The organism is Methylocella sp. (assembly GCF_041905455.1).
Taxonomy (GTDB): Bacteria; Pseudomonadota; Alphaproteobacteria; order Rhizobiales; family Beijerinckiaceae; genus Methylocapsa.
In genome coordinates, this window is sequence record NZ_JAYRLA010000004.1 from 109669 (window position 1) to 200463 (window position 90795).

Genomic DNA, 90795 nt, shown 5'->3' on the forward strand with positions numbered 1-90795 from the left:
GCGCAAGGCGGGCGGGAGCGCCGCGGCGGCGGACCGGACCGCAGCCGGATGCAGCCAGCCCGGCTCACGCCCCTGCGCATGGTCCGGCAGTTCGAGGCCCTCGCGCGCGGCGAGCACGAAAAGGCGCGGACGCGACTGCGGCAGAAACAGCGCCGCGTCGACGACCATCGCGCCGAAAATATAGCCGGCGCGGCGCAGCGCCGCGCAGAGCGCGGCGAAATCGGCGCCGTCGTGGGAGGTTAGCGCGCCCTGCACGTTTTCGAGCATGACGAGGTCAGGCGCCCGCTCCTGTCCGGCCAGCGCCTCGACAAGCCGCCAGAAGGCGAAAAAGACGCCGCTGCGCCCGCCCGCGAGGCCCGCTCTTTGCCCGGCGAGGGAAAGATCCTGGCATGGGAAGGACGCCCAGGCGAGGGCGGCGCGACCTTCGGGGAGGTCCGACGCCGCGAGCGTCGTGACGTCCGCCTCCCGCAGCGCCTCGCCGCCCCAGTTGAGCCGATAGGACGCGCATTTGCGGGCGTCGAAATCATTGGCGAAACGGCACGTCCAGCCGGGGCCGAGGCCCTCGCGGGCCATGCCCGCGCCGCAGAAGAATTCAAGAAAATCGCGGCGCATCCTCGCTCCTGCGGGCGGCCGCCCGGCGTGGCTGGCGACCCCGGCAGGGTTCGAACCTGCGACCTGCCGCTTAGAAGGCGGCTGCTCTATCCAGCTGAGCTACGGAGTCGGAATCGGCGCGCGGTCGGCGAACGCAGGCTGGATTTGCGCAAATCAGCTCCTGCTTTTCAAGGCCGCGTCGAGGCTGCGCTCAATGCGTCCAGGGACCAAGCCGCGTCGAGCGGAAATTATCCGAGTAGGAGACGATCCTGCGCTGGTGGGGATTGGGCTCCTCGACCCGAAACGCGAGACCGTTCTTTCTGGCGTAGGCGACCGCTTCATCCTTTTGCGCAAAGCGCAGCCGGACTTGGGCTTTCATGTCGCCCGAACCGGTCCAGCCCATGAGCGGATCGATCTCGCGCGGCTGCGACGGCTCGAACTCAAGAACCCAGCCTTTCGCGCGGGCGCTTCCGGACTGCGTCGCCGTTCTGGACGGCTGGTAGATGCGGGCGGTCATGGCTGCGTCTTGAACCCCTTGCGCCGAAATCCCTTGCGTCGACGGTTGGGATCGGCGCCGCTGGTCGGGGCAGCAGGATTCGAACCTGCGACCTGAAGTTCCCAAAACTTCCGCGCTACCAGACTGCGCTATACCCCGCCCGCGTCACGCTGCGCGACGGCGCTTTTGGCTAGCATGAGGCGTTCGCGCGAACAAGCCTGCGTCCTCGCGCAAAAGATGCGAAGACCGCGTGGACGGCTTGAGCGATATATAAGATGATATAGATTGTCGACGCCGGAGCTCCTCGACGCTCCGCGCTTTGGGGGGATTCGCATCATGCTCAATTTTGTTCGGGCGGCGCTCGTCGTCGCGCTGATGGCTGCGCCGTTCGCAGCTCGGGCGCAGACGCCGACGACCGTCTTCGCCGTACGGGGCTCCGCAGCGCAAAGCGAGGTGAGGTTCACGCTGGCCACGCTCAGGCAGTTGCCCGTCGCCACCGTCAACGTCTCCTATATGTCCGGGAGCAGCCTGCAGAGCGCGACCTTCACCGGCGCGCTGCTGTGGGACGTCGTGCAGAAGGCCGGGATCGTCATTGATCCCAACGTCAAGAACGACCTCATACGAAAGCTGATCACGGTCACCGCGGCGGACGGCTATCAGGTCACCTTCTCCGCCGGCGAGATCGCGCCAAACTTCGGCGGCAAGCAGATCATGGTCGCCTATGAGGTGAACGGCGCGCCGCTTGGAGCGAACGGTTTCGCGCGGATCGTCGTCCCGGGCGACAAGGCGGGCGGCCGGTTCATCTCGAACATCAACCGCATCATCATTTTCGACGGCGGCCGTTGAGCTCGCGCGCGGCTTCTCACGATTTTCGGGACGTCAAACAATGAAGAAGATCATCGCCCTCACGCTGCTCGTCGGCGCGTTGTCCGCATCGCCCGTCCTCGCGCCGCAGCTCTCGCAGGCGCAGGCGCAGACCAGCGGCCCGACGACGCGTTTCTCGGTCGGCGGCCTCGTCTCCAACACGCTGGTGCTCACCGCCGATCGCCTGAAGGCCTACCCGCCGTCGACGATCAACGTGCAATACTTCGCCGGCGGCGCGCCGACCTCGCACACCTTCAAGGGCGCCCTGCTCTGGGACATCCTGCAGGCGGCTGGGATCGTCACCGATCCTTCCGTATCGAACGGCGTTCTGCGCCGCGTAGTGGTCGTGATCGGCAGCGACAACTACCAGGCGGTGTTCGGCGCCGGAGAACTCAGCCCGCGCTTCGGCGGCAACCAGGTCATCATCGCCTATGAGCAGGACGGCCAGCCGCTCGGCGACGACGGCTTCGCCAAGCTCGTCTCGCCCGTCGACATCGCCGGCGGCCGCTTCGTCTCGAACATCTCGAGCATCATCGTCCGCGACAGCTCGCGTTAGGGCCGGCGCGTCGCTTCCTAGCGCGTGATCGGCGGCGCCGTCACGGCGTCGCCGATCTTCAGGCCGATGCGCGCGGCCGTTCCGGCGTTCACCTCGAGAACGCGCAGCGCGGGGACGCGCGAGGAGAGGATACGCTCGGACATGGGCTCCGTGTTCTCGAGAACCGCGACGACCTTCCCCGCGCGGCCGATGAAGATCATATCGAGCGGGATGAAGGTGTTCTTCATCCACATGTCGATCACGCGCTCGCCGTCGAAGTCGAACAGCATGCCGTGATCTGCAGGCATCGACCGGCGGAACATCAGGCCCCGCTCGCGGCCTTCCTCCGTGCGCATCACCTCGACTTCGAAAGCATGCCGTCCGCTCGCTGTCGAGATCGACAGCGGCTCAAGGGCCGCCGCGGCCGGCTCGGCCGCCGCCGGAGCGAAGGCGGTCGTCATGGCGGGGGCCGCCAAGGCCACCGCGAGGGCGACCACGGCCGGCTTCCAGAAATCAACGCTCTTCATAAGAAACCCCGGAGCTCGTCGATTCGACGCCCTCAGGACGCGAACGGCTGCAATATGTCGCCGATGTCGCCGCGCAGCACCAGCTCCGCTTCGTAGTCAAGCGGCGTCTCCTCGCCGTTGACGATGATCAGGCGGGCGTCGTGCTCGCGGGCGAGCGTCGGCAGCGCCGCCGCCGGATAAACGACGAGCGAGGAGCCGATCGCAAGAAACAGGTCGCAGGCGACGGCGGCCTCGCAGGCCCGCGCCAGCGCCTCCTGCGGCATCGGCTGCCCGAAGGAGATCGTCGCCGACTTGACGTAGCCGCCGCAGCCGCAGAGGGGCACGCGCCCGCTCGCCTCGAACTCGAGCCGGATCGGCGCGAGCTCGTAGCGGAGTCCGCAGGCGAGGCATCGCGCATAGGTTCCATTGCCGTGCAGCTCGATGACCCGGTCCGGCGGCGCGCCGGAAGTCTGATGCAAATTGTCGATGTTCTGTGTGACGATGCTGTTCTCCTCGTTCAGCGCAGCCAGATTGGCCAGCGCATAATGGCCCCGGCCGGGAGAAGCGCGCGCGTAGATGTCGTCGAGCGCGAATTTGCGCCGCCAGGCCTCCTCGCGCATCAACTCGTCCGCCACGAACAGGTCGTAGGGGATCGGCGGCAGCCGTCTCCAGGGCGAATCCTTCGAGCGGAAGTCCGGCACGCCGCATTCCGTCGAGACGCCGGCGCCGGTGAAGGCGACGATGCGCGAGGCCGCGCCGATCGCCTCGGCGAGCGCCGCCTGAGCGTCGCTGAGGCCGCTCAGCACCATTCTGGCCGTCCCTTCGTGTTGCAGCCGCCGAACAAAATTTGACGGCCCGGCGATTCCCGCCCGTCTGGACAGGGCCCGCCCCACCGTCTATCGACGCCGCCTAGCATCGCATACTTCCGGACTTGCTGAACGATCATGACGCGCAGGCTCAATGTTACGTTTCAATGTCTGGCGACGCTGGCGCTGGTCGCGTTCATCGTCTGGCTCGAGATCAAGCGACCCTTTCCCTCGTTCCGGACGGCGACCTTGCTCAGCGCGGCGGCGCTTTTCTGCCTGCTCGCCTTCGCCTGCGCCGGCCGCCTCCGCGACGTTTGCGTCACGCTCTGCGCCCTGACGCTCGGCCTCGGCGTCGCGGAAGGCGCCGCGCGCGCGCTCGAGCCTGCGGGCGGCCTCAACATAACGCGCGGCTGGTCGGTGCGCCAACCGATCCTCGGCTGGGGGCCGGAGCGGCCCGGCAGCTATCATGCGGAAATGCGCGGACCGGCCGGCGAGGAAATCTATACCGCCGACTACACCATCGACGAAAACCTGCTGCGCCGGACCGTTTCGCAGCCGACCGGCCCCGCCATCGTGTTCTTTGGCGATTCCTACACCTTCGGCGACGGGATCGGCGACGACCAGACCTTGCCGCAACGCTTCGCCGACCTTTTGGGGCGCAAGCAGCGCGTCGTGAACCTCGCCTTCACCGGCTACGGCCCGCAGCAATTCCTGCGCGCCATGGAGACGTCGCGCGACGACGCCCTGATCGGCCCCGATCCGCGCCTGTTCATCTTTCTGACGGCGCCATGGCACGCCGAGCGCACTGGCTGCAAGGCGTACTGGACCGCGCGCTCGCCGCATTACGCGATCGGCGCCGACGGCTCCCTCGCCTTCGCCGGAGAGTGCTTCGAGGGCGCGAAGCTCCACATTTACGAATGGCTGCAGGACTCCGCCCTGTTCCGTCGACTCGTCGATCCCTACCGGCGGCGCGTGTCCCACGACGACGTCGAGCTCTACGTTCGCGTGCTCGAGGCGGCGATCGCCGAGGCCAGGTCCAAGTACGGAGTCCCCACGCTCATCCCCTATCTGCGCGTGCCCAGGGAGTATCTCGCGGAGACGGGCTTCACGGACGAGGCGATCATGGACCGGCTGCGCGCCGCCGGAGCGATCGTCGTCGACGCGTCTTTGCGCGAGGATGAGGCGGCGGGCAAGCTGATCAGCATCAAGGGCGACGGCCACCCGACGCCCTACGCCAACGTGCGTCGCGCCGAGATGATCAAGGCGGCGATCGAGCAGAACCTTTCCGGCGGCTTCGTCTCGGAATTGAACTAAAGGACCGGCAGGCGCGCCGGAATCGAACGCGCGTCCCGCTTTCGCCACATGCAGGAGGCGTTGTGCGTTCTCTGGAGCCGCGCGCAGCGGCTGACGCCGATCAAGGGAGCTTCGTTCTGTCCGTCCATTCCGGTTCGCGCTCCCCCAGTCGCCTCCGCGCATGGGCGCTCGTCGCCGCGCGGCTCGCCGCGATCGCCGGCCTCGTCGCCACGGTCGTCATGGTCGAAAGCCGCCATGCGCCCGAGCATTTCAGGCTCGTCAGCATCGCCTGCGTCTTTCTTATCCTCGTCGTGTCCGCCTCGCTCCTGCGTGGGCGCTGGCGCGACGGCGTCCTCGTACTCGCCTCGCTGGCTCTAGGGCTTTGCGCTCTGGAGGCCGCGGCGAGCTGGATCGAGCCGCGCCAGAACGTGGTCACGACAGACGGTTGGAACGTGAGGCGGGCGGAGCTCGGATGGGGACCGGGACGCGCGGGAGTCTTCCATTCCGAGAGCCTCGACCCGAAGACCGGAACGCTCATCTACAGCGCCGACTACACGATCGACGACAATCTGCTGCGCAGAACGAAGTCGGCGGCTTCCGGCCCGACGATCGCCTTTTTCGGCGATTCCCTGACGTTCGGGCACGGGCTCGACGACGCCGACACCCTGCCCCAACAATTCGCCGACCTACTGCCGCCTGACATGCGCGTCCTCAATCTCGGCTTTCCCGGATACGGTCCGCAGCACTTCCTGCGCGCGCTCGAAACCGGGATGTTCGACAAGACGATCGGTCCCGATCCGAAGCTTTTCGTCTTCCTGACGTCCCCTTGGCATGTCGAACGCACGGCGTGCAAGGCGCTCTGGGTGATCGACGCGCCGCGCTACGAGCTTAAGGACGGAGAGCTGACGTACAAGGGAGCCTGCTTCGAGGGCTGGGAGCTCAAGGCGCGGCAATTCCTCGCCCAGAGCGCGCTTTACCGTCTTGTGGTCGATCCGGCGCGACGCCGGACCGATCGCGCGGAAATCGACGTCTATGTCGCGATCCTCGCGCGGGCGGCGCGGCTCGCGCGTGAAAAGTACGGCGTCGAGACGCTGATTCCCTATCTTTACGCCGACGACGCTTATATGCGCGGCGCGGGGATCACCAATGAAGAGGTGATGGAGCGGCTGCGCCAGAGCGGCGCAAGGGTCGTCGACGTCTCGCTCGAAGCGGAGCGGCGCGCCGGCGCGCCGCTCGCCATTCCCGGAGACGGCCACCCGAGCGCGCTGGCCAACCGGCTACGGGCCCGGCTCCTCAAGAGCTACGTCTCGCAGGACATGTCGGGCGTATTGGTCTCGAAGCTCGACTGACGGCGCGCAGTTCGTCAGTCGAGTTCGAAGGCGTTCTTGTAGTCAAGCTTCAGCGCCGGATTCTGCCGGTCCTTGTGCAGCACGCAGCGTCCGACGGCGAGAAACTCGATCTCGCTGCCCATGAAGCAGCGGAAAGCGTCCTCGGGCGTGTTGACGATCGGCTCGCCGCGCACGTTGAAGCTCGTGTTGACGAGCACGGGACAGCCGGTCAGCTCCTTGAAGCGCGAGATCAGCGCGTAATAGAGCGGATTGGTTTCCTTGTGCACCGTCTGCACGCGCGCCGAATAGTCGACATGGGTGACGGCCGGGATATCCGAACGCGGAACGTTCAGCTTGTCGATGCCGAACAACGTCTCCTCCTGCGCCGTCATCTTGCGGCGGCGCTCGGCCTTCACCGGCGCGACGATCAGCATGTAAGGCGAATCCGCGTCGAGTTCGAACCAGTCCGAGACGTCCTCGCGCAGCACCGAAGGCGCGAAGGGGCGGAAGCTTTCGCGATACTTGACCTTGAGGTTGAGCGCCTTCTGCATCGTCGGGGAGCGGGGGTCGCCGAGAATCGAGCGCGCGCCGAGCGCTCTAGGCCCGAACTCCATGCGCCCCTGATGCCAGCCCACCGCCTGCCCCGCCGCGAGCGCGGCGGCGGTCTTCTCGACGAGATGCGCGTCTTCGTCGACGACCGAGAACACCGCTCCGGCGGCTGCGAGCCGCGCCTCGATGTCCTCCTGCGCATAGGCCGGGCCGAGATAGGAGCCTTTCATCGCGTCCGGCTTGACGACGGACTTGGCGGCGGCTGCGGGCTTTTCGTCGTAATAGGCCGCGAGGGCGGCGCCCAGAGCGCCGCCGGCGTCTCCGGCCGCCGGCTGGACGAAGATCCCGTCGAACGGGCCGTCGCGCAGGATCTTGCCGTTGGCGACGCAGTTCAGCGCCACGCCGCCGGCGAGGCAGAGGTTGCGCGACGCGCCGGCCTCGGCGGCGAGCGCGCGCGTCATGCGGAGCACGACCTCCTCGGTCACCGCCTGGACGGAGGCGGCGAGGTCCATGTGGCGCTGTTCGAGCGGGTCGGAGGGCTTGCGCGCCGGGCCGCCGAAAAGCTCGTCGAAACGCGGTCCGGTCATGGTCAGACCGGTCGCATAATTGAAATAGCTCTGGTCGAGCCGGAAGGAGCCGTCGGCCTTCACGTCGATCAGGCGATCGAGAATCATCTGCGCATATTTCGGCTCGCCATAGGGCGCGAGCCCCATGACTTTATATTCGCCCGAATTGACCTTGAAGCCCGTGTAATAAGTGAAGGCCGAGTAAAGCAGACCGAGCGAATGCGGGAAATGGATCTCCTTCGTCAGCGTGAGCTTCTCGCCCTCGCCCACGGCGGCCGACGTCGTCGCCCATTCGCCGACGCCGTCCATCGTCAGCACGACCGCGTTCTGGAACGGCGACGGATAGTAGGCCGACGCCGCATGGGACAGATGATGCTCGCTGAAGCGCAGCTTCGACTTGTCGGCGAGGGCCGGGTCGATCTCCTTCAGCGACTTCAGAAGAAGGTCGCGCTGGAACAGCTTCTCGCCGATCCATAGCGGCATCGCCTTGCGGAAGGAGGAGAAGCCCTTCGGCGCGAAGGCGAGATAGGTTTCGATCAGCCGCTCGAACTTGAGAAAGGGCTTCTCGTAGAACACCACGCGATCGACCTCCGCGGGCGCCGCGTTGGCTTGCGCCAGACAGAAGGCGATCGCGTTCCGTGGAAAGTCAGGATCGTGCTTCTTGCGAGTGAAGCGCTCCTCCTGCGCGGCGGCGAGGATTTCGCCGTCGCGGATCAGAGCGGCGGCGCTGTCATGGTAATAGGCGGAAATCCCGAGGATCAGCATGCGCTCAGAACAGGGTGTAGATGAAGGGAGCCACCGCCGAGCCCTGGCTCAGCACGAAAAGGCCGCCGAAGAGCAGGAAAAGGGCGAGCAGCGGAAGCAGCCAGAACTTCTTTCTGGCGCCGAGGAATTCGAGAAGCTCGGAGAAGATGGACATGGTTCCTCTCAAAACTGCTTGGTCATGCCGCCATGGCGTTGCGCGTCGCGCATGATCCAGTAGGTAGGTTCGGACGGCTCGCGCTTCAGACGCAGGAGGTCGGCGCCTCTCATGCGAACGATCCAGCCGACGGGAACGACCGCGCCAAAAAACATCGCGCCCATGACGATCGGGCTCACGATCTTGTTAAGGGCGAGCCCCAGCTTGAACCATGCGCGGTTCAGCGGCGCGAGCCGCAACGGCGCCGCCATGGCGAACGCCGCGAACAGGACCGCCGCGACCAGCAGCGGCCAGCGCGGCGGATGGCGGTGAACGAGCGGCCACAGGGCGATCGCCGTAAACGCCGCCGCGAAGGTCAGGCCGAACTTCCGGTCCGATCCCAGGACGACCTTGCGGAAACTCGAATCATTTTCATGCGTCTGCATAGCTGACCGCTTCACCCCGGAGATTGCAGGAAAGCCGCCCGGCGAAGCGCGCGCCCGGGGAGCATTTCGTCCGGCGTTGCGGAAATTGCGCCGAACAGGCCCTCGAAGAGCCGAAAATTTCCGCCCGTTCTGTCATTCCCAAAGCGCGGAGGCAAGGCGAAAGCGTTCCGCCAAAACCAACGTCCGCGTTCGCCGCCTTTATTCTATGTTCGTAGTGGACAAGGCCTCAAGCGGCGCATATCTCCCTTTGATCGGCCGCGCCTTCGCCTTTTTCCGCCAGGGCGGCCGACGGGAACCCGATGCTCACGAAAAAAGGTAAATACGGGCTGAAAGCGATGGTCCATCTCGCCGGCCATCTGCCCGGCGAAGCGACGCTCGTCAGCGAGATCGCCGAAGCCAACCAGATTCCGAAGAAGTTTCTCGACACGATCCTCGGCGAATTGCGCAACGCCGGATTCGTGAACTCGAAGAAAGGAAAAGGCGGCGGCTACACGCTGGCTAGGTCCGCGCATGAAATCCGCGTCGGCCACATCGTCCGCGTTCTCGACGGGCCGCTCGCGCCGATCCAGTGCGCCAGCACGACCTCCTACAGACGTTGCGACGATTGCGTCGACGAGAAACGCTGCGCGGTGCGGCTGATCATGCTCGAGGCGCGCAACGCCATTTCCAGCGTCCTCGACAACCGCACCCTCGCCGAGATGCGCGCCCTCCACGAGTCGGACGACGCGCGCCTCATGTATCATATCTGACGCCAGCGCCTGTGCTCAGGACTCCAGCAGCCGGTTGATCTGCGCCGTGACGTCGTCGATCGCGGCCATTCCGTCGACCGCCTTCAACGCGCCTTTGGACGTATAGAAGGCGGATACGGGAGCTGTCTGCTCGCGGTACGCCTCGAGCCGCTTGCGGAACGCGTCCGGATTGTCGTCTGCCCGGATCGCCTCGCCCTTCGCAGCCGATTCCGCGGCGCGCCGCTCGATGCGCTCGATCAGGACGTTATGATCGACCTTTAGCTCGATCACCGCGTCAAGATTGATCTTCTTCTTGAGAAGAATGTCGGCGAGCGCCTCCGCCTGCTTCACGGTGCGCGGAAAGCCGTCAAGGATGAAGCCGTTCTTGGCGTCGGGCTCGTCGATGCGGTCGGAAATGATTCCCACCACGACCTCGTCCGGGACGAGGCCGCCGGCCTCCATGATCGCCTTCGCCTTGAGGCCGGTGGGCGTTCCCGCCTTCACAGCGGCGCGAAGCATGTCGCCGGTGGAAAGTTGAGGAATGTCGTACTTCTCTTGGATCCGGGCCGACTGCGTCCCCTTTCCGGCCCCGGGCGGGCCAAGAAAAACAAGCCTCATCTGCGTTTCCCCTTCAGTTTCGCCTTTTTGATCAATCCTTCGTACTGGTGCGCCTGGAGGTGCCCGAGAATCTGGGCCACCGTGTCCATGGTCACGCTGACGACGATGAGCAGCGACGTGCCGCCAAAATAGAATGGAAGGGCGGCGTAGGAAATAAGCATTTCCGGCAATAGACAGATTAAGGCGAGATAGGCGGCGCCGATCACCGTGATCCGTGTCAGGATCTGGTCGATGTATTGCGCCGTCCGTTCGCCCGGGCGCACGCCGGGGATGAAGCCGCCATGCTTCTTGAGATTGTCCGCGGTCTCGGCCGGATTGAACACGATCGCCGTGTAGAAGAAGGCGAAGAAGACGATCAGGCCGACGTAGGCGACCATATAGAGCGGCCGGCCATGGCCGAGCAGGCTCGAGATCGTCCCGAGGACGCCGCTCTGATGTTGCGAGAAATTGGCGATCGTCGTCGGCAGAAGCAGCAGCGAGGACGCGAAGATCGGCGGGATGACGCCGGCCGTGTTGAGCTTCAGCGGCAGAAACGACGTCTGCCCCTCGTACACCTTGTTGCCCTGCTGGCGCTTGGGATAGGTGATGAGAAGACGACGCTGCGCGCGCTCCATGAAGACGATGAACGCGATCACGGCGACCGACATGACCATCACGCCGATGATCACGCCCGTCGAAATGGCGCCTTGCCGGCCGAGTTCGAGCGTCGAGACGATCGCCGCCGGGAAGGCGGCGACGATGCCCGCGAAAATGATCAGCGAGGAGCCGTTGCCGATGCCGCGCGAGGTGATCTGCTCGCCGAGCCACATCAGGAACATCGTGCCGCCGAGCAGGGTCAGCACGGTCGAGAGGCGGAAGAACCATCCCGGGTCGAGCACGACGCCCTGCTGGCTCTCGAGCCCGACGGCGATGCCGTAGGCCTGGAAGGCGGCGAGCGCCACCGTAAGATAGCGCGTGTACTGGTTGATGACCTTGCGGCCGGACTCGCCCTCTTTCTTCAGCGCCTCGAGCGTCGGCACCACCGAGGTCAGGAGCTGGATGATGATCGAGGCCGAAATATACGGCATGATGTTCAGGGCGAAGATCGCCATGCGCTGGACGGCGCCGCCGGCGAACATGTTGAACAGTTCGAGAACGCCCTGCCGGCTATGCGTGAAATTCGCCTCGAACGCCGCCGGGTCGATTCCCGGCAGCGGAATATACGTGCCGAGTCGGTAGACGATCAGCGCGCCCAGGGTGAACCAGATGCGCTTCTTGAGCTCTTCGGCCTTGCCGAAAGCGCTCCAGTTGACGTTCGCCGCTAGCTGTTCCGCCGCCGATACCATGAAACGCTCCTCGGGCGCGGAGGCGCCGGATTGCCGTGCGAAACCCCGCCGCCGCTCGAGCCCGTTCAGGGCGACGATCCGGGCGCGAGCCGCGCCGAATGCTGGAAGCGCGAAGACGGGCGGCGACGCTCGAACGCGCTCGCCGGCCCTTCCAGGTCCGCACGGAGATTCTTATAGGTCAGACCGGAAGGGACCGAAAGCCCCTTCCCCGCGCGCTGGACGCGCGCGAAGGCTCGTCTATTCGGCGTCCGCGGCCGGCGCCGCGGCGGAGAGGATCTCCACGGAGCCGCCGGCGGCCTCGATCGCGGCGACGGCGCTCTTCGAGGCGGCGGCGACCTTGAAGTTCAGCTTGGCCTTGAGCTCTCCGACGCCGAGGATCTTCACGCCGTCGCGGGGCTTCGACACCACGCCGCCGGCGAGCAGGGCCTCGTTCGTCACGTCCTGCGCGGGATCGATCCTGCCGGCGTCGACGGCGTCCTGAACGCGGCCGATGTTGACCTCATTGTAGTCCGTCGCGAACGGATTGTGGAAGCCGCGCTTGGGCAGGCGGCGATGCAGCGGCATCTGGCCGCCTTCGAACCCCTTGATGGAGACGCCGGTGCGGGCCTTCTGGCCCTTGACGCCGCGGCCGCAGGTCTTGCCCTTGCCGGAGCCGATGCCGCGGCCGACGCGCATGCGCGCCTTCGACGCGCCGAGGTTGTCGCTGATTTCGTTGAGTTTCATGACAATGTCCTTGGCGGCCGCGCTCAGGCGCCCTCGACGACGCGCACGAGATGCGCGACCTTGGCGATCATGCCGCGGATGGCTGGCGTGTCCTCGAGCGAGGCGCGGCGGCCGATCTTGTTGAGCTTCAGCCCGATAAGGGTCGCGCGCTGGTCGCCCGGACGCCCGATGGGGCTCTTGATCTGCTCGACGGTGACGGTGGCTTTATCAGTCATCGAAGGCTCCTCAGGCGTCGCCGGCCGCGTCGGCCTCGCCGCCGAGGCGCCGTCCCTGCAGGACCGACACCTTCAGGCTGCGGCGCGCCGCGACGGAACGCGGGGAATCCTGGCGTCCCAGCGCGTCGAAGGTCGCGCGAACCATGTTGTAGGGATTGGACGAGCCCTGCGACTTCGCGACCACGTCGTGCATGCCGAGCGTCTCGAAGATCGCGCGCATCGGGCCGCCGGCGATGATGCCGGTGCCGGCGGGGGCGGCGCGCAGCACGACGCGGCCGGCGCCATGGCGGCCGTCGATGTCGTGATGCAGCGTGCGGCCTTCGCGCAGCGGCACGCGGATCAGCGAGCGCTTGGCGGATTCCGTCGCCTTGCGGATCGCCTCCGGCACCTCGCGGGCCTTGCCGTGGCCATAGCCGACGCGGCCTTTCTGGTCGCCGACCACGACGAGCGCGGCGAAGCCGAAGCGGCGGCCGCCCTTCACCACCTTGGCGACGCGGTTGATGTGGACCAGCCGGTCCACGAACTCGCTGTCGCGCTCCTCGCGGTCGCGGCCCCGGCCGCCTTCACCTTCACGCGCCATGTCTTCGTTCCATTTTCACTTGAGCTCGCCGCCGCGTCGCAGCGCAGGACGAGCGCCCGTCGCGGGCTTCAGAAGTTGAGGCCGCCTTCGCGGGCGCCCTCGGCGAGGGCCTTGACGCGGCCGTGATAAATATATGCGCCGCGGTCGAACACGACCTCCGTGACGCCGGCTGCGGCGGCGCGCTCGGCGATCAGCTTGCCGATCGCGCGGGCGGCGGCGATGTCCGCGCCCGTCTTGAGGCTTTCCCGGTTCGTCTTCTCGAGCGACGAAGCGGAAGCCAGGGTGCGGCCGGCTTCGTCGTCGATGATCTGGCAATAGATCTGCTTCGAAGACCGGAACACCGAAAGCCTTGGCTTGCCGTAGGCGCGAGCGCGCAAAGTGCGCCTGACGCGCGCCTGACGCCGTTGCGTCGCCTGATTGTCCTTAGCCATGACAGGCTCCTGATCCTTCGATTACTTCTTCTTGCCTTCCTTGCGGAAGATGAATTCGCCGGCGTATCTGACGCCCTTGCCCTTGTACGGCTCCGGCGGACGCAGCGCGCGGATCTCGGAGGCGATCTGCCCGACCTGCCGCTTGTCGATGCCGGCGATGGCGACCTCCGTCGGCTTCGGCGTCGTGATCGAGACGCCCTCCGGGATCGGGAACGTCACGTCGTGGCTGTAGCCGAGCGACAGCTGCAGGTTCTTGCCCGAGACGGCGGCCTTGTAGCCGACGCCGGTGATCTCGAGCCGACGCTCGAAGCCTTTTGAGACGCCGATCACCAGATTGTTCACCATGGAGCGCGTCATGCCCCACATGGCGCGGGCGCGCTTGGTTTCGCCGCGCGGCGTGACGGTGACGCCGCCCTCGCCGAGCGCGACGGAGACGTCGTCAGGCGCCGTGAACGAGAGCTGCCCCTTGCCGCCCTTGACCGAAACGGACTGGCCGTCGACGTTGGCGGTGACGCCGGCGGGAATGACGACCGGCTTCTTTCCGATGCGAGACATGGTTTTTCCTCGGCTCCTTCGGTCAGAAGACCCTGCACAGCACTTCGCCGCCGACGTTCGCCTCGCGCGCGGCATGGTCCGCCATCACGCCCTTGGGGGTCGAGATGATGGTGATGCCGAGGCCGTTGGCGACGCGGGGCATCGCGTCGACCGCCGCATAGACGCGGCGGCCGGGCTTCGAAACGCGCTGGATCTCGCGGATCACCGGAGCGCCGTCGTAATATTTGAGCTCGACCTCGAACTCCGTCCGGCCGTTGCCGTACTCGGTCGTCGAGTAGCCGCGGATGTAGCCCTCGGCCTGGAGCACGTCGAGCACATGGGCGCGCAGCCTGGAGCCAGGAGTCTGGACCTTGCCCTTGCGGCGCATCTGCGCGTTGCGGATGCGGGTGAGCATATCGCCCAGCGGATCGTTCACAGCCATGATCCTGCTCCTACCAGCTCGACTTCACGAGGCCCGGGACGAGGCCGCGCGACCCCAGCTCCCGCAGCGCGACGCGCGACATCTTCAGCTTGCGGTTGAAGGCGCGTGGACGCCCCGTCACCTCGCAGCGGTTGCGGATGCGCACCGCGGCCGAGTTGCGCGGCATCTCGGCGAGCTTGAGGCGCGCCTCGAAGCGCTCCTCGACGGTGAGCGCCTTGTCCTCGGCGACGGCCTTGAGGCGCGCGCGCTTGGCGGCGTAGCGCTTCACCAGCTTGCGCCGGCGTTCGTTCTTCTCGACAGAGCTTTTCTTAGCCATGAATTCTCTAAACCCCTGGGTCGCCGCGTCTGAAACGAAGCCGTTTCACTGCCGGAACGGGAAGTTGAACGCCCGCAGCAGCGCGCGGGCTTCGTCGTCGGTCTTGGCCGTGGTGCACACGATGATGTCCATGCCGACGACGCTCTCCACCTGATCGTAGTTGATCTCGGGGAAGATGATATGCTCCTTGACGCCGAGGGCGTAGTTGCCGCGGCCGTCGAAGCTTTTCGGGTTGAGGCCGCGGAAGTCGCGAATGCGCGGCAGCGCGATCGTGACCAGACGGTCTAGGAACTCGTACATGCGCGTCTTGCGCAGCGTGACCTTGGCCCCGATCGGCATCTGCTCGCGCACCTTGAAGGTGGCGATCGCCTTGCGGGCGCGCGTGATCACCGGCTTCTGGCCGGCGATGAGCCCGAGGTCCGCCGCCGCCAGCGTCACCTTCTTGGTGTCGTTGACCGCCTCGCCGACGCCCATGTTGAGCACGATCTTCTCGATCGTCGGCACCTCGAGCGGGTTCTTGTAGCCGAACTGCTCGATGAGCTGGGCGCGGACGACGTCCTGATAGTGCTTCTTGAGGCGCGGCGTGTAGCCCTTCGGCGCGGCGAGCTCGGCGGCCGACGCGGTCGGACCGGCCGGACGGTCGCGCAGCGGCGCGCCCTCGGCCTTGGCCTGCGCCTTCGGCGCGCCCTTGGCGGACTTCGCGTCCTTGCCGCCCTTCTGCGGGGCGCCCTTGCCGCCCTTCCCTGCCTTCGACTCAGCCATCGATCACGTCTCCGGAACGCTTCGCGAAGCGGACCTTGCGGCCGTCTTCAAGCACCTTGAACCCGACCCGCGTCGGCTTGCCGTCCTTGGGGTCGGCGATCGCGAGGTTCGACAAATGAACGGCCGCCTCCTTCGAGACGATGCCGGCTTCCTGCTTGGCGGTCTGCCGCTGGTGCCGCTTGACGAGGTTGACGCCGCGCACGAGCGCGCGCTCCTCCTTCGGATTGACCTCGAGCACCTCGCCCGAGCGGCCCTTGTCGCGGCCGACCAGGACGACGACCTTGTCGCCCTTCTTGATCTTGGCGGCCATCACAGCACCTCCGGCGCGAGCGAGACGATCTTCATCTGGTTGCGGGCGCGCAGCTCGCGCGGCACCGGCCCGAAGATGCGGGTGCCGATCGGCTCGGCCTGGTTGTTGATGAGCACGGCGGCGTTGGAATCGAAGCGGATCACCGATCCGTCGGCGCGCTTGATGTCCTTGGCCGTGCGCACGACGACCGCCTTCATGACGTCGCCCTTCTTGACGCGCCCGCGCGGAATCGCCTCCTTGACGGACACGACGATGATGTCCCCGACGCTCGCGTATTTGCGCTTCGAGCCGCCGAGCACCTTGATGCACATGACGCGGCGCGCGCCGGAATTGTCGGCGACGTCGAGATTCGTCTGCATCTGGATCATGGCTACGTAACCTTTCTGGCCAGAGCGGTTTCCGGAACGGCGTTCCGGACTACGTCTGCAGGAGGCGGACCTCCCTGTTTATTTCTAGGCGTCGGCCTTGGCTTGCGCCGCCGGCAGGACGATCCAGCGCTTGAGCTTCGACATCGGCCGCGTCTCCTCGATCGACACGGTGTCGCCGACCTTGAAAGCCTTCGACTCGTCATGCGCGTGATAGTTCTTCGAGCGCCGCACCGTCTTCTTCAGAAGCGGGTGCGTGAACCGGCGCTCGACCTTCACGACGAGGGTCTTTTCCTGCTTGTCGCTCACGACGACGCCCTGGAGAATTCGCTTCGGCATAATCTTGAACCTGTTCTGTCGGACCGGCCGGGCCGGATGAAACCTATTTCTTGGCGACCTGCTGCGCCGCGACCGTCCTCAGTCGGGCGATGTCGCGACGCACCTCCCGCACGCGGGCGGTGTTCTCGAGCTGGCCGGTCGCGCGCTGGAAGCGGAGATTGAACTGCTCCTTCTTGAGGTTCAGGATCTCCTGTTCGATCTGGTCGCCGGTCATGACCTTGATGTCGGCCAAACGCTGCTTCGCCTTCATGGCCTTCACTCCTGGATGCGCTGGATGAAGCGCGTCTTGATCGGCAGCTTCGCCGAGGCGAGGCGGAGCGCTTCGCGGGCGAGCTCGGCCGGCACGCCGTCGAGCTCGAACATGATGCGGCCCGGCGCGACGCGCACGGCCCATAGCTCCGGCGCGCCCTTGCCCTTGCCCATGCGCACTTCGGTCGGCTTCTTCGACACCGGCACGTCGGGGAAGATGCGGATCCACACGCGGCCGGCGCGCTTCATGTGGCGCGTCATGGCGCGGCGAGCCGCCTCGATCTGGCGCGCGGTGATCCGCTCGGGCTCGAGCGCCTTCAGGCCGAACTGACCGAAGTTGAGCTCGAAGCCGCCTTTCGACGCGCCATGGATGCGGCCTTTGAAGGCCTTGCGGAATTTGGTGCGCTTGGGTTGCAGCATGATGCGAAACTCTCAGAATTCTCTGGGCTCAGGCCGCGTCGCGGTCGCGCCGCCGGCGCTCGCCGCCGCCGCCATGGTCCTGCTCGGCCAGCTTCTTGTCCTGGGCCATCGGATCATGCTCGAGGATTTCGCCCTTGAAGATCCAGACCTTGATGCCGCAGGCGCCGTAGGCGGTGTGGGCGGTGGCCACGCCATAGTCGACGTCGGCGCGCAGCGTATGCAGCGGCACGCGGCCCTCGCGGTACCATTCGAGGCGGGCGATCTCGGCGCCGCCGAGACGGCCGGAGCAGTTGATGCGGATGCCTTCCGCGCCGAGGCGCATCGCCGACTGGACGGCGCGCTTCATGGCGCGGCGGAAGGCGACGCGACGCTCGAGCTGCTGCGCGATCGAGTCGGCGACGAGGGTCGCGTCGATCTCCGGCTTGCGCACCTCGACGATGTTGATGACCACCTCGCTGTCGGTCATCTTGGCGACGAGCTTGCGGATCTTGTCGATGTCCGCGCCCTTCTTGCCGATGACGACGCCGGGGCGAGCGGAGTAGATCGTCACCCGGCACTTCTTGTGCGGCCGCTCGATGACGATCTTCGAGACGGCGGCCTGCTTCAGCGCCTTCATCAGCGCGGCGCGAATCGCCATGTCCTCGTGCAGCAGCTTGCCGTACTCGCCCTTGGCCGCGAACCAGCGCGAATCCCAGGTGCGGTTGACGCCGAGGCGAAGGCCGATCGGATTGACTTTCTGTCCCATCTTATCCTCTTACGCCGCCGGCGCCGCGACTTCGCGCAGCACGATGGTCAGATGCGAGAACGGCTTCTCGATGCGCCCCGAGCGGCCGCGCGCCCGCGCGCTGAAGCGCTTCATGACGAGCGCCTTGCCGACGTAGGCCTCCGCGACGACGAGGTCGTCAACCTCGAGGCTGTGGTTGTTCTCGGCGTTGGCGATCGCGCTCTCGAGCGTCTTGCGGACGTCGAAGGCGGCGCGCTTGCGCGAGAATTCGAGGTCGGCGAGCGCGCGCTCGACCTTCTTGCCGCGGATCAGCTGGGCCAGAAGATTGAGCTTCTGCGGGCTGATGCGCAGCATGCGCGCGACGGCCTTCGCCTCATTGTCCTTGAGCGCGCGCGGCGTCTTTTCCTTCGACATGTCAGCCCCTCCGCGCCTTCTTGTCCGCCGCGTGGCCGTGGAAGGTCCGCGTCGGCGAGAACTCGCCGAATTTGTGGCCGATCATCTCCTCGGTCACGAGGACCGGGACATGCTTGTGGCCGTTGTGCACGCCGAACGTCAGGCCGACGAACTGCGGCAGAATAGTGGAGCGCCGGCTCCAGATCTTGATGATTTCCGAGCGGCCCGAAGCGCGCGCGGCGTCCGCCTTCTTCAAGAGATAGCCGTCGACGAACGGCCCTTTCCAGATCGAGCGAGCCATCGTCAGCCCTTCTTCTTGCTCTTGTGACGCGAGGTCACGATGAATTTCGTGGTCGACTTGTTCGAGCGGGTCTTCTTGCCCTTGGTCGGCTTGCCCCAGGGCGTGACCGGATGGCGGCCGCCCGAGGTGCGGCCTTCGCCGCCGCCGTGCGGATGGTCGACCGGGTTCATGGTCACGCCGCGGTTGTGCGGGCGCCGGCCGAGCCAGCGGCTGCGTCCCGCCTTGCCGATCGAGGCGTTCATGTGGTCGGGGTTCGACACCGCGCCGACGGTCGCGAAGCACTGGCCGTGAATGAGCCGTTGCTCGCCCGAGTTGAGGCGGATGATGACGTAACCCTGATCGCGGCCGACGATCTGAGCGAAGGTTCCGGCCGAGCGCACCATGGCGGCGCCCTTGCCGATCTTCATCTCGATGTTGTGCACGATCGTGCCGACCGGCATCGAGGCCAGCGGCATCGCGTTGCCGGGCTTCACGTCGGCCTGCTGCGAGGAGATCACCTCGTCGCCCACGGCGAGCCGCTGCGGCGCGATGATGTAGGACATCTCGCCGTCGGCGTAGCGGATCAGGGCGATGAAGGAGGTGCGGTTCGGATCATATTCGATCCGCTCCACCTTCGCGGCGACGTCGAGCTTGCGACGCTTGAAGTCGATGAGGCGGTAGCTCTGCTTGTGGCCGCCGCCGCGGAAGCGCACCGTCACGCGGCCATTGTTGTTGCGGCCGCCCGAAGACGTCTTGCCCTCGGTCAGCTGCTTCAGCGGCTTGCCCTTGTAGAGGTCGCTGCGGTCGACGATCACGAGCTGGCGAAGGCCCGGAGTGACCGGTTTGAACGTCTTCAGCGCCATTGGCGTAGTTCCTTAAATCCCTGGCTCAAAGACCGGTCGTGACGTCGATCTTGTCGCCCTCGGCGAGGGTGACGACCGCCTTCTTCACGTCTGACTGGACGCCGCGCGTCCCCTTGAAGATCTTCTTCTTGCCCTTGCGGATGAGCGTGTTGACGCTCGTCACCTTGACTTCGAAGAGGCGCTCGACGGCAGCCTTGATCTCCGGCTTCGTCGCGTTGCGGCGAACCTTGAAGATCACCTGGTTGGCCTCGGAGGCGAGCGTCGCCTTCTCGGTGATCACCGGAGCGACGATGACGTCGTAATGATGCGCGTCGAGCGCCAGTTTCGAGCTCATTTGAACCGCGCCTCCAGGGCGTCGACCGCGGCCCTGGTCAGAACCAGCTTCTCGCGGCGAAGAATGTCGTAGACGTTGATGCCCTGCACCGGCAGGACGTCGATCTGCGGAATGTTGCGCGCGGCGAGCGCGAAATTCTGATTGAGCTCGGCGCCGTCGACGATCAGCGCGTTGGCGAGGCCCGCCTTAGCGAAATCGGCCTTGAGGCTCTTGGTCTTGGCTTCCGACGCGTTCGCCTCGGCCCACACGATGACGCCGCCGTCCTGCGCCTTCGCCGAGAGGGCGTGCTTCAGCGCGAGGGCGCGGACCTTCTTCGGCAGGTCATGCGCATGCGAGCGCACCACCGGACCGAAGGCGCGCCCGCCGCCGCGGAACTGCGGCACGCGAGCCGAGCCGTGCCGCGCCTGGCCGGTGCCCTTCTGCTTGTAGAGCTTCTTGCCGGTGCGGGCGATCTCCGCGCGGCCCTTGGTCTTGTGCGTGCCGGCGCGGCGCTTGGCGAGCTGGTAGCGCACCATGCGGGCGATGAGGTCCTCGCGCGGCTCGAGGCCGAAGATCGAGTCGTCAAGCTCGATCGACCCGGCGGCTTCGCCGGCGATGGTCGTAATGTCGATCTTCACGCTTGCGCTCCCGTCTCCGATTCCTCGCCCGCCGCGGCGGCCGGAGCATCGGCGCCATTGGCGAGGCGGTATTTGCCCGGCTGCGGAACGTCCTTCGGCAGCGCCTTCTTCACCGCGTCGCGGACGTAGATCCAGCCGCCGGCGACGCCCGGAACGGCGCCCTCGACGAGAATCAGCCCGCGCGGGATATCGAGCTGCACCACGCGCAGATTGAGCGTGGTGACGCGCTCGCAGCCCATATGGCCGGCCATCTTCTTGTTCTTGAAGGTCTTTCCCGGGTCCTGACGGCCGCCGGTCGAACCATGCGAACGATGCGAGATCGACACGCCGTGCGTCGCGCGCAGGCCGCCGAAGTTCCAGCGCTTCATCGGGCCGGCGAAGCCCTTGCCCGTGCTCGAGCCCGTCACGTCGACGAACTGACCGACGACGAAGTGGTCGGCCGTGATCTCGGCGCCCACCGGCAGCATCGCGTCTTCGGCGACGCGGAACTCGGCGAGCTTGAGCTTCGGCTCGACCTGCGCCACCGCGAAGCGGCCGCGCTCGGCCTTCGACACGTTCTTGACCTTGGCGCGACCGATCCCGAGCTGGAGCGCCGTGTAGCCGTTGCGCTCCTTCGTGCGGTGCGCGACGACCTGGCATCCGTCCAGCTTCAAGACCGTGACCGGCACATGCTCGCCGCCGTCGTTGAAGACGCGGGTCATGCCGACCTTTTGTGCGATGACACCTGACCGCATGGCTTAATCCTTAAAATCCCTTCCGCCCGGCCGCGGGCCCAAGGCCCGCGCGGCCCCGCGTCAAAGCTTGATCTCGACGTCGACGCCGGCGGCGAGGTCGAGCTTCATGAGCGCGTCGACGGTCTGCGGCGTCGGATCGACGATGTCGAGAACCCGCTTGTGGGTCCTGATCTCGAACTGTTCGCGCGACTTCTTGTCGACGTGGGGCGAGCGGTTCACGGTGAATTTCTCGATCTTGGTCGGCAGCGGAATGGGGCCGCGAACATGCGCGCCCGTCCGCTTCGCCGTCGACACGATCTCCTTCGTGGAGGTGTCGAGGATCCGATGATCGAACGCCTTGAGGCGAATGCGGATGTTCTGGCCGTTCATCAATGAAATCCCTGTCGGCCCGCGCCGGATGATCCCGTCCCGCCGGCTCGCATTAAGTCCTGCGCCCGTGAGCGCCGGCCGGACCTAAAACCCCGGCCGGCAGGCTGCACAGCCCGTCTTACTCTTTGATCGAGGCGACGACGCCCGCGCCGACGGTGCGGCCGCCCTCCCGGATGGCGAAGCGCAGCTTCTCCTCCATCGCGATCGGCGCGATCAGCTCGACGTCCATCGTCACGTTGTCGCCCGGCATGACCATCTCGGTGCCTTCCGGCAGGGTCACGACGCCAGTGACGTCGGTGGTGCGGAAGTAGAACTGCGGACGGTAGTTGGTGAAGAACGGCGTGTGGCGGCCGCCCTCGTCCTTGGTGAGGATGTAGGCCTCGGCCTTGAACTTGGTGTGCGGCTTGACGGAGCCGGGCTTGCACAGCACCTGGCCGCGCTCGACCTCCTCGCGCTTGGTGCCGCGCAGCAGCGCGCCGATGTTGTCGCCGGCCTGGCCCTGGTCGAGCAGCTTGCGGAACATCTCGACGCCGGTGACCGTGGTCTTGACGGTCGGACGCAGGCCGACGATCTCGATTTCCTCGCCGACCTTGATGATCCCGCGCTCGACGCGGCCGGTCACGACAGTGCCGCGGCCGGAGATCGAGAACACGTCCTCGACCGGCATCAGGAAGGGCAGATCGACCGGGCGCTCGGGCTGCGGAATGTAGTCGTCGACCGTCTGCATCAGCTTCAGGATCGCGTCATGGCCGATCTCGGGCTGCTTGCCCTCGAGCGCGCACAGCGCCGAACCCTTGGTGATCGGGATGTCGTCGCCGGGGAATTCGTACTTCGAGAGCAGCTCGCGCACCTCGAGCTCGACGAGCTCGAGCAGCTCCGGATCGTCGACCATGTCGACCTTGTTCATGAACACGACGAGCGCCGGTACGCCGACCTGACGGGCGAGCAGGATGTGCTCGCGCGTCTGCGGCATCGGACCGTCGGCGGCCGACACGACAAGGATCGCGCCGTCCATCTGCGCCGCGCCGGTGATCATGTTCTTCACATAGTCGGCGTGGCCGGGGCAGTCGACGTGGGCGTAGTGGCGGTTCTTGGTCTCGTACTCGACGTGGGCGGTCGAGATGGTGATGCCGCGGGCCTTCTCTTCCGGGGCCTTGTCGATCTGGTCGTAGGCCGTGAAGGTGGCGCCGCCGGTCTCAGCGAGAACCTTGGTGATCGCAGCCGTCAGCGAGGTCTTGCCGTGGTCGACGTGACCGATCGTGCCGATGTTGCAATGCGGCTTGTTCCGCTGAAACTTTTCCTTGCCCATGGTGTGGCTCCTCTAGAACGCTTCGCTTCCCGCCGCCGCGCCCTGCGCAGACCGTGGCGGGGCGTGTGTGACTAGGCGTATTTCGCTTGGACCTTCGCGGCTTCGCCCGCGGGGACCTGTTCATAGTGATCGAACTGCATGCTGTAGTTCGCGCGGCCCTGGCTGAACGAACGCAGCTGGTTGACGTAGCCGAACATGTTGGCGAGCGGAACCATCGCGTTGATGACGACGGCGTTGCCGCGCATGTCCTGGCCCTGGACCTGGCCGCGCCGGCCGAGCAGGTCGCCCATGACCGATCCGGTGTAGTCCTCGGGCGTCGTGACCTCGACTTTCATGATCGGCTCGAGCAGCACCGAGCCGCCCTTCTGCAGCGCCTCGCGGAACGCCGCGCGCGACGCGATCTCGAAGGCGAGCACCGAGGAGTCGACGTCGTGGAAGCCGCCGTCGACCAGCGTCGCCTTGACGTCGACGACCGGGAAGCCGGCGAGCACGCCGGCGCCCATCACGCTGTTGATGCCCTTCTCGACGCCGGGGATGAACTCCTTCGGCACCGCGCCGCCGACGATCTTCGATTCGAAGCTGTTGCCGGCACCCGGCTCGTTCGGCTCGAAGTCGATGATGACGCGGGCGAACTGGCCCGTGCCGCCGGTCTGCTTCTTGTGCGTGTAGTCGATCTGCACCTTCTTGGTCAGACGCTCGCGATAGGCGACCTGCGGCGCGCCGATGTTGGCGTCGACCTTGTAGGTGCGCTTCAGGATGTCGACCTTGATGTCGAGATGCAGTTCGCCCATCCCCTTGAGGATGGTCTGGCCGGATTCCTGGTCGGTCGACACGCGGAAGGACGGATCCTCGGCCGCCAGCTTCGCGAGCGCGAGGCCGAGCTTCTCCTGGTCGGCCTTCGACTTCGGCTCGATGGCGATCTCGATGACCGGCTCCGGGAACTCCATCCGCTCGAGGATCACCGGCTTGTTGAGGTCGCACAGCGTGTCGCCGGTGCGCGTCTCCTTGAGGCCGGCGAGCGCGACGATATCGCCCGCATAAGCTTCCTTGATGTCCTCGCGGTTGTTGGCGTGCATCAGCAACATGCGGCCGACGCGCTCGCGTTTGTCCTTGGTCGAGTTCAGCACCGTGGTGCCGGACTCGACGGAGCCGGAATAAACGCGCGCGAAGGTGAGCGAGCCGACGAACGGATCGTCCATGATCTTGAACGCGAGCATCGAGAACGGGTCCTCGTCGCGCGGCAGGCGGACGATCTCTTCGCCGGTGGCGGGATCGACGCCCTTGATCGCCTCGCGGTCGGCGGGCGAGGGAAGGTAATCGACGACGGCGTCGAGCAGCGGCTGCACGCCCTTGTTCTTGAACGACGAGCCGCACAGCACCGGAATGAAGACGATGCCGCGCACCGCCTTGCGGATGAGCCGCTTCAGCGTCTCCTCGTCCGGCTCCTGCCCGTCGAGATAGGCGGCCATGACGTCGTCGTCGAGCTCGACGGCGGCCTCGATCATGGCGTTGCGGTATTCGTCGGCCTTGTCCTTGAGGTCGGCCGGAATTTCCTCGTCGTGATACTTCGCGCCGAGGCCCTCGTCCTCCCAGACCACCGCCTTCATGCGGACGAGGTCGATCACGCCCTTGAAGTCGGATTCCGCGCCGATCGGCAGCTGGATGCACACGGGACGGCCGCCGACCTTCGTCTTGATGTCGTCGACGCAGCGGTAGAAGTCGGCGCCGATCTTGTCCATCTTGTTGACGAACACGACGCGCGGCACCGCGTATTTGTCGGCCTGGCGCCACACCGTCTCAGTCTGCGGCTCGACGCCCTGGTTGCCGTCGAGCACGCATACCGCGCCGTCGAGCACGCGCAGCGAACGCTCGACCTCGATGGTGAAGTCGACGTGGCCGGGCGTGTCGATGATGTTGAGGCGCTTGCCGTTCCAGAAGGTCGTGGTCGCGGCCGACGTGATCGTGATGCCGCGCTCCTGCTCCTGCTCCATCCAGTCCATCGTCGCGGCGCCTTCGTGCACCTCGCCGATCTTATGCGACTTGCCGGAATAGTAGAGGATGCGCTCCGTCGTCGTCGTCTTGCCCGCATCGATGTGGGCCATGATGCCGAAGTTGCGGTAGTCTTCGATTTTATGGCTGCGCGGCATAGTCAAAATTCCTTCGAGCGCGAGGCGCGTGGCTTCTCAGATCACCAGCGGTAGTGCGAGAAGGCGCGGTTGGCTTCGGCCATCCGGTGCGTGTCTTCGCGCTTCTTGACGGCGGCGCCGCGGTTGTTGGCGGCGTCCATCAGCTCGGACGAGAGGCGGTCGACCATCGTCTTGTCGTTACGGCTGCGGGCGGCGGAGATGATCCAGCGGATCGCCAGCGCCTGACGACGCTCCATGCGCACCTCGACGGGCACCTGATAGGTCGCGCCGCCGACGCGACGCGAGCGGACCTCGATCGCCGGAGCGACATTCTCGAGCGCCTGCTTGAACACGCCGAGCGGCTCGGCGCGCGTCTTCTGCTCGATGATGTCGAAAGCGTCGTAGACGATCGCCTCGGCGACCGACTTCTTGCCGTCGTACATGATCGAATTCATGAACTTGGCGAGGATCACGTCCCCGAATTTCGCGTCGGGGATGACCTCCCGCTTTTCGGCGCTGTGGCGGCGAGACATGCGTTACGCTCCGTCCAACTTAAATCTTCAGATGCGGCCGAAGCCGACGCCGTTAAGGCGATGGCCCTTACTTCGGCCGCTTCGCGCCGTACTTCGAACGGCGCTGCTTGCGGTTCTTGACGCCCTGGGTGTCGAGCACGCCGCGCAGGATGTGATAGCGCACGCCGGGCAGATCCTTGACGCGGCCGCCGCGGATCATGACCACCGAGTGCTCCTGCAGGTTGTGGCCCTCGCCCGGGATGTAGCCGATGACCTCGAAGCCGTTGGTGAGGCGCACCTTGGCCACCTTGCGAAGCGCCGAGTTCGGCTTCTTCGGCGTCGTCGTGTAGACGCGCGTGCAGACGCCGCGCTTCTGCGGCGAAGCGTCAAGGTGACGAGCCTTCTCACGGTAGGTCTTTTCCTGCCGCGGCTTGCGGATCAACTGGCTGATCGTCGGCATGCTTCAACTGTTCCCAAACGAATGAGCGGCGAACCGCGCTTCCCTGGCGGGCCGCGCCGCGCGCCTTCTGTTCCGCCCCGCCCTCCGGCGTGCAAAAACGCGACAAAATCAGCGCCAACAGCCTTTTCAAGGCTCTTAGCGCTGGATTCACGCAGAGGACCGCGGCGACCCGCGTTCTTGCATCCGGAGTCCGAAGCCAAGCTTCGAACCGTTTTCAAGACGTGTCAGTCACGAAGTCCGACAGCGTTTAGGCTTTGAAAGGTCCAGAACGAGCCGTTCCGGAAGCAAAAGCCTACTGCCTGCCTGAGGTGGGCGGAACTTAGAGACCACGAATGGCTCCGTCAACCCCGGCCTCAGGGAATCTCCTCTAGAAACCGGCGGATTTCTCGATTTTTTCCACGCCGCCCATATAGGGGCGCAGCGCCTGCGGCACCCTGATCGAGCCGTCCTTCTCCTGATAGTTCTCCATGACGGCGACGAGCGCGCGCCCCACGGCGACGCCCGAGCCGTTCAGCGTATGGACGAACCGCGTCGCCTTGGCGCCTTCGGGACGATAGCGGGCGTTCATGCGCCGCGCCTGGAAGTCGCCGCACACGGAGACGGAGGAAATCTCGCGATAGCGGTCCTGTCCCGGCAGCCAGACCTCGATGTCATAGGTCTTCTGCGAGGCGAAGCCCATGTCGCCGGTGCACAGCGTGACGACGCGATAGGGCAGACCGAGGCGCTTCAGCACCTCCTCGGCGCAGGACAGCATGCGCTCGTGCTCGGCGAGCGAGGCTTCCGGCGTCGTGATCGAGACGAGCTCGACCTTGGTGAACTGGTGCTGGCGAATCATGCCGCGCGTGTCGCGCCCGGCCGAGCCCGCCTCGGCGCGGAAGCAGGGCGTGGCCGCGGTGACGCGAATCGGCAGCTGCTTTTCTTCAAGAATCTTTTCGCGCACGAGATTGGTGAGCGGCACCTCGGCGGTGGGCACGAGGCCGAGCCTTCCCTCCTTCAGCGTGACGATGGAGTCGCCGGCGAGCGCCTCGCCCGACACGGCCCAGAACTGGTCGTCTTCGAATTTCGGCAGTTGCGCCGTGCCGAACATCGCGTCGTCGCGCACCAGAATCGGCGGATTGACCTCCATATAGCCGTGCTCGCCGGTGTGCAGGTCGAGCATGAACTGGGCGAGCGCGCGCTCGAGCCGCGCGAGCGCGCCCTTCAACACCACGAATCGCGCGCCGGAAAGCTTCGTCGCCGTCTCGAAATCCATGAGGCCCAGCGCCTCGCCGAGCTCGTAATGCTCGGCGGGATCGAAATCGAAGCTCGGCTTGACGCCGACCGCGCGCAACTCGGGGTTGTCGTTCTCGTCGCGGCCGAAGGGAACTTCGTCGAGCGGCAGGTTGGGAATTTCGGAGAGCGCCGCGTTCAGCCTCGCCTCGGCCTCGCGCTCCCCCGCCTCGAGTTCAGGCAGCTCGCGCTTCAGCGCCGCGACCTCGGCGATCAGCGCTTCGGCCTTGTCCTTCTGCTTCGCCGCCAGCGCCTGGCCGATCTCCTTCGAGGCGGCGTTGCGCCGCTCCTGCGAGACCTGCAGCTTCGCGATCGCCGCGCGGCGGGCGTCGTCGAGCTCGAGCAGGCGCGTCGACAGAGGTTCAAGGCCGCGCCGGCGCCGGCCCTCGTCGAACGCTTCCGGGTGCTCCCGAATCCACTTGACGTCGTACATGAATCCGCTTCCGCTCCGGCGGGCGCGCCGTCAGCCGGCGGGCGTCCCGCTCGCGCTCGGGGCCGTCTCCTTCTTGTCGAAAAGGCCGACCGCGAGGATGGAAAGCTCGTAGAGAAGCAGAGCCGGGGCCGCAAGCGCCAGCATCGAAAAAATGTCGGGCGGGGTCAGGACGGCGGAGATCACGAAGACCAGCACGATGGCGTAGCGGCGCTTGTCGCGCAGGAAGGCCTGGTCGATGATTCCAACCTGGCCGAGCAGCGTGATGACCACCGGCAACTGGAAGGTGATTCCGAAGGCGAAGATCAGCGTCATGATGAGCGAGAGATACTCGCTGACGCGCGGCAGAAGCTCGATCTGCGCCCTGCCCGGCTCCTTGGCCTGCTGCATCCCGATGAAGAAATGCAGCAGATTAGGCATGACGATAAAATAGACGAGCAGCGCGCCGAGCGCGAAGAAGACCGGCGTCGCGACGAGATAGGGCGCGAAGGCGCGCCGCTCATGACGGTAGAGGCCGGGCGCGACGAAGGCGTAAAGCTGTGAGAAGACGATCGGGCAGGACAGAAACGCCGCGGCGAAGATGGCGACGCGGATCTGGGTGAAGAAATATTCCTGCGGCGCGGTGTAGATAAGCGTCGCGTCGGGCCCGGCGACATGCTGGTAGGGCGCGAGCAGAATATTGTAGATGTCCTTGGCGAAGAAGAAGCAGACGACGAACATCACAAGGAAGGCGAGCAGCGCCTTGATGAGGCGCGCGCGCAGCTCGATCAGATGGTCGATGAGCGGCGCCTTGGTCGCCTCGATGTCGGCGTCGGTCATGGCGCGGCCCGCCCCGGCACGAGCCCGACGGGGGTGAGCACCATCGCCGGCTGCTCACGCGCAGGCGAAGTCGCGTCGTCCGCGCCGTCGATCTCCTTGCGCAGCGCGTCGGCGAGCTCGCGCATCTGCGCCGCCACTTCCTCGCTCTTTGGCTCGGGCGCGTTCGCGGCCTGCGAAAGCGGAGCGTCAGCCGGCGTCTCGGCGGATTGCGGCGGCGAGGCGAGCTGAGGCGTCGCGGGAAGAGCCGGCGCGTCGGCCTTCGCCACCGCCTCGTTGAGGTGGCTGCGAATGTCGCCGAGCGGATCGAATTTCCTGCCCGAGCCGGCGCCGGCGAGCTTCTCCACTTCGGCCCTCGCATCGGCGATGTCCGCCTCGCGCATCGCCTCCATGAACTGGCCCTGGAATTCGGCGGCCATGCGCCGCATCTTGCCCATCGCCTGTCCGAGCTGCCGCAGCACGCGCGGCAGGTCCTTCGGGCCGATCACGATGAGCGCGACGATCCCGATGATGATGAGTTTGCTGGCGTCAAATTCGAACATGCCGGACCGTGCGGGCGGATCGCCCTCGCGTGAAAGCCTCTGTGCTCAACCGGCGTCGCGTCGCGGCGGCTTTCGCTCCGGTCCGCGTCCGCATGATCCGAAAAGCTGCGGAGCGGTCCGAACGGGCGCTCTAGCCGATCTTGCGCGGCTCGGACGCCTTCAGCGGCTCGGCGTCGCGATGATCGAGCGTGCGCAGGGGCTCGGGCGTCGGCGCGGCGGGCTCCGCCGCCTTGACGTCGTCGTCGGCGAGGCCCTTCTTGAAGGCTTTGACCCCCTTGGCGACGTCGCCCATGATGTCGGAAATCTTGCCCTTGCCGCCGAACACGATCAACGCCACCGCGCCGACGATGAGCCAGTGCCAGATCGATAGACTTCCCACGGCGCACCTCTAATGCAACTCTGACGGCGTGACCCTTCCACGCGCGGAACTTAAGTCCGCGAGAGTGTAAAGACAAGCAAAGCAGCATAAATTGAGCTTAAGCGCCAAGCTCGCGCCGGTCCTCGCGGGGCCGCGCAGCCGTGCGCCTCAAGGGTTCAGCGAGGTCATGGATGCCGCATGGGAAGGGGATGCGAACGCGCAGGCCGGCCGGCCTCCTGCTCGACATCGACGGCGTGGTGGCGACGGGCGCGACCGCCCTGCCCGGCTCGGTCGAGGCGATCCGGCGCGTCGCGGCTCTTGGAACGCCTATACGCTTCGTGACCAACACGACGCGCCGCCCGCGTCGCCGCATCCTCGAATCGTTGCGCGGCCTCGGCCTCGACGTCGGCGCCGACGAAATCTTCACGCCCGGCGCGGCGGCGACGGAACTGCTCGCGGAGCGCGGCCTGAAGCCGTTGCTCGTCGTCCATCCCGACCTTGAGGAGGATTTCGCCGGCGCGCCCGTGGGCGGCCCGTGCGCCGTGGTGCTGGGCGACGCGGGAGAGCATTTCACATACGCCGCCCTTAATGAGGCCTATCGCGCGCTGGTCCACGGCGCGGCGTTCTACGCGCTCGCGCGGAACCGCAACTTTCATGACCATGACGGCGAGCTCAGCCTTGACGCCGGCCCCTTCGTCGCAGCCCTCGAATACGCATCGCGGCGCGAGGCGACGGTCATCGGCAAGCCCGCGCCCGAATTCTTTCGCCGCGCGGCGGCGAGCGTCGACGCCCCGCTCGACGACGTCCTCATGATCGGCGACGACGCGGAAGCCGACGTCGGCGGCGCGCTCGCCGCCGGCCTGCGCGGCGTGCTGGTGCGGACGGGCAAATATCGCGAGGGCGACGAGAAGCGGCTCGCGACGCCCCCCGAAGCGGTCGAAGACGATCTGAGCGCCGCCCTTTTTCGGCTTTTCCCCGGATAGGGCGCGCCGGAACGGCGAATGGCCGGACGACGTTCAGGCTGCGCAATTGTCGTGGAACACGAAGCCGATGTCGCCGGCCCCTATATGACGAAAGAGGCCGCCTTCGAGGCCGCCGTCGCCAGCGCCGGAACTGCGATCGCGCAGGGCATGAAGTCCATTTGAAGATTCAGGGCGGCGAAGGGCGCTGGGCCTGAGGCGTCATCTCCAGGCGTCCACGATCTCCTGCGCGCCCGCCAGTTCGATCTGCTGGCTGTAGCGCTCGCGGTAAAGGCGCATCAGCGCGTCATGGGCGGCGTCGGACGAGCTGCAGGGGGCGTCCTGCGCGAGGATGGCGCGATAGCCGAGGTCGACGGCTCCAAGGACGGCGCAGATGTCCGTTTCGCCGCCGGATATGTCTCGCCGAGAAGGCCGCGCGTCAGGCCGGCTTTCTCGCCTCGCGTCATCGTCGAATCCTCGCGCCTCAGCGCTCGGGAACATTCTCCTCCAGCTCGCGGATCCACGTTTCGGCGTTTCCGTCGGACGGCGCGCGCCAGTCGCCGCGCGGCGACAGCGAGCCGCCGGCGGACACTTTCGGGCCGTTCGGCAGGGCGGAGCGCTTGAACTGGGCGAAGCCGAAGAACCGGCGCAGGAAGTCGTGCAGCCAGCGGCGAATGGTTTCGAGATCGTAAGCCCTGCGCCGGTCGGCGGGAAAGCCCGGCGGCCATTGGCCGGCGCCGACGTCGCTCCAGGCGCGCCAGGCGAGGAAGGCGATCTTCGACGGACGGAAGCCGTAGCGCAGCGTATAGAAGAGGTTGAAATCCTGCAGCTCGTAGGGCCCGACCCGCGCCTCTGTGCTTTGCGGCGCCTGCCCCGCCTCGACCGGCACGAGCTCCGGGGAGATCTCCGTCGAGAGAATGGAGAGCAGGGTGTCGGAGACGCGCTCGTCGAACTGGCGCGAGGAGACGACCCAGCGGATGAGATGCTGGATCAGCGTCTTCGGCACGCCGGCGTTGACGTTGTAATGCGACATCTGGTCGCCGACGCCATAGGTGCACCAGCCGAGCGCCAGCTCGGAGAGGTCGCCGGTGCCGAGCACGATGGCGTTCTGCTGATTGGCGAGCCGGAACAGATAGTCGGTGCGCAGGCCCGCCTGCACGTTCTCGAAGGTCACGTCGTAAACGGGCTCGCCGGCGGCGAAGGGATGGCCAAGGTCGGCGAGCATCTGGCGCGCGGCGGGCCTGATGTCGAGCTCGCTCCACGTCGTCCCGAGCGCCGACATCAGGGCGACGGCGTTCGCCTTGGTGTGGTCCGAGGTGGCGAAGCCCGGCATGGTGTAGGCGAGAATGTTCGCGCGCGGCAGGCCAAGCTCGTCGAAGGCCCGCGCGGCGACGATCAGCGCATGCGTCGAATCGAGCCCCCCCGACACGCCGATGACGATGCGCCGCGTGCGGATCGCGCGCAGGCGCTGGACGAGCCCGGCCACCTGGATGTTGTAGCCCTCATAGCAGTCCTGCGCGAGGCGGGCGGGATCGGCCGGCACGAAGGGAAAGCGTTCCATCCGGCGCGCGAAACCGACGTCGCCCGAGGCCGGATCGAGCCGGAACGGGATGCGTCGCCAGGAGGCGCCGCCGACGGCGCGGGCGTTGTCGTCGAAGCTTCCGGCGCTCATGCGCTCCTTGCGCAAAAGGTCGAGGTCGACGTCGGCGAAAACGATCTGCTCCTCGGACGAAAAGCGCGGCCCTTCGACGAGGAGGACGCCGTTCTCGTAGATCGAGGTCTGGCCGTCCCAGGCAAGGTCGGTCGTCGATTCGCCGGAGCCCGCGGCGGCGTAGACATAGGCGGCGAGGCATCGCGCCGACGCGGACTGGCAGAACAGGCCGCGCGTCGCGGCGCGGCCGATGGTGATCGGGCTGCCGGAGAGGTTGGCGATCACGCTCGCCCCGGCGAGCGCGGCGAGCGCCGACGGCGGGACGGGGACCCACATGTCCTCGCAGACGTCCACCGCCAGAGCGAAGCCTTCGACGTCCTCGGCCGGAAAGACGAGGTCGACGCCGAAGGGCGCGAGAAGAGCGCCGACGGCGATCTCCTCCCCGCGCAGGTCCGCGCCCGAGGCGAAATGACGCTTCTCGTAGAATTCCCGGTAGTTCGGCGGATAGCTCTTGGGAACGACGCCGAGCAGGCGCCCGCGATGGATGACGAGCGCGCAGTTATAAAGACGCGCGCCATGGCGCAGCGGCGCGCCGACGACGAGGACGGGCATGAGCTCGGCCGAAGCGGCGACGATCTCCTCCACGGCCCGCGCGACCGCGTCGATGAGCGCGTCCTGAAGGAACAGGTCTTCGAGCGCGTAGGCCGACACGCAAAGTTCGGGAAAGACGGCGAGCGCGGCGGAACGCTCATGGCAGCGCCGCGCGGCGGAGAGAATGGCCTTCGCGTTCGCCGCCGGATCGGCGATCGAGACGATCGGGACGCAGGCGGCGGCGCGCACGAAGCCGTGAGCGTAGATCGAGTAAAAGTCCATTGCCTTCCTTAAACGTCCTTGCGCCGCGCTAGCGGCCCAGAAGCTCCTTGAGCGGCCGGCCCTCGTCGGCGAGATCCTGGGCGCTCGCCTTGGCGCGCATCGCGATAAGGCGCTTGGCGGCCATGAAATCGCCCGGGCGATTGACCGCGTCGGCGGCGATGACGCGCCCGTCGCGAAGATAGAAGGCGATGAAGGAGGCCGCGTCGGGCGAGCCGCGGACGACGAGCTCGTCGAAGCCTTCGGACAGGCCGGCCATCTGCAGCTTGAGGTCGTATTGATCGGACCAGAACCACGGCGCGCTCGCGTCCGGCGGCGCGCGGCCGGTCAACGCGCAGGCGACGACGCGCGCCTGCTCCAGCGCGTTGGGCACGGATTCGAGCCTCACGCTGCGCTCGAGGAAGCCGTGGCGGCGATGCCTGGCGCAGTCGCCGATGGCGAAAATGTCGGGATCGTCGGTGCGGCACGCCTCGTCGACGAGCACGCCGGCGTCGACGGAAAGCCCGGCCGCCGCGGCGAGCTCGTCGTTGGGGATGAGGCCGACGCCGACGAGGGCGAGATCGGCGGGAATTTTCTCCGCCTCCGCTCCACGGCCGACGACCACGAATCCGAGTTCGCCCTCTTTCTCGCCTGGCGCGAAGGCGCTGACGGCCGCGCCGACCCTTATGTCGACGCCGGCCTCGCGGTGGACCTTTTCATAGAACGCCGACACCCGCGCCGCGGTGACGCGCGCGAGCAGGCGCTCGGCGGCCTCGAGCACGACGACCTTGAGCCCCCGCTTGAGCGCGGCGGCGGCGCATTCGAGGCCGATGTAGCCGCCGCCGACGATGACAAGGCGCCGGCCCGGCTGAAACGCCGGGCGCAGCCGCTCGACGTCGGAAATGGTGCGCAGATAAAAAATATTGGAAAGATCGGAGCCGGGCGCTTCGAGCCGGCGCGCGCGTCCCCCTGTGGCCAGGACCAGACGGCCGTAGGCGAGACTTTCGCCGCTTTCGAGCAGCACGCGTTTTCCGGCGCGATCGATCCGCGCCGCCCGCACGCCGAGCCGCAGTTCGACGCCCGCCTTTTCGTAGGCGGAGGCGGCCTTGTAGGTCAGCGCCGCGGCGTCGACCTCGCCCGAAAGAAAGCCTTTGGAGAGCGGCGGCCGCATGTAGGGCGGCGCATTCTCTTCGCCGACGAGGATGATTTCGCCTTCATGGCCATATTGCCGCAGCAAAATCGCCGCCTCGGCGCCGCCCTGGCCGGCGCCGACGATGACGACGCGCGCGTTCCGCGCGATCTGATCCTGCGTCGTCCCCGTCATCGTCATGGTCCGTCAAGGTTTGCGCCCGCCCGCCCGCGCGCGCAACGTCGGAGGGGTCGGCGGATAGTGGGTTCACGCTCACTTAACCATGTTGAAATATTTTGTGCGCTCGCTCCGCGCAAGCCGACCCCATGTAAACTTCTTCTCCTCGAAGATGTATCACGCAGGCTTCGACGCGACGACTTGCCGTCGCCGCGCGCAAGACTCGCCGAATTTCGCCGGACGCGCCGCGATTCTAAGGAACGAAAGCCGGCGCAGACGGTTATCGAGCGCAGCGCGATGTGCGCGCGCGGCGCGTTTCGCCTCCTTCAGAACGCAGTTTGGTCAAAGTCGTGGATCAAAAGTTAACGCCCTGCGGCCGAGAAGCGCTTGAGATGAACAAACTTATTGAACCAAGGAGCTTCTCGATGGAGAAAGTCGCCGTATATGGCGGCCGTTTCGAGCGCGTGGCCGATGGACCGACCGGATGCGCCCTGCTCTCCGCCCAATTCGGCGGGCGTCTGCGCCGCATGTTCGACGCTCCCGTGGACGACGCGATGCAGACTCAGTTCGAGGCGCTGCTGCGGCGGATCGGCGACAAGCTTGGCTAAGCCGGCCTGAAAGTCAGTCGTCACGACCAAGGCCGCCGCTTCGGCGGCCTTCGCATTTTCAGCGGCGCCGATCGGCCGTCGGCGTCAGTCCTTCGCGCGCTCGACGTAGGAGCCGTCGTCCGTCTGCACGACGATGCGCGTTCCCGTGGAAATATGCGGCGGCACCATCGCCCGCGCGCCGTTCGACAGCTTCGCGGGCTTGTAGGATGAGGATGCGGTCTGCCCCTTCATCGCCGGCTCCGTCTCGACCACCTCCAGCGTGACGCGGGCGGGAAGCTGGATGCCCACCGCGACGCCGTTGAAGATGGAGAGGACGCAGGTCATGCCCTCCTGCAGGTAGATCGACTGATCGCCGATCACCTCCGCCGGCACGACGATCTGGTCGTAGCTCTCGCCGTTCATGAAGGTGTAGCCGTCGGCGTCCTGATAGAGATAGCTGAAGTTCTGATCCTCGACATAGGCGCGCTCGACCTGCTCGGTGGTCTTGTAGCGGTCGGTCGTCTTGACGCCGTCCGACAGGCGCCGCATGTCGATCTGGGTCGTCGGCGTGCCCTTGCCAGGATGGAAGCTTTCGGCGGTCAGCACGACGTAAAGCTGCCCGTCCTCCTTCTCGATGATGTTGCCCTTTCGGATGGAGCTGGCGATGACTTTCACGAGATGTCCCTTTTGCGTGGCGCGAACGCGCAAACGCGCCGCGCGCGCCCTTTTCGGAACGCCGGCCGTCCGCGATCGAAACGCTGAGCTTTCGTCAGTTTCTCTTCGGTCCGTCCGCGTGCGCGCGGCGGGCGAACTGAAGAAAAGCCGATAGGCTCGCGGGGCCTATCGCTAGCCATGTTCAGGGACGTTTTTCAAGCGAAATAGCATGAGCGAAGCTCCTCCCCGCTGGTGGCGGCCGCACGCGCACGCCGACCGCCGTCCCTTCCTCAAGGCGCGCGCGCGCATGGCCGAAGCGGTCCGCGCCTTCTTCGCCGCCGAGCGCTTCATCGAGGTCGACGCCGCCGCGCTGCAGGCCTCGCCCGGGGCCGACGCCCATATCGCCCCGTTCCAGACGGCGTTCGAGGCGCCGCATGGCGCGAAGGAGCCGCTCTATCTGCATTCCTCGCCCGAGTTCGCCATGAAGAAGCTGCTGGCGGCCGGGGAGGAGAAGATTTTTTCGTTCGGCCACGTATTCCGCAACGCCGAGCGCGGCCGCCTTCATCATCCTGAATTCTCGCTGATCGAATGGTACCGCGCGAAGGCGCCCTATCAGCGCCTGATCGAGGACTGCGCCGGGCTACTCGCCGCTCTGGCGCGGGCGGCGGGCGCGGACGCGTTCGTCCATGGCGCAGCCAGCGCCGATCCCTTCGCCGAGCTTGAGCTTCTGAGCGTCGCCGAGGCCTTTGACCGCTACGCCGGCGTCGACCTTCTGGCGACGCTCGGGGACCGCGACGCCCTCGCGCGCGCCGCCGCCAGGATCGGCGTGCGCGTCGTCGCCGACGACGGCTGGTCGGATCTTTTCAGCAAGATTCTCTCGGTCAAGGTCGAGCCCCGCCTCGGCCACGAGCGCGCGACGATCCTGATGGACTATCCGGCGAGCGAAGCCGCGCTGGCGCAGCTTCAGAACGACCGCCGTCTCGCCGAGCGCTTCGAGCTTTACGCCTGCGGCGTCGAGCTCGCCAACGGCTTCGGCGAGCTCACCGACGCCGTCGAGCAGCGCCGACGCCTCGTCGCCGAGATGGAGGAACGCGCCCGCCTCTACGGCGACGCCTGGCCGATCGACGAGGATTTTCTCGACGCGCTCGCCCACATGCCGCCGGCGAGCGGCGTGGCGCTCGGCTTCGACCGCCTCGTCATGCTGGCGACCGGCGCGCAGCGCATCGAACAGGTGATCTGGACGCCGCTCGACGTCGGGAGCGCGGCGCGGTGAGCAAGGCGCAGACGCTGCGCACCGCGGAGGAGCTGATCGCCGCCGGCCTCGTCGGCGAAGAGCGGCGGGAGGACATCGAACGCGTCGCGCGCCGCTACGCGCTGGCCGTCACGCCGGCGCTCGCGGCGCTGGTCGATCCGGACGATCCGCGCGACCCGATCGCGCTGCAGTTCGCGCCGAGCCTCGCCGAGCTCGACCGCCGGCCGGAGGAGCTCGACGATCCGATCGGCGACGAGCCCTTCAGCCCCATTCCCGGCGTCGTGCGCCGCTACCCCGACCGCGCCCTCCTCAAGCTCGTGTCGGCGTGCAAGGTCTATTGCCGCTTCTGCTTCCGCCGCGAGAGCGTCGGCCCCGGCGAGGGCGCCCTCTCCGGGGCGGCGCTCGAGGCCGCGCTCGGCTACATCGCCGCCGAGCCGGCGATCTGGGAAGTCATCCTGACCGGCGGCGATCCGCTGGCGCTCGCCCCGCGCCGGCTCGCCGCGACGATGCGTCAACTTGGCGACATAGAGCACGTGAAGGTCGTCCGCGTGCACACGCGCGTTCCCTGCGCCGATCCGGAAGCGGTCGACGCCGCCATGATCGAGGCGCTGAAAAGTTTCGGCCGCGCCGTCTATGTCGCGCTGCACGCCAACCATCCGCGCGAGCTGACCGCAGAGGCGCGGGCGGCCTGCGCCCGCCTCATTGACGCCGGCGTGCCGATGGTCAGCCAGAGCGTGCTGCTCGCCGGCGTCAACGACGACGCGGAAACGCTCGCTGAACTGATGCGCGCCTTCGTCGAGGCGCGGGTGAAGCCCTATTACCTTCACCATCCCGACCTCGCGCCGGGGACCTCGCATTTCCGCGTCGACATCGCTCGCGGGCGCGAGTTGATGCGGCGGCTGCGCGGGCGCCTCTCCGGCCTTTGCCAGCCGACCTATATGCTCGACCTGCCGGGCGGACATGGAAAAGCCCCGATCGGCCCGAACTTCATCGAAGACGGACCGGCGCCCGGCTCCCATCTCGTCGCCGACTTCCGGGGCCGGAGGCACCTTTATCCGCCGCAGGCGCAAGCCCGCCCGCATCGGGACTGACCTGCGCCGCGAACCCGAACCTGCGCTCGAAAGGAAAAGGTTTGGCGAAAACCTCGATCGCCCTCGCCGCCCTTCTCTCGCTCCTTTTCGCCGCGCCCGCTCCGGCGCAGCCGCCGCCCGCGTCTCCGCCCGCCCAGCCGCAGACGCAAGCGGCCGCGCCTCCCGTCCCCGTTCCCGCGGCGCCGCTGCCGCCTGAGATCGCGCAGGCGGCCAGGGACCTCGACGACGCGGCTGCGACCCTCGACGGCGTCGAGAAGCGTCTCGACCAGCATTACCTGTCCGACGGGACGCTCGTTTCGATGCGCGACCAGATCGCGCCCATCAGCGCGAAGCTCGCCGCGATCATCGACAAGACGACGCCCAAGCTCGACGACGTGAAGGCGCGTCTCGACCAGCTCGGCCCCGCTCCCGACGCCAAGGCGGCGGCGCCGGAAAGCCAGACGGTCAGCGACGAGCGCGCCGCGCTGCAGCAAAGCGCCGCCGGCGTCGACGAGCTCATCAAGCGGGCGAAGCTGCTGGCGGTCAAGACCGACCAGCTCAAGGCGAGCATCGCGAGCCGGCGGCGCGCCCTGTTCACGACGTCGCTGTTTCGGCCCTCCGCCAGCCTGGCCGACCCTTCGCTCTGGCGCGACGTGCTGCCCGAGGTCCCAAAGAACGTCGTCCGGGTCGGCGGCGTCCTGAGCGAATGGGCGTCCTACGTCAACGCGCGGCTCGACGGCTGGCGTCTCGTCGCCTTCTGGCTCAGCCTTCCGGCCGCTTTTGTCGCCTGCGCGTTTCTCTTGCGCGCCTCGCGGCGCATCCTGGCGCGGCGGCAGAGGGAAAACCCGAGCGAGCTTCGCAAGGTCGTCGGCGCATGGTGGATCGCGCTCGTGATCGCGGCTCCGCCGATCGCGTTGAGCCTCCTCATGTTCTTCGCCCTCGACGCCGGCGGCTTTCTGACCTACCGGGCGAAGGAGGCGTTCTTCGCGCTCGCCGCGGCGATCGCGCGCGTCGCCATCGCCGCCGGCCTCGCGCGCGGGCTTTTCGCGCCGAGCCGCGCGAACTGGCGCCTGCCGCGCCTGAACGACGCCGTCGCCTCTCGCCTCGTCGGCGTGATCGTCAGCGTCGCGGCGATCGTCGCCGTGACGCGCCTGCTCGAGGCGCTGAACGAGGTGATCGACGCCTCGCTCGCCTTTTCGGTGGCGACGCGCGGCGTCGGCGCGCTGATCGGCGCGGCGGCGCTCGCGACGGGGCTCTGGCGCATCGGCGCCGACGCGTCGGACGAGGACTGCTTCGGCCCGCCGATCGCGCGCCGCTTCAACTGGTTCGTGATCCTGCGCGGCGCGGCCCTGTCCGCCTCGCTCGTCGTCATCCTCGCCGTGCTGTTCGGCTATCCGACATTCGGCAGCTTCGTGCTCGACAAGGGGCTATGGTGCGCCGCCGTGGCGTCGCTTTATTTTCTGCTGAACGCTCTCGTCGACGAGGGAATGTCGGCCGGATTCAAGCCGGACTCGCGGTTCGCCGGATCGTTCGTCGCCCGCGTCGGCGTGCGGCGCAGCTCGTTCGCGCTGCTTGGAGTCATCGTTTCCGGCGTCGTGCGCGTCATCCTGCTGATCGTCGCGGTCGTCGCCGTGCTGGCGCCCCTTGGGCTGCAGTCGGCCGACGTTCCCTTCGACCTGCGCTCGGCCTTCTTTGGCTTCACCGTCGCCGACATCACGATTTCGCCCGCCTCGATCCTCGGCGGCGCGGCGATCTTCGCGCTGGCGCTGGCGCTGGCTCACATGTTCACGCGCTGGCTCGACAGCAAGCTCCTGCCGCAGACGCAGCTCGACGCCGGATTGCGCAACTCGATCGTCACGAGCGTCAACTATCTCGGATTCATCGTCTCCGCCGCCCTCGCGCTCGGCTATCTCGGCCTCAGCTTCGAGCGCCTCGCCATCGTCGCCGGCGCGCTGTCGGTCGGCATCGGCTTCGGCCTGCAGTCGATCGTCAACAATTTCGTCTCGGGGCTGATTCTCCTCTGGGAGCGGGCGGTGCGCGTCGGCGACTGGATCATCGTCGGCGGCGATCAGGGCTTCGTGCGCCGCATCAACGTCCGCTCGACCGAGCTTGAGACGGTCGACCGCACGCAGGTCATCATCCCCAATTCGAGCCTCATTTCAGGCGTGGTCAAGAACCTCGTGCGCAACGACCGCAGCGGGCGCGTCACGATTCCGATCACAGTCCACGGCTCCGCCGATCCCTCGGCGGTGCGCGAGACGCTCTTCGCCATCGCCCGCGCCGACGAGCGGGTGCTGCGCATCCCGGCGCCGCAGATCTTCTTCACCGGGATGAGCGGCTCGGCCCTCAACTTCGAGCTCGCCGCCTTCATCGGCGACGTCGAGACCATGGCGCGCGTGCGCAGCGATCTCCATTTCGAGATCTTCAGGCAGTTCAAGGAGAAGAAATTCTTCGACGGACCCGCCGCCGGGCCGCAGCAGATCGAGATCGTCGGCGCGCCGGGCGTCCTCGCGCGGCGGGCCGACGCCGGCGGCGTCGACGCTGGCGCAGGCGGCTGAGGATCAGTCGCCGAGCCGCTCCGCTTCCTTCGCCGCGGCGCCGACATGTCCCGTCTTGACGAACAGCGTGCATCCGTCGCGGCTTGAAAGCGACTGCGCGTGGCCGCCGGGATCGCGGATCCAGGTCAGCGCGGAGTAATCGCGCGCGCCGTCCGAGCAGGCGCCGGAGACGACGAGCATCTCTTCGCCGTCCGGATGAAGCATCCGCGTCACGCTCGCCCCCGGATCGAGCCGCACGAGGAAGGTCGTCACGCCGTCGAAATGATGCAGCGACTTGATGGCGAAGCCTTCGCCGGCCTTGCGCCATTCGCCGGCGTCCGCCTCGATCGAGACGGGCTCGGCGTCGGCCGGCTCGAAACGCCAGCGCTTCACATAGAGAAGGCAGCCCGTCTCGCTTGACGGCTCATGTGAGGATCCGCGCGGGTCGCGCAGATAGGCGCCCTGGCGATGCTCGCCGTCGCCGTCCGTGAACGCGCCTTCGATCACGAACGCCTCCTCGCCGTCCTCGCGCCGACGACGCGCAAGCGCCGCGCCCGGGGCGAACCGCACGAGACTGGTCGCGCAGGCGCCGTGCGCGCCGCAGCGGTCGAGCGGCAGCCCTTCGACGCCCGGCGTCGGCGACGGAGTCCAGGCGGCCTCCTCTGGACGGACGACGGCGCGCTGGCGAAAATCGGCGTTGATGCTCATGACCGCCTTCCCGGACGCCGCATCGGCGTCAGAACCGCGTGACGATGTCGGCGAGAGCCGGGCGGACGCGGTCCTCGCGCGGCTCGTCGTTGCGGCCGATATGAATGAAGCCGGCCAGTCTTTCGTTCGGCGCGACGCCGAGGCCTTCGAGCGCCGCGCGGTCGTAGGCGAACCAGTCGGTGAGCCAGCACGCGGCGTAGCCCATCGCGGTCGCGGCGGCGATGAGGTTCATGCAGGCCGCGCCCGCCGACAGCTGCTGCTCCCATTCCGGGATCTTCACGTGAGGCCCCGCGCGGGATATGACCGCGACCACGAGCGGAGCGAGCGACAGCCGCGTCCGCTCAAGCGACAGCCGCTTCTCGTCGGCGTCGGGATTGGCGGCGAGGAAGGCCCGCGCGAGGACCTCGCCCGCCCGGGCGCGGCCATCGCCCTCGAACACGATGAAGCGCCATGGGGCGAGCTTGCCATGGTCGGGCACGCGGGACGCGATCGTCAGCAGCGTCTCGAGCTGCGCCGCGTCCGGACCAGGACCGCGCAGCGTCGCGGGAGGCGCCGAGCGGCGGGTTTTGAGCATTTTGAGCGTCGCGTTCATGACAGGTTCATGGGTCACGGCGTAATCTGGTGGGGACGCTTGTGAAGAAACGCGCGGGCGTCCGTCGGAACTGCGCGATTCCAGATATTTATTCATGCTGATAGCCGCTCGAGACGCATAAGCCAACCCGCGGACCTCGCGTCTTTGTCAAGACATTGCTCCATGAAAACGCCGTAGACACTCTCCATTTCGCTCGCCGGCCCCCGAAACCGGCGCAAATGGGCCCAGGATCTCAACGCCCGCATGTCGTTTCCCAATACGATCGCGGCGCCTCTCGGCGTCATGAACCGCAAGCAGCTCGGCCGGCTCGACGCGCTCGAGGGCGCGAGCGCGCCGGCATGGACCGCGCGCGAGACGGCGTGCGCCCTTTCCGCCGTGCTCGCCTTCTGCGTCGCCGCCTTCGCGCTGTGGCTCGCGGCCGGGGCGGTGGTGCCGTGGGATTCGAAGAATCATTTCTATCCGATGTTCCGCTTCCTCGGCGACGCGCTGCGCCACGGCGCCGCGCCGCTGTGGAACCCGTATCATTTCGCCGGCCATCCGGCGGCGGCCGATCCGCAGTCGCTCCTGTTCACGCCGACCATGGCCTTGTTCGCGTTCGTCGCGCCGAACGCGTCGATGCAGACCTTCGACGCCGTCATACTGTCGCATCTCGCCTTCGGCGGCCTGTGCATGGTCGGCCTCGCCCGCCGCTGGCGCTGGCGTCCGGCCGGCGGCGTCCTCGCCGCCATCGTCTACATGCTCGGCGGCGCGGCTTCGGCCCGCCTGCAGCACACCGGCATGATCCTGTCCTATGCCTTCTTTCCGGCGGCGCTCTGGGCGCTCGACGCGATGATGGAGCGCAGGACGATCGCAAGCGCGCTCGCCTTCGGCGCCCTCGCGTGCCTCATGACCCTCGGACGCGACCAGGTCGCCTTCCTGATGGTCCTGACGCTGGCCGGGCGGGCGCTTTATGCGGCCGCTGAGAGCGGCGCGCCGCTGGCGTTCATCCGCGCGCGGCTCGGGGTTTTCGCGCTCGCCGCCGCGACCATTCTGCTTTTCCTCGCGCCGCCCGCCCTGCTGACGCTCCAGTTCCTCGACGAATCGAACCGGCCCGGCATCGCCTTCGGCGTCGCCGCGGCGGGCTCGCTCGCGCCCGTCAACCTGATGACGCTGGCCGCGCCCAATTTCTTCGGCTCGCTCGACCACGCCTATGACTACTGGGGGCCGGCCTACGACACCATGGCCAAGGCCGACTGGACCGACCGCGCCGTCGACTATCTCTACATCGGCGCCTTTCCGGCCCTGCTCATCTTCTGGCACGGACTCGGCGCCGGGCGGCTCCTCGCGCGCAAGGCGCGGTTTTTCCTGATCCTCGCAGGCTTCGCCTTGCTCTACAGCCTTGGCCGCTACACGCCCTTCTTCTCGTTCGCCTTCGACTGGCTTCCCGGCGTCTCCCTGTACAGGCGCCCGGCCGACGCGACCTTCATCCTCAACATCGCGCTCGCCTTCGGCGCCGGCTATCTGCTCCACCGCTACGAGCTCGACGGGCTCCCCCGGGCCCGCGCGCTCGGCGCGCGCCTCGGCCCGCTCGCGGCCGGCGCGACCGCGCTCGCCGTCGCCGCGGCCGCAGCCTCCGGCCTCGGCTTCTCCCGGCAGGAGGGACGCCTGCTCGCCTCGCTCGAGTCGCTCGCCCTCGCGAGCGCCTTCGCCGGCGCGGCCGCCGTCCTGCTCGTCGCCTTCAGGGGAACGCCGCGCGCCCGCGCCGCATGCGCCGCGCTCTTCACGCTCGCCACGGCCGGCGAGCTGCTATGGCGCAACGCCGCCTCGCCGCTCAACGCCGAGCCCGTGAGCCGCTACAGCGTCTATGCGCAGATGACCCCGGCGGAGGCCGGCGCGCTCGCCGTGCTGCGTCGGGAGATCGAGGCGCGACGGCTCGCCGGCGACCATCCGCGCGTCGAGATTCTCGGCCTGCCTGGCCCGTGGCAGAACGCCTCGATGATGCTCAAGCTCGAGAACACCGTCGGCTACAACCCGCTGCGCATCGAGGACTACGAGCGGGCGGTCGGCCCCGGCGACAACGCCGGCGACGTCAATCTGCGCCACTTCCCCGGCACCTTCCGCGGCTATGACTGCCGGCTCGCGCGGCTGCTCGGGCTCGAATATCTCATCCTCGACCGGCCGCTCGCGAAGCTGCCGCGGCATGTGCCGCGGCCGAAGGCGCGCCTCATCTATTCAGCCGGAGGGATTTACGTCTATCGCCTGCGCGACGCCGCGCCGCGCGCCTATTTCACGAGCCGGATCAAGGCGTCGGACGACGAGCGCGCGCTCGAGGAGCAAAGCCTGCCGCAGTTCGACGCGCCGCGCGAGGCGCTGATCGACGACGCCAGCCTTCCCCTGCTGCGCAGCCTCAGCCCGCAGGCGCCGGACGCGCCGGACGCGCGCGAAGCCGACGCCGGCGGACGCGCGCGCATCGTGGCGAGCTCGGACAACGCCGTGACGCTCGAGGTCGACGCCGACAGGGACGGCGTCGTGGTGCTGCACGATCCCTACTATCCGGGCTGGGAGGCGCGGGTGGACGGCGAGCGGACGCCCATCCTCAAGGCGAACATGCTGTTCCGCGGCGTCGAGGTAGGGCCCGGACATCACCGGATCGAATTCGTCTTCCGTCCCTTCTCCCTCGCCAATCTCGCGGCGGCGGCCGGCGCGCTCGCGCACAAGCATGAAGATAATTAGGGCGCGCCACATGCGCTTTCGCCGCGCGGCGCTGGCGCTTCTTCTCCTGCTGGCGGCGACGGGCGCTCCCGCCCGCGCCGAGGACGACGCGCCGTCTCCGGCCGATCTTCCGCCGCTCAGCCTGCCGGCCGGCGAGCCGCAGGCGAAGCCCGAACCCGCGCCGGCGCAAGGCTCCGTCCTGCATCTCACCGCCGTCCTGTCCGCGGCCGACGCGCAACCGCTGCACGCCGGCGTGCGCTGGCGCGTGTTCAACGAAAAGACCGAGCTCGACGGCTCGCATGCGCTCGTCGCCGACACGTCCGACGCCACGCCCGCGCTGACTCTGCCGGACGGCGCCTATATCGTCCACGCCGCCTTCGGCCTCGCCGGCGCGACGAAGCGCGTCGTCATCGCCGGGCGCGGCGTCGGCGAGCGCGTCGCTCTGAACGCCGGCGCGCTGCGCGTCGTGAACCAGCTCGGCGACGTCCCGCTGCCCGCCGCCAGGACGCGGATCGCCGTCTTCGTGCCGGACAAGACCAATTCCGAGGCCAAGCAGGTGGCGACGCTGACGTCGGGCGAGACGATCGGCCTGCCGGAAGGCGCCTATCACATCGTCTCCACCCTGCTGGACGCCCAGTCGAACGGCGTCGTCACGCCCACCAACTCGGTCGTCAGCGCCGATCTCAGGGTGCCGGCGGGCAAGCTGATCGACGCCTCGCTGCGTCATCGCGCCGCCACCATGACCCTGAAGCTGGTCAGCGGCCCTTCCGGCGTCGCCCTCGCCAACACCTCCTTCACGATCCTGACGCCGGGCGGCGACGTGATCCGCGAGATGATCGGCGCCTTTCCCTCGATCGTGCTGGCCGAAGGCGAATACGTCGCCATCGCCCGCCACGACGACAGCGTGTTCCAGACGACGTTCAAGGTCGAATCGGCGCTCGACCGGGATGTGGAAGTCCTTGCGAAATAGGCTCTGCGTCCGCTATCTGGCGACATGACCGCCGCGCCCGCCTTTCCGCCCGCCCTCGCGGACGCAGACGCCCTCGCGCGCGCCGCGCGGCTCCTGCGGGCCGGCGGCCTCGTCGCCTTCCCGACCGAGACCGTATACGGTCTCGGCGCCGACGCGACGAACGAGGCGGCCGTCGCGGCGATCTACGCCGCCAAGGGGCGTCCGGCGCATAATCCGCTCATCGCCCATGTCGCGAGCCTTGAGGAGGCGCGACGGCACGCGACGTTTTCCGACGCGGCGACGCGCCTTGCGGAAAAATTCTGGCCCGGGCCGCTCACCCTCGTCCTGCCGGCCGCGCCGGCGGGCGAGGTCTGCGCGCTCGCCCGCGCCGGCCGCGCGAGCCTCGCCCTGCGCATGCCCGCCCACCCGACGGCGCTGGCGCTCATCCGCGCGACAGGACGCCCGCTCGCCGCGCCCTCGGCCAACCGCTCCGGCCGCGTCAGCCCGGTCTGCGCGGCGCATGTGCGCGAGGATCTTGGACGGGACCTTTTCGTGCTCGACGCCGGCCTCTGCGCGGTCGGGCTCGAATCGACCATCGTCGCATGCCTCGACGCGCCGACGCTGCTGCGGCCCGGCGGCCTCGCCCGCGACGCGATCGAGGCGGCGCTCGGCGAACCGCTCCGCGCTCAGGCGGCCGGGGAAATCCTCGCGCCGGGCGCGCTCGCCTCGCATTACGCGCCGCGCGCGCAGGTCAGGCTCGAGGCGACGAGCCTTCGCCCCGGCGAGGCCGCGCTCGACTTCGGCGGGCGCTTTCCCGCAGGCCCCGCGGTGATCGACCTCTCGCCCTCCGCGAACCTCGAGGAGGCCGGCGCCAACCTGTTCGCATATTTGCGCGCGCTGGACAGCGCGGGGCCGGCCGCGATCGCCGTCGCGCCGATCCCGCGCCGCGGCCTCGGCGAGGCGATCAACGACCGCCTCGCGCGCGCCGCCGCGCCCCGGCCGTAGTCGCAAAAAGCGCGCCGAAGCCTTATATTCAGGGCCGCCCGCTTCAACCCAGACTGCAAGTCTTGTCGGACAGCCTTCTCGCCCTTCTGCGCTGGTACGCCGACATGGGGGTCGACCTCGCCGTCGGCGAGGAGCCGCGCGACTATCTCGCCCACGCGGGGCCGCAGGCCGCGCCTGTCGTCGCGCCGGCGTCTGTCGTCCCGACTTCGCCGACCGCGCCCATCCCGCCGCGCCAGGCGGCGAGCGCGCCTTCAATCGAGAATCTGGCGCGCGACGCGGCGCGGGCGGCGGCGGCCGCGGCGACGCTCGACGAGCTGCGCGCCGAGCTCGAACGCTTCGAGGGCTGCGGCCTCAAAACGACGGCGACGCAACTGGTGTTCGGGGACGGCCGCGCCGGCGCGCAGGTCATGTTCGTCGGCGAGGCGCCGGGCGCAGACGAGGACAGGCAGGGCGTCCCGTTCGTCGGGCGCGCCGGCCGGCTGCTCAACAGGATGCTCGCCGCGATCGGCCTCGCCCGCGAGGACGTCTATATCTCGAATATCGTTCCCTGGCGCCCGCCCGGCAACCGCACGCCCTCCTCCCTCGAAACCGCGGCCTGCCTGCCGTTCACCAGGCGCCAGATCGAGCTCGTCGGCCCGCAAGCGCTCATCTGCCTCGGCGCGCCCTCGGCCCAGACTCTTCTCGGGATCAAAGAGGGCATAACGCGCGCAAGAGGCCGTTGGCTCTCCTACCAGAACGGCGACGCGACGATCAGGGCGATGGCCATGCTGCATCCCGCCTATCTTCTGCGCCAGCCCGCCCAGAAGGCGCTGGCGTGGCGCGACCTGCGCCTGCTCGCGCGCGAGCTCGAACGCCTGCGCGCGGAACAGCCCGCGGGAGAGTAGCCATACGCTTGCCGCGCTACGCGTTCTCGTCCAAGAAACAGTGAGTTTGCGGCTGTTCGTCCTCGTCTTCGCCCGCCTTCGTTAAAAGTTCGGAGCCTGCGCCAATGGAATGGGAGAATTTTCGCCGGTCCGAAAACGTCGAGGACCGGCGCGGCGATTCGCAATACGCCGACGCGGGCGGCGGCGGGGGCCGCGGGCTCGGCATCGGCGCGATCGTGGTGCTCGGCGTCATCGGCTGGGCGCTGGGGATCGATCCGCGCCTGCTCATCGGCGGCGCCGAGATGTTCCACAGCGCCACGAAGGGCTCGCAGACGCAGCAGGCGCCGTCGCGGCCGGCAGGAACCCCGACGGACCAGATGGGCCAGTTCGTCGCCGCCGTCCTCGCCGAGAACGAGGACGTGTGGACCGACATCCTGCCGTCCCAGGCCGGCGTGAACTACGTCAAGCCCAAGCTCGTGCTCTACAGCGGATCGACGCGCTCGGCCTGCGGCGGGGCCAGCGCGGCGATGGGCCCGTTCTACTGCCCGAACGACCAGAAGGTCTATCTCGACACCAGCTTCTTCCGCGACATGAAGGAGAAGCTCGGCGGGGGCGGCGATTTCGCCTACGCCTATGTGATCTCCCACGAGATCGGCCATCACGTCCAGAACCTCCTCGGTATCCTGCCCAAGGTCCAGGCGGCGCAGGCGCGCGCGTCGAGCAAGGCCGAAGCGAACGCTCTCTCCGTCCGCATCGAGCTTATGGCCGACTGCCTCGCCGGCGTATGGGCCGCCAACGCGCAGAAGCGCAACCAGATGCTTCAGCCCGGCGATTTCGAGAAGGCGGTCAACACGGCGCAGGCGATCGGCGACGACCGGCTGCAGTCCGAGGCGCAGGGCTACGCCGTGCCCGACTCCTTCACGCACGGCTCGTCCGCCCAGCGCGTCCAGTGGCTCAACACCGGCTTCAAGTCCGGCGAGGTGAACGCCTGCAACACCTTCGCGAGGTGACGCCAGCCGCAGTCACGCCACGCGGCGGGCGCAGGCGCGCATGGTCGAAACGGGCGCAAGCGCCTGCGCGAGGCCGGACACGTCGGCCGCCGGCGTCCTGAGACAGCGCTCGCGCGGAGCGATGAGCCCGGCGAGCGGCGCGACGCGCGGAAACAGGCGCTCGAGAAAGCGGTCGGGCGCCGCGCGCAGGATCGCCGCCCGCTCCGCCCCGGACTGCAGAAGGTCGCCGGCCTCCTCGACGAAACCCTGCTGCGGCGCGAAGCCGGCGCGAAGCAGCAGCACATGCGGCTCGCGCGCCGCCTCGATCGCCGCGCGCAGCCATTGCGCCTCGCCGCTCGCCTCGACGAGGCCGCAGCCGGCGTGATCGGCGACGACGTCGAGGCCGGCGCGCGCGGGTCCGGCGACCAGCACGTCCCGCAGCAGGCCGTCGATGCTCGCGCGCACAAGCGAACCCAGAGAGCGCACCATGCGTTCGACCGGCTCGCCGTCGAGCGCGGCGTTCTCTTCATAAAGGACGATCGCGGAGAGCATCGGCGTCGGCGTGTCCGTTTGCGGTCGGGCTTCGGCTTATAGGCCGCATTTTCATCTCAAGAAGCGGAATATGCGCGACTGTTTCGGGAAAGCGCGGGACGGACCGATTTCCGGCCCGACGCGGCGATTGCGAGTCCCGGGCCGCCGGCGCATTCTTGCGGCGCCCGGGACGACGCCCTTCCGGCGGACGTTCCGCTCCCACGACGAATGACTCCATGAGCCGCGCGCGCGATCAGTTCGAGATCACCCCCGACATCCTGCTGCGGGCCTATTCGATCGGCCTTTTCCCGATGGCCGAGAGCGCGGAGGATTCGAACCTGTTCTGGGTCGACCCCGAGCTGCGCGGCGTCTTCCCGCTCGACGGGATCATGATCTCCAAAAGCCTGCGCAAGACGATCCGCTCCGACCTCTTCGAGGTGCGGGTCGACCACGACTTCGACGCCGTGATCGCGAGCTGCGCGGCCGCCTATCCGGACCGCGACAAGACCTGGATCAACGACCGCATCAGGCGCCTCTACCGGCAGCTCTTCGACGCCGGGCGCGTGCACACCGTGGAGACGTGGCTCGACGGCGAGCTGGTCGGCGGGCTCTATGGCGTCCATCTCGGGGCCGCCTTCTTCGGCGAGAGCATGTTCCACCGCAAGACGGACGCGTCCAAGGTGGCGCTCGCGCATCTCGCGGCCCGGCTGCGCAAGGGCGGCTTCGTCCTTCTCGACGCCCAGTTCGTGACGCCCCATCTCGCATCGCTCGGCGCCGTCGAGATCTCCAAGAACGAATATCGCCGGCGGCTCGCCGACGCCATCGCGCGGCCGGCCAGTTTCTGGGCGTGGCCCAAGGGGAGGCTCGTCAGCGGCGCCGAGGCGCTCGCCGGGCTTCCGGCGCGCGGCGACGCGGCTTAAAGGTCGCGCTTCAACACTTCGTCGAGCTTCTTCGTCTCGCCGGCCTCGAGCGGCTCGGGCGCAGCCGGCGCCCGCCGTCGCAGGTGCGCGACGATGGCCGCAGCTCCAGCGACGAGGACGATGAGCGGCGCGCCCCACAGGGCCAATGTTTCGGCTTTGAGCGGCGGCTTCAGCAGGATGAAGTCGCCGTAGCGGCGCGTGAGATACGCGCGGATCTCATCGTCGCTATCCCCGGCCCGAAGGCGCTCGCGCACCAGAAGGCGCAGGTCGCGGGCGAGCGGGGCGTGCGATTCGTCGATCGATTCGTTCTGGCACACCATGCAGCGCAGCCCGGACGAGATCGCCCGCGCCCGCGCCTCGAGCTTCGCGTCGGAGAGGATTTCGTCCGGCTCGACGGCCTTTGCGGCGAGCGGCGCGAGAGCCAGCGCGGCGGCGAGGGCGAGCGCGGGGAAGCGTCGCATCGCCCTACTCCGCCGGCGCGGCGGCGGGCGCCTCGCGCGCGCGCCGCGCGACGCCGATGCGGTAGCGCCGGTCGCTCAGCGACAGCGCGCCGCCGAAGGCGGTGACGAGCGCCCCGCCCCAGATGAGCGTCACGAGAGGCTTCCAGAAGATGCGCGCGTCGGCCCGTCCGTCGGCCTCGAGGGCGCCGATGCTCATGTAGACCTGGCCAAGGCTCAAGGTCGCGATGCCGGCCTCGGTGCGGGTCGTGCGGCGCGTCGGATAGGAGCGCAGCGAAGGCTCGATCGCCGCGACCTGCGTCCGGCCCGACAGGATGGCGGTCGGGCCGACGATCTCCGAATAGTTCGGTCCCTTGCGGCGCGCGAGCTCGCTGAAGACGAGCGTATAGGGGCCGACCTCCACCGTCTCGCCCGGCCGCAGCGTGACGATCTTCTCGACGCCCCATCCCGTCGCGGCGAGGCCGAGCAGGGTGACGCCCATTCCGGCGTGGGCGAAGGCGGTTCCGAACATCGATCGGGGAAGGCTGGCGGCGCGCGTCAGGACGAGGCCGGCCGAGAGCGCGCCGGCGGCCGGGCGGGCGAACATGCGGCGGCCGACGTCGGCGAAGGCGCCGGCGATCGTATAGGCGGCGAGGCCGCCGAGGACGAAGCTCAGCGCCGGACCGCCATGGACCGCAGCGAGCGCAAGGGCGACGACGAAGCCGGCCAGCGCGGCGTAAGTCAGCCGCTGCGCCGCGCCGAGCAGGTCGCCGCGCTTCCACGCCAGCGTCTGGCCGAACGGGATCAGCACAAACAGCGGCAGGACGAGCGGGACGACGGTGAGGTTGAAGAAGGGCGGCCCGACCGAAATCTTCTCGCCCGTCAGCGCCTCCAGCGCGAGCGGATAGAGCGTGCCGACGAAGACGGTCGCGCAGGCGGTCGACAGGATGAGGTTGTTCAGCACGATCCCGCCCTCGCGCGAGATCGGCGCGAACACGCCGCCCTGCTTCAGCGTCCCGGCGCGGACGGCGAACAGGGCGAGCGAGCCGCCGATGAAGCAGGCGAGGATGGCGAGGATGAACACGCCGCGCGTCGGATCGGTGGCGAAGGCGTGGACCGAGGTGAGCACGCCGGAGCGCACGAGGAAGGTGCCGATCAGCGACAGCGAGAAGGCGAGGATGGAAAGGAAGATCGTCCAGACCTTCAGCGCCTCGCGCTTCTCCATGACGCTGGCGCTGTGCAGCAGCGCGGTCGCCGCGAGCCAGGGCATCAGCGAGGCGTTCTCGACCGGGTCCCAGAACCAGAAGCCGCCCCAGCCGAGCGTGTAGTAGGCCCAGTACGAGCCCATGGCGATGCCGAGCGTCAGGAAGATCCAGGCGGCGAGCGTCCAGGGCCGCAGGAAGCGCGCGAAGACCGCGTCGATGCGTCCGGTGATGAGCGCCGCGGCGGCGAAGGAATAGGCGATCGAGAGCCCGACGTAGCCGAGGTAGAGGAGCGGCGGATGGATCGCGAGCCCCGGGTCCTGAAGCAGGGGATTGAGGTCGTTGCCCTCCGCCGGCGGCGCGCCGAGCCGCGCGAAGGGGTTCGAGGTCAGGAGGATGAAAAGGAGGAAGGAAGCGGAAATCCACGACTGAACCCCGAGCGCGTTGGCGCGGAAGTCGTCGGGCATGGAGGCGGAAAAGAGGGCGACCGCCGCGCCGAACAGAGCGAGCACGAGGGTCCACAGGAGCATCGAGCCCTCATGGTTCCCCCAGACGCCGCTGATCTTGTAGATCAGGGGCTTGGCCGAATGGGAGTTCTCGACGACGTTGGCGAGCGAGAAGTCCGAGGAGACATAGGCGTAGGTCAGCGCGAAATAGGCGTAGCCGACCAGCAGGAAGCTCGCGACGGCGACGGGCGGAGCCACCGCCATCAGCCTGCGGTCGCCCCGCGCGGCGCCCCAGACGGGCAGCGCGGAATTGACGAGCGCCAGGGCCAGCGCGAGGACGAGGGCGTAATGGCCGCTTTCGACGATCATGCGCGCCTCACTTCTCGGCCGACGCCGCGGCGCCGCCCTGCGTCGCCCCACCCTCTTGCCACACGCCCTGCTTCTTGAGCGCGTCGGCGACCTCGCGCGGCATGTAGCGCTCGTCGTGCTTGGCGAGCACGCTGTCGGCGTGGAACAGCCCGTCCGGCCGCAGCGCGCCCTCGGCGACGACGCCCTGGCCCTCGCGGAAGAGGTCGGGCAGCAGCCCCGTATAGGTGACGGGAACGTCGTTCTTCATGTCGGTGACGACGAAGCGCACGGTCTGGCCGCCTTCACGCTGGAGCGAGGCCTGCTTGACGAGGCCGCCGACGCGCAGCCGCGCGCCCGCGGCGGCGGCCGGCTTTGCGGCGAGCTCGCTCGGCGAATAGAAGAACACGATATTGTCGCGCAGCGCGAAGCTCGCGAGGCCGACGGCGAGGCCGACGACGACGAGGCCGCTGGCGATCAGGGCGAGGCGTCTTTGCTTGCGCGTCATCTGGCCGTCATCCTTCAAGGCCGAGTTCGCGCGCCAGCGCGTCGATGCGCGCGCCCGCTTTCGAGTCGCCGGCGAGGTTCTTCCTGGCGTCGGCGAGCGCCGAGCGCGCCTTGGCCTGATCCTGCAACACCACATAGGCGCGCACGAGGCGCGTCCAGTCGTCGACGCCGCCGCCGCTCTCGGCGAGGCGGGCGGCGAGCCGGTCGACCATGGCGCGGATCGCCGCCTGCTGCTGCGGCCCCTCCATGCCGGCGATCTGCGCCGCGCGCTCCGGCGACGCCGCGGGTCCGGGGGCCGCCTGCGCCGCGCCGATCGCCTGCCCGTCGAGTGCGGCGAGACGCGCGCGCACCGCCGGCGCGAAGGGCGCGTCGGCGGGCGCATCGGCGAGCAGCGCTCCCCATATGCGCCGCGCCTCGTCTTTCTCGCCCGCGGCGGCGGCGGCGAGGCCGAGATAGAAGCGCGCCCGGAACGATTTCGGGTCGGCGGCGACGGCCGCCTCGAACAGCTTGCGCGCCTGATCGCTCACGTCGCCGTCGGCGGCGGCGACCAGCGCCTCGCCTTCGAGCGAGTCGAGCTCGGCGGAATCGCCCTTGAGGCGGCGCAGCGCCGCGAAGGACTTGGCGGCGTCCTCATAGCGCCCAAGGCGCATGTAGATGGGCGCGAGGAGCGCATAGCCTTTGGCGTCGTCGGGATTGCCGGCGAGATGCGCCTCGATCTTGCTGATCGCGGCCATGACGTCGATCTCGTTCGCCGGTCTGCTCATCCGGGCGGCGAGCGGCAGGTCGGGCATTCCCGGGCGTCCGATCGCCGCATAGAGGCCGAGCGCCAACGCGGGCGCGAGCGCGGCCGTCGCAAGAATGGCCATAACGGCGCGCGAGCGGCCCGGGGCGATCTCCTCGGGCGCCTCCGCCGCGGCGATGAGACGGCGCGCCGCCTCTGTCCTCGCGCCGTCCGCCTCTTTTGGCGCTAGAAGTCCGCGCTCCGCGTCGCGATCGACCTCGGCGAGCTGCGCCTTGTAGAAGGCGACGTCGATCTGCCCGCGCGAGAGCGCGCGCGGCGGCCGGATCAGCGGCCAGCAAATGGCGAGCAGCGCGACGGCCGACAAAAGCGCGAGGACGACCCACAACATCGCGTCTTCATAGTGGCGCGGGCAAGGGCTTGCAAAGGGTCTTTGCGTCACGAAGGCGTTGGCCGCCCGCGGCTCAACCGCGCGGCGCCGCCGGCAGCGTCAGCTCGGCGCGAAGCCCCCCGGCGGGGCTTTCCGACAGCTCGAGGCCGCCGCCGTAGAGCGCGGCGAGGTCGACGACGATGGAGAGGCCAAGTCCGGAGCCGGGCTTCGTCTCGTCGAGGCGCCTGCCCCGCGCGATGGCCTCCTCGCGCTGATGCTCCGGCAGGCCGGGGCCGTCGTCGTCGATCGCGACGCGGAAGAACGCGCGCGCCGCCTCGGGCTCCTCCTCATCCCTCTCCTGATCCATCTCCCGGCCAAGCAAGGTGACGGAGACCCCGCCGCGCGCCCATTTGCCGGCGTTGTCGAGCAGATTGCCGATCATCTCCTCAAGGTCCTGCCGCTCGCCCTGAAAGCGCTCGCGCGCCTCGACGCGAAAGGCGAAGTCGATCGCCCGCTCGGCGTAGATCTTGCGGAAGGCGCCGAGCAGGCTTTCGACCACGGGCGCGACCTCGACCGATCCCGTCAGCGTCCCCGCCCGCACGGCCGCCCGCGCGCGTTCGAGATAGTATCCGACCTGATCGCGCATGACTCCCGCCTGCTCGGCGACCTTGTCGGCGAGCGGCCCGCGCTCGGCGGCCGCCTCGTTGACGATGACGCTGAGCGGCGTCTTCAGCGCGTGGGCGAGGTTGCCGACCTGCGTGCGCGCGCGCTCGACGACCTCCTTGTTGGCGAGGATCAGAAGGTTGAGCTCTCCCGCGAGCGGAGCGATGTCCGGCGGATAGGCGCCGCCGATGGCCTCGGACTCACCGCGTCGGATCGCGGCCACCGCGTCGCGCAGGCGGCGCAGGGGCGCGAGCCCGTAGCGCAGCTGCGCCGCCGTCGATCCGACGAGAGCGAGGGCGAGCAGCGCGAAAGTGGCGACGAGATAGGCCTCGAACCTCGCGATCGCTTCGTCGATTTCGGTCATCGCGCCGGCGACCTGAACGAGATAGATGCCGGAATCGCCCGCGTCGACGATCCGCTCGACGACGCGCAGGCGTCGCTGGTCAGGTCCCTCGACGACGCCCTGGCGCGCGCCGCCGACGCCGACCGGAACGCCGATGGAGGAAAGCTGCGGCAGGCGCGCGGCGAACAGCGAGCGCGAGCTCGCGATCTCGCCGCGGTCGCCGTCGAGCCGGGTGATCTGCCAGTACCATCCGGACAGGGCGATCAGGAACTGCGGATCGCTCAGCTGGTCGGGGCCGATGCGCGCGGGCTCGGCGGCGTTCGCGATGTCGGCGATGAGGGCGCGCAGATAGACGTTGAGCCGGTCGTCGAAATTGCGCTCCGCCTGCTGCCGATAGACAGCCGTCAGCAGCGCCCCGGCGACGAACAGAATGGCGAAGCTCAAGGCCGCAGCCGAAACGAACAGCCGCTGCGCGATGGACAGGCGGCGAAAGCCGGCCGCGAAACGACGCGCGGCGCGCTTCAGCGTCATGCGCCGTGCGACGAGTCCGCCGGCCGGCGCTGGCCGGACGCGCTTTCGCCCGGCGCCTCGAGGACGTAGCCGAGGCCGCGCACGGTGCGGATCACCTCGACGCCGAGCTTCTTGCGCAGGCGCCCGACGAAGACCTCTATGGTGTTGGAGTCGCGGTCGAAGTCCTGATCGTAGAGATGCTCGACGATCTCGGCGCGCGAGACGACCTTGCCCTGATGGTGCATGAGATAGGCGAGCAGCCGGTATTCGTGCGAGGTGAGCTTCACGGCGACGCCGTCGACGAGGACCTTGCCCGCCCGCTCGTCGAGCTTGACCGGGCCGCAGGCGAAGACGCTCGTCGCATGGCCGGCGGCGCGGCGCATCAGGGCGCGCAGGCGCGCCAGAAGCTCCTCGATATGAAAGGGCTTGGTCAGATAGTCGTCCGCGCCGGCGTCGAAAGCCTGCACCTTCTCGCCCCAGCGGTCGCGCGCCGTCAGGATCAGGACCGGCATCGCGCGGCCGGCGGCGCGCCAGTCGACGAGGACGGAGACCCCGTCCTTCCTGGGCAGGCCGACGTCGAGCACCACGCCGTCATAGGGCTCGGTGTCGCCGAGGAACCAGCCCTCCTCGCCGTCGAAGGCGCGATCGACGACGTAGCCGGCGCGCTCGAGCGCTCCGGCGATCTGACGGTTCAAATCGGAATCGTCCTCGACGACGAGCAGCCGCATTCCTCAAGCCTCCGGGCGCGCGATCCCCCGCCATCTCTCGACGGTGGCGGGGCGCGCGCGATGCGCGCGAGCGCACATGCCGGCGCGAGCGCCGCGCCGGCCGCCTTCAACGCGCACGAGGTTCCTCCTTTTTCTTCGTGTCGAGAATCTGGCCGCTGCGGGCGTCGATCACGGCGCGGATGATCTTTCCGTCCCGCCGCAGGAGATTGACTTCATACACAAGCGAGTCCTCTCCGCGGCAGAGCCTCGCCCCGAGCGCCTCCGCCTGAAGATGCGCCGCGGCCTTCTGCATCGGGCCGAACGGCTCGGCAAGCCCTTCGGCGCGGATTCTCTCGCGCGTCTCGCCCGGCGAAAAGCATTGAAGGGAGTCCGCCCGCGAGGCGAGGCACAGGCCCGCGAAACAACCAAGCGTCAGAAGCGTCGCCCTCATGCGGCCACGCTGCGTGCGAAGAGGTGAACGCCCGATGAACGGCGCGCGGCCTGAGGCGTTTCGCGCACCGCCAACGGACCTATGAGCGCTGGGCCGCGGCCGCGCCGCCCGATTTCAGCTTCGCCGTGAAAATCCCGCGCGAAATCTCCCACCGACGCCGCCTCGTCGACGCGCGCGAGCCTCTTCTTCGCTTCCTCGACGAGACGGCGAGACTTGGAGAAAAGCGCGGGCCGCTCCTGCTTCAGCTTCCGCCCAGCCTGCCCTTTCGGGACGCGCAGGCGGCGGCTTTTTTCGAGACGGCGCGCGCACTCTATGACGGCGACATGGTCTGCGAGCCGCGCCATCCGAGCTGGTTCGCGCCGCTCGTCGAGGCGACGCTACAGACCTTCCGCGTCGCCCGCGTCGGCGCCGATCCGCCGCCGGCGCCCGGAGCGGACGATTCCGCCGGCTGGCGCGGCCTCGTCTATCTTCGCCTGCACGGCTCGCCGAAGACCTATTATTCGGCGTATGGCGAGGAGCGCCTGCGCGCGCTCGCCGTCGTTCTCGCTCGCGCCGCGGCCGTTCCGACATGGTGCGTTTTCGACAACACCGCCGAGGGCGAGGCGATCCGCGACGCGCTTCGCCTCGCCTCGCTGCTGGGCGAAGCGCCCTGAGGAGGCTCAGCGGCCTGGCATGGCGGCGTTCGGCGGCGCGCTCTCGGGGCTCGGCGCGCCGGAGGACGGTCGCGCGCTGTCGGGATAGGCCGACCGGCCCATCGCGCCCGGCTCCTTGGTGTGGCTGGTCGAATTGTCGCCATTCTCGGAGGCCGGGCCGACCTGCGTGTCGCCGGCGCCGCGGCCGGTGTCCGACGACGTCTGCGCGAAGGCGGCGGGCGAAAACGCGATCACGGCCGCGGCGAGCGCGAGTTTCATTTTCATGGAAGGCTCCCTTCAGTGACGCACGGCGACCGTCCGATCGCCGTTCCGCGCCTTAATCCCTCCCCGCCAAAATGGTTCGGGCGCGAGGCGAAGGCCTGCGTCCAGACTTTGCTGTTGGAAGATCGCCGCCGCCCATCTACATCTGGGCGCGCGGGCGAAGCCCCGCGCGGCGGCTCGCGTCGCCTGATCGCGAAGGGAGAATGTCTTGGGCGCTGATCTCTTCGTCACCACGGAATGGCTCGCGGAGCGGCTCGGCTCCTCCGACGTCGCCATCGTCGACGGCGGCTTCTTCATGCCGGCCGAGCAGCGCGACGTGCGCGCCGAGTTCGCCGCCGGCCATATCCCCGGAGCGGTGTTCTTCGACCTCGATGCGATCGCCGATCATTCGACCGCGCTTCCGCACATGCTGCCGAGCGCGGAAAGCTTCGCCGCCGCCGTCGGAACGCTCGGCGTCTCCGAGAATATGACCATCGTCGTCTACGACGACGCCGACCTCGTCGGCGGGGCCCGCGTGTGGTGGACTTTCAAGATTTTCGGAGCGAAGAACGTCAGGATGCTCGAGGGCGGCCTCGCCAAATGGCGCAAGGAAGGCCGGCTTCTCGAAAAAGGCGAGCGGCTCCCCGCGCCGCGCGTCTTCAACGCGAAGCTCGACCGCTCCCGCGTCGCCGCCGCGGGCGACGTGCTCAAAGCGAGCGAGACGAAATCGGCCGTGATCGTCGACGCGCGCGGCGCCGCGCGCTTCACCGGCGCCGCAGCGGAGCCGCGGCCCGGATTGCGCTCCGGCCACGTGCCGGGCAGCCGCAACGCGCCCTGGACCGAAGTCGCCGCCAACGGCCGCCTGAAGCCGGAGACGGACATTCGCGCGGCTTTCGCAAAAGCCGGCGTCGATCTCTCGCGGCCGGCGATAGCCACCTGCGGATCGGGCGTGACCGCGGCGATCCTCGTCGCCGCCCTCGAAAGCCTCGGCAAGACGGACGTCGCGATCTATGACGGCTCGTGGAGCGAATGGGGCGGACGCTCCGATCTCCCGGTCGCGACGGGACCTGCCGACGGCCTCCGCTGATTTCCTTCCCAGCGCAAACGGCCGCGTCGCGCGCCGCGCGGCTATTTGACCGCGCGCGCCGGGAAAGCGCTTGACGGCTCAAAAGGCTGGGCTATCATCAGTTTAAGCGCAAGTTGAGCGAACTCCTGATGGGGTTCCTGCATTCTTGACGCATTATGGTGGAGCGTCCTGCGATCGCAGGACGCGGAGTCGGCCGACGCAGGCGTCCTCCTGCGGTTCTCAGGTCGGGCCCGTCCGGCCTCACGAGGCTTCCACATTCCCCCTTCCGCATCGGGGGCCGCGCTCTCAGCTCTTGAATACGCCTCGCCGCCACGCGGCGAGAACGGCGCATCGTGGAAGGGCTCCCGCATCTCGAGACATTTGGAGTGGCTCACATGTGTGATTATTCGCTTGAAATGTACGCGTCCCGTCCAGCGCGCGAGTCGGAAAAATATGTGACGACCCGCTTCCCGTCGGGAAGCATCGGCCTCGCCTCCCCTGGCGACTGCTCTACGGCGGTGTGCGTTCAGTACGACACGCGTCTCGCCCTCGAGGGCATCTCGTCCGATCTTCAGACGCGGCTCGGCGTGCAGCCCTCCGAGGAGGTCGTGTTCGCGCGGCTCGAGCACGGCGCCTATCGGGACGGCGTGAAATTCGCCAACGGGAAGGAAATCTCGCTGCAGCTTCTCGGCTCCGGCGTCTCGGCCAGCCTCGTCAAGGTCGCGCCCATCGCGGCGGAAGCGTCGGCGCCCTCCGAGCCGTCGCTCGAACCGGCCGAGTAACTTTTTTTAGCCGCGCGACATGCGAGCCCGCTCCAGTCTCTGGAGCGGGCTTTCGCTTTGTAAAATAGCTTATTCGTTAGGCAACAGCATAATTTTTAGCGCCGAAACTCCCTATGGACTGCGTTTCATCGCCCGGTCAACGCAGTTCGGCCGCGCCTGCGCTTTAGCTCGCCGCGCGCGCCGCAGTTTGGTGGCGCAATCGTTGCTTGGGAGAAAAATCGCTCGCCGAGGAGGAAACGACGCTTGAAATTCGACGAAACGCAATTGCCATGGCGTTCCCTTACCGTAAGTGTTAAACGCCGCCCTCATCTGGAGCGGCTGTCCCCACCCATTCCGACGTAAGATCCTCCATGAAAAAAATCGAGGCGATCATAAAGCCGTTCAAGCTTGATGAAGTGAAGGAAGCGCTTCATGAAGCCGGCGTGGCGGGGATCACCGTCACGGAAGCCAAGGGCTTCGGGCGCCAGAAGGGCCACACCGAACTCTATCGCGGCGCCGAATACATCGTCGATTTCCTCCCGAAAGTTAAGATCGAGGTCGTCGTGGGCGACTCGGTCGTCGACGCCGCCGTCGAAGCCATCCGCAAGGCCGCCCAGACCGGGCGCATCGGCGACGGCAAGATCTTCATCTCCAACATCGAAGGCGCCGTTCGCATCCGCACGGGCGAAACCGGCGCCGACGCGATCTGAGCCTTCGCTCGATCGCCGCTCTCAACCAGCCTTCAAGGATCGAAAGGCCGATTTATGAAAACAGCCCAGGACGTGCTCAAGGAAATCCAGGAAAACGACGTCAAATACGTCGATTTCCGCTTCACTGATCCGCGCGGCAAGTGGCAGCACGTCACTTTCGACATCAGCCTGATCGATGAGGACATCTTCGCCGAAGGCACGATGTTCGACGGCTCGTCGATCGCCGGCTGGAAGGCGATCAACGAGTCCGACATGCTCCTGATGCCGGATCCCTCGACCGCCACGATGGACCCGTTCTTCGCCGCCTCGACGATGGTCATCGTCTGCGACATCCTCGAGCCCAACAGCAATGAGCCCTACAGCCGCGATCCGCGCGGCATCGCCAAGAAGGCCGAGGCTTTCGTCGCCTCTTCCGGCGTCGGCGACACGGTCTATGTCGGCCCCGAGGCCGAATTCTTCGTCTTCGACGACGTCCGCTTCCGCGCCGACCCCTACAACACCGGCTTCGTGCTCGATTCTGCGGAGCTGCCGTCGAACTCCGACACGCCCTATGAAGGCGGCAACCTCGGCCATCGCATCCGCACCAAGGGCGGCTATTTCCCGGTGCCGCCGCAGGACGCGTCGCAGGACATGCGCGGCGAGATGCTCGCGGCCATGGCGGCGATGGGCGCCAAGGTCGAGAAGCACCATCACGAGGTCGCCTCGGCCCAGCACGAGCTCGGCCTGAAGTTCGGCCCGCTCACCAAGATGGCCGACGACCTGCAGATCTACAAATACTGCATCCATCAGGTGGCGCAGAGCTACGGCAAGACGGCGACCTTCATGCCCAAGCCGATCTTCGGCGACAACGGGTCGGGCATGCACGTCCACCAGTCGATCTGGAAGGACGGCAAGCCGCTGTTCGCCGGCGACAAATACGCCGACCTCAGCCAGGATTGCCTCTATTACATCGGCGGCATCATCCGCCACGCCCGCGCGCTGAACGCCTTCACCAACCCCTCGACCAACTCCTACAAGCGTCTGGTCCCGGGCTATGAGGCGCCGGTGCTGCTCGCCTACTCCGCGCGCAACCGCTCGGCCTCGTGCCGCATCCCGACGGCCTCGAACCCCAAGGCCAAGCGCGTCGAGGTCCGCTTCCCCGATCCGATGGCCAATCCCTATCTCGCCTTCGCGGCCATGCTGATGGCCGGCGTCGACGGCATCCTCAACAAGATCGATCCCGGCCCGGCGATGGACAAGGATCTCTACGATCTGCCTCCGCGCGAGCTGAAGAAGATCCCGACCGTCTGCGGCTCGCTGCGCGACGCTCTCGCCAACCTCGACAAGGACCGCGCGTTCCTCAAGGCCGGCGGCGTGTTCGACGACGACTTCATCGACAGTTACATCGAGCTCAAGATGGCCGACGTGATGCGCTTCGAGATGACCCCGCATCCGGTCGAGTTCGACATGTACTACTCTTACTGAAGACGAACGCCTTCGGCGCTTCGGGGCGGCCTTCGGGCCGCCCTTTTTCATGCGCGACGCGCTTCAGGTTAACGGCCTTTCAAGCTGTTTTCGATAAAATGTTTCTGTTCTGTTCCAATTTTATCGCGCGCGTGGCATAAGCTGCGCGAGCAGCGTAAAAAGCGCGCAAGCTTCGACGGGAACTCACGGAGGACACGCCGTTCATGGGCGGTCACGGCGATCTGTTTGGCGGCGCCGCGCGCAAGCCGCGGCAAGGGACGTCCGGCCAGGGCGCGAGCGCGCGCGACGCCGGACGAGCCGCGCCGTCCGCGCTCGCGACGCCCGGCGAGGCCGGCTACACCGCCGCTTCGATCGAGGTGCTCGAAGGGCTCGAGCCGGTGCGCCGGCGCCCCGGCATGTACATCGGCGGAACCGACGAGACGGCGCTGCACCATCTCTTCGCCGAGGTGCTCGACAACTCCATGGACGAGGCGGTCGCCGGCCACGCGAGCTTCATCGAGGTCGCCTACGACGCCGAAGGCTATCTCAGCGTCACCGACAACGGGCGCGGCATCCCCGTCGACCCGCATCCGAAATTTCCGAAGAAATCCGCCCTCGAAGTCATCATGACGACGCTGCACGCCGGCGGGAAATTCGATTCCGGGGCCTATCAGACGTCCGGCGGCCTGCATGGCGTCGGCGTCTCCGTGGTCAACGCGCTCGCCGAAAGCCTCGAGGTCGAGGTGGCGCGCGGGCAGATTCTCTATCGCCAGACCTTCGCCCGCGGCCTGCCGGCCGGCAAGCTCGTCGAAGTCGGCAAGGCGCCGAACCGGCGCGGCACGCGCGTGAGGTTTCGGCCCGACGAGCAGATCTTCGGCGCGGGCTGCGCCTTCAAGCCGTCCCGCCTGTTCAGGATGGCGCGCGCCAAGGCCTATCTTTACGGCGGCGTCGAGATCCGCTGGCGCTGCGCGCCCGAGCGGATCGAGGCGGGCGCGGCGACCCCGCGCGAGGCGGTGTTCCATTTTCCGGGCGGCCTCAAGGATTTCCTCGCCGCCGACATCGACGGCAAGGAGCGCGTCATCGAGCCGATGTTCGCCGGCAAGATCGAGCGGCCCGGCGGCCATGGCTCGCTCGAATGGGCGCTCGCCTGGCTTTCCGCCGACGACGGCTTCATTCATTCCTATTGCAACACCATTCCGACGCCGGACGGCGGCGCGCACGAGGCGGGCCTGCGCGCGGCGCTGCTCAAGGGCCTCAAGGACCATGCGGAGCGGATCGGCCAGGCGAAAAGGGCCGCGGCGATCGCCGGCGAGGACGTCCTCGCCTCCTGCGCGGCGCTGATCTCCGTCTTCATCCGCGAGCCCGAGTTTCAGGGACAGAACAAGAGCCGGCTCATGTCGAGCGAGGCGGGGCGCATCGTCGAGCAGGGCGTGCGCGACGCCTTCGACCATTGGCTCGCCGCCGCGCCCTCGCACGCCGCGCGGCTCCTCGACTGGACCATCGAGCGCGCCGAGGAGCGGCTGCGCCGGCGCGCGGAGAAGGACGTCGCCCGCAAGAGCGCGACGCGCAAGCTGCGCCTGCCCGGAAAGCTCGCCGACTGCTCGAACACGGCGGCGCAAGGCTCTGAACTGTTTATCGTCGAGGGCGATTCGGCCGGCGGCTCGGCCAAGCAGGCGCGCGATCGCGCGAGCCAGGCGATTCTCCCGTTGCGCGGCAAGATCCTCAACGTCGCCAGCGCGACGCGCGACAAGCTCGCGGCGAACCAGCAGCTCGCCGATCTCGCGCTGGCGCTCGGCTGCGGCCTCGGCGCCCATTACCGCGAGGAGGAGCTGCGCTACGAGAAGGTCATCATCATGACCGACGCCGACGTCGACGGCGCCCATATCGCCTCGCTGCTCATCACCTTCTTCTATCGGCAGACGCCGAAGCTGATCGACAACGGCCACCTCTATCTCGCCGTGCCGCCGCTGTTCAAACTGACGCAGGGCGTGAAGCAGGTCTACGCGCGCGACGAAGCCCATCGCGACGAGCTCATGGCGAGGGAGCTGACCGGACGCGGCAAGGTCGAGATCAGCCGTTTCAAGGGCTTGGGAGAAATGCTTCCGGCGCAGCTTAAAGAGACGACGATGGATCCGGCGCGGCGCAACCTGCTGCGCGTCGTGGTCGCGCCCGAGGAGCGCGGCGAGACGAGCGAGTCGGTCGAACGGCTGATGGGCGGAAAGCCCGAGGCGCGTTTCATCTTCATCCAGGAGCGGGCGGCCTTCGCCAACGCCGCCGACCTCGTCGTGGTGTGAGTCCGCCGCCGCGGCGAGAGGCCAGGGCCAAGCGGCTCCGATTTGGGCTCTAAGACCAAAACTTCGTTCCGGGCGAAGGCGGCCGGCGGCAAGCAGCGTTTCGAGGAGGCCACTCCTGACTGCTTGCGCGCCGGCCGACCCTACGGACCCAGGAGATGCGGCGGACCTGAGCACTCCGTAGGGTGATCGTCGCCAGCCGATCGCGGTTAAGTCGATCGCCGGCAAGTCGCCCAGATGCGCTGACGCGCAGGGCGCGGCGGTGGTTTTCTTAGTGGAACCCCGGCCGCGCCGCACCCTTGACGGGTGCGGCGGGCAGTAGTTAGCGCGCTCCTTGCGCGAAAGGCAATGGTCCGCTCCCGCGAATCGGAGCTTTCGTTAACGCCGGCCGGAGCCTCGACCTTCACGCCGTCAGGCGCGCTTCAGCTTTCGCTTGACGTCGAGCTCAGCGCCAACCAAATGCTCAGCCCGCCCGCACGACACGGAAGCCCGGCGCCTGCGCCGGCGTCTTCGGGCCGGGGTCGAAATAGACGCGGTTGCGGCCGCCTTCCTTGCAGCGATAGAGCGCCTTATCGGCCTCGCGAAGCAGGTCGCCGCCGGCCCGGCCGCTTTCGGCGAGGCCGATCGAAACCGTGGCCGCCACCAGGCGCGTCGCGTCGATCGGAAAGCCCGCGCCCGCGACGCCGGACCGCACCCGCTCGGCGACCTTCGCGCCGACGTCGATGCGCGTGTCAGGCATCAGGATGACGAATTCATCGCCGCTCAGCCGGCAAAAGATGTCGGAGCGCCGGATCAGCCCCTTGATCCGTCTCGACAGGCCCTGCAGCAGACGGTCGCCGGCTTCATGGCCATAGGCGTCGTTGACGCCCTTGAACCGGTCGATGTCGAACATCATGACCGACAGCGGCCGCGCCTTGCGCTTCGCCTCCTCCATCATCGACGGCAGCACGCCGTCGAAGAAGCGCCGGTTGTGCAGTCCTGTCAGCGCGTCGACCACGGCCATCTCGAGCGACGCCTCGACATTCTGGCGCAGGCAGTCGGCGTAGCGCTTGCGCCGCATCTGCGTGCGCACGCGCGCGGCGAGCTCGCTGCGCTCGATCGGACGCAGCAGATAGTCGTTGACGCCGAATTCGAGGCCGCGCAGCGTCCGCGCCAGATCGTCCGCGTCGGCGACGGCGAGGATCGGAATTTGCCGCGTCGCCTCGATGGAGCGGATCTGGCTGCACAGGCGCAATCCGTCGTAGCTGGCGAGCGTCAGGCTGACGATGAAGAGGTCGTAGCCGCCGGCCGCGCCTTCGACCAGCGCCTCCAGCGCGTCCGGCTCGAGTTCGACCTCATGATGGGCGCGCAGCGCGCCGAGGATGGCCTCGCTCGAGGAGCGGCGATCGTCGACAAGGAGGATGCGGCCGCCCTCGTCCTCGCCGCCGACGAGGCATGAGGAGGCCGAAACGCCCATCTTGGCGGCTCTCGCCGCCCTCGCGCGCAATTCGTCGAGCGCGGCGCGCAGGCGCGACAGCGATTTCACCCGCGCGAGAAGCGCCGTCTCGTCGATGGGCTTGGCGAGGAAATCGTCGGCGCCGGCCTCAAGCCCCATGACCCGGTCCGAGGCCTGGTCGAGCGCGCTGACCATCACCACCGGAATATGCGCCGTGTCGGGGTTCGCCTTCAGCCGGCGGCAGACCTCGAAACCGTTCATGCCCGGCATCATGACGTCGAGCAGGACGATGTCGCACTCGCCCGCGGCGCAGATCGCCAGCGCCTCCGGACCGTTGTCGGCGGTCAGCACGTCGAAATATTCAGCGTTCAGCCTCGCCTCGAGCAGCTTGACGTTGGAGACATGGTCGTCGACGACGAGGACGCGCGCGGTCACTGGCTTGCTCCTTTCGGCCGCTATCGTTCGTTCAGAAATCCGCGCACGGTCTCGAGGAATTTGACGATGGAGATCGGCTTCGACAGATAGGCCTCGCAGCCGCCCTGGCGGATCTTCTCCTCGTCGCCCTTCATCGCGAAGGCCGTGATGGCGACGACGGGGATATGACGAAGCTCCTCGTCCTCCTTGAGCTGCCGTGTGACCTCGAGTCCCGAGATTTCGGGAAGCTGGATGTCCATCAGGATGAGGTCGGGACGATGCTGGCGCGCGAGGCCGACCGCCTCGAGCCCGCTGCGCGTCTGCACGGTCCTGTAGCCGTGCGCCTCGAGAAGATCGTTGAACAGCTTCATGTTCAGTTCATTGTCTTCCACGATCAGAATCGTCTTATCCATCGCCGGGCCTGCGCTCCCTGAAGCGGCTGACGCTTCGCCGGGGCGTTTCGGCCCCACCGATCGCAACTATGCTCCAGCTTCCGCGCCCAGTGCGACTCTTCGATCATTCGATCGTCCGCGGCGTTCGACTCGGACCGTCGGGAGCCTTCGCCCCCCACGCTTAAAAGATGACGCAAAAAGCTTTCGGAAAGGCCAAGCCCGGTGGCGCAACTTTATGACAAATCTTATCTTTCTTCGATGCGGCGGGAGCGCGCCGAAGCGCTCGCCATCGAGGCTCTCGGCTATCTCGCCGGCGATCCCGAACAGCTGGAGCGCTTCTTGAGCCTCTCCGGCCTGCGGCCCGAGACGCTGCGCGCGGCCGCCGCGGCGCCCGGCTTTCTCGCCGGCGTGCTCGATTTCGTCGCGGGCGAGGAGGCTCTTCTCCTCGCCTTCGCGGCTGACGCCGGCCGCGATCCCGCCGAAATCGGAAGGGCCCGCGCGGCGCTGGGACCGCCCGGCGAAGCGCTTTAGGTCTTCAGCCGAGCCGGGCCCGATCCTGCGGAGCGAAGAAATCGACCTGAGGCCCGACCGGAACGATTCCCGTGGGATTGATCGTCAGGTGGCTCTCGTAATAGTGGCGCTTGATATGATCGGGCCGGAAGGTCGAGGCGACCGCGTCGAGCGTGAGCAGATCGCGGACGTAACCCCACAGATTGGGATAGTCGGCGATCCGCCTGACGTTGCACTTGAAATGGCCGACGTAGACGATGTCGAAGCGCAGCAGCGTCGTCAGCAGGCGCACGTCGGCCTCGGTGATCGCCGCCCCGCAGAGATAGCGGCGGCGCGAGAGGCGCTCCTCGAGGACGTCGAGCGTCTCGAACAGCGGGCCGATCGCCTCCTCATAGGCGCTTTGCGAAGTGGCGAAGCCGGCCCGATAGACGCCGTTGTTGAGCGTCGGATAGATGCGCGCGTTGAGCGCGTCGATCTCCTCGCGCAGCGCCGGCGGATAATAGTCGCCCGCCTTCGCGCCGACCGGATCGAAAGCGCCGTTGAACATGCGGATGATGTCGGCGGATTCGGTCGAGACGATCGTCCGGCGCTCCTTGTCCCAGAGCGTCGGCACGGTCGCCCGGCCGGAATAATGAGGATTTGCCGCGAGATAGACCTCATACAGGCGGCGCGCGCCAAGGTTCGGATCGCCGATCACCCCGTCGGCCGGCGCGAAGGTCAGCCCCTCCTCGCGCATCAGCCAGTTGACGATCGAAAGCCCGACGATCTCCTCGAGGCCTTTAAGCTTGCGGAAGATCAGCGCGCGATGCGCCCATGGGCAGAAATAGGCGCCGTAAAGATGATAGCGGCCGGGCTCGGCCTTGAAGCCGCCTTCGCCGGTGGGGCCCGGCGCGCCGTCGCGCGTGATCCAGTTGCGGAACTTCGCGGCGTCGCGCTCGAAGCGCCCGCCGTGCGAATTCGTGTCGTACCACTGGTCGCGCCAGACGCCGTCGACGAGAAGGCCCATGCCGCGACCTTAATCCCCTGCGAGGCGACGCGTCACGCAGCTTCTTGCCGGGAAGGCGCGCGGGCCTTATGCCTCGCAGGCGCCGCGCCGCAAACGGAGCGTTTCCCATGATCTGGCCTCTAGACAAGGCGAAAGCCTCCTCCGCCGCAACGCCCGCTTCGGCCCGGACGCAGCGCCCTTCGCCGCTGGTGCGGATGCGGCGCAACCGCAAGGCCGACTGGGCGCGCCGCCTCGTGCGCGAGAATACGCTCACCTGCGACGACCTGATCTGGCCGATCTTCGTGCGCGAGGGCGCGAACGCGCGCGAGCCCGTCGCCTCGCTGCCCGGCGTCGAGCGCATGTCGATCGACATGGCGGTCGAAAGCGCGCGTGAGGCCTTTTCGCTCGGCGTGCCGGCGATCGCGCTCTTTCCCTACACCGATCCCGCGCTGCGCGACCCCGCCGGCGCCGAGGCGCTGAACCCTGACAACCTCGTCTGTCGGGCGCTGCGCGCGATCCGCGAAACCTGCCCGGAGCTCGGCCTCGTCACCGACGTCGCGCTCGACCCCTACACCAGCCACGGCCATGACGGCCTCCTGCGCGGCGAGGAGATTCTCAACGACGAGACGGTCGAGGTCCTGATCGGCCAGGCGCTCAACCAGGCGCGCGCCGGCGCCGACATGATCGCCCCTTCCGACATGATGGACGGACGCATCGGCGCCATCCGCCGCGCCCTCGACGACGAAGGCTTCCACAACGTGCAGGTGCTGGCTTACGCCGCCAAATACGCGTCCGCCTTCTACGGGCCGTTCCGTGACGCGGTCGGCACCTCGAAGACGCTCGTCGGCGACAAGCGCACCTATCAGATGGACCCGGCGAACGGGGACGAGGCGCTGCGCGAGGTCGCGCTCGACGTCGAGGAAGGCGCCGACATCGTCATGGTCAAGCCCGGCCTGCCCTATCTCGACGTGATCTGGCGGGTGAAGGAAAGGTTCGGCCTGCCGACCTTCGCCTATCAGGTGTCCGGCGAATATGCGATGATCGAGGCCGCCGCGCGCAACGGCTGGCTCGACGGCGAGCGGGCGATGATGGAGAGCCTGCTCGCCTTCAAGCGCGCCGGGGCCGACGCGGTGCTCACCTATTACGCGCCGCGCGTCGCGCGGCTTCTGCGGGCCGGCTGACGGAGCGGCGCTTCGCCGCCCGCACAAGACGAAAGGACGTTCGATGCCCCTCAGGGCTCTCGCCGCCGCGCTGTTCGCCTCCTCCGCGCTGCTCGGCGCCCCGGCCGACGCATGGGCGCAGGGCTTCTTCGGCGAATTCGCCGAAGGCCAGTGCGGCGCCCCTTACGTCGGCCAGGATCGCAACGCTTATCCCTGTAGCAAAATCCGCAAGCCCGTCTGCCAGCGCGACACCGGCCGCTGCCAATGCCTCGAGCGGCGCGAGTGCGGCGGCAAGCAGGACGAGAGTTGGTGAGGCGCTGCTTGTGCACTAGAACAAAACGTGATCATATACGGCCGCAACCGCCTGTGGACGCATGTGGATAGCGGGCTTCATGCGGCGCGCCGGACCCTTTCGCGTCCTGCGCGCGGCGGGGCGTGCGAGGATGGGCCCCGATTCGCGCCCGTAAGCGGCTTCACGGACCGGTATGAATGAGCCAGATCGACCAATTCGCTCCCCGCCACGACGCCTTGCGCGCGCCCGAGCGCGCCTACCGCCTTGCGCCGCACAACGTCGAGGCGGAGCAGGCGCTGCTCGGGGCGATCCTCGTCAACAACGACGCCTTCGACCGCGTGTCCGACTTCCTGAAGCCCGAGCATTTCTCCGAGGAGGCGCACCGGCGCATCTACGACGTCGCGGGCCAGCTCATCCGCATGGGCAAGATCGCCTCGCCGATCACGCTGAAGACCTTTCTGGGCGAGCAGGAGCTCGCCGGCGCGCCGCTCGCCCATTATCTCGTCCGCCTCGCCGCCGAGGCGACGACGGTCATCAACGCCGAGGATTACGGCCACACCATCCACGACCTCGCCGTGCGGCGCGACCTGATCCTGATCGGCGAGGACATCGTCAATTCGGCCTATGACGCGCCGGTCGGCGCCTCGCCGCGCGACCAGATCGAGGAGGCCGAGCGCAAGCTCTATTCGGTCGCCGAGCAGGGCCGCTACGAGGGCGGCTTCCAGCGCTTTTCCGACGCGCTCGCGACCGCCGTCGACATGGCGGCGCGCGCCTATGAGCGCGACGGACGCCTCTCCGGCATCGCGACGGGCCTCGTCGACCTCGACCGCCAGATGGGCGGGCTGCAGCACTCCGACCTCGTCATCGTCGCCGGGCGGCCCGGCATGGGCAAGACGGCGCTCGCCACCAACATCGCCTTCAACGTCGCGCGCGCCTATGAATTCCGCGCCCGGCCGGACGGCTCGCACGAGACGGTCAACGGCGGGGTCGTCGGCTTCTTCTCGCTCGAAATGTCGGCCGAGCAGCTCGCCACCCGCGTCATCGCCGAGCAGGCGGCGGTCGCCTCCTACAAGATCAGGCGCGGCGACATGAGCGAGGCGGAGTTCCACCGCATCGCCGAGGCCGCCCGGACGATGCAGCAGATCCCGCTCTACATCGACCAGACGGGCGGCCTCTCCATCGCCCAGCTCACGGCGCGCGCGCGCCGCCTGAAGCGCCAGCGCGGCCTCGACCTTCTCGTCGTCGACTACCTGCAGTTGCTGGGCGGCTCGAAGACGCGCTCCGACAGCCGCGTGCAGGAGGTGACCGAGATCACCACCGGCCTCAAGGCGCTGGCCAAGGAGCTCAACGTGCCGGTCATGGCCCTGTCGCAGCTCTCGCGCCAGGTGGAATCACGCGACGACAAGCGGCCGCAGCTCTCGGACCTGCGCGAATCCGGCTCGATCGAGCAGGACGCCGACGTCGTGATGTTCGTGTTCCGCGAGGAATATTACCTCAACAACCGGCAGCCGCGCGAAGGCACCGAGGAGTTCCTGACCTGGCAGTCCGACATGGAGCGGGTGCACGGCAAGGCCGAAGTCATCATCGGCAAGCAGCGCCACGGCCCGACCGGCACGGTCGAGCTCGCCTTCGAGGCCGAGATGACCCGCTTCGGCAATCTCGCCCGCGAGGACGCCCTGCCCGACCGTCTTTAGCCCATGGCGAAACCCCAGAACGCCTTCGTCTGCCAGAGCTGCGGCGCCGTCTCGCGCCGCTGGCAGGGACGCTGCGACGCCTGCGGCGCGTGGAACAGCATTGTCGAGGAGGCCGCGTCCGGCGGCGTCGGCGCCCAGCCGGCGCAGGGCGCGCGCAAGGGGCGCGTCTTCGACCTCGCCAAACTCGGCGAGACCGATCGCCCCGCCCCGGCTCGCGTCCTGACCGGGATCGCCGAGCTCGACCGCGTCACCGGGGGCGGCTTCGTCGCCGGCTCCGCCGTGCTGATCGGCGGCGAGCCCGGCATCGGCAAATCGACGCTGCTGATCCAGGCCTGCGCCGCGCTGGCGCGGCGCGGCGAGCGCGTCGTCTATATCTCGGGCGAGGAGGCGATCGACCAGGTGCGGCTGCGGGCGCAGCGGCTCGGCCTGTCCGACGCAGCCGTGGAGCTCGCGGCGGAGACCAGCGTCGAGGACATCGTCGCGACCCTCTCGCGCGGCGCGCGTCCGGCCCTCGTCGTCATCGATTCCATCCAGACCATGTGGACGAGCCTGATCGAATCGACGCCGGGCACGGTGTCGCAGGTGCGCGGCGCGGCGCAGGCGCTGATCCGCTTCGCCAAGTCGAGCGGCGCGGCGGCGATCCTCGTCGGCCATGTGACCAAGGACGGCCAGATCGCCGGCCCGCGCGTCGTCGAGCACATGGTCGACGCCGTCCTTTCCTTCGAGGGCGAGAACGGGCGCGGCCTGCGGCTGCTGCGCGGCGTCAAGAATCGCTTCGGCCCGACCGACGAGATCGGCGTCTTCGAAATGACCGGGCGCGGCCTGCAGGAGGTGGCGAACCCCTCCTCGCTGTTCCTTTCCGCGCGCGATCAGGCGGCGCCGGGAGCCGCGGTCTTCGCCGGCATGGAGGGCTCGCGCCCTCTGCTCGTCGAGGTGCAGGCGCTCGTCGCGCCGAGCCCGCTCGGCACGCCGCGGCGCGCCGTCGTCGGCTGGGACGCCTCGCGCCTCGCCATGATCGTCGCGGTGCTCGAAACCCACGCCGGGATCAAGCTCAGCCAGTACGACATCTATCTCACCGTCGCCGGGGGCCTGCGGATCAGCGAGCCGGCGGCCGACCTCGCCGCGGCGGCGGCGCTCGTCTCCTCGCTGTCGACGATCCCGCTGCCCGCCGACGCCGTCTATTTCGGCGAGATCTCGCTGTCCGGCGCGATCCGCCCGGTCGGACATGCGGGCGCGCGGCTCAAGGAGGCCGCCAAGCTCGGCTTCCGCTCGGCGGCCCTTCCGGGCGCGGGCGAGCGCGAGGACGCGCCGCGCGAGCTGGAGCTGCGGCGGCTCAAGCATATTTCGGCGCTCGCCGCCGACATCGGCGCGAAGCGCGCGCCGCGTTCGGCCTCCGCCTCCGCCTCACGGGCGCCGCAAAGCGCGCGCGAAGCTTGAGCGCTCGGATCCCGCGATTTTCTTCCCTTCGCAAAGGTGACGGCGCCCGACCGGACCGCTATAGGACTTCGCCGACCGCCCACGCAGGCTCGAACGCGACCGGAGAAGGTTCAAGGAATTGGCGCCTCCCTATCTCGACATCGGCCTCATCGCCGTCATCCTGGTCTCGGCCCTGCTCGCCATGCTGCGCGGCTTCACGCGCGAGGTCCTGGCGATCGCCTCGTGGGCGGCGGCGGCCGTCGCGGCCATCTATCTGCATCCGCTCGTGATGCCCCATGTCACGCCCTACGTGTCGAAGCCGGTGGTCGCGCTGGCGATCTCGGCGGCTGGCGTGTTCTTCGTGACGCTGATCGTCGTCTCGCTGATCACCATCAAGCTGTCCGACGCGATCCTCGATTCCAAGGTCGGCGCGCTCGACCGTTCGCTCGGTTTCGTCTTCGGCGCCGCCCGCGGCCTGCTGCTCTGCGTGATCGCCTTCATCTTCTTCAACTGGCTCGTGCCGGAGAAGACCCAGCCGGACTGGGTGAAGGGCGCCCGCATGCGCCCGCTGCTCGTCAGCGCCGGCGACCAGCTGATGGCCATGCTGCCGGACGATCCGGAAGGATTGCTGGCGCGGCTGAAGCAGGCGAAGCCCGCGGGCAACGAGGAGGCCGCGCCCGACACCGACGCCGAGCCGAGGCCGGCCGACGTTCAGCCCGCAGAGCCCAAGCCCACGGAGTCGAAGCCCGCCTCGCCTGCGCCGCGAGGCTGATCGGCGCCGCGGCGTCGCGACGCAGCCGTGGAAAAATTCACTGTGCGGGGAAGCTCGCGGGGGCGCAGGCTCGACGGACGGCGCCTTTTGCACTATGTAGGTTTCATGGCGCCGGCGCGGCTCCAGTCATTCGAAAGCATCTCCATTCAAGCAGGCGGCGATTCGTCCCGCGTGCCTGAACGCGTGTCTCGAACCTGAAAGGTCGAGCGCGATTGTGCTTTTGACCGACCGCCGGAACGCCCTCATCTGTTGGCCTTCGCGTTTGTTGGCCTTCGCGTTTCGTCGGCTGGGCGGCGCGGATTTGTGAGGCGGGCATGGGCGGCGTTATTCAAGGCGACAGCCATTCGGTCGACAGCTTCTGCGCCGATCCGTCGGCCGACCTCGATCTCGAAGGCGACCGGCTGCGCGAGGAATGCGGCGTGTTCGGCGTGTTCGGCCATCCGGAGGCCGCGGCCGTCGCGGCGCTCGGCCTGCATGCCCTGCAGCATCGCGGCCAGGAGGCCGCCGGCATCGTCTCCTTCGACGGCCAGCGCTACAATTCCGAGCGCCGCCTCGGCCTCGTCGGCGACCATTTCTCGAAAGCCTCGACCATCGAGCGGCTGCCCGGCGATTCGGCGATCGGCCATGTGCGCTACTCGACGACCGGCGAAACCATCCTGCGCAACGTCCAGCCGCTGTTCGCCGAGCTCAACTCGGGCGGCTTCTCGGTCGCCCATAACGGCAACTTGACCAACGGCCTGACGCTGCGCCGCGATCTCGTCCAGAGCGGCGCGATCTATCAGTCGACCTCCGACACGGAGGTGATTCTCCATCTGATGGCGCGCAGCCGCAAGCTGCGCATCGTCGAGCGCTTCATCGAAGCGCTGCGCGCGCTCGAAGGCTCCTACGCGCTCGTCGCCCTCACCAACACCATGATGATCGGCGCGCGCGATCCGCTCGGCATCCGTCCCTTGGTGCTCGGCGAGCTCGAAGGGCACTATATCCTCGCCTCGGAGACCTGCGCGCTCGACATCATCGGCGCGCGTTTCGTGCGCGACGTCGAGAACGGCGAGGTCGTCGTCATCTCGAAGGACGGCGTCGAGAGCCTGCATCCCTTCCCGCCGCGGCCGATGCGCCCCTGCATTTTCGAGTACATCTATTTCGCGCGCCCCGACTCCGTCGTGCATGGCCGATCGGTCTATGACGTGCGCAAGAACATGGGCGCCGAGCTCGCGCGCGAATCGGGCGTCTCCGCCGACGTCGTCGTTCCAGTGCCGGATTCCGGCGTGCCTGCGGCGATCGGCTACGCCCAGGCCTCCGGCGTGCCCTTCGAGCTCGGCATCATCCGCAACCATTACGTCGGGCGCACCTTCATCCAGCCGACGCAGACGGTGCGCGAGCTCGGCGTGCGGCTCAAGCACAGCGCCAACCGCGCCGTCGTCGCCGGCAAGCGCATCGTGCTCATCGACGACTCAATCGTACGCGGCACCACCTCGGTCAAGATCGTGCAGATGATGCGCGACGCCGGGGCGCGCGAGGTCCATTTCCGCATCTCCTCGCCGCCGATCATGTATCCGGACTATTATGGCATCGACACGCCGGTGCGCGAAAACCTGCTCGCCGCCACCCATACGCTCGACGAGATGCGCGCCTATATCGGCTGCGATTCGCTCGCCTTCCTGTCGGTCGAGGGCACCTATCGGGCGATGGGCGAGGGAAGCCGCGACCCGCAGCGGCCGCAGTTCACCGACCATTGCTTCACCGGCGACTATCCGACCTCCCTCACCGACCTCGCCGGCGAGACCAAGAGCCAGCTCTCCCTGCTCGCCGAAGCGAGCTGATTTTTTGCAAAGGCGCCGGCGCGCCCTTCCGCCGCGCCGCCCGGCGCGGTAGAGCAAAGCTCCGATCCCTCCTCAGACTTCCTGCGTCATGCCTTCTGACCTTTCCGGCCGCATCGCCCTCGTCACCGGGGCGTCGCGCGGCGTCGGGCGCGCCGTCGCCCTCGACCTCGCCGCCCGCGGCGTCCATGTCATCGCGCTGGCGCGCACCCAGGGCGCGCTTGAGGAGCTCGACGACGAAATCCGCAAGCGCGGCGGCGCCGCGACGCTGGCGCCTTGCGACGTCAAGGATTTCGAGGCGCTCGACCGGCTCGGCCGCGCGATCTTCGACCGCTGGGGCAAGCTCGACATCCTCGTCGGCAACGCCGGCGCGCTCGGCCCCATCACGCCGGTCGGCCATATCGAGCCGAAGCAATGGGACGACGTCTTCGCCGTCAACGTCACCGCCAACTGGCGGCTGATCCGCTCCCTCGACGTGCTGCTGCGCGCGTCCGACGCGGGCCGCGCGGTGTTCGTCACCTCCGGCGCCGCGCACGCCGCCCGCGTGCGGCCGTTCTGGACCGCCTACGGCGCCTCCAAGGCGGCGCTCGAGGCGCTCGCGCGCTCCTACGCCGCCGAGACGGCGAACATCACCAGCGTGCGAGTCATGCTGGTCAATCCCGGTCCGCTGCGCACCCGCATGCGCGCGCAGGCGATGCCGGGCGAAGATCCGTCGAGCCTGCGCGCGCCCGAAGACCTCGCGCCGAAGGTCGCCGAGCTTTGCGCGCCCGACTGGACGCTGACGGGCAAGCTCTACGACTTCCCGCAGGACCGGGTGCTGAGCTTTTCCGAGCCGGCCTGACCTTCAGGCGAGCGCCTGCGCGGCGAGCGTGACGAGCCCCGCGCGGTCGGCGCTGAATCCGACCGAGAACTCGAAGGCGCCAGGCTCGAACGCCGGCTCGAGGTCCGCGCCCGGAAACGCCAGCTCGCGCGCCGGCAGCACGAACTCCAGCGCTCCCGCCTCGCCGGCGCGCAGGGCGATGCGCCCGAAGCGCCTGAGCTCGAGCAGCGGACGGGCGACGCTCGCCGCCAGGTCGCGCGAAAAGAGAAAGACGGTCGCCTCGCCGTCGCGCGCGCCGGCGTTGCGCAGGCCGACGAAGAAGCGCAGCTCGTCCCCGAAGCGGAAGGCGCGCCGGTCGATCTCGAAGGAGACGAGCGCGAGCGACGCGTAGGAGAGGCCGTGGCCGAACGCGAACTGCGGCTCGTTCGCGCAGTCGAGATAGCGGCTCGTATAGGAATCCTCGGCCCTGAACGGGCGCCCGGTCGGGCGCTGCGCGAAATAGACTGGTATCTGCCCCTCCGCGCGCGGCCATGAGACGGGCAGGCGCCCGACCGCGTCTGCGCGGCCGGTTAGCACGTCGGCGATGGCGCAGCCCGCCGCCTCGCCGAGGAACCATGTCGCAAGGACGGCGTCGGCCGCCTCGAACAGCGCGGGCGCGACGATCGGGCGCCCGCTCGACAGAAGGACGACGGCGGGAACGCCGCGCTCGCGCGCGACGTCGATCGCCGCCCGCGCCAGCTCGCCCTGGCGCCCGGGCAGACCGAGCGAGGTCCGGCTCGCCGCCTCGCCGCTCATGGGCGCGGATTCGCCAAGGCATAGAATGACGACGTCGGCGGTTCGGCATGCGTCGAGCGCGCGGGATGCGCCCGAGAAATCTGCGCCGTCGATCGCAACCCCTTGAGCGTAAACGATTTCAGCCTGCGGCAGCGCCGCTTCGAGGCCCCGCCGGATCGAGACGGCGTCGGCGCGCCGGCCCGCCGCCGCCCAGGGGCCGTCCATCTCCTCGGCCGCGTCGGCGAGCGGGCCGATCAGCGCGATCACGCGCGCGTCGCCGGCGAGCGGCAGGGCGCCGCGGTTGGTCAGCAGCACGATTGAGCGACGCGCCGCCTCCAGAGCCAGCGCGCCGGCGTCCTCGACAGGCGCTGCGACCGGATGGACGGACGGGTCCGCCTCGAACAGCCCGAGCTTCTCCTTGAGCGCGAGCACGCGCGAAACCGCGGCGTCGATCCGATCCATCGACGCGAGCCCGCGGTCGAGCGCTTCAGGCAGGGCGTCGCGATAGCAAAAGCTCATCATGTCGACGTCGACGCCTGCCTGAAGCGCCATCGCCGCCGCTTCGGCGCGGCCTCCCGCAACGCCATGAACGATCAGTTCGGCGACGGCGTTGTAGTCGCTGACGATCACGCCCTCAAAGCCCAGCTTGCGCCGCAGCCAGCCTTCGAGCAGCGGCCGGTGGGCGGTCATCGGCACGCCGGCGAGGTCCATGAAGGCGGGCATCAACGCCGCGCAGCCGGCGGCGAGCGCGGCGGCGAACGGCGGCGCGTAGACCTCGGCCACCGCGCGCTCGGAGATGTCGACGCTCGCGTAGTCGCGCCCGCCTTCGGCCGCGCCATAGGCGCAGAAATGCTTCACGCAGGCCGCCGCGCCCCCGCGCGCCAGGTCCGGGCCTTGAAAGCCCGTCACCTTCGCGACGGAAAACAGGCTCGCGACATAAGGATCCTCGCCCGGCCCCTCGGCGATGCGCCCCCAGCGCGGATCGCGGGCGACGTCGACCATCGGCGCGAAGACCATGGTGAGGCCGTCCGCCCGCGCCTCATGCGCCGCCGCGGCGGCGGTCCGCCGCCAGAGCTCGGGATCGAAGGCGCAGGCCTCGGCGAGCGGAACGGGGAAGACCGTGCGGTGTCCGTGCAGGACGTCGAAGCCGAAAAACAGTGGAATTCCAAGGCGCGCGCCGCGCGCCGCCCTCTGCGCGGCGGCGACCTCATCCGCGCCCCAAAGGTTGAGCAGGCTGCCGACTCGCCCAGCCGCGATCTCGGCCTCGACGGCGCCGCCGGCGACGGGGCCGGTCAACGCCTGCGTCCCCGCCGCCATGGTGAGCTGCCCAAGCTTTTCCTCGAGCGTCATGGCGACGAGAAGCCGCGCGGCGCGCGTCACGCCGACGCTCCAGCGCCGCGCCAGCTTCGGCTGGCGCCGTCGAAGGCGCGTCGTCGAATATCGTGTAGGGTGCGCATAAAGCCTCGGGGGGAAAATGCGGCCGATGGGAGAGGCGACAGAGGATCGCGGCGCGAGGCCGGCCGTCGAGGCTATCAGGCCCCGCGGCTTCGTTCACGAGCTTTTCAGCATGGTTCGGGCGCTCCTGTCCGCGCCGCGCCGCAAGCAGTTCCTCATGCTGGCCGCGGCGCTCGCCGCCGTGATCGCGGCGACGGCTTTCGGCCAGATCAAGCTCAACGCCTGGAACCAGCCGTTCTACGACGCGCTGGCGCGCCGCGACCTGCACGAATTCCTTTACCAGCTCTGGCGATTCGCGCTCATCGCCAGCGGGCTCCTCATCCTCAACGTCGCCCAGATCTGGCTTAACCAGCTCACCAAGCTGAAGCTGCGCGCCGAGCTCACCGGCGGCCTGATCGACGCCTGGCTCAAGCCGGGCCGCGCCTTCCGGCTCGCCAACGCCGGAGAAATCGGCGCCAATCCCGACCAGCGCATCCATGAGGACGCCCGCCACCTCGTCGAATTGACGACCGACCTCGGCATCGGCCTGTTTCAGGCGAGCCTGCTGCTTTTTTGCTTCATCGGCGTGCTCTGGGTGCTGTCGGAGGGTGTCGCGCTCAATTTCTTCGGCGAGAAGCTCGCCGTTCCCGGCTACATGGTCTGGGCCGCGCTGTTCTACGCCGGGGCCGCGTCGTGGATGAGCTGGCGCGTCGGGCGGCCTCTGATCGCCGTCAACGCCGAGCGCTACGCGCGCGAGGCCGACCTGCGCTTCGCCCTCGTGCGCGCCAACGAGCGCAACGACGCCATCGCCTTCTACGGCGGCGAGGAGGACGAGAAACGCCGCCTGCACGCCGAGCTCGAGCCCGTGCTGTCCATCATGCGGCGCTACGTCTCCGGCGTCACGCGCCTCACCTGGGTCACCGCCGGCTATGGCTGGTTCACCATCGTCGCGCCGATCGTCGTCGCCGCGCCCGGCTTTTTCTCGGGCGACCTGTCGATCGGCGGGCTGATGGTGGTCGTCGGCGCGTTCAACCAGGTGCAGCAGGCGCTGCGCTGGTTCGTCGACAATTTCAGCGTCATCGCCGACTGGCGGGCGACCATGATCCGCATCTCGACCTTCCGCCGCGCGCTGGAGGAAGTCGACGGGATCGACGGCGCGTGCCGCATCGAGCGCGTCCGGAGCGAGAGCGGCGTCCTCGTGTTCGACGACGTGAGCGTCGCCTCGCCCTCGGCCTGCACGCGGCTCAGCGAGCGCCATGTGAGCGTGCGCCCCGGCGAGCGGCTGCTGATCGTCGCGCCGCCCGGCGCGGCGCGGCGCAACTTCCTTAGCGCCGTGGCCGGGCTCTGGCCCTGGGGCTCCGGCCGCATCGGCATGCCGACGCAAGGTCCGATCATATTCATGTCCGCTCGCCCCTATCTCCCGCCGGGAACGCTGCGCGAGGCGATGGCCTACCCCGATTCGCCCGCCCGTTTCCCCAACGAAGCCTACGCGCGGGCGCTGGAGCGGCTGAACCTCGGCCATCTCATCGTCAAGCTTGACGTCGTGAGGCGCTGGGACCGCGAGCTCAGCGGCGACGAGCAGCAGGGCGCCCATTTCGCGCGGCTTCTCCTGCACGAGCCGGCCTGGGTGTTCATCAACGAGGCGCTCGACGCGCTCGACGAGGCGACCAGCGTCGTCGTTCTCGACGTCTTCAACCGCGAGCTCGCCGAAGCGGCGGTGGTCAACATCGGCCGGCCCGACATGCGCGACGGCTTCTTCTCGCGCATGCTGCATCTCGTCGACGATCCGGCCGGCGAGCGCCTCCAGCCGTGCTTCGACGCCGTCCCGGACGAAGCCTCGACGACGGCCGGCGCGATTGGCTAGAACTGAAGCGAGAAGCGCGCGGAGCGCCGTCCGAACGCCCGGAGACCGACAATGACGAAAGGCGCCTCTTCACCGCCGCTCGAAGACGAGGCGCTCCTTGACGCCGTGCAGCGCGCGACCTTCCGCTATTTCTGGGACGGCGCGCATCCGGTGAGCTTCCTCGCCCGCGACCGGCTGCCTTTCGCCGCCGACGCGCAGGCGGACGCGAACGAAAACAAAATCTCGATCGGGGGCAGCGGCTTCGGCGCGATGGCCCTCGTCGTCGGCGCGGCGCGCGGCTGGGTCGGGCGGAGCGAGGCGGCGCGCCGGCTCATGACGATGGTGAGCTTCCTCGAACGCACCCCCTCCTACCACGGAATGTTCCCGCACTATCTCGACGGGCGGACGGGAGCGACCATCCCCATGGGGCGCAAGGACGACGGCGGCGACCTCGTCGAGACCGCCCTCCTGTTCCAGGGCCTTCTCTGCGCGCGGCGCTTCTTCGACCGCGACGATCCGCTCGAAACCGACCTGCGCAACCATGTCACGTGGCTGTGGCAGGACGTCGAATGGAGTTTTCATGCGCCGCATGGGCGAAAAGTTCTGCTCTGGCACTGGAGCCCGAACAACGGCTTTTCGCTCAACGCCGAAATCCACGGCTGGAACGAATGCCTCATCGCCTATGTGCTCGCCGCCGCCGCGCCCAATCCGCGTTTCGCAATCGATCCAATCCTTTATCACGAGGGCTTCGCGCAGAGCCGCAGCTTCCTCAACCGCCGCGTCTGGCGCGGCCATGAGCTGCCGCTCGGCCCCGACTGGGGCGGACCCTTGTTCTTCGCGCATTACTCGTTCTGCGGGCTGGATCCGCACGGTCTTTCTGACAGATATGCGGACTATTTCGAGCAGAACGTGAGGCATTGCCTCGTCAATTACGCCCATTGCGTCGCAAATCCGGGCGGCTACGCCGGCTACGGGCCGGACTGCTGGGGCCTCACGGCGAGCGACGACGCGCTTCACAACTACGCCGCCCACGCCCCCGACAACGATCTCGGGGTGATCTCGCCGACCGCCGCGCTGTCGAGCTTTCCCTATCTGCCGCAGGAGGCGGCGCGGGCGCTGCGCCATTTCCACGACGACCTCGGCGCGTGGATCTTCGGGCGCTACGGCTTCGCCGACGCCTTCAGCGAGGCGCATGGCTGGCGGGCGGACAGCTATCTCGCCATCGACCAGGGACCGATCGTCGCGATGATCGAGAACCACCGCTCAGGATTGCTGTGGCGCCTGTTCATGTCCGATCCCGACGTGCGGCGCGGGCTGGCGCGCCTCGATTTCCGTTTCCCGCCGCAGGCCGGCGCATGAGCGAGGCGTTCGAGACGCGGCTCGCCCGCCAGCTTTCGCGGAGCGCCGCGAAAATGCTCAGCGCCTTTTCACGGACCGATCTCGTCAAGGAGCGCGTCGGCTTTCATCGTTTCATCAGGCCCGCGAAAGGCTCGGTCCTCGCCTCCCCGGTCATGGCCGCCTACGATCCGGACCCGGACTATTTCTTCCACTGGCTGCGCGACTCGGCGGTGGTCGTCGACGCGTTGCGCCTCCTCGTCGAGATGGGCGAGGTTTCGCGCGAGGAAGGCGCGGCGCGTTTCGCCGATTTCCTCTCCTTCAGCCTGTCGATCTCCTCGCGCGAGGGCGAGGCGTTTCTCGCCGCCGCAGGCGACTATCGCGCCGCCGTCGAACCGCATTTCAGGCAGTTCCTGCGGCCGCAGGAGGAAATCGCGGCGATCCGCGGCGACGACGCGCTGGGCGAGCCGCGCTTCGACCCCGACGGAGCGCTCGACATCCTGAAATGGTCGCGTCCGCAGCATGACGGCCCGGCCCTGCGCGTCCTCGCCGTGCTGCGCTTCTGCGCGTCGCTCCCGCCCGGCGAAGCGGCGGGCGAAGCCGCCGCCGAGCTTTTGCGCCGCGACCTCGCCTTCACGCTGGCGCGGCGCGCGCTCCCCTCGTTCGACATCTGGGAGGAGGAGCTTGGGCGGCATTATTACACCGCCCTCGCGCAGGGCGAGGCGCTGCGCCAGGGCGGGCTGTTCCTGCGCAATTGCGGCGATCCCGGCGCCGGCGCCGAACTCGTCGCGGCGGCCGAGGAGATCGAGGCGGGGCTCGACGCCTTCTGGAGCGCCGACAAGGGCTTCGTGCTGAGCCGCCTGAACGGCGACGCGACGCGCGAGCTCGACATCGCCGTCGTCCTCGCGGCGATCCACGCCGGACGCGCGGGCGGCCCGCACAGCGTCGCCGACCCGCGCCTCGTCGCCACGCTCCTCAGGCTCGAGGCGCTGTTCCGGCGCGCCTATGCGTTGAATTCGACCGGGCCGGGCGCGCTCGCTCCGGCGATGGGACGCTACGAGGGCGACGCCTACTACAGCGGCGGCGCCTATTTCTTCTCGACCTTCGGCGCCGCCGAATTCTATTTTCGCGCGGCGGAGGCGGCGGCGCGCGGCTTCGTCGAGGCGGCGGCCTGGCGCGGCGCCGGACTGGACAGCGCGTCCGCCGGGCTCGCCGGCGCGCTTTTTTCGCGCGGCGAGGCCTTTATCGCCACCGCGCTCGCCAGCGCCGCCCCCGACGGCGACCTTTCCGAGCAGTTCGACCAGACGAGCGGCGCGCAGACCTCGGCGAAGACGCTCGCCTGGAGCCACGCGGCCTTCGTCAGCGCCTGCGCCGCGCGGCGGCGGGCGCGCGCCGCCGGGGCTTCGGACGGCGGGCCATGATCGAGAAGCTCGAATTCCTGCTCGCCCTCGCGCGCGAGCGCAATTTCAGCCGTGCGGCGGAGGCCTGCGGCGTCACCCAGCCGACGCTTTCGGCCGGCGTGAAGCAGCTCGAGGAAAGCCTTGGCGTGCTGCTCGTCAACCGCAGCTCGCGCTTTCACGGCTTCACGCCGGACGGCGAGCGGGCGCTCGAGTGGGCGAAGCGCATCGTCGCCGACGCGCGCGCCATGCGCCAGGAGATGCGCGCGCCCAAGACCTCGCTCGTCGGCCATCTCACCATCGCCGCCGTGCCGACGGCGCTCGGCATGGCGCAGAAGCTCACCCTCCCCTTCCGCGAGAAGAACCCGGAGGTGCGCTTCACCATATTGTCGCAGACGTCGCGGGAAATCCTCGCGATGCTCGACGGACTGCAGATCGACGCCGGCCTCACCTACCTCGACAACGAGCCGCTCGGCCACATTCGCGCCGAGCCGCTCTATCGCGAGCGCTACAGGCTGCTGACCTTGGCGGACCGGCCGCTCGGCGACCGCAAGAAGGTGACCTGGAAGGAAGTCGCGCAAATTCCGCTCTGCCTCCTCACGCCCGACATGCAGAACCGGCGCATCATCGACCGCATGCTGGACGGCGGAGCGCCCGCCGACGCGCCGATGCTCGAGTCGAACTCGATGGTCGTCCTCGCCGCGCATGTGCGCGCCGGCCGCTGGGCGAGCATCATTCCCGAGACCTTCGCGGACGTCCTCGGCCTCGACGAGCCGCTTCGCTCGATCCCGATCGTCGAGCCTCAGGAGGTGCAGCGCATCGGACTCGTGACGCCGCGGCGCGAGCCTCTTCCCCCGCTCGTGCGCGCCCTGATCGCCGAGGCGGCGGCGCTCGCCGCGCGCGAGCGCGTCGAACCATGAAGGGCGATTGACTTACGGCCTCGCGCCCGCAGAGTGTCCGCCAAGTTCACGGTTCCGCGCGAGAGGCCTGACGCGTGCTTGACGATTTTCCCCCAACCGGCTCCGGCTTCAGGGAGCACGAGCTGCGCGCGCGGGTGCTCGCCGAGCTGCATGCGCGGCCGTTCGAGCCGATCACCGGCCAGAAGCGAATCCTGCATTTCGCCTTCATGATTGATCACGAGGGCGCCGACCGGGCGCAGGCGGCGCTCGCCCAGTTCTGCGTCGAGCGCGCCGTCCCGCCGCCGCTCGCCAAGGCGAAGCACCACCGCGTCGAGCTGACGCCGACCGTGCTGCGCTGGGAGCGGCACGGCGAATTCCTGACCTATACGTTCGAATTTCCGCAGGATCAGCGCGACGGGCGCGAGACGCCGCCCTTTTCGCCGGACGCCGGCGAGCTCGGCAAGGTCATGCGGCTCCTGCCGCAGCCGGGGCCGCTCATCGTCGCCGTCGATCTCGACCTGCGGCCCGAGGGCGCGGTCGGCGAGGGCTGGCGCCGGCTGTTCAGCCAGAACGAGCTCGCCGCCGCCGACGTCGCGCATGGCCTCGCCCTCGTCGCGACGGACTTCCGCGCCGACGTCTTCGGGTTCGTGCGCATCCTCGTCCTCGACCGCGGCCTTGGCGAGCTCGAGGCGGGCGCCCTCTCCCAGCGCCTTCTCGAGCTCGAAACCTACCGCACGCTCGCCCTGCTCGGCCTGCCCTGCGCGCAGGACCTCTCGCCGACGATCAGCCGGATCGAGGCGGAGCTGCCCCGTCTCATCGGCGCCATGCGCGAGGCCGAGAGGCTGGAGGCGAGCCGCGAACTGCTCGCCCGCCTCACCACCCTCGCCGGCGAGCTCGAAAGCGGCGCGGCGCGGAGCCTTTACCGCTTCGGCGCCACGAAGGCGTATTATGAAACCGTCGAGCAGCGCCTTTCGGTCATCGACGAGCGGCCGGTCGGCGACGCGCCGACGCTGCGCCAGTTCCTCACGCGGCGGCTGACGCCGGCGATCCGCACCTGCGCGGCGGTCGAGGCGCGACAGGACACGTTGTCGCGGAAGCTCGCGCGCGCCGCCCAGCTGCTGCGCACCCGCGTCGAGGTCGAGCTCGAAAGCCAGAACCAGAACCTGCTCTCGACGATGAACGAGCGCGTGCGCATGCAGCTGCGCCTGCAGCAGACGGTCGAGGGGCTCTCGGTCGCGGCGATCACCTATTACATGGCCTCTATCCTCCATCTCGTCTTCGAGGGGCTTCATCAGGAGGCGCACTGGCTCAATCCGGCGCTCGCCACGGCGCTGTTCGTCCCGGCCATCGCCGTCGCGGTGTGGTGGAACGTGCGCAAGCTGCGGCGCAGCCATCCGGTCGACTGAGTCCGCCTCTGAGCAGGCTTGCGCGAAGGCGGCCTTGACGGGCACATAGGAGCGTCCGGCAAGGTCCGGACCGCGATGGGCCCGCGCGCGCCCGCACAGGAGACCTCGCCAGCGTGCATCACGCCGTCCCGCTCATCACGACGATCGCCGCCGGCTTCGGCTTCGCGCTGATTTTCGGCTTCGTCGCCGCGAAGCTCAAGCTGCCCGCTCTGGTCGGCTATCTCCTCGCCGGCGTGATCATCGGCCCCTATTCCCCCGGCTTCACCGCGGACGCGGAGATCGCCGCGCAGCTCGCCGAGATCGGCGTCATGCTGCTGATGTTCGGCGTCGGGCTGCATTTTTCGCTCGACGACCTGTGGGACGTGCGCAAGGTGGCGCTGCCCGGAGCGGTGCTGCAGATCGCCGTCGCCACCCTGATGGGCGCGGGGCTCGCGCATCTTTGGGGCTGGAGCGTCGGCGGCGCCCTCACCTTCGGCCTCGCGCTGTCGGTCGCCAGCACCGTCGTGCTGCTCAAGGCGCTCGAGGCGCGCGGCGTGCTCGAAACCACCAACGGGCGCATCGCGGTCGGCTGGCTGATCGTCGAGGACATCGCCATGGTCCTCGTGCTGGTGCTGCTGCCGCCGCTCAGCGCCGCCTTCTCGCACGCCGGCTCGACCTCGACCGCCGACATTTTTTGGACGCTCGAGGTCACAATCGCCAAGATCGCCGCCTTCATCGCCCTGATGCTGGTCATCGGGCGGCGCGTCTTCCCGTGGCTTTTGTGGCAAGTGACGCGCACGGGATCGGCCGAACTCTTCACCCTCTGCGTCATCGCCGCGGCGGTCAGCCTCGCCTACGGCGCCTCTCATCTGTTCGGCGTCTCCTTCGCGCTCGGCGCCTTCTTCGCCGGCATGGTGATCCGCGAATCCGAGTTCAGCCATCGCGCCGCCGAGGAGACGCTGCCTCTGCGCGACGCCTTCGCGGTGCTGTTCTTCGTCTCGGTCGGCATGCTGTTCGATCCGACCATCATCGTGAAGGAGCCGCTGCACGTCCTGCTCGTGGTGCTCATCATCGTCATCGGCAAGTCGCTCGCCGCGGCGGGGCTGGTGCTCGCCTTCCGCTATCCTCTCAACACGGCGCTGACCGTCTCGGCGAGCCTTGCGCAGATCGGCGAGTTCTCCTTCATTCTGGCGGGCCTCGGGGTCGGCCTCGGGCTCCTGCCGAGGGAGGGCCAGAGCCTCATCCTCGCCGGCGCGCTGATCTCGATCACCCTGAACTCGCTGCTGTTCGACGCGCTTGAGCCGGTTCAGGCGTGGGTCCGCAAGCGCAGCGCGCTCGCCCGCATGGTCGAGCGCCCCGACGATCCGCTCGCCGAGCTGCCGCTCACGACGGACGAGAAATATCTCTCGCAGCAGGTCGTGCTGGTCGGCTACGGGCGCGTCGGCCGGCGCATCGCCGGCGCCATGACCCACGCCGGCGTCCCCTTCGTCGTCGTCGACGAGAACCGCGAGCTCGTCGAGCAATGCCGGCAGAAGGGAATTCCCGCCGTCACCGGCGACGCCGCCGACATGGCGGTGCTGATCCAGGCGCATATCGCCAAGGCGAGCCTCCTCGTCATCGCGACGCCGGACACGCTCGACGTGCGCCGGATGATCGACATCGCCGGCAAGATCAATCCGCAGATCGAGACGATCGTGCGCACCCACAACGAGACGGAGGCGGAGCTCCTGCGGCAGGAGAACGCCGGCGTCGTCTTCCTCGGGGAGCAGGAGCTCGCCCGCGGTATGACCAATTATGTGCTGAAGCGCTTCGGACGCGAGCAGGAGGCGGGTTGACGCCTGCATGAGGCGAGCGCGGAAACACCGCGATCAGGCTTGACCCGCGCGCCGCGCGCCGGGACAATCGCCGTCGCCCGGCCGCTGGCCGACGTCCTCCTTTCACGCGGAGAGCCGTCCTGGACGATCTTGCGCAAACGACGGTCGCCGAGCTCGTCGCCGCAGCCGCCGAAGGCGACCGCGAGGCGTTCCGCGCCCTTTACGACGCGACGTCGGCGCGGCTCTTCGCGGTGATCCTGCGCATCCTCCGCGACCGTGCGGCGGCGGAGGACGTCCTTCAGGATGTCTATCTGCGCATCTGGCGCAACGCCGCGACCTATTCAGCCGACGCCGGCCCGGCGACGGCCTGGCTCTGCGCGATCGCCCGCAACCGCGCGATCGACCTCCTGCGGCGCAAGAGCTTCGCCGCGCCGCGGAGGGAAGAGCCCGCCGACTGGTCGGAGAAGCTCGCCGCCCCGGGCGATCCGCAGGCCGACGTCGCCGACCTCTCGGCGCTGCGCCATTGCCTTGGCGCGATCGAGGAGCCGCACCGCAGCTGCGTGCTGCTCGCCTATTACGAAGGCTATTCGCGCGAGGAGCTCGCCGCCCGTTTCGACAAGCCGGTCAACACCATCAAGACCTGGCTCCACCGCAGCCTCGCCACGCTGCGCTCCTGCCTGGACGGCGCCTCATGACAGACGAGCGCGAACTCTTCGCCGCCGAATATGCGCTCGGCACCCTGCACGCCGACGAGCGCACGCTGTTCTCCAGCGTCAAGACGCAGGACGCCGAGGCGCGGGCGGCGGCCGCCGCCTGGGAGCGCCGCCTCGCCCCGCTCGCGCTCGCGGTCGAGCCGATCGCGCCGCCGGCGTCGGTCTGGAGCCGGCTCGAAGCCGCGCTGTCGCCGCCCGCCGCGGCCGGCGACGCCTATTTTGAAGACGACGGGCGCAACGACGACGACGCCTCGCCGCTGGCGCGCCTGCGGCGCTCGCGCTCGCGCTGGCGCTCCGCCGCGCTCACCTTCGGAGCGCTCGCCGCGAGCTTCGCCGCCGTCGCCGTGTTCCGCGAGTTCGCCCGCGCGCCGGCGGGCGAGCATTCCTATGTCGCGGTCGTCAACCGCGGCGGCGAGCTGCCGGCCCTCGTCGTGCGCGTCGACGTCCCTGGCCACGCCGTCCATGTGCGGCCGGTCGCGGCCGAGACGCCGGCCGGCAAGAGCCTCGAATTGTGGTACATGCCCAAGGACGCGCCGCCGAAGTCGCTGGGCGTGGTGCCGGCCGGCGGCATGAAGATGCCGATGCCGAGCGACATGTCGGTGCGCGACGCCCGCTTCGCCGTCAGCCTCGAGCCGCACGGCGGCTCGCCCACCGGGGAGCCGACCGGCCCCATGATGTATAAGGGCGAGCTCATCGAAGAGTGAGCTGCGGGGCGATTTGGAGAATCTGACCGTCATCCTCGTCATGCTCGTCGCCGTCGTGGTCGGCGGCGCGCTGTCGCGCCTGTCGCCCTTTCCGGCGCCGACGCCGCTCGTCCACATCGCGCTCGGCGCGCTGATCGCCTCCGTCGCCCCGCTCGGCATGGAGCTCGAGCCGGAGGTGTTCTTCCTCCTGTTTCTGCCGCCGCTCCTGTTCCTCGACGGCTGGCGCATCCCCAAGGAAGGGCTCTTTCGCGACGCGGGCACGATCCTCGAATTCGCCTTCGGCCTCGTCTTCTTCACGGTGGTTGGAGTCGGCTTCTTCATCAACGCGCTGATCCCGGCGATGCCGCTCGCCGTCGCCTTCGCGCTCGCCGCGATCCTCTCGCCGACCGACCCGATCGCCGTTTCGTCGGTGGCCAAGCGCACGCCGATCCCCAAGCGGCTGATGCATATCCTCGAAGGCGAATCGCTGCTCAACGACGCCTCCGGCCTCGTGTGCATGCGCTTCGCCGTCGCGGCGGCGCTCACCGGCTCGTTTTCTCCCTTCAACGCCTTCGCGACCTTCCTCTGGCTCATCGTCGCGGGCGTCGCGTGCGGCGTCGGCGCGACGCTCGCGGTCACGCAGCTCAAGCGGATCGTCGCGCGCCGCGCCGGCGAGGAGACGGGCTCGCAGATCCTCATCAGCCTCCTCATCCCTTTCGGCGCATATCTTCTCGCCGAGCGTCTGCACGGCTCCGGCATTCTCGCCGCCGTCGCCGCCGGAATCACGATGAGCTACGTCGAGCAGAGCGGACAGGCGCTGCCGGTCACGCGCGTCCGGCGCGCGGCCGTATGGGACGCCGTGCAGTTCTCCGCCAACGGCGCGATCTTTGTGCTGCTCGGCGAGCAGCTGCCGCGCATCGTCGCCGGCGCGGCCCAGGTCGTGCGCGAGACAGGCCATCACGAGCCCGCCTGGCTCGTGATCTATGTCGTCGCGATCAACGCGGCTCTCCTGGCGCTGCGCTTCGTCTGGGCCTGGGTCTCCCTCAAATTCGTGCTTTTCCGCGCCGCGCGCCGCGGCGAGCCGCTCGAGGCCCCGAGCTGGCGTCTCGTCGCCGTCACCGCGCTCGCCGGCGCGCGGGGAACGATCACCCTCGCCGGCGTGCTGACGCTGCCGCTCGCGACGTATGGCGGCGCGCCTTTTCCGGCGCGCGACCTCGCGATCTTCCTCGCCTCCTTCGTCATCGTCGTCTCGCTCGTCGCCGCCAGCGCGGGCCTGCCCTTTTTGCTGAAGGGTTTGCAGCTTCCGCCCGAGCCCTCGCATCAGCTCGAAGAAGACCGCGCCCGCGTCGCCGCCGCGCAGGCCGCGATCATCGCCGTCGGCGCGGCGCAGCACCGCCTTGGCGCGCGGCGGGGCGACGCCGATCTCTACGCCGAGGCGGGCGCCCGCGTCATGACTTTCTACCGCAGCCGCATCGACGCGAGATCCAAGAATGGCGAGGAGGCCAACCTCGCCCGCGCGGCCGAGGCGATCGAGCGCGAGTTGCGCCTCGCGGCGCTGCAGGCCGAGCGGGAAGAATATTTCCGCCTCGCGCGCGGCCGCGAGCTGCCCGAGGAGACGGCGCGCAAGCTCGTTCGCGAGGTCGACCTCGTCGAGGCGCAGATCAATCCGGCCTGAGACGGCCGGCGCCTTGACTTCAGGCCCCGGATCGGCTCGCCTGCGCCCGCCCCGAAGCGAGCGCCATGCCGGACAGCCCAGCGAGCAACGCCCCCGACTTCACCGTCTCCGAACTCTCGAGCGCGCTCAAGCGCACGATCGAGGATCGCTTCGGCCATGTGCGGCTGCGCGGGGAAATCTCCAACTATCGCGGGCCGCATTCCTCCGGCCACGCCTATTTCTGCCTGAAGGACGCGAGCGCGCGCATCGACGCGGTGATCTGGAAAGGAACCTTCGCGCGGCTGCGAACCAGGCCGCAGGAGGGGCTCGAGGTCGTCGCCACCGGCAAGATCACCACCTTCGCCGGCAAGTCGAGCTATCAGATCGTCGTCGAATCGCTGGAGCCCGCCGGCGTCGGCGCGCTGATGGCGCTCTTCGAGGAGCGCCGCCGGCGTCTCGCCGCCGAAGGGCTGTTCGACGAGGCGCGCAAGAAGCCCCTGCCCTTCCTGCCGAAGGTCGTCGGCGTCGTGACCTCGCCGACCGGCGCCGTCATTCGCGACATCCTGCACCGCCTCGCCGACCGTTTTCCCCGCCGCGTCCTTCTCTGGCCGGCGCGGATGCAGGGCGAGACGTCGGCGGCCGAAGTGGCCGCAGCCATCGCCGGCTTCTGCGCCCTGCCCGAAGACGGCCCCATCCCGCGCCCCGACGTGCTCATCGTCGCGCGCGGCGGCGGCTCGCTCGAGGATCTGTGGAGCTTCAACGAGGAGATCGTGGCGCGGGCGGCGGCGGCGAGCGCGATCCCGCTCATCTCCGCGGTCGGGCACGAGACGGACTGGACGCTCATCGACTTCGTCGCCGACCATCGCGCCCCGACGCCGACCGGCGCCGCCGAGCGCGCCGTGCCCGTGCGCCGCGATCTCCTCGCCCGCCTCGACCAGCTGGCGCGCCGGCGCGAAGACGCCGCCTTCCGCTTCGTCGAACGCCGGCGCAGCGAGCTGCGCGGGCTCGCCCGCGCGCTGCCCGGCGCCGACGCGCTGCTCGCGCCTCCTCGCCAGCGGCTCGACCATGCCGGCCGCCGGCTCGAAGCGGCGCTGGCGCGCGGCGCCGACGCACGCCGCCTCGCCCTCGCCCGCCTCGGCCAGCGTCTTGCGCGCCAGTCGCCGCGCGCCCGCCTCGCGCGCACGGCCGAGCAGATCGCGGGTCTGGGCCGCCGCCTGCGCCGGGCTGTCGAGACGCGGCGCGAGCGGCGCGCCGACGCGCTGCGCACGCTCGCCTCCCGCCTCGGCGCGGCGCGGGCCGCGAGCGTCCGCGCGGAGCTTCTGCGCGCCGGCGCCGAGCGCCGCAGGCTCGGCGCGCTCGAGGCGCGCTTGCGCCGTGCGTTCGAGGACGGGCTGCGCCGCCGGCGCGCCGACGCGGAGCGGCTCGACCAGCTTCGCAAAAGCTTCGGCTATGAGAATGTGCTGGCGCGCGGCTTCGCGCTGGTGCGCGACGGCGAGGGACGGCTGTTGCGCCGCGCCGTCGACGTGCGGGACGGAATGGCGCTCAGGATCGCGTTCGCGGACGGCGAACGCGGCGCGGTGGCGGGAGAGAGAGGGCCGCCCGTCGACGCAAGGCCGGCTCCGCGCCGCCAGCGCAGCGAAAAGCCGGATCAGGGCTCGCTGTTCTAGGGCCTGTCGTCATTTAGGGGCTTCCGGCGCGCTGGAAACTTCGATTCATAGAAGGTCAGCCATTTTGGAGCTGACCGGTGCGACGCTACAGCCTTCGCGACTCCCAATGGGAGCGCATCCGC

The 90795-nt window shown here is 68.5% G+C and carries 98 protein-coding genes and 2 tRNA genes (1 of these 100 only partly in view); 41 read left to right on the forward strand and 59 right to left on the reverse strand.

All coding sequences use genetic code 11. The features are described 5' to 3' along the window. The 4 genes from ACE3OG_RS04985 to ACE3OG_RS05000 all read right to left on the reverse strand — a co-directional run. A protein-coding gene (locus tag ACE3OG_RS04985; protein ID WP_374306443.1) for a DNA cytosine methyltransferase crosses the window boundary here: on the reverse strand, positions 1–612 show its 5' portion. The gene continues 540 nt to the left of window position 1, outside the view; 612 of the gene's 1152 nt are visible here — the first part of the coding sequence; the start codon lies at positions 610–612; its stop codon lies off the left edge, out of view. Positions 613–644: 32 nt separating this feature from the next. Continuing rightward, a tRNA-Arg gene (locus ACE3OG_RS04990) sits at positions 645–721 on the reverse strand. Between the two features lie 81 nt (positions 722–802). Next, complete coding sequence (locus ACE3OG_RS04995) at positions 803–1108, reverse strand: ETC complex I subunit (RefSeq protein ID WP_374306445.1); 306 nt, start codon at positions 1106–1108, stop codon at positions 803–805. Between the two features lie 61 nt (positions 1109–1169). Continuing rightward, a tRNA-Pro gene (locus ACE3OG_RS05000) sits at positions 1170–1246 on the reverse strand. 177 nt (positions 1247–1423) lie between these two features. Between ACE3OG_RS05000 and ACE3OG_RS05005 the strand changes: the two genes are divergently transcribed. Beyond that, entirely contained in the window at positions 1424–1933 is a 510-nt protein-coding gene (locus ACE3OG_RS05005; RefSeq protein ID WP_374306446.1) for a molybdopterin-dependent oxidoreductase, read from the forward strand. Between the two features lie 40 nt (positions 1934–1973). Next, positions 1974–2507, forward strand: a complete 534-nt coding sequence (locus ACE3OG_RS05010) for a molybdopterin-dependent oxidoreductase (protein ID WP_374306447.1) — start codon at positions 1974–1976, stop codon at positions 2505–2507. 17 nt (positions 2508–2524) lie between these two features. On the opposite strand, the gene ACE3OG_RS05015 is transcribed toward ACE3OG_RS05010, so the two are convergent. Both ACE3OG_RS05015 and ACE3OG_RS05020 read right to left on the reverse strand, forming a co-directional pair. Beyond that, positions 2525–3013: a DUF192 domain-containing protein gene (locus ACE3OG_RS05015; protein ID WP_374306448.1), complete on the reverse strand. Its 489-nt coding sequence runs from the start codon at positions 3011–3013 to the stop codon at positions 2525–2527. Positions 3014–3045: 32 nt separating this feature from the next. Beyond that, positions 3046–3801, reverse strand: a complete 756-nt coding sequence (locus tag ACE3OG_RS05020) for an NAD-dependent deacetylase (RefSeq protein ID WP_374306449.1) — start codon at positions 3799–3801, stop codon at positions 3046–3048. 135 nt (positions 3802–3936) lie between these two features. On the opposite strand from ACE3OG_RS05020, the gene ACE3OG_RS05025 reads away from it, so the two are divergent. Both ACE3OG_RS05025 and ACE3OG_RS05030 read left to right on the forward strand, forming a co-directional pair. Continuing rightward, on the forward strand, positions 3937–5112 hold the full coding sequence (locus ACE3OG_RS05025) for an SGNH/GDSL hydrolase family protein (protein WP_374306450.1): 1176 nt from the start codon (positions 3937–3939) through the stop codon (positions 5110–5112). Between the two features lie 62 nt (positions 5113–5174). Further along, the gene (locus ACE3OG_RS05030) at positions 5175–6440 is read left to right on the forward strand and encodes an SGNH/GDSL hydrolase family protein (RefSeq protein ID WP_374306451.1); all 1266 of its coding nucleotides are present in this window, start codon (positions 5175–5177) and stop codon (positions 6438–6440) included. Positions 6441–6454: 14 nt separating this feature from the next. Here the strand turns inward: ACE3OG_RS05030 and ACE3OG_RS05035 are convergent, their stop codons facing one another. Genes ACE3OG_RS05035 through ACE3OG_RS05045 form a run of 3 tightly spaced genes read right to left on the reverse strand, consistent with a single transcriptional unit; the run spans position 6455 to position 8878 of the window. Next, complete coding sequence (locus ACE3OG_RS05035) at positions 6455–8299, reverse strand: carbamoyltransferase (protein WP_374306452.1); 1845 nt, start codon at positions 8297–8299, stop codon at positions 6455–6457. A 4-nt stretch (positions 8300–8303) separates the two neighbouring features. After that, positions 8304–8453: a DUF5989 family protein gene (locus ACE3OG_RS05040; RefSeq protein ID WP_374306453.1), complete on the reverse strand. Its 150-nt coding sequence runs from the start codon at positions 8451–8453 to the stop codon at positions 8304–8306. A gap of 8 nt (positions 8454–8461) precedes the next feature. Continuing rightward, the gene (locus tag ACE3OG_RS05045; RefSeq protein WP_374306454.1) at positions 8462–8878 is read right to left on the reverse strand and encodes an SxtJ family membrane protein; all 417 of its coding nucleotides are present in this window, start codon (positions 8876–8878) and stop codon (positions 8462–8464) included. A 299-nt stretch (positions 8879–9177) separates the two neighbouring features. Here ACE3OG_RS05045 and ACE3OG_RS05050 point away from each other — a divergent pair, with 299 nt between their 5' ends. Further along, on the forward strand, positions 9178–9627 hold the full coding sequence (locus ACE3OG_RS05050) for an Rrf2 family transcriptional regulator (RefSeq protein ID WP_374306455.1): 450 nt from the start codon (positions 9178–9180) through the stop codon (positions 9625–9627). A 15-nt stretch (positions 9628–9642) separates the two neighbouring features. Here ACE3OG_RS05050 and ACE3OG_RS05055 read toward each other — a convergent pair whose 3' ends face one another. The 31 genes from ACE3OG_RS05055 to ACE3OG_RS05205 form a co-directional block, all read right to left on the reverse strand. Beyond that, positions 9643–10224, reverse strand: a complete 582-nt coding sequence (locus ACE3OG_RS05055; protein WP_374306456.1) for an adenylate kinase — start codon at positions 10222–10224, stop codon at positions 9643–9645. Beyond that, complete coding sequence (gene secY / locus ACE3OG_RS05060) at positions 10221–11549, reverse strand: preprotein translocase subunit SecY (RefSeq protein WP_374306457.1); 1329 nt, start codon at positions 11547–11549, stop codon at positions 10221–10223. Before secY ends, ACE3OG_RS05055 begins: the two co-directional genes overlap by 4 nt. Positions 11550–11786: 237 nt before the next feature. Further along, positions 11787–12272 (reverse strand): 50S ribosomal protein L15, encoded by a 486-nt coding sequence (rplO, locus tag ACE3OG_RS05065; protein ID WP_374306458.1) that lies wholly within the window; start codon positions 12270–12272, stop codon positions 11787–11789. Positions 12273–12295: 23 nt separating this feature from the next. Then, a complete protein-coding gene (gene rpmD / locus ACE3OG_RS05070; protein WP_374306459.1) occupies positions 12296–12487 on the reverse strand; it encodes a 50S ribosomal protein L30 in 192 nt (63 codons plus the stop codon). A gap of 10 nt (positions 12488–12497) precedes the next feature. Further along, entirely contained in the window at positions 12498–13067 is a 570-nt protein-coding gene (rpsE, locus tag ACE3OG_RS05075; protein ID WP_374306460.1) for a 30S ribosomal protein S5, read from the reverse strand. Between the two features lie 68 nt (positions 13068–13135). Then, positions 13136–13498 carry a 50S ribosomal protein L18 gene (gene rplR, locus ACE3OG_RS05080; RefSeq protein ID WP_374306461.1) on the reverse strand — a complete coding sequence of 121 codons (363 nt, stop codon included), beginning with the start codon at positions 13496–13498 and terminating at the stop codon, positions 13136–13138. A 21-nt stretch (positions 13499–13519) separates the two neighbouring features. Next, on the reverse strand, positions 13520–14053 hold the full coding sequence (rplF, locus tag ACE3OG_RS05085) for a 50S ribosomal protein L6 (RefSeq protein WP_374306462.1): 534 nt from the start codon (positions 14051–14053) through the stop codon (positions 13520–13522). Positions 14054–14075: 22 nt separating this feature from the next. Then, positions 14076–14474 carry a 30S ribosomal protein S8 gene (rpsH, locus tag ACE3OG_RS05090; protein ID WP_374306463.1) on the reverse strand — a complete coding sequence of 133 codons (399 nt, stop codon included), beginning with the start codon at positions 14472–14474 and terminating at the stop codon, positions 14076–14078. Positions 14475–14484: 10 nt separating this feature from the next. Then, on the reverse strand, positions 14485–14790 hold the full coding sequence (gene rpsN / locus ACE3OG_RS05095; RefSeq protein WP_374306464.1) for a 30S ribosomal protein S14: 306 nt from the start codon (positions 14788–14790) through the stop codon (positions 14485–14487). Between the two features lie 45 nt (positions 14791–14835). Then, entirely contained in the window at positions 14836–15552 is a 717-nt protein-coding gene (rplE, locus tag ACE3OG_RS05100; RefSeq protein ID WP_374306465.1) for a 50S ribosomal protein L5, read from the reverse strand. Next, a complete protein-coding gene (rplX, locus tag ACE3OG_RS05105; RefSeq protein ID WP_374306466.1) occupies positions 15545–15862 on the reverse strand; it encodes a 50S ribosomal protein L24 in 318 nt (105 codons plus the stop codon). The genes rplE and rplX overlap by 8 nt, the downstream gene beginning before the upstream one ends. Next, positions 15862–16230 carry a 50S ribosomal protein L14 gene (gene rplN / locus ACE3OG_RS05110; RefSeq protein ID WP_374306467.1) on the reverse strand — a complete coding sequence of 123 codons (369 nt, stop codon included), beginning with the start codon at positions 16228–16230 and terminating at the stop codon, positions 15862–15864. Before rplN ends, rplX begins: the two co-directional genes overlap by 1 nt. 84 nt (positions 16231–16314) lie before the next feature. Continuing rightward, the gene (gene rpsQ / locus ACE3OG_RS05115) at positions 16315–16566 is read right to left on the reverse strand and encodes a 30S ribosomal protein S17 (RefSeq protein WP_374306468.1); all 252 of its coding nucleotides are present in this window, start codon (positions 16564–16566) and stop codon (positions 16315–16317) included. Positions 16567–16609: 43 nt separating this feature from the next. Next, positions 16610–16816 (reverse strand): 50S ribosomal protein L29, encoded by a 207-nt coding sequence (gene rpmC / locus ACE3OG_RS05120; protein ID WP_374306469.1) that lies wholly within the window; start codon positions 16814–16816, stop codon positions 16610–16612. A gap of 5 nt (positions 16817–16821) precedes the next feature. Then, positions 16822–17235, reverse strand: a complete 414-nt coding sequence (rplP, locus tag ACE3OG_RS05125) for a 50S ribosomal protein L16 (protein WP_374306470.1) — start codon at positions 17233–17235, stop codon at positions 16822–16824. Positions 17236–17263: 28 nt separating this feature from the next. Next, complete coding sequence (rpsC, locus tag ACE3OG_RS05130; protein WP_374306471.1) at positions 17264–17980, reverse strand: 30S ribosomal protein S3; 717 nt, start codon at positions 17978–17980, stop codon at positions 17264–17266. Between the two features lie 9 nt (positions 17981–17989). Then, positions 17990–18373: a 50S ribosomal protein L22 gene (gene rplV, locus ACE3OG_RS05135; RefSeq protein ID WP_374306472.1), complete on the reverse strand. Its 384-nt coding sequence runs from the start codon at positions 18371–18373 to the stop codon at positions 17990–17992. A gap of 1 nt (position 18374) precedes the next feature. Continuing rightward, positions 18375–18653: a 30S ribosomal protein S19 gene (gene rpsS / locus ACE3OG_RS05140; protein WP_374306473.1), complete on the reverse strand. Its 279-nt coding sequence runs from the start codon at positions 18651–18653 to the stop codon at positions 18375–18377. Positions 18654–18655: 2 nt separating this feature from the next. Beyond that, a complete protein-coding gene (gene rplB / locus ACE3OG_RS05145) occupies positions 18656–19495 on the reverse strand; it encodes a 50S ribosomal protein L2 (protein WP_374306474.1) in 840 nt (279 codons plus the stop codon). Between the two features lie 25 nt (positions 19496–19520). Beyond that, positions 19521–19817: a 50S ribosomal protein L23 gene (locus tag ACE3OG_RS05150; RefSeq protein WP_374306605.1), complete on the reverse strand. Its 297-nt coding sequence runs from the start codon at positions 19815–19817 to the stop codon at positions 19521–19523. An 8-nt stretch (positions 19818–19825) separates the two neighbouring features. Further along, on the reverse strand, positions 19826–20446 hold the full coding sequence (gene rplD / locus ACE3OG_RS05155; protein WP_374306475.1) for a 50S ribosomal protein L4: 621 nt from the start codon (positions 20444–20446) through the stop codon (positions 19826–19828). Then, a complete protein-coding gene (rplC, locus tag ACE3OG_RS05160; RefSeq protein ID WP_374306477.1) occupies positions 20443–21180 on the reverse strand; it encodes a 50S ribosomal protein L3 in 738 nt (245 codons plus the stop codon). Before rplC ends, rplD begins: the two co-directional genes overlap by 4 nt. Positions 21181–21240: 60 nt before the next feature. Beyond that, complete coding sequence (gene rpsJ, locus ACE3OG_RS05165) at positions 21241–21549, reverse strand: 30S ribosomal protein S10 (RefSeq protein ID WP_012589623.1); 309 nt, start codon at positions 21547–21549, stop codon at positions 21241–21243. Positions 21550–21667: 118 nt separating this feature from the next. Next, positions 21668–22858: an elongation factor Tu gene (gene tuf / locus ACE3OG_RS05170; RefSeq protein ID WP_374306480.1), complete on the reverse strand. Its 1191-nt coding sequence runs from the start codon at positions 22856–22858 to the stop codon at positions 21668–21670. A gap of 71 nt (positions 22859–22929) precedes the next feature. Next, positions 22930–25005 (reverse strand): elongation factor G, encoded by a 2076-nt coding sequence (fusA, locus tag ACE3OG_RS05175; protein ID WP_374306482.1) that lies wholly within the window; start codon positions 25003–25005, stop codon positions 22930–22932. A gap of 41 nt (positions 25006–25046) precedes the next feature. Next, positions 25047–25517, reverse strand: a complete 471-nt coding sequence (rpsG, locus tag ACE3OG_RS05180; protein ID WP_374306484.1) for a 30S ribosomal protein S7 — start codon at positions 25515–25517, stop codon at positions 25047–25049. A 67-nt stretch (positions 25518–25584) separates the two neighbouring features. Next, a complete protein-coding gene (gene rpsL / locus ACE3OG_RS05185) occupies positions 25585–25956 on the reverse strand; it encodes a 30S ribosomal protein S12 (protein ID WP_374306486.1) in 372 nt (123 codons plus the stop codon). A gap of 367 nt (positions 25957–26323) precedes the next feature. Next, positions 26324–27658 (reverse strand): serine--tRNA ligase, encoded by a 1335-nt coding sequence (gene serS, locus ACE3OG_RS05190; RefSeq protein WP_374306488.1) that lies wholly within the window; start codon positions 27656–27658, stop codon positions 26324–26326. 30 nt (positions 27659–27688) lie between these two features. Next, positions 27689–28474, reverse strand: a complete 786-nt coding sequence (gene tatC / locus ACE3OG_RS05195) for a twin-arginine translocase subunit TatC (protein ID WP_374306490.1) — start codon at positions 28472–28474, stop codon at positions 27689–27691. Further along, the gene (gene tatB, locus ACE3OG_RS05200) at positions 28471–29013 is read right to left on the reverse strand and encodes a Sec-independent protein translocase protein TatB (protein ID WP_374306492.1); all 543 of its coding nucleotides are present in this window, start codon (positions 29011–29013) and stop codon (positions 28471–28473) included. The genes tatC and tatB overlap by 4 nt, the downstream gene beginning before the upstream one ends. Positions 29014–29143: 130 nt before the next feature. Next, a complete protein-coding gene (locus ACE3OG_RS05205) occupies positions 29144–29392 on the reverse strand; it encodes a twin-arginine translocase TatA/TatE family subunit (protein ID WP_374306494.1) in 249 nt (82 codons plus the stop codon). A gap of 188 nt (positions 29393–29580) precedes the next feature. On the opposite strand from ACE3OG_RS05205, the gene ACE3OG_RS05210 reads away from it, so the two are divergent. Together ACE3OG_RS05210 and ACE3OG_RS05215 are read left to right on the forward strand one after the other, a co-directional pair. Next, positions 29581–30354, forward strand: coding sequence for a TIGR01458 family HAD-type hydrolase (locus tag ACE3OG_RS05210; protein WP_374306497.1), 774 nt, complete (start codon positions 29581–29583; stop codon positions 30352–30354). A gap of 18 nt (positions 30355–30372) precedes the next feature. Beyond that, positions 30373–30516 (forward strand): hypothetical protein, encoded by a 144-nt coding sequence (locus tag ACE3OG_RS05215; protein ID WP_374306499.1) that lies wholly within the window; start codon positions 30373–30375, stop codon positions 30514–30516. A 36-nt stretch (positions 30517–30552) separates the two neighbouring features. On the opposite strand, the gene ACE3OG_RS05220 is transcribed toward ACE3OG_RS05215, so the two are convergent. From ACE3OG_RS05220 to ACE3OG_RS05230, 3 genes are read right to left on the reverse strand one after another with little or no spacing between them, the layout of a single operon-like run. Continuing rightward, entirely contained in the window at positions 30553–30831 is a 279-nt protein-coding gene (locus ACE3OG_RS05220) for a hypothetical protein (RefSeq protein WP_374306501.1), read from the reverse strand. Continuing rightward, a complete protein-coding gene (locus ACE3OG_RS05225) occupies positions 30815–32854 on the reverse strand; it encodes an NAD(+) synthase (RefSeq protein ID WP_374306503.1) in 2040 nt (679 codons plus the stop codon). Before ACE3OG_RS05225 ends, ACE3OG_RS05220 begins: the two co-directional genes overlap by 17 nt. A 28-nt stretch (positions 32855–32882) precedes the next feature. Continuing rightward, positions 32883–34154 (reverse strand): NAD(P)/FAD-dependent oxidoreductase, encoded by a 1272-nt coding sequence (locus tag ACE3OG_RS05230; RefSeq protein ID WP_374306505.1) that lies wholly within the window; start codon positions 34152–34154, stop codon positions 32883–32885. A 407-nt stretch (positions 34155–34561) separates the two neighbouring features. On the opposite strand from ACE3OG_RS05230, the gene ACE3OG_RS05235 reads away from it, so the two are divergent. Next, complete coding sequence (locus ACE3OG_RS05235) at positions 34562–34744, forward strand: hypothetical protein (RefSeq protein WP_374306507.1); 183 nt, start codon at positions 34562–34564, stop codon at positions 34742–34744. A gap of 84 nt (positions 34745–34828) precedes the next feature. Here ACE3OG_RS05235 and efp read toward each other — a convergent pair whose 3' ends face one another. Continuing rightward, on the reverse strand, positions 34829–35398 hold the full coding sequence (gene efp, locus ACE3OG_RS05240) for an elongation factor P (protein WP_374306509.1): 570 nt from the start codon (positions 35396–35398) through the stop codon (positions 34829–34831). A gap of 208 nt (positions 35399–35606) precedes the next feature. Here efp and epmA point away from each other — a divergent pair, with 208 nt between their 5' ends. The 3 genes from epmA to ACE3OG_RS05255 are packed head-to-tail and all read left to right on the forward strand — an operon-like array spanning position 35607 to position 40257. After that, the gene (gene epmA, locus ACE3OG_RS05245; protein WP_374306511.1) at positions 35607–36650 is read left to right on the forward strand and encodes an EF-P lysine aminoacylase EpmA; all 1044 of its coding nucleotides are present in this window, start codon (positions 35607–35609) and stop codon (positions 36648–36650) included. Continuing rightward, positions 36647–37720, forward strand: a complete 1074-nt coding sequence (locus ACE3OG_RS05250) for a lysine-2,3-aminomutase-like protein (protein ID WP_374306513.1) — start codon at positions 36647–36649, stop codon at positions 37718–37720. Before epmA ends, ACE3OG_RS05250 begins: the two co-directional genes overlap by 4 nt. A gap of 41 nt (positions 37721–37761) precedes the next feature. After that, positions 37762–40257 carry a DUF3772 domain-containing protein gene (locus tag ACE3OG_RS05255; protein WP_374306515.1) on the forward strand — a complete coding sequence of 832 codons (2496 nt, stop codon included), beginning with the start codon at positions 37762–37764 and terminating at the stop codon, positions 40255–40257. Positions 40258–40260: 3 nt separating this feature from the next. On the opposite strand, the gene ACE3OG_RS05260 is transcribed toward ACE3OG_RS05255, so the two are convergent. Then, positions 40261–40944, reverse strand: coding sequence for a cupin domain-containing protein (locus ACE3OG_RS05260; protein WP_374306517.1), 684 nt, complete (start codon positions 40942–40944; stop codon positions 40261–40263). Positions 40945–40972: 28 nt separating this feature from the next. Beyond that, a complete protein-coding gene (locus tag ACE3OG_RS05265) occupies positions 40973–41536 on the reverse strand; it encodes a nitroreductase (protein ID WP_374306519.1) in 564 nt (187 codons plus the stop codon). A 243-nt stretch (positions 41537–41779) separates the two neighbouring features. On the opposite strand from ACE3OG_RS05265, the gene ACE3OG_RS05270 reads away from it, so the two are divergent. From ACE3OG_RS05270 to ACE3OG_RS05290, 5 genes are all read left to right on the forward strand, one after another. Next, positions 41780–44248, forward strand: coding sequence for a YfhO family protein (locus tag ACE3OG_RS05270; protein WP_374306521.1), 2469 nt, complete (start codon positions 41780–41782; stop codon positions 44246–44248). A 10-nt stretch (positions 44249–44258) separates the two neighbouring features. Beyond that, positions 44259–45197: a hypothetical protein gene (locus tag ACE3OG_RS05275; RefSeq protein WP_374306523.1), complete on the forward strand. Its 939-nt coding sequence runs from the start codon at positions 44259–44261 to the stop codon at positions 45195–45197. Between the two features lie 24 nt (positions 45198–45221). Beyond that, positions 45222–46181 (forward strand): L-threonylcarbamoyladenylate synthase, encoded by a 960-nt coding sequence (locus tag ACE3OG_RS05280; RefSeq protein ID WP_374306524.1) that lies wholly within the window; start codon positions 45222–45224, stop codon positions 46179–46181. Between the two features lie 62 nt (positions 46182–46243). Next, positions 46244–47065 (forward strand): uracil-DNA glycosylase, encoded by an 822-nt coding sequence (locus ACE3OG_RS05285; protein ID WP_374306526.1) that lies wholly within the window; start codon positions 46244–46246, stop codon positions 47063–47065. A 104-nt stretch (positions 47066–47169) separates the two neighbouring features. Then, positions 47170–48054, forward strand: coding sequence for a neutral zinc metallopeptidase (locus ACE3OG_RS05290; protein WP_374306528.1), 885 nt, complete (start codon positions 47170–47172; stop codon positions 48052–48054). A gap of 12 nt (positions 48055–48066) precedes the next feature. Here the strand turns inward: ACE3OG_RS05290 and ACE3OG_RS05295 are convergent, their stop codons facing one another. Then, the gene (locus tag ACE3OG_RS05295) at positions 48067–48585 is read right to left on the reverse strand and encodes a transposase (protein WP_374306530.1); all 519 of its coding nucleotides are present in this window, start codon (positions 48583–48585) and stop codon (positions 48067–48069) included. Positions 48586–48800: 215 nt separating this feature from the next. Between ACE3OG_RS05295 and aat the strand changes: the two genes are divergently transcribed. Continuing rightward, entirely contained in the window at positions 48801–49484 is a 684-nt protein-coding gene (aat, locus tag ACE3OG_RS05300) for a leucyl/phenylalanyl-tRNA--protein transferase (protein ID WP_374306532.1), read from the forward strand. On the opposite strand, the gene ACE3OG_RS05305 is transcribed toward aat, so the two are convergent. From ACE3OG_RS05305 to ACE3OG_RS05335, 7 genes are all read right to left on the reverse strand, one after another. Then, positions 49481–49945 (reverse strand): cytochrome c-type biogenesis protein, encoded by a 465-nt coding sequence (locus tag ACE3OG_RS05305; RefSeq protein ID WP_374306534.1) that lies wholly within the window; start codon positions 49943–49945, stop codon positions 49481–49483. The genes aat and ACE3OG_RS05305 overlap by 4 nt on opposite strands. 4 nt (positions 49946–49949) lie before the next feature. Next, positions 49950–51938 carry a heme lyase CcmF/NrfE family subunit gene (locus ACE3OG_RS05310; protein WP_374306536.1) on the reverse strand — a complete coding sequence of 663 codons (1989 nt, stop codon included), beginning with the start codon at positions 51936–51938 and terminating at the stop codon, positions 49950–49952. A 7-nt stretch (positions 51939–51945) separates the two neighbouring features. Then, positions 51946–52422 carry a cytochrome c maturation protein CcmE gene (ccmE, locus tag ACE3OG_RS05315; RefSeq protein WP_374306538.1) on the reverse strand — a complete coding sequence of 159 codons (477 nt, stop codon included), beginning with the start codon at positions 52420–52422 and terminating at the stop codon, positions 51946–51948. Between the two features lie 7 nt (positions 52423–52429). Next, entirely contained in the window at positions 52430–53551 is a 1122-nt protein-coding gene (gene ccmI / locus ACE3OG_RS05320; protein WP_374306540.1) for a c-type cytochrome biogenesis protein CcmI, read from the reverse strand. 73 nt (positions 53552–53624) lie between these two features. Beyond that, positions 53625–55067, reverse strand: a complete 1443-nt coding sequence (locus ACE3OG_RS05325) for an ATP-binding protein (RefSeq protein WP_374306542.1) — start codon at positions 55065–55067, stop codon at positions 53625–53627. After that, positions 55064–55774, reverse strand: coding sequence for a response regulator transcription factor (locus ACE3OG_RS05330; RefSeq protein WP_374306544.1), 711 nt, complete (start codon positions 55772–55774; stop codon positions 55064–55066). The genes ACE3OG_RS05325 and ACE3OG_RS05330 overlap by 4 nt, the downstream gene beginning before the upstream one ends. Positions 55775–55880: 106 nt before the next feature. Continuing rightward, positions 55881–56066, reverse strand: coding sequence for a PepSY domain-containing protein (locus ACE3OG_RS05335; protein WP_374306546.1), 186 nt, complete (start codon positions 56064–56066; stop codon positions 55881–55883). A gap of 188 nt (positions 56067–56254) precedes the next feature. Here ACE3OG_RS05335 and ACE3OG_RS05340 point away from each other — a divergent pair, with 188 nt between their 5' ends. Next, positions 56255–56857, forward strand: coding sequence for a DUF72 domain-containing protein (locus ACE3OG_RS05340; protein ID WP_374306607.1), 603 nt, complete (start codon positions 56255–56257; stop codon positions 56855–56857). Between the two features lie 6 nt (positions 56858–56863). On the opposite strand, the gene ACE3OG_RS05345 is transcribed toward ACE3OG_RS05340, so the two are convergent. Beyond that, positions 56864–57121, reverse strand: a complete 258-nt coding sequence (locus ACE3OG_RS05345; RefSeq protein ID WP_374306548.1) for a hypothetical protein — start codon at positions 57119–57121, stop codon at positions 56864–56866. 205 nt (positions 57122–57326) lie between these two features. On the opposite strand from ACE3OG_RS05345, the gene sseA reads away from it, so the two are divergent. From sseA to parE, 5 genes are all read left to right on the forward strand, one after another. After that, positions 57327–58184: a 3-mercaptopyruvate sulfurtransferase gene (gene sseA / locus ACE3OG_RS05350; RefSeq protein ID WP_374306550.1), complete on the forward strand. Its 858-nt coding sequence runs from the start codon at positions 57327–57329 to the stop codon at positions 58182–58184. Between the two features lie 374 nt (positions 58185–58558). Then, positions 58559–58945: a hypothetical protein gene (locus ACE3OG_RS05355; protein ID WP_374306552.1), complete on the forward strand. Its 387-nt coding sequence runs from the start codon at positions 58559–58561 to the stop codon at positions 58943–58945. A 350-nt stretch (positions 58946–59295) separates the two neighbouring features. Next, the gene (locus tag ACE3OG_RS05360; RefSeq protein WP_374306554.1) at positions 59296–59634 is read left to right on the forward strand and encodes a P-II family nitrogen regulator; all 339 of its coding nucleotides are present in this window, start codon (positions 59296–59298) and stop codon (positions 59632–59634) included. A 54-nt stretch (positions 59635–59688) separates the two neighbouring features. Further along, on the forward strand, positions 59689–61098 hold the full coding sequence (gene glnA, locus ACE3OG_RS05365) for a type I glutamate--ammonia ligase (protein WP_374306556.1): 1410 nt from the start codon (positions 59689–59691) through the stop codon (positions 61096–61098). Positions 61099–61301: 203 nt separating this feature from the next. Further along, complete coding sequence (gene parE, locus ACE3OG_RS05370) at positions 61302–63371, forward strand: DNA topoisomerase IV subunit B (RefSeq protein WP_374306558.1); 2070 nt, start codon at positions 61302–61304, stop codon at positions 63369–63371. A gap of 460 nt (positions 63372–63831) precedes the next feature. Here the strand turns inward: parE and ACE3OG_RS05375 are convergent, their stop codons facing one another. Further along, on the reverse strand, positions 63832–65238 hold the full coding sequence (locus ACE3OG_RS05375) for a PleD family two-component system response regulator (RefSeq protein WP_374306560.1): 1407 nt from the start codon (positions 65236–65238) through the stop codon (positions 63832–63834). A gap of 20 nt (positions 65239–65258) precedes the next feature. Beyond that, positions 65259–65630 carry a response regulator gene (locus ACE3OG_RS05380; protein WP_374306562.1) on the reverse strand — a complete coding sequence of 124 codons (372 nt, stop codon included), beginning with the start codon at positions 65628–65630 and terminating at the stop codon, positions 65259–65261. Between the two features lie 201 nt (positions 65631–65831). Here ACE3OG_RS05380 and ACE3OG_RS05385 point away from each other — a divergent pair, with 201 nt between their 5' ends. Next, positions 65832–66140 carry a DUF3572 domain-containing protein gene (locus tag ACE3OG_RS05385; RefSeq protein ID WP_374306563.1) on the forward strand — a complete coding sequence of 103 codons (309 nt, stop codon included), beginning with the start codon at positions 65832–65834 and terminating at the stop codon, positions 66138–66140. A 4-nt stretch (positions 66141–66144) separates the two neighbouring features. On the opposite strand, the gene ACE3OG_RS05390 is transcribed toward ACE3OG_RS05385, so the two are convergent. Then, complete coding sequence (locus ACE3OG_RS05390; protein ID WP_374306565.1) at positions 66145–67125, reverse strand: glutathione S-transferase family protein; 981 nt, start codon at positions 67123–67125, stop codon at positions 66145–66147. A gap of 107 nt (positions 67126–67232) precedes the next feature. Between ACE3OG_RS05390 and hemB the strand changes: the two genes are divergently transcribed. The 7 genes from hemB (at position 67233) to ACE3OG_RS05425 (ending at position 75096) form a co-directional block, all read left to right on the forward strand. Then, positions 67233–68285 carry a porphobilinogen synthase gene (gene hemB / locus ACE3OG_RS05395; RefSeq protein ID WP_374306567.1) on the forward strand — a complete coding sequence of 351 codons (1053 nt, stop codon included), beginning with the start codon at positions 67233–67235 and terminating at the stop codon, positions 68283–68285. Between the two features lie 43 nt (positions 68286–68328). Next, the gene (locus ACE3OG_RS05400) at positions 68329–68577 is read left to right on the forward strand and encodes a hypothetical protein (protein ID WP_374306569.1); all 249 of its coding nucleotides are present in this window, start codon (positions 68329–68331) and stop codon (positions 68575–68577) included. A gap of 176 nt (positions 68578–68753) precedes the next feature. Further along, positions 68754–70250 carry a replicative DNA helicase gene (locus tag ACE3OG_RS05405; RefSeq protein WP_374306571.1) on the forward strand — a complete coding sequence of 499 codons (1497 nt, stop codon included), beginning with the start codon at positions 68754–68756 and terminating at the stop codon, positions 70248–70250. A 3-nt stretch (positions 70251–70253) separates the two neighbouring features. After that, the gene (gene radA, locus ACE3OG_RS05410; protein ID WP_374306573.1) at positions 70254–71687 is read left to right on the forward strand and encodes a DNA repair protein RadA; all 1434 of its coding nucleotides are present in this window, start codon (positions 70254–70256) and stop codon (positions 71685–71687) included. A gap of 181 nt (positions 71688–71868) precedes the next feature. Beyond that, on the forward strand, positions 71869–72438 hold the full coding sequence (locus ACE3OG_RS05415) for a CvpA family protein (RefSeq protein WP_374306608.1): 570 nt from the start codon (positions 71869–71871) through the stop codon (positions 72436–72438). A 314-nt stretch (positions 72439–72752) separates the two neighbouring features. After that, entirely contained in the window at positions 72753–74258 is a 1506-nt protein-coding gene (purF, locus tag ACE3OG_RS05420) for an amidophosphoribosyltransferase (RefSeq protein WP_374306575.1), read from the forward strand. Positions 74259–74346: 88 nt separating this feature from the next. Further along, the gene (locus tag ACE3OG_RS05425; RefSeq protein ID WP_374306577.1) at positions 74347–75096 is read left to right on the forward strand and encodes an SDR family NAD(P)-dependent oxidoreductase; all 750 of its coding nucleotides are present in this window, start codon (positions 74347–74349) and stop codon (positions 75094–75096) included. Positions 75097–75099: 3 nt separating this feature from the next. Here the strand turns inward: ACE3OG_RS05425 and ACE3OG_RS05430 are convergent, their stop codons facing one another. Beyond that, complete coding sequence (locus ACE3OG_RS05430; protein WP_374306579.1) at positions 75100–77229, reverse strand: glycoside hydrolase family 3 N-terminal domain-containing protein; 2130 nt, start codon at positions 77227–77229, stop codon at positions 75100–75102. Positions 77230–77416: 187 nt separating this feature from the next. Between ACE3OG_RS05430 and ACE3OG_RS05435 the strand changes: the two genes are divergently transcribed. The 10 genes from ACE3OG_RS05435 (at position 77417) to xseA (ending at position 90673) form a co-directional block, all read left to right on the forward strand. Continuing rightward, the gene (locus ACE3OG_RS05435; RefSeq protein ID WP_374306580.1) at positions 77417–79147 is read left to right on the forward strand and encodes an ABC transporter ATP-binding protein/permease; all 1731 of its coding nucleotides are present in this window, start codon (positions 77417–77419) and stop codon (positions 79145–79147) included. Positions 79148–79198: 51 nt separating this feature from the next. Next, entirely contained in the window at positions 79199–80485 is a 1287-nt protein-coding gene (locus ACE3OG_RS05440) for a glucoamylase family protein (protein ID WP_374306582.1), read from the forward strand. Then, entirely contained in the window at positions 80482–81882 is a 1401-nt protein-coding gene (locus tag ACE3OG_RS05445; protein WP_374306584.1) for a glycoside hydrolase family 15 protein, read from the forward strand. The genes ACE3OG_RS05440 and ACE3OG_RS05445 overlap by 4 nt, the downstream gene beginning before the upstream one ends. Further along, on the forward strand, positions 81879–82778 hold the full coding sequence (locus tag ACE3OG_RS05450; RefSeq protein ID WP_374306586.1) for a LysR family transcriptional regulator: 900 nt from the start codon (positions 81879–81881) through the stop codon (positions 82776–82778). Before ACE3OG_RS05445 ends, ACE3OG_RS05450 begins: the two co-directional genes overlap by 4 nt. A 74-nt stretch (positions 82779–82852) precedes the next feature. Next, on the forward strand, positions 82853–84163 hold the full coding sequence (locus ACE3OG_RS05455; protein ID WP_374306588.1) for a DUF3422 family protein: 1311 nt from the start codon (positions 82853–82855) through the stop codon (positions 84161–84163). 113 nt (positions 84164–84276) lie between these two features. Continuing rightward, positions 84277–85977, forward strand: a complete 1701-nt coding sequence (gene ybaL / locus ACE3OG_RS05460) for a YbaL family putative K(+) efflux transporter (RefSeq protein WP_374306589.1) — start codon at positions 84277–84279, stop codon at positions 85975–85977. 119 nt (positions 85978–86096) lie between these two features. Continuing rightward, positions 86097–86651: a sigma-70 family RNA polymerase sigma factor gene (locus tag ACE3OG_RS05465; protein ID WP_374306610.1), complete on the forward strand. Its 555-nt coding sequence runs from the start codon at positions 86097–86099 to the stop codon at positions 86649–86651. Continuing rightward, complete coding sequence (locus tag ACE3OG_RS05470; protein ID WP_374306591.1) at positions 86648–87373, forward strand: anti-sigma factor domain-containing protein; 726 nt, start codon at positions 86648–86650, stop codon at positions 87371–87373. Before ACE3OG_RS05465 ends, ACE3OG_RS05470 begins: the two co-directional genes overlap by 4 nt. A gap of 13 nt (positions 87374–87386) precedes the next feature. Further along, positions 87387–89027 carry a Na+/H+ antiporter gene (locus tag ACE3OG_RS05475; RefSeq protein ID WP_374306593.1) on the forward strand — a complete coding sequence of 547 codons (1641 nt, stop codon included), beginning with the start codon at positions 87387–87389 and terminating at the stop codon, positions 89025–89027. A 65-nt stretch (positions 89028–89092) separates the two neighbouring features. After that, the gene (xseA, locus tag ACE3OG_RS05480; protein WP_374306595.1) at positions 89093–90673 is read left to right on the forward strand and encodes an exodeoxyribonuclease VII large subunit; all 1581 of its coding nucleotides are present in this window, start codon (positions 89093–89095) and stop codon (positions 90671–90673) included. Positions 90674–90795 lie beyond the last annotated feature (122 nt).

What these genes read in the sequence shown, in the direction of transcription:
- ACE3OG_RS04995 (WP_374306445.1), bottom strand. Translation starts at nt 1,108, where the DNA reads ATGACCGCCCGCATCTACCAGCCGTCCAGAACGGCGACGCAGTCCGGA.
- ACE3OG_RS05005 (WP_374306446.1), top strand. Translation starts at nt 1,424, where the DNA reads ATGCTCAATTTTGTTCGGGCGGCGCTCGTCGTCGCGCTGATGGCTGCG.
- ACE3OG_RS05010 (WP_374306447.1), top strand. Translation starts at nt 1,974, where the DNA reads ATGAAGAAGATCATCGCCCTCACGCTGCTCGTCGGCGCGTTGTCCGCA.
- ACE3OG_RS05015 (WP_374306448.1), bottom strand. Translation starts at nt 3,013, where the DNA reads ATGAAGAGCGTTGATTTCTGGAAGCCGGCCGTGGTCGCCCTCGCGGTG.
- ACE3OG_RS05020 (WP_374306449.1), bottom strand. Translation starts at nt 3,801, where the DNA reads ATGGTGCTGAGCGGCCTCAGCGACGCTCAGGCGGCGCTCGCCGAGGCG.
- ACE3OG_RS05025 (WP_374306450.1), top strand. Translation starts at nt 3,937, where the DNA reads ATGACGCGCAGGCTCAATGTTACGTTTCAATGTCTGGCGACGCTGGCG.
- ACE3OG_RS05035 (WP_374306452.1), bottom strand. Translation starts at nt 8,299, where the DNA reads ATGCTGATCCTCGGGATTTCCGCCTATTACCATGACAGCGCCGCCGCT.
- ACE3OG_RS05040 (WP_374306453.1), bottom strand. Translation starts at nt 8,453, where the DNA reads ATGTCCATCTTCTCCGAGCTTCTCGAATTCCTCGGCGCCAGAAAGAAG.
- ACE3OG_RS05045 (WP_374306454.1), bottom strand. Translation starts at nt 8,878, where the DNA reads ATGCAGACGCATGAAAATGATTCGAGTTTCCGCAAGGTCGTCCTGGGA.
- ACE3OG_RS05050 (WP_374306455.1), top strand. Translation starts at nt 9,178, where the DNA reads ATGCTCACGAAAAAAGGTAAATACGGGCTGAAAGCGATGGTCCATCTC.
- ACE3OG_RS05055 (WP_374306456.1), bottom strand. Translation starts at nt 10,224, where the DNA reads ATGAGGCTTGTTTTTCTTGGCCCGCCCGGGGCCGGAAAGGGGACGCAG.
- secY (WP_374306457.1), bottom strand. Translation starts at nt 11,549, where the DNA reads ATGGTATCGGCGGCGGAACAGCTAGCGGCGAACGTCAACTGGAGCGCT.
- rplO (WP_374306458.1), bottom strand. Translation starts at nt 12,272, where the DNA reads ATGAAACTCAACGAAATCAGCGACAACCTCGGCGCGTCGAAGGCGCGC.
- rpmD (WP_374306459.1), bottom strand. Translation starts at nt 12,487, where the DNA reads ATGACTGATAAAGCCACCGTCACCGTCGAGCAGATCAAGAGCCCCATC.
- rpsE (WP_374306460.1), bottom strand. Translation starts at nt 13,067, where the DNA reads ATGGCGCGTGAAGGTGAAGGCGGCCGGGGCCGCGACCGCGAGGAGCGC.
- rplR (WP_374306461.1), bottom strand. Translation starts at nt 13,498, where the DNA reads ATGGCTAAGGACAATCAGGCGACGCAACGGCGTCAGGCGCGCGTCAGG.
- rplF (WP_374306462.1), bottom strand. Translation starts at nt 14,053, where the DNA reads ATGTCTCGCATCGGAAAGAAGCCGGTCGTCATTCCCGCCGGCGTCACC.
- rpsH (WP_374306463.1), bottom strand. Translation starts at nt 14,474, where the DNA reads ATGGCTGTGAACGATCCGCTGGGCGATATGCTCACCCGCATCCGCAAC.
- rpsN (WP_374306464.1), bottom strand. Translation starts at nt 14,790, where the DNA reads ATGGCTAAGAAAAGCTCTGTCGAGAAGAACGAACGCCGGCGCAAGCTG.
- rplE (WP_374306465.1), bottom strand. Translation starts at nt 15,552, where the DNA reads ATGGCTGAGTCGAAGGCAGGGAAGGGCGGCAAGGGCGCCCCGCAGAAG.
- rplX (WP_374306466.1), bottom strand. Translation starts at nt 15,862, where the DNA reads ATGGCCGCCAAGATCAAGAAGGGCGACAAGGTCGTCGTCCTGGTCGGC.
- rplN (WP_374306467.1), bottom strand. Translation starts at nt 16,230, where the DNA reads ATGATCCAGATGCAGACGAATCTCGACGTCGCCGACAATTCCGGCGCG.
- rpsQ (WP_374306468.1), bottom strand. Translation starts at nt 16,566, where the DNA reads ATGCCGAAGCGAATTCTCCAGGGCGTCGTCGTGAGCGACAAGCAGGAA.
- rpmC (WP_374306469.1), bottom strand. Translation starts at nt 16,816, where the DNA reads ATGAAGGCGAAGCAGCGTTTGGCCGACATCAAGGTCATGACCGGCGAC.
- rplP (WP_374306470.1), bottom strand. Translation starts at nt 17,235, where the DNA reads ATGCTGCAACCCAAGCGCACCAAATTCCGCAAGGCCTTCAAAGGCCGC.
- rpsC (WP_374306471.1), bottom strand. Translation starts at nt 17,980, where the DNA reads ATGGGACAGAAAGTCAATCCGATCGGCCTTCGCCTCGGCGTCAACCGC.
- rplV (WP_374306472.1), bottom strand. Translation starts at nt 18,373, where the DNA reads ATGTCGAAGGAAAAGACGCCGCGCGCGCTCAAGGACAATGAGGCGAAG.
- rpsS (WP_374306473.1), bottom strand. Translation starts at nt 18,653, where the DNA reads ATGGCTCGCTCGATCTGGAAAGGGCCGTTCGTCGACGGCTATCTCTTG.
- rplB (WP_374306474.1), bottom strand. Translation starts at nt 19,495, where the DNA reads ATGGCGCTGAAGACGTTCAAACCGGTCACTCCGGGCCTTCGCCAGCTC.
- rplC (WP_374306477.1), bottom strand. Translation starts at nt 21,180, where the DNA reads ATGCGGTCAGGTGTCATCGCACAAAAGGTCGGCATGACCCGCGTCTTC.
- rpsJ (WP_012589623.1), bottom strand. Translation starts at nt 21,549, where the DNA reads ATGAACGGCCAGAACATCCGCATTCGCCTCAAGGCGTTCGATCATCGG.
- tuf (WP_374306480.1), bottom strand. Translation starts at nt 22,858, where the DNA reads ATGGGCAAGGAAAAGTTTCAGCGGAACAAGCCGCATTGCAACATCGGC.
- fusA (WP_374306482.1), bottom strand. Translation starts at nt 25,005, where the DNA reads ATGCCGCGCAGCCATAAAATCGAAGACTACCGCAACTTCGGCATCATG.
- rpsG (WP_374306484.1), bottom strand. Translation starts at nt 25,517, where the DNA reads ATGTCTCGCCGCCACAGCGCCGAAAAGCGGGAGGTCATCCCCGACGCG.
- rpsL (WP_374306486.1), bottom strand. Translation starts at nt 25,956, where the DNA reads ATGCCGACGATCAGCCAGTTGATCCGCAAGCCGCGGCAGGAAAAGACC.
- serS (WP_374306488.1), bottom strand. Translation starts at nt 27,658, where the DNA reads ATGTACGACGTCAAGTGGATTCGGGAGCACCCGGAAGCGTTCGACGAG.
- tatC (WP_374306490.1), bottom strand. Translation starts at nt 28,474, where the DNA reads ATGACCGACGCCGACATCGAGGCGACCAAGGCGCCGCTCATCGACCAT.
- tatB (WP_374306492.1), bottom strand. Translation starts at nt 29,013, where the DNA reads ATGTTCGAATTTGACGCCAGCAAACTCATCATCATCGGGATCGTCGCG.
- ACE3OG_RS05210 (WP_374306497.1), top strand. Translation starts at nt 29,581, where the DNA reads ATGCGAACGCGCAGGCCGGCCGGCCTCCTGCTCGACATCGACGGCGTG.
- ACE3OG_RS05215 (WP_374306499.1), top strand. Translation starts at nt 30,373, where the DNA reads ATGGCCGGACGACGTTCAGGCTGCGCAATTGTCGTGGAACACGAAGCC.
- ACE3OG_RS05220 (WP_374306501.1), bottom strand. Translation starts at nt 30,831, where the DNA reads ATGTTCCCGAGCGCTGAGGCGCGAGGATTCGACGATGACGCGAGGCGA.
- ACE3OG_RS05225 (WP_374306503.1), bottom strand. Translation starts at nt 32,854, where the DNA reads ATGGACTTTTACTCGATCTACGCTCACGGCTTCGTGCGCGCCGCCGCC.
- ACE3OG_RS05230 (WP_374306505.1), bottom strand. Translation starts at nt 34,154, where the DNA reads ATGACGGGGACGACGCAGGATCAGATCGCGCGGAACGCGCGCGTCGTC.
- ACE3OG_RS05235 (WP_374306507.1), top strand. Translation starts at nt 34,562, where the DNA reads ATGGAGAAAGTCGCCGTATATGGCGGCCGTTTCGAGCGCGTGGCCGAT.
- epmA (WP_374306511.1), top strand. Translation starts at nt 35,607, where the DNA reads ATGAGCGAAGCTCCTCCCCGCTGGTGGCGGCCGCACGCGCACGCCGAC.
- ACE3OG_RS05260 (WP_374306517.1), bottom strand. Translation starts at nt 40,944, where the DNA reads ATGAGCATCAACGCCGATTTTCGCCAGCGCGCCGTCGTCCGTCCAGAG.
- ACE3OG_RS05265 (WP_374306519.1), bottom strand. Translation starts at nt 41,536, where the DNA reads ATGAACGCGACGCTCAAAATGCTCAAAACCCGCCGCTCGGCGCCTCCC.
- ACE3OG_RS05270 (WP_374306521.1), top strand. Translation starts at nt 41,780, where the DNA reads ATGTCGTTTCCCAATACGATCGCGGCGCCTCTCGGCGTCATGAACCGC.
- ACE3OG_RS05275 (WP_374306523.1), top strand. Translation starts at nt 44,259, where the DNA reads ATGCGCTTTCGCCGCGCGGCGCTGGCGCTTCTTCTCCTGCTGGCGGCG.
- ACE3OG_RS05280 (WP_374306524.1), top strand. Translation starts at nt 45,222, where the DNA reads ATGACCGCCGCGCCCGCCTTTCCGCCCGCCCTCGCGGACGCAGACGCC.
- ACE3OG_RS05290 (WP_374306528.1), top strand. Translation starts at nt 47,170, where the DNA reads ATGGAATGGGAGAATTTTCGCCGGTCCGAAAACGTCGAGGACCGGCGC.
- ACE3OG_RS05295 (WP_374306530.1), bottom strand. Translation starts at nt 48,585, where the DNA reads ATGCTCTCCGCGATCGTCCTTTATGAAGAGAACGCCGCGCTCGACGGC.
- aat (WP_374306532.1), top strand. Translation starts at nt 48,801, where the DNA reads ATGAGCCGCGCGCGCGATCAGTTCGAGATCACCCCCGACATCCTGCTG.
- ACE3OG_RS05305 (WP_374306534.1), bottom strand. Translation starts at nt 49,945, where the DNA reads ATGCGACGCTTCCCCGCGCTCGCCCTCGCCGCCGCGCTGGCTCTCGCG.
- ACE3OG_RS05310 (WP_374306536.1), bottom strand. Translation starts at nt 51,938, where the DNA reads ATGATCGTCGAAAGCGGCCATTACGCCCTCGTCCTCGCGCTGGCCCTG.
- ccmE (WP_374306538.1), bottom strand. Translation starts at nt 52,422, where the DNA reads ATGACGCGCAAGCAAAGACGCCTCGCCCTGATCGCCAGCGGCCTCGTC.
- ccmI (WP_374306540.1), bottom strand. Translation starts at nt 53,551, where the DNA reads ATGTTGTGGGTCGTCCTCGCGCTTTTGTCGGCCGTCGCGCTGCTCGCC.
- ACE3OG_RS05325 (WP_374306542.1), bottom strand. Translation starts at nt 55,067, where the DNA reads ATGACGCTGAAGCGCGCCGCGCGTCGTTTCGCGGCCGGCTTTCGCCGC.
- ACE3OG_RS05330 (WP_374306544.1), bottom strand. Translation starts at nt 55,774, where the DNA reads ATGCGGCTGCTCGTCGTCGAGGACGATTCCGATTTGAACCGTCAGATC.
- ACE3OG_RS05335 (WP_374306546.1), bottom strand. Translation starts at nt 56,066, where the DNA reads ATGCAGAAGGCCGCGGCGCATCTTCAGGCGGAGGCGCTCGGGGCGAGG.
- ACE3OG_RS05345 (WP_374306548.1), bottom strand. Translation starts at nt 57,121, where the DNA reads ATGAAAATGAAACTCGCGCTCGCCGCGGCCGTGATCGCGTTTTCGCCC.
- ACE3OG_RS05355 (WP_374306552.1), top strand. Translation starts at nt 58,559, where the DNA reads ATGTGTGATTATTCGCTTGAAATGTACGCGTCCCGTCCAGCGCGCGAG.
- ACE3OG_RS05360 (WP_374306554.1), top strand. Translation starts at nt 59,296, where the DNA reads ATGAAAAAAATCGAGGCGATCATAAAGCCGTTCAAGCTTGATGAAGTG.
- glnA (WP_374306556.1), top strand. Translation starts at nt 59,689, where the DNA reads ATGAAAACAGCCCAGGACGTGCTCAAGGAAATCCAGGAAAACGACGTC.
- parE (WP_374306558.1), top strand. Translation starts at nt 61,302, where the DNA reads ATGGGCGGTCACGGCGATCTGTTTGGCGGCGCCGCGCGCAAGCCGCGG.
- ACE3OG_RS05380 (WP_374306562.1), bottom strand. Translation starts at nt 65,630, where the DNA reads ATGGATAAGACGATTCTGATCGTGGAAGACAATGAACTGAACATGAAG.
- ACE3OG_RS05390 (WP_374306565.1), bottom strand. Translation starts at nt 67,125, where the DNA reads ATGGGCCTTCTCGTCGACGGCGTCTGGCGCGACCAGTGGTACGACACG.
- hemB (WP_374306567.1), top strand. Translation starts at nt 67,233, where the DNA reads ATGATCTGGCCTCTAGACAAGGCGAAAGCCTCCTCCGCCGCAACGCCC.
- ACE3OG_RS05400 (WP_374306569.1), top strand. Translation starts at nt 68,329, where the DNA reads ATGCCCCTCAGGGCTCTCGCCGCCGCGCTGTTCGCCTCCTCCGCGCTG.
- ACE3OG_RS05405 (WP_374306571.1), top strand. Translation starts at nt 68,754, where the DNA reads ATGAGCCAGATCGACCAATTCGCTCCCCGCCACGACGCCTTGCGCGCG.
- radA (WP_374306573.1), top strand. Translation starts at nt 70,254, where the DNA reads ATGGCGAAACCCCAGAACGCCTTCGTCTGCCAGAGCTGCGGCGCCGTC.
- ACE3OG_RS05415 (WP_374306608.1), top strand. Translation starts at nt 71,869, where the DNA reads ATGCTGCGCGGCTTCACGCGCGAGGTCCTGGCGATCGCCTCGTGGGCG.
- purF (WP_374306575.1), top strand. Translation starts at nt 72,753, where the DNA reads ATGGGCGGCGTTATTCAAGGCGACAGCCATTCGGTCGACAGCTTCTGC.
- ACE3OG_RS05425 (WP_374306577.1), top strand. Translation starts at nt 74,347, where the DNA reads ATGCCTTCTGACCTTTCCGGCCGCATCGCCCTCGTCACCGGGGCGTCG.
- ACE3OG_RS05435 (WP_374306580.1), top strand. Translation starts at nt 77,417, where the DNA reads ATGGTTCGGGCGCTCCTGTCCGCGCCGCGCCGCAAGCAGTTCCTCATG.
- ACE3OG_RS05440 (WP_374306582.1), top strand. Translation starts at nt 79,199, where the DNA reads ATGACGAAAGGCGCCTCTTCACCGCCGCTCGAAGACGAGGCGCTCCTT.
- ACE3OG_RS05445 (WP_374306584.1), top strand. Translation starts at nt 80,482, where the DNA reads ATGAGCGAGGCGTTCGAGACGCGGCTCGCCCGCCAGCTTTCGCGGAGC.
- ACE3OG_RS05450 (WP_374306586.1), top strand. Translation starts at nt 81,879, where the DNA reads ATGATCGAGAAGCTCGAATTCCTGCTCGCCCTCGCGCGCGAGCGCAAT.
- ACE3OG_RS05470 (WP_374306591.1), top strand. Translation starts at nt 86,648, where the DNA reads ATGACAGACGAGCGCGAACTCTTCGCCGCCGAATATGCGCTCGGCACC.
- xseA (WP_374306595.1), top strand. Translation starts at nt 89,093, where the DNA reads ATGCCGGACAGCCCAGCGAGCAACGCCCCCGACTTCACCGTCTCCGAA.